At 71.1% G+C, this 113004-nt stretch carries 101 protein-coding genes (2 of these 101 cut by a window edge); 44 read left to right on the plus strand and 57 right to left on the minus strand.

Annotated elements, in window-relative coordinates; all coding sequences use genetic code 11:
* On the minus strand, positions 1 to 516 hold the 5' portion of the coding sequence (gene purU, locus ABZS69_RS18740; protein ID WP_355373547.1) for a formyltetrahydrofolate deformylase. Its footprint begins 339 nt before the window's first position; only the first 516 of its 855 coding nucleotides appear in the window; the start codon lies at positions 514 to 516; the stop codon falls past the left edge of the window.
* A gap of 201 nt (positions 517 to 717) precedes the next feature.
* Here purU and ABZS69_RS18745 point away from each other — a divergent pair, with 201 nt between their 5' ends.
* Positions 718 to 1668 (plus strand): inorganic phosphate transporter, encoded by a 951-nt coding sequence (locus ABZS69_RS18745; RefSeq protein ID WP_355373550.1) that lies wholly within the window; start codon positions 718 to 720, stop codon positions 1666 to 1668.
* 49 nt (positions 1669 to 1717) lie between these two features.
* Positions 1718 to 2350 carry a DUF47 family protein gene (locus tag ABZS69_RS18750; protein WP_355373553.1) on the plus strand — a complete coding sequence of 211 codons (633 nt, stop codon included), beginning with the start codon at positions 1718 to 1720 and terminating at the stop codon, positions 2348 to 2350.
* Positions 2351 to 2362: 12 nt separating this feature from the next.
* On the opposite strand, the gene ABZS69_RS18755 is transcribed toward ABZS69_RS18750, so the two are convergent.
* Both ABZS69_RS18755 and ABZS69_RS18760 read right to left on the minus strand, forming a co-directional pair.
* Positions 2363 to 3340, minus strand: a complete 978-nt coding sequence (locus ABZS69_RS18755) for an SDR family NAD(P)-dependent oxidoreductase (RefSeq protein ID WP_355373555.1) — start codon at positions 3338 to 3340, stop codon at positions 2363 to 2365.
* 44 nt (positions 3341 to 3384) lie between these two features.
* Positions 3385 to 4272, minus strand: a complete 888-nt coding sequence (locus ABZS69_RS18760) for an LLM class F420-dependent oxidoreductase (RefSeq protein WP_355373558.1) — start codon at positions 4270 to 4272, stop codon at positions 3385 to 3387.
* 90 nt (positions 4273 to 4362) lie between these two features.
* Here ABZS69_RS18760 and ABZS69_RS18765 point away from each other — a divergent pair, with 90 nt between their 5' ends.
* Positions 4363 to 4683: an ArsR family transcriptional regulator gene (locus ABZS69_RS18765; protein WP_355373561.1), complete on the plus strand. Its 321-nt coding sequence runs from the start codon at positions 4363 to 4365 to the stop codon at positions 4681 to 4683.
* A complete protein-coding gene (locus tag ABZS69_RS18770; RefSeq protein WP_355373563.1) occupies positions 4680 to 5159 on the plus strand; it encodes an NUDIX domain-containing protein in 480 nt (159 codons plus the stop codon). The genes ABZS69_RS18765 and ABZS69_RS18770 overlap by 4 nt, the downstream gene beginning before the upstream one ends.
* On the opposite strand, the gene ABZS69_RS18775 is transcribed toward ABZS69_RS18770, so the two are convergent.
* From ABZS69_RS18775 to ABZS69_RS18785, 3 genes are read right to left on the minus strand one after another with little or no spacing between them, the layout of a single operon-like run.
* The gene (locus ABZS69_RS18775; RefSeq protein ID WP_355373566.1) at positions 5143 to 5889 is read right to left on the minus strand and encodes an MBL fold metallo-hydrolase; all 747 of its coding nucleotides are present in this window, start codon (positions 5887 to 5889) and stop codon (positions 5143 to 5145) included. The two genes, ABZS69_RS18770 and ABZS69_RS18775, sit on opposite strands and share 17 nt — an antisense overlap.
* An 8-nt stretch (positions 5890 to 5897) precedes the next feature.
* Positions 5898 to 6689, minus strand: coding sequence for a hypothetical protein (locus tag ABZS69_RS18780; RefSeq protein ID WP_355373569.1), 792 nt, complete (start codon positions 6687 to 6689; stop codon positions 5898 to 5900).
* Positions 6690 to 6704: 15 nt separating this feature from the next.
* Positions 6705 to 7322: a helix-turn-helix domain-containing protein gene (locus ABZS69_RS18785; protein WP_355373572.1), complete on the minus strand. Its 618-nt coding sequence runs from the start codon at positions 7320 to 7322 to the stop codon at positions 6705 to 6707.
* A 59-nt stretch (positions 7323 to 7381) separates the two neighbouring features.
* On the opposite strand from ABZS69_RS18785, the gene ABZS69_RS18790 reads away from it, so the two are divergent.
* A complete protein-coding gene (locus tag ABZS69_RS18790; protein ID WP_355373575.1) occupies positions 7382 to 8308 on the plus strand; it encodes a zinc-binding dehydrogenase in 927 nt (308 codons plus the stop codon).
* A gap of 66 nt (positions 8309 to 8374) precedes the next feature.
* Here the strand turns inward: ABZS69_RS18790 and ABZS69_RS18795 are convergent, their stop codons facing one another.
* From ABZS69_RS18795 to ABZS69_RS18815, 5 genes are all read right to left on the minus strand, one after another.
* The gene (locus ABZS69_RS18795) at positions 8375 to 8827 is read right to left on the minus strand and encodes a hypothetical protein (RefSeq protein WP_355373578.1); all 453 of its coding nucleotides are present in this window, start codon (positions 8825 to 8827) and stop codon (positions 8375 to 8377) included.
* A gap of 55 nt (positions 8828 to 8882) precedes the next feature.
* Positions 8883 to 10532 (minus strand): tetratricopeptide repeat protein, encoded by a 1650-nt coding sequence (locus ABZS69_RS18800; protein WP_355373581.1) that lies wholly within the window; start codon positions 10530 to 10532, stop codon positions 8883 to 8885.
* 258 nt (positions 10533 to 10790) lie between these two features.
* Positions 10791 to 12053 (minus strand): DMT family transporter, encoded by a 1263-nt coding sequence (locus ABZS69_RS18805; protein WP_355373584.1) that lies wholly within the window; start codon positions 12051 to 12053, stop codon positions 10791 to 10793.
* 278 nt (positions 12054 to 12331) lie between these two features.
* Positions 12332 to 12820, minus strand: a complete 489-nt coding sequence (locus ABZS69_RS18810) for a GNAT family N-acetyltransferase (RefSeq protein WP_355373587.1) — start codon at positions 12818 to 12820, stop codon at positions 12332 to 12334.
* Complete coding sequence (locus ABZS69_RS18815; RefSeq protein ID WP_355373589.1) at positions 12817 to 14367, minus strand: XRE family transcriptional regulator; 1551 nt, start codon at positions 14365 to 14367, stop codon at positions 12817 to 12819. The genes ABZS69_RS18810 and ABZS69_RS18815 overlap by 4 nt, the downstream gene beginning before the upstream one ends.
* Before the next feature lie 374 nt (positions 14368 to 14741).
* On the opposite strand from ABZS69_RS18815, the gene ABZS69_RS18820 reads away from it, so the two are divergent.
* From ABZS69_RS18820 to ABZS69_RS18835, 4 genes are all read left to right on the plus strand, one after another.
* Positions 14742 to 14930 (plus strand): hypothetical protein, encoded by a 189-nt coding sequence (locus ABZS69_RS18820; protein WP_355373592.1) that lies wholly within the window; start codon positions 14742 to 14744, stop codon positions 14928 to 14930.
* Positions 14931 to 15473: 543 nt separating this feature from the next.
* Positions 15474 to 16343 (plus strand): mechanosensitive ion channel family protein, encoded by an 870-nt coding sequence (locus ABZS69_RS18825; protein ID WP_355373594.1) that lies wholly within the window; start codon positions 15474 to 15476, stop codon positions 16341 to 16343.
* 4 nt (positions 16344 to 16347) lie between these two features.
* Positions 16348 to 16728, plus strand: a complete 381-nt coding sequence (locus ABZS69_RS18830) for a globin (RefSeq protein WP_355373597.1) — start codon at positions 16348 to 16350, stop codon at positions 16726 to 16728.
* 17 nt (positions 16729 to 16745) lie between these two features.
* Complete coding sequence (locus ABZS69_RS18835; RefSeq protein ID WP_355373600.1) at positions 16746 to 18275, plus strand: glycoside hydrolase family 13 protein; 1530 nt, start codon at positions 16746 to 16748, stop codon at positions 18273 to 18275.
* Here ABZS69_RS18835 and ABZS69_RS18840 read toward each other — a convergent pair.
* From ABZS69_RS18840 to ABZS69_RS18855, 4 genes are read right to left on the minus strand one after another with little or no spacing between them, the layout of a single operon-like run.
* Entirely contained in the window at positions 18238 to 19401 is a 1164-nt protein-coding gene (locus tag ABZS69_RS18840; protein WP_355373602.1) for an MFS transporter, read from the minus strand. The two genes, ABZS69_RS18835 and ABZS69_RS18840, sit on opposite strands and share 38 nt — an antisense overlap.
* Complete coding sequence (locus tag ABZS69_RS18845) at positions 19398 to 19823, minus strand: thioesterase family protein (RefSeq protein ID WP_355373605.1); 426 nt, start codon at positions 19821 to 19823, stop codon at positions 19398 to 19400. Before ABZS69_RS18845 ends, ABZS69_RS18840 begins: the two co-directional genes overlap by 4 nt.
* Positions 19824 to 19837: 14 nt before the next feature.
* Positions 19838 to 20497 carry an MFS transporter gene (locus tag ABZS69_RS18850; protein ID WP_355373608.1) on the minus strand — a complete coding sequence of 220 codons (660 nt, stop codon included), beginning with the start codon at positions 20495 to 20497 and terminating at the stop codon, positions 19838 to 19840.
* Entirely contained in the window at positions 20488 to 21249 is a 762-nt protein-coding gene (locus tag ABZS69_RS18855; protein WP_355373611.1) for an MFS transporter, read from the minus strand. Before ABZS69_RS18855 ends, ABZS69_RS18850 begins: the two co-directional genes overlap by 10 nt.
* Before the next feature lie 63 nt (positions 21250 to 21312).
* Here ABZS69_RS18855 and ABZS69_RS18860 point away from each other — a divergent pair, with 63 nt between their 5' ends.
* Together ABZS69_RS18860 and ABZS69_RS18865 are read left to right on the plus strand one after the other, a co-directional pair.
* Positions 21313 to 22215 (plus strand): SDR family oxidoreductase, encoded by a 903-nt coding sequence (locus tag ABZS69_RS18860; protein WP_355373614.1) that lies wholly within the window; start codon positions 21313 to 21315, stop codon positions 22213 to 22215.
* A gap of 1 nt (position 22216) precedes the next feature.
* Complete coding sequence (locus ABZS69_RS18865; protein WP_355373617.1) at positions 22217 to 23044, plus strand: MaoC/PaaZ C-terminal domain-containing protein; 828 nt, start codon at positions 22217 to 22219, stop codon at positions 23042 to 23044.
* 550 nt (positions 23045 to 23594) lie between these two features.
* On the opposite strand, the gene ABZS69_RS18870 is transcribed toward ABZS69_RS18865, so the two are convergent.
* Complete coding sequence (locus ABZS69_RS18870; RefSeq protein ID WP_355373619.1) at positions 23595 to 24206, minus strand: TetR/AcrR family transcriptional regulator; 612 nt, start codon at positions 24204 to 24206, stop codon at positions 23595 to 23597.
* 114 nt (positions 24207 to 24320) lie between these two features.
* Between ABZS69_RS18870 and ABZS69_RS18875 the strand changes: the two genes are divergently transcribed.
* Positions 24321 to 25475 (plus strand): acyl-CoA dehydrogenase family protein, encoded by a 1155-nt coding sequence (locus tag ABZS69_RS18875; protein ID WP_355373621.1) that lies wholly within the window; start codon positions 24321 to 24323, stop codon positions 25473 to 25475.
* A gap of 4 nt (positions 25476 to 25479) precedes the next feature.
* Positions 25480 to 27762: an acetate--CoA ligase family protein gene (locus ABZS69_RS18880; protein ID WP_355373624.1), complete on the plus strand. Its 2283-nt coding sequence runs from the start codon at positions 25480 to 25482 to the stop codon at positions 27760 to 27762.
* Positions 27763 to 28217: 455 nt separating this feature from the next.
* Here the strand turns inward: ABZS69_RS18880 and ABZS69_RS18885 are convergent, their stop codons facing one another.
* Complete coding sequence (locus tag ABZS69_RS18885; protein ID WP_355373626.1) at positions 28218 to 28730, minus strand: VOC family protein; 513 nt, start codon at positions 28728 to 28730, stop codon at positions 28218 to 28220.
* Between the two features lie 162 nt (positions 28731 to 28892).
* Here ABZS69_RS18885 and ABZS69_RS18890 point away from each other — a divergent pair, with 162 nt between their 5' ends.
* The 3 genes from ABZS69_RS18890 to ABZS69_RS18900 are packed head-to-tail and all read left to right on the plus strand — an operon-like array spanning position 28893 to position 31567.
* A complete protein-coding gene (locus ABZS69_RS18890) occupies positions 28893 to 30209 on the plus strand; it encodes an MFS transporter (protein ID WP_355373629.1) in 1317 nt (438 codons plus the stop codon).
* Positions 30206 to 31153, plus strand: coding sequence for a ribonucleotide-diphosphate reductase subunit beta (locus ABZS69_RS18895; RefSeq protein WP_355373632.1), 948 nt, complete (start codon positions 30206 to 30208; stop codon positions 31151 to 31153). Before ABZS69_RS18890 ends, ABZS69_RS18895 begins: the two co-directional genes overlap by 4 nt.
* A 3-nt stretch (positions 31154 to 31156) precedes the next feature.
* Positions 31157 to 31567, plus strand: coding sequence for a hypothetical protein (locus ABZS69_RS18900; RefSeq protein ID WP_355373635.1), 411 nt, complete (start codon positions 31157 to 31159; stop codon positions 31565 to 31567).
* 104 nt (positions 31568 to 31671) lie between these two features.
* Here ABZS69_RS18900 and ettA read toward each other — a convergent pair whose 3' ends face one another.
* From ettA to ABZS69_RS18955, 11 genes are all read right to left on the minus strand, one after another.
* Entirely contained in the window at positions 31672 to 33336 is a 1665-nt protein-coding gene (gene ettA, locus ABZS69_RS18905) for an energy-dependent translational throttle protein EttA (RefSeq protein ID WP_355373637.1), read from the minus strand.
* A gap of 827 nt (positions 33337 to 34163) precedes the next feature.
* Positions 34164 to 35369, minus strand: a complete 1206-nt coding sequence (locus tag ABZS69_RS18910) for a GGDEF domain-containing protein (protein WP_355373640.1) — start codon at positions 35367 to 35369, stop codon at positions 34164 to 34166.
* Between the two features lie 841 nt (positions 35370 to 36210).
* Positions 36211 to 37023 carry a single-stranded DNA-binding protein gene (locus tag ABZS69_RS18915; protein WP_355373643.1) on the minus strand — a complete coding sequence of 271 codons (813 nt, stop codon included), beginning with the start codon at positions 37021 to 37023 and terminating at the stop codon, positions 36211 to 36213.
* 959 nt (positions 37024 to 37982) lie between these two features.
* Positions 37983 to 39605 carry a GTP-binding protein gene (locus ABZS69_RS18920; protein ID WP_355373646.1) on the minus strand — a complete coding sequence of 541 codons (1623 nt, stop codon included), beginning with the start codon at positions 39603 to 39605 and terminating at the stop codon, positions 37983 to 37985.
* A complete protein-coding gene (locus ABZS69_RS18925; protein WP_355373649.1) occupies positions 39602 to 41821 on the minus strand; it encodes a dynamin family protein in 2220 nt (739 codons plus the stop codon). The genes ABZS69_RS18920 and ABZS69_RS18925 overlap by 4 nt, the downstream gene beginning before the upstream one ends.
* Before the next feature lie 398 nt (positions 41822 to 42219).
* Complete coding sequence (cobA, locus tag ABZS69_RS18930; RefSeq protein WP_355373652.1) at positions 42220 to 43452, minus strand: uroporphyrinogen-III C-methyltransferase; 1233 nt, start codon at positions 43450 to 43452, stop codon at positions 42220 to 42222.
* 81 nt (positions 43453 to 43533) lie between these two features.
* Positions 43534 to 44547 carry an agmatinase gene (gene speB, locus ABZS69_RS18935; protein ID WP_355373655.1) on the minus strand — a complete coding sequence of 338 codons (1014 nt, stop codon included), beginning with the start codon at positions 44545 to 44547 and terminating at the stop codon, positions 43534 to 43536.
* 25 nt (positions 44548 to 44572) lie between these two features.
* A complete protein-coding gene (cobT, locus tag ABZS69_RS18940; protein ID WP_355373658.1) occupies positions 44573 to 45643 on the minus strand; it encodes a nicotinate-nucleotide--dimethylbenzimidazole phosphoribosyltransferase in 1071 nt (356 codons plus the stop codon).
* 13 nt (positions 45644 to 45656) lie between these two features.
* Complete coding sequence (locus ABZS69_RS18945) at positions 45657 to 46502, minus strand: sirohydrochlorin chelatase (protein WP_355373661.1); 846 nt, start codon at positions 46500 to 46502, stop codon at positions 45657 to 45659.
* 70 nt (positions 46503 to 46572) lie between these two features.
* Positions 46573 to 47748 carry an SAM-dependent methyltransferase gene (locus ABZS69_RS18950; RefSeq protein WP_355373664.1) on the minus strand — a complete coding sequence of 392 codons (1176 nt, stop codon included), beginning with the start codon at positions 47746 to 47748 and terminating at the stop codon, positions 46573 to 46575.
* A gap of 81 nt (positions 47749 to 47829) precedes the next feature.
* Complete coding sequence (locus ABZS69_RS18955) at positions 47830 to 48909, minus strand: GNAT family N-acetyltransferase (RefSeq protein ID WP_355373667.1); 1080 nt, start codon at positions 48907 to 48909, stop codon at positions 47830 to 47832.
* 85 nt (positions 48910 to 48994) lie between these two features.
* Here ABZS69_RS18955 and ABZS69_RS18960 point away from each other — a divergent pair, with 85 nt between their 5' ends.
* Positions 48995 to 50011, plus strand: a complete 1017-nt coding sequence (locus ABZS69_RS18960; protein ID WP_355373670.1) for a Vms1/Ankzf1 family peptidyl-tRNA hydrolase — start codon at positions 48995 to 48997, stop codon at positions 50009 to 50011.
* Here ABZS69_RS18960 and ABZS69_RS18965 read toward each other — a convergent pair.
* From ABZS69_RS18965 to ABZS69_RS18975, 3 genes are read right to left on the minus strand one after another with little or no spacing between them, the layout of a single operon-like run.
* Positions 50001 to 50558, minus strand: coding sequence for a lactate utilization protein C (locus ABZS69_RS18965; protein WP_355373672.1), 558 nt, complete (start codon positions 50556 to 50558; stop codon positions 50001 to 50003). The two genes, ABZS69_RS18960 and ABZS69_RS18965, sit on opposite strands and share 11 nt — an antisense overlap.
* A complete protein-coding gene (locus ABZS69_RS18970) occupies positions 50545 to 51936 on the minus strand; it encodes a lactate utilization protein B (RefSeq protein ID WP_355373675.1) in 1392 nt (463 codons plus the stop codon). Before ABZS69_RS18970 ends, ABZS69_RS18965 begins: the two co-directional genes overlap by 14 nt.
* Complete coding sequence (locus ABZS69_RS18975) at positions 51933 to 52664, minus strand: (Fe-S)-binding protein (protein WP_355373678.1); 732 nt, start codon at positions 52662 to 52664, stop codon at positions 51933 to 51935. The genes ABZS69_RS18970 and ABZS69_RS18975 overlap by 4 nt, the downstream gene beginning before the upstream one ends.
* Before the next feature lie 85 nt (positions 52665 to 52749).
* Here ABZS69_RS18975 and ABZS69_RS18980 point away from each other — a divergent pair, with 85 nt between their 5' ends.
* Positions 52750 to 53451 carry a FadR/GntR family transcriptional regulator gene (locus ABZS69_RS18980; RefSeq protein ID WP_355373681.1) on the plus strand — a complete coding sequence of 234 codons (702 nt, stop codon included), beginning with the start codon at positions 52750 to 52752 and terminating at the stop codon, positions 53449 to 53451.
* Here the strand turns inward: ABZS69_RS18980 and ABZS69_RS18985 are convergent.
* Complete coding sequence (locus tag ABZS69_RS18985; protein ID WP_355373684.1) at positions 53427 to 54851, minus strand: sulfatase; 1425 nt, start codon at positions 54849 to 54851, stop codon at positions 53427 to 53429. The genes ABZS69_RS18980 and ABZS69_RS18985 overlap by 25 nt on opposite strands.
* 106 nt (positions 54852 to 54957) lie before the next feature.
* Between ABZS69_RS18985 and ABZS69_RS18990 the strand changes: the two genes are divergently transcribed.
* Positions 54958 to 55959, plus strand: a complete 1002-nt coding sequence (locus ABZS69_RS18990; RefSeq protein WP_355373687.1) for an LLM class F420-dependent oxidoreductase — start codon at positions 54958 to 54960, stop codon at positions 55957 to 55959.
* Positions 55960 to 55996: 37 nt separating this feature from the next.
* On the opposite strand, the gene ABZS69_RS18995 is transcribed toward ABZS69_RS18990, so the two are convergent.
* Entirely contained in the window at positions 55997 to 56701 is a 705-nt protein-coding gene (locus ABZS69_RS18995) for a DUF4328 domain-containing protein (protein WP_355373689.1), read from the minus strand.
* Positions 56702 to 56768: 67 nt separating this feature from the next.
* On the minus strand, positions 56769 to 57416 hold the full coding sequence (locus tag ABZS69_RS19000) for a response regulator transcription factor (RefSeq protein WP_355373692.1): 648 nt from the start codon (positions 57414 to 57416) through the stop codon (positions 56769 to 56771).
* A 92-nt stretch (positions 57417 to 57508) separates the two neighbouring features.
* Here ABZS69_RS19000 and ABZS69_RS19005 point away from each other — a divergent pair, with 92 nt between their 5' ends.
* Together ABZS69_RS19005 and ABZS69_RS19010 are read left to right on the plus strand one after the other, a co-directional pair.
* Positions 57509 to 58201, plus strand: a complete 693-nt coding sequence (locus ABZS69_RS19005; RefSeq protein ID WP_355373695.1) for an ABC transporter ATP-binding protein — start codon at positions 57509 to 57511, stop codon at positions 58199 to 58201.
* An 87-nt stretch (positions 58202 to 58288) separates the two neighbouring features.
* On the plus strand, positions 58289 to 60235 hold the full coding sequence (locus tag ABZS69_RS19010) for an FtsX-like permease family protein (protein ID WP_355373697.1): 1947 nt from the start codon (positions 58289 to 58291) through the stop codon (positions 60233 to 60235).
* A gap of 216 nt (positions 60236 to 60451) precedes the next feature.
* Here the strand turns inward: ABZS69_RS19010 and dnaE are convergent, their stop codons facing one another.
* The 3 genes from dnaE to ABZS69_RS19025 all read right to left on the minus strand — a co-directional run bounded on the left by dnaE (position 60452) and on the right by ABZS69_RS19025 (position 65203).
* Positions 60452 to 64111, minus strand: a complete 3660-nt coding sequence (gene dnaE, locus ABZS69_RS19015; RefSeq protein WP_355374178.1) for a DNA polymerase III subunit alpha — start codon at positions 64109 to 64111, stop codon at positions 60452 to 60454.
* On the minus strand, positions 64111 to 64377 hold the full coding sequence (locus tag ABZS69_RS19020) for a DUF6504 family protein (protein ID WP_355373700.1): 267 nt from the start codon (positions 64375 to 64377) through the stop codon (positions 64111 to 64113). The genes dnaE and ABZS69_RS19020 overlap by 1 nt, the downstream gene beginning before the upstream one ends.
* A 79-nt stretch (positions 64378 to 64456) precedes the next feature.
* A complete protein-coding gene (locus tag ABZS69_RS19025) occupies positions 64457 to 65203 on the minus strand; it encodes a GntR family transcriptional regulator (RefSeq protein ID WP_355373703.1) in 747 nt (248 codons plus the stop codon).
* Between the two features lie 110 nt (positions 65204 to 65313).
* Here ABZS69_RS19025 and ABZS69_RS19030 point away from each other — a divergent pair, with 110 nt between their 5' ends.
* Genes ABZS69_RS19030 through ABZS69_RS19040 form a run of 3 tightly spaced genes read left to right on the plus strand, consistent with a single transcriptional unit; the run spans position 65314 to position 68116 of the window.
* Positions 65314 to 66465 carry an ABC transporter substrate-binding protein gene (locus tag ABZS69_RS19030; RefSeq protein ID WP_355373706.1) on the plus strand — a complete coding sequence of 384 codons (1152 nt, stop codon included), beginning with the start codon at positions 65314 to 65316 and terminating at the stop codon, positions 66463 to 66465.
* Positions 66462 to 67286, plus strand: coding sequence for an ABC transporter permease (locus ABZS69_RS19035; protein ID WP_355373709.1), 825 nt, complete (start codon positions 66462 to 66464; stop codon positions 67284 to 67286). The genes ABZS69_RS19030 and ABZS69_RS19035 overlap by 4 nt, the downstream gene beginning before the upstream one ends.
* Positions 67274 to 68116: an ABC transporter permease subunit gene (locus tag ABZS69_RS19040; protein ID WP_355373711.1), complete on the plus strand. Its 843-nt coding sequence runs from the start codon at positions 67274 to 67276 to the stop codon at positions 68114 to 68116. The genes ABZS69_RS19035 and ABZS69_RS19040 overlap by 13 nt, the downstream gene beginning before the upstream one ends.
* Positions 68117 to 68235: 119 nt before the next feature.
* Here ABZS69_RS19040 and ABZS69_RS19045 read toward each other — a convergent pair whose 3' ends face one another.
* On the minus strand, positions 68236 to 69342 hold the full coding sequence (locus ABZS69_RS19045) for an RNA-guided endonuclease TnpB family protein (protein ID WP_355373714.1): 1107 nt from the start codon (positions 69340 to 69342) through the stop codon (positions 68236 to 68238).
* 116 nt (positions 69343 to 69458) lie between these two features.
* Between ABZS69_RS19045 and ABZS69_RS19050 the strand changes: the two genes are divergently transcribed.
* Positions 69459 to 70532, plus strand: a complete 1074-nt coding sequence (locus ABZS69_RS19050; protein WP_355373717.1) for an ABC transporter ATP-binding protein — start codon at positions 69459 to 69461, stop codon at positions 70530 to 70532.
* On the plus strand, positions 70522 to 71199 hold the full coding sequence (locus ABZS69_RS19055; RefSeq protein WP_355373720.1) for an HAD family phosphatase: 678 nt from the start codon (positions 70522 to 70524) through the stop codon (positions 71197 to 71199). Before ABZS69_RS19050 ends, ABZS69_RS19055 begins: the two co-directional genes overlap by 11 nt.
* A 153-nt stretch (positions 71200 to 71352) precedes the next feature.
* On the opposite strand, the gene ABZS69_RS19060 is transcribed toward ABZS69_RS19055, so the two are convergent.
* Both ABZS69_RS19060 and ABZS69_RS19065 read right to left on the minus strand, forming a co-directional pair.
* The gene (locus ABZS69_RS19060; RefSeq protein ID WP_355374181.1) at positions 71353 to 72225 is read right to left on the minus strand and encodes a virginiamycin B lyase; all 873 of its coding nucleotides are present in this window, start codon (positions 72223 to 72225) and stop codon (positions 71353 to 71355) included.
* 105 nt (positions 72226 to 72330) lie between these two features.
* Positions 72331 to 72945: an ATP-binding cassette domain-containing protein gene (locus ABZS69_RS19065; RefSeq protein ID WP_355373723.1), complete on the minus strand. Its 615-nt coding sequence runs from the start codon at positions 72943 to 72945 to the stop codon at positions 72331 to 72333.
* Between the two features lie 181 nt (positions 72946 to 73126).
* On the opposite strand from ABZS69_RS19065, the gene ABZS69_RS19070 reads away from it, so the two are divergent.
* Entirely contained in the window at positions 73127 to 73663 is a 537-nt protein-coding gene (locus tag ABZS69_RS19070; protein WP_355373726.1) for a TetR/AcrR family transcriptional regulator, read from the plus strand.
* Positions 73664 to 73847: 184 nt separating this feature from the next.
* On the opposite strand, the gene ABZS69_RS19075 is transcribed toward ABZS69_RS19070, so the two are convergent.
* Together ABZS69_RS19075 and ABZS69_RS19080 are read right to left on the minus strand one after the other, a co-directional pair.
* Positions 73848 to 75470, minus strand: coding sequence for a serine/threonine-protein kinase (locus tag ABZS69_RS19075; RefSeq protein WP_355373729.1), 1623 nt, complete (start codon positions 75468 to 75470; stop codon positions 73848 to 73850).
* Between the two features lie 11 nt (positions 75471 to 75481).
* On the minus strand, positions 75482 to 76360 hold the full coding sequence (locus ABZS69_RS19080) for a hypothetical protein (RefSeq protein ID WP_355373732.1): 879 nt from the start codon (positions 76358 to 76360) through the stop codon (positions 75482 to 75484).
* Between the two features lie 131 nt (positions 76361 to 76491).
* On the opposite strand from ABZS69_RS19080, the gene ABZS69_RS19085 reads away from it, so the two are divergent.
* Positions 76492 to 77439 (plus strand): quinone oxidoreductase, encoded by a 948-nt coding sequence (locus ABZS69_RS19085; RefSeq protein ID WP_355373735.1) that lies wholly within the window; start codon positions 76492 to 76494, stop codon positions 77437 to 77439.
* A gap of 4 nt (positions 77440 to 77443) precedes the next feature.
* The gene (locus ABZS69_RS19090) at positions 77444 to 78058 is read left to right on the plus strand and encodes a LysE family translocator (RefSeq protein WP_355373738.1); all 615 of its coding nucleotides are present in this window, start codon (positions 77444 to 77446) and stop codon (positions 78056 to 78058) included.
* Positions 78059 to 78076: 18 nt separating this feature from the next.
* On the opposite strand, the gene ABZS69_RS19095 is transcribed toward ABZS69_RS19090, so the two are convergent.
* Genes ABZS69_RS19095 through ABZS69_RS19105 form a run of 3 tightly spaced genes read right to left on the minus strand, consistent with a single transcriptional unit; the run spans position 78077 to position 80782 of the window.
* Positions 78077 to 79102 (minus strand): helix-turn-helix domain-containing protein, encoded by a 1026-nt coding sequence (locus ABZS69_RS19095; protein ID WP_355373741.1) that lies wholly within the window; start codon positions 79100 to 79102, stop codon positions 78077 to 78079.
* On the minus strand, positions 79102 to 79893 hold the full coding sequence (locus ABZS69_RS19100; RefSeq protein ID WP_355373743.1) for an ABC transporter permease subunit: 792 nt from the start codon (positions 79891 to 79893) through the stop codon (positions 79102 to 79104). Before ABZS69_RS19100 ends, ABZS69_RS19095 begins: the two co-directional genes overlap by 1 nt.
* On the minus strand, positions 79883 to 80782 hold the full coding sequence (locus tag ABZS69_RS19105) for an ABC transporter ATP-binding protein (RefSeq protein WP_355373746.1): 900 nt from the start codon (positions 80780 to 80782) through the stop codon (positions 79883 to 79885). The genes ABZS69_RS19100 and ABZS69_RS19105 overlap by 11 nt, the downstream gene beginning before the upstream one ends.
* 100 nt (positions 80783 to 80882) lie before the next feature.
* On the opposite strand from ABZS69_RS19105, the gene ABZS69_RS19110 reads away from it, so the two are divergent.
* Positions 80883 to 81695 (plus strand): patatin-like phospholipase family protein, encoded by an 813-nt coding sequence (locus tag ABZS69_RS19110; RefSeq protein WP_355373749.1) that lies wholly within the window; start codon positions 80883 to 80885, stop codon positions 81693 to 81695.
* 28 nt (positions 81696 to 81723) lie between these two features.
* Positions 81724 to 82737 carry a 1-acyl-sn-glycerol-3-phosphate acyltransferase gene (locus ABZS69_RS19115; RefSeq protein WP_355373751.1) on the plus strand — a complete coding sequence of 338 codons (1014 nt, stop codon included), beginning with the start codon at positions 81724 to 81726 and terminating at the stop codon, positions 82735 to 82737.
* Here ABZS69_RS19115 and ABZS69_RS19120 read toward each other — a convergent pair.
* Complete coding sequence (locus ABZS69_RS19120; RefSeq protein WP_355373753.1) at positions 82734 to 84224, minus strand: cobyric acid synthase; 1491 nt, start codon at positions 84222 to 84224, stop codon at positions 82734 to 82736. The two genes, ABZS69_RS19115 and ABZS69_RS19120, sit on opposite strands and share 4 nt — an antisense overlap.
* Positions 84225 to 84260: 36 nt before the next feature.
* Between ABZS69_RS19120 and ABZS69_RS19125 the strand changes: the two genes are divergently transcribed.
* A complete protein-coding gene (locus tag ABZS69_RS19125; RefSeq protein ID WP_355373755.1) occupies positions 84261 to 85079 on the plus strand; it encodes an MBL fold metallo-hydrolase in 819 nt (272 codons plus the stop codon).
* Between the two features lie 8 nt (positions 85080 to 85087).
* Here ABZS69_RS19125 and ABZS69_RS19130 read toward each other — a convergent pair whose 3' ends face one another.
* A complete protein-coding gene (locus ABZS69_RS19130; protein ID WP_355373757.1) occupies positions 85088 to 85318 on the minus strand; it encodes an antitoxin in 231 nt (76 codons plus the stop codon).
* 129 nt (positions 85319 to 85447) lie between these two features.
* Here ABZS69_RS19130 and ABZS69_RS19135 point away from each other — a divergent pair, with 129 nt between their 5' ends.
* Positions 85448 to 86572 carry an acyltransferase gene (locus tag ABZS69_RS19135; RefSeq protein WP_355373759.1) on the plus strand — a complete coding sequence of 375 codons (1125 nt, stop codon included), beginning with the start codon at positions 85448 to 85450 and terminating at the stop codon, positions 86570 to 86572.
* A gap of 4 nt (positions 86573 to 86576) precedes the next feature.
* On the opposite strand, the gene ABZS69_RS19140 is transcribed toward ABZS69_RS19135, so the two are convergent.
* Both ABZS69_RS19140 and ABZS69_RS19145 read right to left on the minus strand, forming a co-directional pair.
* Positions 86577 to 87380, minus strand: coding sequence for an SAM-dependent methyltransferase (locus ABZS69_RS19140; RefSeq protein WP_355373761.1), 804 nt, complete (start codon positions 87378 to 87380; stop codon positions 86577 to 86579).
* A gap of 172 nt (positions 87381 to 87552) precedes the next feature.
* Positions 87553 to 88428, minus strand: coding sequence for an LLM class F420-dependent oxidoreductase (locus ABZS69_RS19145; RefSeq protein WP_355373764.1), 876 nt, complete (start codon positions 88426 to 88428; stop codon positions 87553 to 87555).
* A gap of 423 nt (positions 88429 to 88851) precedes the next feature.
* Between ABZS69_RS19145 and ABZS69_RS19150 the strand changes: the two genes are divergently transcribed.
* From ABZS69_RS19150 to ABZS69_RS19175, 6 genes are all read left to right on the plus strand, one after another.
* Positions 88852 to 90126 carry an extracellular solute-binding protein gene (locus tag ABZS69_RS19150; protein WP_355373767.1) on the plus strand — a complete coding sequence of 425 codons (1275 nt, stop codon included), beginning with the start codon at positions 88852 to 88854 and terminating at the stop codon, positions 90124 to 90126.
* Positions 90123 to 91079, plus strand: a complete 957-nt coding sequence (locus tag ABZS69_RS19155; RefSeq protein WP_355373770.1) for a sugar ABC transporter permease — start codon at positions 90123 to 90125, stop codon at positions 91077 to 91079. Before ABZS69_RS19150 ends, ABZS69_RS19155 begins: the two co-directional genes overlap by 4 nt.
* Before the next feature lie 82 nt (positions 91080 to 91161).
* Positions 91162 to 91932: a carbohydrate ABC transporter permease gene (locus ABZS69_RS19160; RefSeq protein ID WP_355374184.1), complete on the plus strand. Its 771-nt coding sequence runs from the start codon at positions 91162 to 91164 to the stop codon at positions 91930 to 91932.
* A gap of 26 nt (positions 91933 to 91958) precedes the next feature.
* Positions 91959 to 93332, plus strand: a complete 1374-nt coding sequence (locus ABZS69_RS19165; protein ID WP_355373773.1) for a Gfo/Idh/MocA family oxidoreductase — start codon at positions 91959 to 91961, stop codon at positions 93330 to 93332.
* Between the two features lie 56 nt (positions 93333 to 93388).
* Positions 93389 to 94357: a PmoA family protein gene (locus ABZS69_RS19170; protein ID WP_355373775.1), complete on the plus strand. Its 969-nt coding sequence runs from the start codon at positions 93389 to 93391 to the stop codon at positions 94355 to 94357.
* Entirely contained in the window at positions 94354 to 95610 is a 1257-nt protein-coding gene (locus ABZS69_RS19175) for an ROK family transcriptional regulator (RefSeq protein WP_355373778.1), read from the plus strand. Before ABZS69_RS19170 ends, ABZS69_RS19175 begins: the two co-directional genes overlap by 4 nt.
* A 38-nt stretch (positions 95611 to 95648) precedes the next feature.
* Here the strand turns inward: ABZS69_RS19175 and ABZS69_RS19180 are convergent, their stop codons facing one another.
* The 4 genes from ABZS69_RS19180 to ABZS69_RS19195 all read right to left on the minus strand — a co-directional run bounded on the left by ABZS69_RS19180 (position 95649) and on the right by ABZS69_RS19195 (position 102534).
* Positions 95649 to 96839, minus strand: a complete 1191-nt coding sequence (locus tag ABZS69_RS19180; protein ID WP_355373781.1) for an esterase-like activity of phytase family protein — start codon at positions 96837 to 96839, stop codon at positions 95649 to 95651.
* 75 nt (positions 96840 to 96914) lie between these two features.
* Positions 96915 to 97262 (minus strand): DUF1330 domain-containing protein, encoded by a 348-nt coding sequence (locus ABZS69_RS19185; RefSeq protein ID WP_355373784.1) that lies wholly within the window; start codon positions 97260 to 97262, stop codon positions 96915 to 96917.
* Positions 97263 to 97365: 103 nt separating this feature from the next.
* The gene (locus tag ABZS69_RS19190; protein WP_355373786.1) at positions 97366 to 98499 is read right to left on the minus strand and encodes a HupE/UreJ family protein; all 1134 of its coding nucleotides are present in this window, start codon (positions 98497 to 98499) and stop codon (positions 97366 to 97368) included.
* A gap of 69 nt (positions 98500 to 98568) precedes the next feature.
* Positions 98569 to 102534, minus strand: a complete 3966-nt coding sequence (locus ABZS69_RS19195; RefSeq protein ID WP_355373789.1) for a metallophosphoesterase — start codon at positions 102532 to 102534, stop codon at positions 98569 to 98571.
* A gap of 239 nt (positions 102535 to 102773) precedes the next feature.
* Here ABZS69_RS19195 and ABZS69_RS19200 point away from each other — a divergent pair, with 239 nt between their 5' ends.
* Positions 102774 to 103655 carry an RNA polymerase sigma-70 factor gene (locus ABZS69_RS19200; protein WP_355373791.1) on the plus strand — a complete coding sequence of 294 codons (882 nt, stop codon included), beginning with the start codon at positions 102774 to 102776 and terminating at the stop codon, positions 103653 to 103655.
* A gap of 25 nt (positions 103656 to 103680) precedes the next feature.
* Here ABZS69_RS19200 and ABZS69_RS19205 read toward each other — a convergent pair whose 3' ends face one another.
* Genes ABZS69_RS19205 through ABZS69_RS19215 form a run of 3 tightly spaced genes read right to left on the minus strand, consistent with a single transcriptional unit; the run spans position 103681 to position 106032 of the window.
* Complete coding sequence (locus tag ABZS69_RS19205) at positions 103681 to 104058, minus strand: SgcJ/EcaC family oxidoreductase (protein ID WP_355373794.1); 378 nt, start codon at positions 104056 to 104058, stop codon at positions 103681 to 103683.
* The gene (locus ABZS69_RS19210) at positions 104055 to 105272 is read right to left on the minus strand and encodes a YbfB/YjiJ family MFS transporter (RefSeq protein WP_355373796.1); all 1218 of its coding nucleotides are present in this window, start codon (positions 105270 to 105272) and stop codon (positions 104055 to 104057) included. The genes ABZS69_RS19205 and ABZS69_RS19210 overlap by 4 nt, the downstream gene beginning before the upstream one ends.
* A 52-nt stretch (positions 105273 to 105324) precedes the next feature.
* Positions 105325 to 106032 carry an SDR family oxidoreductase gene (locus ABZS69_RS19215; RefSeq protein ID WP_355373799.1) on the minus strand — a complete coding sequence of 236 codons (708 nt, stop codon included), beginning with the start codon at positions 106030 to 106032 and terminating at the stop codon, positions 105325 to 105327.
* Between the two features lie 221 nt (positions 106033 to 106253).
* Between ABZS69_RS19215 and ABZS69_RS19220 the strand changes: the two genes are divergently transcribed.
* From ABZS69_RS19220 to ABZS69_RS19235, 4 genes are all read left to right on the plus strand, one after another.
* Positions 106254 to 107186, plus strand: a complete 933-nt coding sequence (locus tag ABZS69_RS19220) for a LysR family transcriptional regulator (protein ID WP_355373801.1) — start codon at positions 106254 to 106256, stop codon at positions 107184 to 107186.
* Between the two features lie 159 nt (positions 107187 to 107345).
* On the plus strand, positions 107346 to 108677 hold the full coding sequence (locus tag ABZS69_RS19225; RefSeq protein ID WP_355374187.1) for a HAMP domain-containing sensor histidine kinase: 1332 nt from the start codon (positions 107346 to 107348) through the stop codon (positions 108675 to 108677).
* Between the two features lie 105 nt (positions 108678 to 108782).
* Positions 108783 to 109949, plus strand: coding sequence for an acyl-CoA dehydrogenase family protein (locus ABZS69_RS19230; protein WP_355373803.1), 1167 nt, complete (start codon positions 108783 to 108785; stop codon positions 109947 to 109949).
* A gap of 75 nt (positions 109950 to 110024) precedes the next feature.
* The gene (locus ABZS69_RS19235; protein WP_355373806.1) at positions 110025 to 111470 is read left to right on the plus strand and encodes an OmpA family protein; all 1446 of its coding nucleotides are present in this window, start codon (positions 110025 to 110027) and stop codon (positions 111468 to 111470) included.
* A gap of 144 nt (positions 111471 to 111614) precedes the next feature.
* Here ABZS69_RS19235 and ABZS69_RS19240 read toward each other — a convergent pair whose 3' ends face one another.
* A protein-coding gene (locus ABZS69_RS19240) for a BTAD domain-containing putative transcriptional regulator (protein ID WP_355373809.1) crosses the window boundary here: on the minus strand, positions 111615 to 113004 show its final stretch. Its footprint extends 1898 nt past the window's final position; only the last 1390 of its 3288 coding nucleotides appear in the window; its start codon lies off the right edge, out of view; it ends in the stop codon at positions 111615 to 111617.

Below are 113004 nucleotides of genomic sequence, written 5' to 3' on the forward strand. Positions count from 1 at the left end.
CATGTAGCGGGCCAGCACCACCAGGTCGACCTGGTAGTGCTCCACCAGCGCCAGCACCTCTGCCTCCTGCCTCGCCTTGGTCTCGGAGGTGACCGGCAGGTGGTGGTAGTCGATCCCGTTCGACTGCGTGAGCGGGCGCAGGTCGGGGTGGTTGGAGACGACCGCGACGATCTCGACGTCCAGGGCCTTGGACCTGACGCGATAGAGCAGGTCGTTCAGGCAGTGGTCGAACTTGCTGACCATGATCAGCACTCGCGGCTTCCTGGCCACCTCGCGCACCTTGAACTCCATGGCGAAGTCCGGCGCGAGCGTCGCGAAGGCGCCGTTGAGCTCGTCCTCGCTCAGCGGCCCCGCGAACTGGACCCGCATGAAGAAGCGCTGCCCGACCCGGTCGCCGAACTGCTGGCTCTCGATGATGTTGCATCCGTGCCGGGCCAGCAGGCCGGAGACGGCGGCCACGACACCGGGCCGGTCGGGACAGGACAGCGTCAGGATGTATTCGGCGGGGCTGGGCATGCTTCACTCTCGCGGGCGTGGGATCGTCGGTCACCGTAGGGCTGATCTCGGCAGCGTACCCGGCCGGTGACCATCACAGAGAGTACCCGACCCACGCTACGCGTCCGATCGTCCCATCATCCACCTGATCCCGGGTAGTTATGGGACATCCCCGGACTTCCGTCCCGGGGTCGTCTCGCGGATGGGGATGGAGCGCGGTCCTTGGACGTCGTCGTGCTGATCGTGGTCGCCGGCCTGTTCGCCGTCGTGACGGGGGTCAACGACGGCGGCGCCCTCCTCGCCACGGGGCTCAAGCTGCCCTCGGTACGCCCGGCCACCGGCATCCTCGTGCTCGTGGTGCTGGCGGCGGTGGTTCCGCTGATCACGCATCGGGTGGCGGTGACGTTCTCGACCAGGCTGGCCTCGTTCCACGAGCCGGGCGGCAAGATCGCGATGACCGTCGCGGTGATCTCGTCGCTGGCCGTGGTGACCGCGCTCAGCCTGAAGGGCCTCCCGACCAGCCTCACGCTCGCCATCGTGGGCGGGCTCGCCGGTGCGGGGCTGGGCTGGGGGCTGGCGGTGTCGCCCGGGTCGGTGCTGCTGGTGCTGGCGTTCGGGGTGGCGGCGCCCTTCGCGGGCGGGCTGCTGGGCTGGGTGCTCATCCGGGTGCTCGTGGCCGTGACCTCGGCCCGCGGGCTGCGGCGCTGGCACCAGGCGGGGTTCCTGCTGCAGAGCGTCGCCTACGCGGCCAACGACGGGCAGAAGATGCTGGCCGTGTTCATGATCGTGTTCGGCTTCTCGGACGCGCGGCTCCCGTACACGTCGCTGGTGGCCGTCCTCTTCGGGCTCGGCACCATGTACGGGCTCCCCAAGGCGGGCCGCACCCTGGGCCGCGAGCTCATCGCCTCCAGACCGCCGCACGGAGTCGCGGCCGAGCTGGCCGCGGGCACGGCGGTGATCGCCTGCGCGGCCGTGGGCATGCCGGTGAGCATGACCCAGGCCATCGCCGGCGGGCTCATCGGCGCGGGCGTGGCGCAGGGCAGCGGCCGCGTCCGCTGGTACGCCACCGGCAAGATCGTCGCGGCCTGGCTCCTGACCCTGCCGGCCAGCGCCCTGCTGAGCGCGGGGCTGGCGGCGCTGGTGAAGGGGATCGCGAGTGTTGAGCTCTCATGAAGGGAACGGCGAACGTGAAGCACCCTGACTCCCCGACCGGGGCCGGGCCGTGAAGCGGCTGCGGCGGATCCGCGACCTCATGACCGGTCGCATGGACAGCGCGCTCACCGAAGCCCTGCTCGGCCAGCTACGCGCCACCAAGGAAGGCGCGTGGCTGGCCATGGCCATGATCGGGGGCGAGGTCGGCAGGACGGGCGCACACGAGCAGATGCGCTCGATCGAGCACATCGGCGACGAGGAGCGCGCCTGCCTCGTCGAGGAGCTCAAGACGGCCCTGGTCACCCCCATCGACCCGGAGGACCTGTTCCGCCTGTCCCGCTCCATCGACGACGTGCTGGACTCCTTGCGGGACTTCGTCCGCGAGTCCCACCTCTACCGGGTGCCGGACCAGATCCGCTTCACTCCCATGCTCGACCAGGTCCTCGTCGGCATCGAAGCCCTGGAGGGCGCGGTCCGTGACCTCGCCTCCCGCCCCACCGCGGTCGTCCATGACGCGCTGGAGGCGAAGAAGGCGGGCGGGTCGATCCGGCGGATGTACCAGTACGAGATCTCACGCATCTTCTCGGGTGAGGTAACCGCGGACGCGCTGAAGGAGCGGGAGCTGGTGCGCCGCCTCGAAATCGTCGGCGTCGCCATCGGCAACGCCGCCGACGCCATCACCGACGGCGCGATGAAGCGCTGAACCCCGGAGCGGTCACCGCGAGGAGCCGGCCACGGCGGGGAAGGCGTTGACGCCGGTCAGCTCGGCCGACAGCGCCCACAGCCGGGCGGCCTGCTCCGGGTCGATCGCGTAGTCGCGCACCCCGGGCCCGACGCCCGCCCCCGTGGTCGGCTCGGCGATGTCGCAGTCCTCGCAGTAGACGCCGCCCATGCCCGCCAGCTGCGGCGAGGTGGCCGCCCACACCTGGGTGGCCGCGCCCTGCTCCGGAGTCTTGAACTCGGGGTTCAGGGCGTTGCCGTCCTCGTCGATCCACCCCGCCTCGACCATCTCCTCCTTGGCGAGGTGGCGCTGCAGAGGCGTCAGGATGCCGCCCGGATGCAGCGCGAACGCCCGCACCCCCGCGTCCCGGCCCAGCGCGTCGAGCTGGACGGCGAACAGGACGTTCGCGGTCTTGGCCTGCCCGTAGGCCTGCCACTTGTCGTAGCCCCGCTCGAACTGGACGTCGTCCCACCGGATGCCCGCGTGCCGGTGGCCCGCCGACGAGACGGACACGACGCGGCCCCGGCCGCGCGCGATGGCCGGCCAGAGGCGGTTGACGAGCGCGAAGTGGCCCAGGTGGTTCGTGGCGAACTGCGCCTCCCACCCGGGCCCCACCCGCGTCTCCGGACAGGCCATGACCCCGGCGTTGTTGATGACGATCTCGACGCTGCGGCCGGTGGCCAGGAAGCGCTCGGCGAAGCGCCGTACGCTCTGCAGATCGGCGAGGTCGAGCTCGTCCACCTCGACCCCGCCGACGCCCCCGACCGCTTCCTCTGCGACCTCACGGCGGCGGGCGGGCACGACGACGCGCGCTCCGGCGCGGGCGAGTGCCCGCGTGGTCTCCAGCCCGAGGCCCGAGTAGCCACCGGTGACGATCGCCAGCTTCCCCGAGAGATCGATCCCCTGGAGCACGTCGTCCGCGGTGCTCCTGGCCCCGAATCCCGACCCGATCTTGTGTTGTGGCGTTGTCATACGACTCACGCTACGAGTTGGAGCACACTCCAGGTCAAACAGCGCTACAGGCCGAGGGGCCCGGCCAGCTCGGTCAGCTGGGTCAGGGCGTGGGCGAGGTCCGGGGCGTCCGGGGAGAGGGGCTGGATGACGACGTGGCTGGCTCCGGCCTCCAGGTGGGCCCGGACGCGTTCGGTGACGGCGTCGGCGTCGCCCCAGGCCACGATGGCGTCCGCGAGGCGGTCGCTGCCGCCGTCGGCGAAGTCCTCGTCGGTGAAGCCCAGCGTGCGCAGGTTGTTGAGGTAGTTGGGCAGCTTCAGGTAGTAGAACATGTGGGCGCGGGCGATCTCGCGGGCCCGGACCGGGTCGGACTCCAGGACGACCGCCTGCTCGGGGATCAGGAGGGGTCCAGGGCCCAGGATCCGGCGGGCCTGCGCGGTGTGCTCCGGCGGCACGAAATAGCTGTGGGCGCCGTCCGCCCGGTCCCTGGACAGCTCCAGCATCTTGGGCCGCAGGGCGGCGAGGATCCTGGGCGCCGGGGTCGAGGGCTTGGGCAGCCCCTGGTCGGCCTGGTCCATGGCCGCCAGGTAGGCGCGCATCGCGGTCAGCGGCTTGGCGTAGTCGTGGCCGCGGCCGGAGACCAGAGGGGCATGGCTGACCCCTATGCCCAGCAGGAACCGGTCGGGAAAGGCGTCGGCCAGCGTGACCCCGCCCGCCGCCATGGCCGTGGCATCGCGCACCCAGAGGTTGGCGATGCCGGTGCCGACCGCGATGCGCCGCGTGGCCGCCAGGACGACGGCGGAGACGACGAGCGGCTCCTTGCTGCCCATGCCCTCGTTGACCCAGAGCGAGCCGTAGCCCAGCGACTCGATCGAGGCCGCCGCGCGGCGCGCCTCCTCGGCGGGTGCCTTGCTGATCGACGGATGCCACACTCCGACGCGTCCGATGTCCACGGCCGCTCCTTTCGCCTAGAATGTTCGATCGAGATGGAACACTACATCAATGTTCGATCGCGATCGAACAGGACACGCGGTCTGACGCACATGTCCCCGATCGAGGTCTCGCTGCAGGCGGCCCTCGACGCGCTGGGCGACCCGATCCGGCGCCGCATCGTGCGGGAGCTGGCCGGCGTGCCCGACTGGACGCGTGCCTGCGGCACGTTCTCCCATCTGCCGGTGGCCAAGTCCACGCTCAGCCACCACTTCACGGTGTTACGGAACGTGGGGCTGCTGGAGCAGCGCGACGAGGGCGCCCGCCGGCTCAACCGCCTCCGCCGCGAGGAGTTCGAGCGCCGCTTCCCGGGCCTGCTGGCCCTCGTGCTGGACGAGGATCGGCAGGGCGACGACGATCGGCCCGAGCGTTGACCGCGCAGGCCGGGGCTCAGGCGGGCAGCAGCGACCGGCCCGCGGCGCGGGTCGTCTGCCTGGATCGCGACGGCCGGGTGCTGCTGATGCACTGGTACGACCCCGTCAGCCGCCTGCACGTCTGGGAGCCGCCCGGCGGCGGGATCGATGCCGGCGAGACGGCGCTGGAGGCGGCCAGGCGGGAGCTGGGCGAGGAGACCGGGCTGCCCGCCTCGGCCGTGCGGGAGCGGTTCGTCGAGGTCACGCGCGACTTCTCGTGGCTGGGCGTGCGATACGTGAAGACCGAGCCGTTCTTCCTGGCCATGTTCGACGGGGCGCGGCCTGAGGTGGTCCCAGGGGAGCTCACCGAGGAGGAGCGGGAGGTCTACCGGGGGTACGCCTGGGTCGAGGAGTTGCCTGACAGCGTGGAGCCGCCCGAGCTGGCGGAGGTGATCGCGAAGCTCACGGCGGATCCGGCCGTCACAGATCCAGCGTGATGCCTGCCGAGGCGACGGACAGCGGGCCGTCGTAGGACTTCGCGGCGGCCGCCAGCGCGGGCGCCGCGGGCGTGTCCGGCCACAGGTGGGTGAGGAGCAGGTGGCCGGCGCCCGCCGAGGCCGCGGTGCGGCCCGCGTCCAGGGCGCTGGACAGGTAGGGCGCGTCCCCTTCCGGGACCCGTTCCGGATAGGTCGCCTCGGCCACCAGCAGGTCCGCGCCCTCCGCCAGCGCCACCAGCGCGGCGGACGGCCCCGTGTCGCCGGTGTAGGCGACCACCCGGCCTCCCGCGCCCAGCCGCAGGCCGGCGTTCGGTACGTGGTGCGGCAGGTCGAACACGTCCAGGCGGAAGGGACCGATCTCGTACGGCACGCCGGGCCCCAGGTCGTGCGTCACGAAGCTGCCCGCCAGCATGCGCAGGTTGTCCAGGGCCAGGACGGCGTCCAGGGCGCCCGGCGGCGCGTACACCGGCAGCGCGGGAGCGGGGACGTCGGCGAGGGCGCGGGCGCGCAGCAGCGGGTTCAGGTCGGCGCAGTGGTCGGGATGGCCGTGGGTGACCAGCACCGCGTCCACCTCGTCGGCCCGCATGCGCGCGAGGAGCCTCGGCAGGGTGGCGTAGCCGGGATCGACGAGAACGCGGAACCCCTCAGCCTCCACCACGTAGCCGCTGCACGCCTGCCCCACCGCAGGCCAAGCGCCACATCCCCCCAAAACGGTAAATCTCACGCTCATCCTCAGATCTATTTGCCTGGGCCGTCGCGGAAGTGGCCCAGCTCGTCGAGCGTCGTCACCAGGAGGCCGCGTAGCAGCCGCCCCGCCACCTTCTCGTGCTCCGGCTCCACGTGCATGCCCTTGCCCACCTTCTCGGCGTACACCTCGCGCTCCCGGGCGTCGGTGTACGGCAGCGCGGTCATCCCCACGGCCACCGTGACCCGGGTGCCGCCCCTGGGCACGATGGCCACCGTGTGCGTGCGCAGGCACGTCTCCTCCGGCGCGCCGTACCAGCCGCTCTTGACCCCGGCCCCCGGCGACCGGATCGCCTCCCGGACCCCGAACGCCTGCGACGCGCTGACCTGCCGCATCCACCCCAGAATGGTCTCCGCGATCGGGTCGCCCGCGACGGCGGCCTGGGCGAACACCGCGTACACGGCCGCGACCTCGTCGGCGGCCACCTCGACCGAGCCGAACCTGGAGGGGTCGCCGTTGGGCGGCGACCAGGCGATGCCCGTGCGGCTGCGCAGGTCGTCGAGGATGACCCGGGGGCCGACGGCCAGCCACAGGTTGAGCGTGTCGGCGTTGGAGGAGACGATCACGGCGGGCTCGGCGTGCCGCCGCCACCGGTCGGCGTCGGGGATGTGGGCCGCGCTCACCCACGCGTACAGGGGTTTGAGCAGCGAGGCGCAGCGCAGCCTGGCCAGGCCCGCGGTGACGCTCACCGTGCGAGCGGGCGGCCCGCCGTAACCGCGCCTGATGCCCGCGGCCTGGACGCTGGCACTCTGATCGAGGTCTTTGAGCAGCTCGTTGAAGCCCACGCCCCCACCGTAGACCTACGGGGCACTCCCCCAGCGACCTTCGTACCACTCCGTGCTCGGCGGGTCGCCGGGCAGCTCGGTGGCGCCCGGCGCGCGCAGGCCGTCGAGCGCGATGGTCAGCAGCCGCTCCTTGGCCTGCGGATGCTCGCCGCCCGGCGCCGGGCGGCTGAACTGCTCCATGAGCAGCGCGATGTCCAGCGCGGTGACGTCGCCCCTGAGCACACCGGCGTCACGGGCCCTGGCGATCAGCCGGTCGGCCAGCTCGGTGCCCTTCCTGGCCGTGCGCCACATCTCGTCGGTGACGGCGATGGTGCCGGCGACCGGCGCGAGGGCGCCCGACCTGAACCCCACGCACGCGCGGATGTAGGAGGCCAGCCCCTCCCACGGGTCCGGCTCGGCCAGCCCGGCCTCGGCCGCCTCGACCCCGCGCTCCATGGCGATCACGCACAGGCGCTGGAGCAGTTCCTCCTTGGTGCGGTAGCGGCGGTAGAGGCTGCCCATGCCCACGCCCGCCGCCTTGGCGATGGCCGACACGGGCGCGTCGAACCCCTGCGTCGTGAACACCTCGTGCGCCGCCCGCAGCAGCCGCAGATCGTTGCGCGCGGCCTCGGCCTGCCTCCCGCGTGTGCTCATGCCGTACAGCCTATTAGTATTTTCGGAGCGAAGCGCTCCGATAGAGAGAAGGGCTGATCATGCGTGCGGTGGTCTTGAGGCGGTACGGCGGGCCGGAGGCGCTGGTCGTGGAGGAGGTGCCGGACCCGGTGGCCGGGCCCGGGCAGGTGCTCGTGGACGTGGCGGTGGCGGGCATCACGTTCGTGGAGACGCAGGTACGCGCCAACCGGGGGCCCCGGCAGGCCGAGCTGCCCGCGGTCCTGGGCAACGGCGTCGCGGGCACGGTGGCCGCGACCGGCGAGGGCGTCGACCCGGCGCTGACCGGCACCCAGGTGGTCAGCACGCTCGGCGGCCAGGGCGGATACGCGGAGCTCGCGGTGGCGAGCGCCGGCGACCTGATCCCGATCCCCGACGGACTGTCACCCGAGTTCGCGGTGGCGCTGCTCGCGGACGGGCGCACCGCCGTGGGCCTCACGCGGGCCGCCGCCCCCGAGCCCGGGGAGTGGGTGCTGGTGGAGGCGGCCGGCGGCGGCGTCGGGAGCCTGCTGGTGCAGCTCGCCACGGCGGCGGGGGCGCGCGTGGTGGGCGCGGCGAGCAGCGCCGCCAAGCGCGACCTGGCGGCGGGCCTGGGCGCGGAGCTGACGGTCGACTACACCGACCCGGGCTGGACCCGGCTGGTACGCGCGGCGACGGGCGGCCTCGACCTGGTCTTCGACGGGGTGGGCGGCGAGGTCGGCGCGGCGGCGCAGGGGCTGCTGAAGGACGGCGGCAGGTTGAGCGTGTACGGCATGGCGGGCGGTCCGATGACCACGCCGGACCCGCGCGTGACGGCGGTCGCCTGGCCCAAGGCGGACCTGCGCGAGCTGGCCAGGGAGGCCCTGACGCTGGCCGCCGCCGGACGCCTGCGCCCGACCGTCGGCGCCACCTATCCCCTGGAGTCGGCCGCCGAGGCGCACGCCGCCATCGAGGCCCGCGCGGTGACCGGCAAGAGCCTGCTCACGATCTGACCCGCCCCAAGCACGGGGCCACATCCACGACACATCTCAGGCGCCGAAGGGCACCCGCGACACGCCTCAGGCGCCGAACCGGGCCCACGACACGACGAGCGCGGCGGGCACCAGCGCGACCACCCCCAGCGCGGTCAGCACCTTCCACCGCCGCGCCACCCCCGGCTCCGTCACGAACGCCGCCACGGCCCCCGCCCCGGCGAAGACCGCCCCGGCCGTGACGGCGTACGCGAGCGCGGACGTCCACGACGGCAGCGCCTCTCCGACGAGCCTGAACACCACCAGCACCCCGGCCGCCACCAGCGCCACCCGCCGCCCCGGCCGCACGTCCACCCGCTCCAGCACGAGCGCGGACCCGGCGAGCAAGGCGAGCGTGATCACCACCACGACGCCGACGGAGGGCGCCAGGCACCCCCAGTCCGCGCAGCCGATGCCCGCCCAGGCCAGCCGCACGGTCGCCCACCACAGCACCCCGAGAGCGGCGCACACCGCAGCCGCCCGCCCCATTCGCCCCCGCATAACCCAATAGTCGCACCGCGACCGGCAACCGTCAGAAGAGGCGAACCGGCAGCCGTCAGGAGAGGTGATCGGCCCCCCGCTCGTCGGCCTCGGCCTCGGCGGTGCGGCCGAGCGCGCGCAGGGCGACGGCCCGGTTGGCGTAGAGGTCGCGCTCGGGCTGCAGCTCGATGGCCCGGCTCAGGTCCTCGACCGCCCCCTCCAGGTCCCCTGCCGCGTACCGCAGCACCCCCCGGTTCCCCCAGGCCGCCGCGAGCCCGGGCGCGCGCTCCACCGCGCGGTCCAGCGCCTCCCCGGCCGCCGCCAGCCGCCCCGCCGCCGTCTCCATCTGCCCCAGCACCGTGAGCAGGTGCGGGTCGCCGGGCTCCAGGGCGAGCCCGGCCGTGACGTCGGCCAGGGCCTCCCCGTCCCGTCCCGAGGCGGCCAGCAGCCCGGCCCGGTTGATGTACGCGTCCAGACAGGCCGGGTCCAGCTCGATCACCCGCCCCAGATCGGCCAGCGCCTCCTCGATCTCACCCCGCACGATGTGCAGCTCCGCCCGGTTGTAGTACGCCTCGGGCAGCGGCGGCCCGGCCCGCATGGCCCGCTCGAAGTCGGCCAGCGCCTCCTCGTACCGCCCGAGCTTGAACAGCAGGTTCCCCCGCTCCAGGTAGTAGTCGGGAAAGGCCGGGTCCAGCGCGATCGCGGCCGCGTAGTCCTCCATCGCCTCCTTGACGTGGCCGAGCCCGGCCAGCAGCTGCGCCCGGTTGGCCAGCAGCACCATCCGGTGCAGCGGATGCCGCTCCCGCAGCTCGCGCGCCAGCTCGATGGCCGACTCGACCAGCGACAGCGCCGCGTCCGGCCGGCCGTGCCGCAGCTCGATCAGCGCCAGGCCGTTGAGGTCGAAGCCCAGCTTGAACGCCCGGTCCAAGGGCTCGGGCAGCAGGGTGGAGATGGCGATGGCCTCGTTGATCCAGCGCCGGGCCCTGCCCAGGTCGCGTTGCGCGGGGTCGGGGTGGCGGGCGTCGAGCATGGCGGTGCCGTACGCGCCGGCGGCGTGCATCGCCGGATCCTGGCTGGCCGAGCGCACCAGGTCCCAGACCACCCGGGCGTCGTCGGTGCGCCCGAGGCCGCCGAGCGCGGTCGCCGTGCGGTGCGCGAAGCGCCACCAGGGCTGGCCGCCCGGCTCGGTGCACGCCATGCCGCGCTCCCCCAGCTCGACGGCGGCGTGCAGGAAGCCGTCACGCATGCACCGGTCCACCAGGGCCCAGAGCTCGCCGGCGCCACGGGTGTCGGGCGGCGGGTCGGGGCCGCCTGAATACAGCATGATCGTGAGGAGGTCCGGCGGGATCCGGCGCATCATGACGTCGAGCAGCTCGATGTCCGTCGGGTCGGCCTCGGCGCCGTTGCACACCGCGATCGCCAGCCCGGGGCGTACGGCGTCCATGAAGAACTCCGCGAGCCCGTTGGCCAGCCGCAGCGTGCGGCGGGGCGCGGGCACGAGGATGCGCTCGTCCTCGGACAGGCCGGCCTCGATCGTGACCCGCCGGACCGGTACGAGAGGGGCCAGTTCGGGCGCGGCGGCGCGGATCTCGATGTCGTGCGCCGCCACCAGGTCACGGTCCCGTTCCAGAGCCTGCGGCACCAGGTGACGCAGCAGGGCGGCGGCGACAGTGTAGGGGCCGCGCGGCCGGCGATGCCCGTCGATCAACGGTGTCAGCAGCCGCACGGCCCCCCATTGAGCAGGTGGTTCGCCGTGAACCTTGTGATGGGACCCTGCCTCGCTCACCCCTTGTGAATGACGCTGGAGGTCCCCGCAAGCCGCGCGGTGCCAGGCTTGCGGACGATGATGCGCTTCATGACATACCTCTCACCTTTAGAGCTATTTCCCCATTATTAGGGCACTTCGCTAAATATCAAGATTCATGGTGAGTAAGTGGGAGGTTAAATCACAAAAAGCGCCTGCCTTTTGATTGACACCTGTAACCTATTGGGGCCGAAACCAACGTGGGAGGGCTTTCGTACGGGCCTGCTCGGCCTCCCCCATGAGATCGCACAGGCACCGCCCCAGCAACGTGACCGAACGGCAGCACCCCGGCCCCGGCAGGTTCCGCGCCCTGACGATGACCGTGGCCCGCTCGATCAGCCGCTCCAGGCTGGGCTCCCCGCCGCCCTTGAGCGAGCGCGTGTGCCAGGGGCACGACTCGACGTTCGCACAGGCGCCCCTGTCGAGGTACGGCGCGTGGTCGCCGCCCAGCGGCAGCGGATCCTCACGTTTGATCCGCAGATCGGCCAGTGTCCTGGCCGCCCGTGCGGCGACGGCGAGCAGGGCCCGGTTGGCGCTGACGCGCTCTTTTCCCAGCGCCGCGGTCCTCGCGGGGAGGGCCAGCAGCATCGCGCCGGCCATCAGCCCGCCGCCGACGACCATGCTCCAGCCGATCTGCTCGTGGAACCAGATCACCGCGATCGCGGCCACCCAGAGCGGCTGCGACGACATGAGGATCGCGCTCGGCACGGCCGAGACGTGCGCCTGGCCGTACGAGCGGGCCAGGAACCCCAGCGCGCACGACACCACGGCCAGATGCCCCAGGATCAGCCAGTCGGACCCCTTCGACGGCACGACGACCCCGTCGCGGACGGCGACGACCCCGGTGAGCAGGCCGATGGTGAACAACTGGATCACGGTCAGCGCGTACGCGTGGAAGGTCTCCCCGCGCTTGGACAAGTGCGCCAGCAGGAGCGTGTGGCCGGAGTAGAGGGCGGCGGCGGAGAGCGTGACCCCGAGCGCGAGCACCGAGACCTCGTTGTCCTCCACCCCTCGCAGCAGCGTGAACACGGTCATCCCGGCCAGCGCGAGCACGACCCCCGCCCAGATCCTGCGCGGCACCTTCACCTTGAACAGGACGAGCGCCAGGATGGGCGTGATCACCACGCTGCAGCCGACGGCGAACCCGGACAGTGACGACGGCAGGCCGTGCAGCGCGACGGCCTGGCCGGCCTGGCCGAGCCCGAACATCAGCCCGAGGACGACCCCGTTCATCCACGTCTTGCGCGGCAGCCCCCGAAGGCAGCGCGGCCTGATGGCGAGCAGCGTGAGCGCGGCGATCAGGTAGCGCTCGGCGAGCAGATCCTCCACCGGTAACCGGTGGATGAGGTCCTTCATCAGCGGGAACGCCGACCCCCAAGCGGCGCTGACGAACAACAGAAGGGCAGCTCCCAGGAGGGGTCGGGGAGCGGGCACGACTGCCATAGCAAAAGCATCTCACTACTATTCGCAGCCGCTGATGTACAGGGAGCAGCCGGAGAGGTTCCTCTACAACTCGGTGTTAAGAGCCTCACCCGCGGGTTTGTACATCAATACCGCAGCGCCCAGAACTGACCGTTTTCTGGAAATGGACAGTCGTCGCCGCGTACTGCGGGTGACGGAAGGAATATCGGCGGTGAAGTCACGCCGGAGCCCGGGACGGATCACCGGGGAGGGAGGAAAGCGGCCCCTGGAGGGGTGAGGGGGCCATGCGCGGGAGGTTGCTAGAGCTCGACGACCGCGGGAGGCGCCAGGCGTTTCTCGAGGAACACGACGGTGTGGTCACCGACCTGCTGCCTGGAGAGCTCGCGCCATCCTTCTCGCTCGTAGAGGGCCAGGGCGGCCTCCTGGTTGAGCGTGGTGTCGCCTCTGACGCGTTCGAAGCCGAGCTCGACCGCGCGTCGTTCGATCGCCAGCAGCATGGCCGCACCGAAGCCGCGCCGTTGGAACTCCGGGTGCACTCTCAGCCGGCACATCTCCGCCGTGGCCGTGTCGACGGGCTTCAGCCCGCCCATGGCAACGACGCGGGAGCCGACCTCGCCCACCAGGAAGTCACCGCCGCAGCCCAGATAGATCTCCTGGATGCGCGGGAAGTCGTCGTCGTAGTAGACGCCGTCGCCCGGCACCAGCCCCACCTCGGCGAGGGAGATCCGGTGGAGTGCGAGAAGGGTGTCGAGATCGGACCACCGATAGCGCCGGATCTCCAAGTTCATGCACCGCCCCCTTTCATTTGGACCCTTGGCCGGCGCAGTTCGGCCCTGTACTCCTCGAGCTTCTCCTGGTTCGCGTCCCGGCCCGCGATCGCCTGTTCGAGTGCCAGGGCGGGACGCATGATGAAGTCGGTCATGTACTCGTCGCCGAGCATCCGCAGCGCTTTGGTGCCGAGGTCCAGCGCGGAGTCGAGCTCGCCGTCGATCATCCGGCACTGGGCCTGGTCGAGCCTGATCAGCGTCTGGTCGAGGATGTGGTCCTCGTACTTCTCCAGCGCCTGGTCGAGGACCACCTCGGCCTCCAGCGTCTGGCCGAGCTTGGTGAGCACGTCGCCCTGGTAGAAGTAGAGCTGCTTCTCCGTGTAGCCGAAGGCCATGTCCTCCTGGTGCTCCGGCCGCATGTGGGAGAAGGCGTTCCTGGCCCTGGCCAGCGCGCGCTTCGCCTGGTCGACGATCTCCTTCTTGTTCTCGGCGCCCGCGAGCAGGGCCAGCGCCCTGGCCTCGACGACCGGCGCCATGGCCTGTGCGGGGCAGTTCATGGCCCCGGCCAGGTCGCGGCTCTTCTTCGCCAGGTTGAGCGCTTCCCTGGCGTCTCCGAAGTAGAGGGGGACGAGCGACTCGCGGGCGCTGATCCACGCGCGCAGCGCGCGGTCGCCCGTCTCGTCGGCCGCGGTGCGTCCGGTCCTGAAGAAGGAGCGGGCCAGCCGGTGGTCACCGAGATTGATCATGATCATGCCGCTCAGCCCCGCCAGCTGCGCCGCCATCCGGAGAAGGCGGTCCGCCAGGTCGATGGGCTGACGGCGGGACATCGCCGCGCGTACGGCGCTCATCTCGAGCAGCACGTCGCACAGGAGCCGCAGCGGGGGCGTCGTCGTGTACTGGCGGCCGAAGCTCTGCGTGGTCTCTTCCCACTGGTCGAGCATCGCGGCCGACACCGTGGCCGACACGAGCGTCTCGTCCATCCGGCGCCTGATGCCCTCGCACGCGCCGAGCACCGGCCCGTCGAGCTCGGTGGCGACGCTGGCACCGGGGTTGAGCAGGTTGAGCATGGTCCGCCGGAGGATGTTCTCGTCCTCCTCGGCCTCGGGCTGGGGAGGCGGCGGCTGGCTCAGCAGCTCACGCTCCTCCAGCGCTAACGGCCGCTCTTTGCCCTCTCCGAGCAGCAGCACCGGCAGGCGGTGCCCCTGGCCGCAGATGCACGGCCCGTCGAAACCGAGCTCCTGCGGCTCCACCCGATAGACCGTGCACAGATAGTGCATGTACTCGGGCCCCGGGCGCTTGAGCCCGCTCTCGTAGGCCGACAGCAGGGTCTCGCCGATGCCGGGCATCGACTTCTTGTCACGTTCGAACAGGGCTCTGATCTGCTCGATGACGTCGGCAAGCGCGATGCCGTAGGAGAGACGGTGTGACTTGATGCGGCTGGTGCCGAACTGCGGAGTGCACTGCTCATGGATCTCATCAGCTATCTGGGCCGAAGTGCGCCCGGCGGCCAGGCCCTTGGCTCTGATCCGCCTGGCGATCTCCGTTTCCCTGTGCTGTCTGCCGGACATCCCGGCCCCTCTCGCGCGTGTCTCGACCGGTCCACAACTGGTGACTCAGCGTAGCGTCCGCGTAGCTGTGCGCCTACCCATGAGTGTGAACCAATGTCGCCAGCTTGGAAACGCCCGGCATCCAGCGTACGGATAAGGATCGTCCTCCGAGGGACTGTTTCTTACATCCCATGAGGGAGAAGCAACTCCCCGTGACCGGGAAGCCGGCGTTGCGTCCGCCGTTGACATGAGCCATCTTTGGCCCACCAGCCAGATTCCCAACGAGGAGGGGACGAAAGGTGGGGGACGACAACTTCGAGCATCTGAGGCGTCTCGTATCAGAACTCGACGCTCATGGCTTGCTCGCGAGAGTGGTCCAGACTCAGGGCGGGCGCATGTTCGCACGGGTCATCAACCCGAACGCGACGAGCCTGTCGGAGAACGTCACCTGTCGGTCGACGAGCGCATCCGACGTACAGGACTGGTGGTACTGCTGGTCCTGGGGGGAGCGGATGCACAAGGCCGATGACCCGGCTGGAGCGGCCACGAAGGTCGCGCGCGTGCTGGCCGCCGTGGGGGAGTGACAAAACGGTGACCCGGGTGGAGCGCAGCCACCACGGCTCACCGCACCTACGACGGCGTCAACGGAGCCGGCGGGGCGGCCGGTGCGGAGGGTTCCCGTATGCCGGAACCCTGGTCGCCCCGCCGGTTCCGGCCAGGCACGGTCTCGCATGCCGTGCCTGCTCACAGCCGCCCGCCCGGGTGTCCCGGGCGGGTGTTCGGGGGGATCCCTCCCGGAACCGGCACGGGACACGCTTCCGGGTGCGTGGCCCGTTCCGAGCCGTCCGTCATCGGAGCGTCCGCTCTCGCCCTCCGCGGCCCAGAGAGCAGGCGTCCCCGTCTTCCCCGGCGTGATGTGACGGCGGGCGGTCCGGTCGGCGGTATTTTGGATCGAATCGGTCCAAAGCAGCCGACCGTACCGCTTCCGGAGGGGGATCTACCCAGTGTTACTGCTGGTGACAGCATCGGAACCACCCACTTCTCAGTTGGACTTCGAGAAGATGGCCCAGCAAATGGCTGGGAGCTGCGAGAACGATCCGGCGGGTATTTGCTCTACCCTTGTCGGGATGTTCCAGAATGCGACTTGGGCGCCCTTGGCGGCCAGTCTGATCACAATCGTCCTGATCCTCGTGCTCGCGTTCGTGCTCCGCAACGTCGCGCACCGGGTCATCACGAGAGTGGTCAACCGCGCGGCCGCAGGCGGTTCGATCACCAGCAGGTTCCGCAAGACCGCCATTCCCGACAGCATCGACGTGCTGCTGCACGAGCGCCGCAAGCAGCGCGCCGAGACCATGGGCTCGGTGCTCAAGCACGTCGCCTCGATCGTCATCCTCGGCACCGCGGTGCTGACCGTGCTCGACCGGCTGACGATCCCGATCGCGCCCCTGCTCACCAGCGTCGGCATCCTCGGCGTGGCCATCGGCTTCGGCGCCCAGGAGCTGGTCAAGGACTTCATCGCGGGCATGTTCATGCTGCTCGAAGACCAGTACGGCGTGGGCGACGTGATCGACGCGGGCGCCGCGGTCGGCACGGTCGAGGCCGTGACCCTGCGCGTCACCAGGCTGCGCGACGCCGACGGCCGCGTCTGGTACGTCCGCAACGGCACCATCACCCGGGTCGGCAACGAGTCGCAGGGCTGGTCGCGGGCCTATATGGACGTCCCGGTGGCCTACGACGCCGACATCATGACCGTCCGGGTGCTCCTGGAGCACGTGGCAGAGGAGATCTGGGCCGACGGCGAGTTCCGCGAGACCAAGATCGTGGAGCAGCCGCAGGTGTACGGCGTCGAGCAGATGTCCGACAGCACGCTGGTCTTCCGCATCACCGCCAAGACGCTCCCCTCGGCGCAGGCCGAGGTGTCCAGGGAGCTCAGGTTCCGGGTCAAGTCCGCGCTCGACTCCGCGGGCATCCCCATGGTCGCCCTCGGCATAGGCTGAGAACGTGACTGAGACCTCCTTCTACGACGCCGTCGGAGGCGACGAGACCTTCCGGCGCCTCGTACACCGCTTCTACGAGGGGGTCGCGGAAGACCCGTTGCTGCGGCCGCTCTACCCGGAGTCCGATTTCGAGGGCGCCGAGGAGCGGCTGCGGGGCTTCCTGATCCAGTACTGGGGCGGCCCCAACACCTACAGCCAGGAGCGCGGCCATCCCAGGCTGCGCATGCGGCACCAGCCGTTCGTGATCGGCGAGCCCGAGCGGGACGCCTGGCTGCGGCACATGCGTGACGCGGTCGACTCGCTCGACCTGCAGGAAGAGCTGGAGACCAGGCTCTGGGACTATCTGGTCTACGCGGCCCACAGCCTGGTGAACTCGCCGACATAGCGGGCATGACACGCCACATGGATATCCCCTGGTGGCGTGATGCCGTCGTCTACGAGATCTATGTTCGCAGCTTCGCCGACGCCTCAGGAGACGGCGTCGGCGATCTGGCCGGAGTGCGCGAGCGCCTGCCGTATCTACGGCGGCTGGGGGTCGACGCCATCTGGCTGACGCCGTTCTACCGCTCCCCCATGGCCGACGGCGGCTATGACGTGGCCGACTACCGGGGTGTCGATCCGTTGTTCGGCACGCTGGCCGACTTCGAGTCGCTGGTCGCGCAGGCGCACGACCACGGGCTGCGGGTGCTGGTCGACGTCGTGCCCAACCACAGCTCCTCCGAGCATCCCTGGTTCCAGGCGGCGCTGCGGGGCGAGCGGCGCGACCGCTATCTCTTCCGCGACACCACCAACGACTGGCAGTCGACGTTCGGCGGGCCCGCCTGGACGAAGGTGGCGGACGGGCAGTACTACCTGCATCTGTTCGCCCCCGGACAACCCGATCTCAACTGGCGCAATCCGGAGATCCACGCGGAGTTCCTCGACATCCTGCGGTTCTGGCTGGACCGGGGTGTCGACGGGTTCCGCATCGACGTGGCCATGGGCCTCTACAAGGCCGAAGGGCTGCCCGACGTGGGCGACCAGTCGTTCGCCTCGGTCTCGCCGATCTGGGGGCGGCCCGAGGTGCACGACGTCTACCGCGACTGGCGCCGGTTGCTGGACGGCTATCCGGGCGACCGGATGGCCGTGGGCGAGGTGTGGACGGACAGTTCCGAAGACCTCGCCCTTTACGTGCGCCCCGACGAGCTGCACCAGAGCTTCAACTTCGCCTGGCTGCAGGCGCCGTGGTCGGCGGCGGCGTTCAGGAAGGTCATCGACGACACCCTGGCCACCGTGCCGTTCGCCACGTGGGTGCTGTCCAACCACGACGTCGTACGCCACCGCACCCGCTACGGCACCGCCGACCCCGGCACGGGGCTCGCGCGGGCCAGGGCGGCGCTGCTGACGATGCTGGCCCTGCCCGGGTCCGCCTACCTCTACCAGGGCGAGGAGCTGGGGCTGCCCGAGGTCACCGATCTGCCCGACGAGGCCAGGCAGGACCCGGTCTTCTTCCAGACGAAGGGCGAGCAGCCCGGGCGCGACGGGTGCCGGGTGCCGATCCCGTGGACGGTGGACCCGCCCTCCCACGGGTTCTCTCCCGGCGGGGTGGAGCCGTGGCTGCCGCAGCCGGCCACGTTCGCGGAGCTGAGCGTGGAGAAGCAGGAAGGGGACGCCGGCTCGACGCTGGAGTTCTACCGCCAGGCCCTGGCCTACCGCCGTGAGCTGGGCAGATCCATTCCTTATACCTTGGAGTGGCTGGACTCACCCGAGGGTGTGCTTTTCTTCACCCGCGGCCCGCTGACCTGCGCCATCAACTGCGGGCTCCGGTCGGTAAGCCTGCCCGAGCACGACACCGTGCTCCTGTCGAGCGGCCCGCTCCGGCGGGGCCTGCTGCCGCCCGACACCGCCGTGTGGCTCATGGCCTCCCAGGACGCTCCCCGCGGACGGGGATGACGGGCAGCGAGAGCAGCGCGCACGCCAGGCCCCCCGCGAACCCCGCCCAGAACCCGGCGTGCTCGATCAGCACGCCGGCGAGCGGCGTGATGGCGAGGGAGACGGTGTTCTGGATGGTGTTGTGGGTGGCCAGCACCCTGCCGGCCCAGGCGGGTCCGGCCAGTTCGCCGGCCGAGAGGTAGGCGAGCCCGTTGCCGGCCACGGTCACCACCGCGGCCAGGGCGAGCATGACGGGTCCGAACGCGCCGCGGGTGAGCGTGCCGGCGACCAGCAGCGCCAGCACGCCGAGGGTGGCGATGGTGATCAGCAGCAGGGGCCGCATGCGCAGGCCGGTCCTGTCGGACCAGCGGCCGGCCGCGATGCGCACCACCGCCCCGCCGATCGCCGCCACCCCGAACAGCTGGCCCGCCGCCACGCTGTCCCAGCCGTACAGGCGCACCAGGCAGGTCACGCCGTACGTGCCGACCACCATCTGGGGCACCACGTGCAGGGCGCTGGTGGCGTGCACCCGCCACAGGGCGGGCTGCCGGTACGGCGTGCCCGCCGGCGCGGTGCCCGGCCCGGAGATCGTACGCGGCGGCTCGGCCAGGAAGATCGCGGCCAGCACGGCGGCCACCAGGCTGACGGCGGCGCAGACGGTGAGCACGCCGGTCAGGCCGTGCGCCCGCGCGACCGGCGGGAGGACGAAGGCGCTGATGGCCATGCCGAGGGTGAAGGAGACCTGGCGCACGCCCATCGCGACGCCGCGTTCTGGCGGCTCGAACCAGCGCAGCACGATCCGTCCGCCGCCGACCAGCGCGGCCGAGCCCGCCGCTCCCGCCAGAGCCAGCAGCGCGATCACCGCCCAGGCCCGGTCGACGAAGGTGACCGCGGCGAACAGCACCGCCGCCAGGCCCACGCCCGTGCCCAGGACCACCCGTTCGCCGTGCCGGTCGGCCAGCGCGCCCCAGGCGACCAGGGCGAACAGGATGCCGATGCCGGGGGCGTTCGCGATGATCCCCGCGACCGGCAACGAAACTGCGAAATGTCGCTGTATTTCGGGCAGGATCAGGGGCAGGCCGCCCAGGCCTAAGGTGACGCTGGTGTGCGCGGTCACGCCCAGCGCCAGCATCAGCCAGCGCTTCACGAGAAGCGTTTGAGATAGGTCAGTTCGCTCTCGGTGAGCCTGCGCGGGGCCGCCCGCTCGACGTCGTAGGCCGCGAGGACCGAGGTGGCGGTGACGTACACCTCGCTGTCGTCGCGGATCTCGTACCGGAGCGTGAACCGCACCGACCTGATCTCGGTCACCCACGTCTCGACCAGCACCGGCTCGGCGCGGAAGCCGAGGGGGCGGCGGTAGTCGATCTCGTGGCGGGTCACCACCAGTCCCTTGAACGGCTCCTCGCCCGCGTTGTATGGATCGATGTGGAACATGCCGAATCGGGCATCCTCGAGATAATCGAGGAAGCGCACGTTGTTCACGTGCCCTTGGGAGTCGATGTCGGCAAATCTCACCGTTCTGGGGTATACGTGCCGCTGGGCTTGGGAGCGTTCAACCACGTCCGCCACCGTACCCGCCCGGGTCAGGTGTCCCTGCGCCGGGCCAGGCAGGCCAGCACGGTGAGCACGGAGACGGCGGCCATGGAGGCCAGCGCCCAGCGGTAGCCGGTCACGAGCTGCCCGACCGCGCCGCCCGTGAGCTGGGAGAGCGTCCCGGCGAAGACGCGGGCGTGCAGGGCGGCGGGCAGCGGCGCGGTGATGATCGACAGGACCAGGGCGGTGCCCACGACGTTGCCGGTGTTCTGCAGCATGAGGCGCATGGCGTTGACAATGCCGAGCCGGGCCGAGGGCAGGCCGTGCAGGATGGCGGTGTTGTTGGCGGGCAGGAATACGCCGGACCCGAGGCCGATGAGCACGAGCGCGACGGCCATGGCGGCGTACGGGGTGGCCGGTGACATCGTGGCGAACAGGACCAGCAGCCCGCAGGTGGTCGTCGCGGCCCCCGCCATGGCCAGCGTGCGCGCGCTCAGCAGGCGCTGCAGGAAGCCCGAGCCGACCGAGGCGGCCAGCGCCGCGACGGCCAGCGGCAGCACCCTCAGCCCGGCCTGCACGGGATCCTCGCCCCGCACGGCCTGGAAGTAGAGCGCGACCAGGAAGACGATGCCCATGCGCGCGACGGCGTTGAGGAACGACGCGAGCGTCCCGAAGGCGAACGCCCGATCCCGGAACAGGCTCAGGTCCACCACCGGATGCGCCGCCCGCGACTCCCGGCCAGGAACAGCGGCAGCCCGACGGCGAACCCGGCCAGCCCCGCCAGCACCACGGGGTGCCCCCAGCCGAGCCTGGTGAACTCCGACAGCGCCAGCAGCAGCCCGCCCAGCGTGACCAGGACCAGCACGTTCCCCGGACCGTCGAGCCCGCGCTCCCCCGCGTCGGCGGGCTTCGGCCTGAGCACGAGCGCGCCCCAGACGAGGCAGACCAGGCCGACCGGCACGTTGAACCAGAACACCCAGCGCCAGCCGAGGCTCGCCACCAGCACCCCGCCCAGCGTCGGCCCGATGAGCCCGGCGATCGAGAACGACGCCACGTAGACGCCCATCCCCTCCCCCAGCCGCTCGCGCGGGAAGGCGTCGCTGACCAGGGCGGCGCTGTTGGTGAGCAGCATGGCGGCGCCGGCCGCCTGGACCACGCGCAGGGCCACGATCGCCCACGCGCCGGGCGCCGCCCCCGCCAGCAGGGCGGCGGTCGTGTACGTGGCCAGCCCGAGGAGATACATCCGGCGCCTGCCGAACATGTCGGCCAACCGACCGAATACCACCATGAGGACGGTCGTGGTCAACTGGAAGCCGAGGAGGATCCAGCTCGCGGACGTGGCGTCGGCCCCGGTGTGCCTGGCCACTTCGGGGAGCGCGACGTTGATCGCGCTGCCGCTGAGCCCGGTCAGCACGCTGGCCAGGCTCACGACCGACAGTGTGCGCCAGGCGTCACCTATCATTTCTAGATTTTAATACTAGAATCCTATTCGCACAGCCCCGTCAAGGATCGAGGTGTCTGTCGTATGAGCGGGATAGTCGAAGGCCGTGTGGTGATCGTCACGGGTGCGGGCAGGGGGATCGGGCGGGGGCACGCGCTCGAGTTCGCCAGGCAGGGGGCGAAGGTGGTGGTCAACGACCTGGGCGCGGACGTCGACGGCACCGGCACGTCCGCCGCCGCGTCCGAGGTGGTGGCCGAGATCGAGGCGATGGGCGGCGAGGCCGTCGTCGACGGTGAGGACGTCTCCGACTTCGACGGCGCGCAGCGGCTGATCCAGACCGCCGTCGACCGCTTCGGCGGCCTGGACGTGCTGGTCAACAACGCGGGCATCCTGCGGGACCGGATGCTGGTCAACATGACCGCCGAGGAGTGGGACGCGGTGATCCGGGTGCACCTGCGCGGCACGTTCGCGCCGCTGCGCCACGCGGCGGCCTACTGGCGGTCCAGGGCCAAGGCGGGCGAGCCGGTGGACGCCCGGATCATCAACACCACGTCCTCCTCCGGGATCTACGGCAACCCCGGGCAGGGCAACTACGGCGCCGCCAAGGCCGGGATCGCGGGGCTGACCGTGATCGCGGCGAAGGAGCTGGAGCGGTACGGCGTGACCGTGAACGCGATCGCCCCCGCCGCGCTCACCCGGATGACCGAGGGCCTGCTGCCGCCCGGCGCGACCGGCGCCGACCCCGACGACATCGCGCCCCTGGTGGTCTGGCTCGCCAGCGCGGAGGCCAGGGGGATCACCGGGCGGGTCTTCAACGTGCGCGGGGGCGCGATCAGCGTGGCCGAGGGCTGGCACGCCGGCCCCGGCGTCGACAAGGGCTCGCGATGGGACCCGGCCGAGCTGGGCGCCGTCATTCCCGCGCTGGTCGGCAAGGCGGCCCCCAACGCGCTGACCAGCGGCCGCATCCCCGTCCCCGGAGAGGACTGACATGGCGCTCGACCACACCCTGATCGGGGTCGACGGCCCGGCGCACGAGCGCACCTGGACCGCCAAGGACACCATGCTGTACGCGCTCGGCGTCGGAGCGGGGACGTCCGAGCTGGAGTTCACGACGGACAAGGGGCAGCGGGTGCTGCCGACGTTCGCGGTGCTGGCGGCCCAGGCACCGTCGGGGCGGCGGCTGGGCGACTTCGACCCGGCCCTGCTGGTCCACGCCGAGCAGTCCTTCGAACTGCACCGCGAGCTGCCCCCGGCTGGGGGCGTGCGCACCACGTCCCGGGTGACGGGGATCTACGACAAGGGCTCGGGGGCGCTGGCGACTCTCTCGGCCACCGCCGTCGACCTGCGTACCGGAGAGCCGTTGATCACCTCGCGGAGCGCGGTGTTCATCCGGGGCGAGGGCGGCTTCGGCGGCGACCGTGGCCCCCGGGACCCGTGGACGGCCCCCGACCGGGCGCCCGACCACAAGGTGACGTACGCGACCCGGCCCGAGCAGGCGCTGATCTACCGGCTGTCGGGGGACTACAACCCGCTGCACAGCGACCCGGAGTTCGCCGCCCGGGCCGGCTTCGACCGGCCGATCCTGCACGGGCTGTGCACGTACGGGGTGACGGGACGGGCACTGCTGCACACGGTGGCCGGGTCGGACCCTGGGCGGTTGCGGGGGATGTCGGGGCGGTTCACCAGTCCGGTGTTTCCTGGGGAGTCGCTTACGGTGTCGGTTTGGGAGGAGGGGGTGGAGGTGCTGTTCAGGACGTCCAAGGACGACGGAACGGTGGTCTTGGACCACGGCCACGCCACCATCCTCCACCCCTGACCGACCACCGACCGGTCGCAAACACCGCCAACGGCTCTCGTCCCGCTCGCACTTTCCGACCACGGGGCAACGCCGCCATCGGGCTCGCGAAGCAACGCCAACCACCGCCATCCGGCCGGAGGCCAGCACCAACCACCGGCCACCGGGCGACTCCGCCATCCCGCCCGCAGGGCTCGCGGAGCGACGCCGACGACCGCCATTCGGTCGCAGGGCGGCCCTGACGACCGCAATCCGGACGCGCCCTACCCCACCCAACCGGCTACCTCACACACCGCCCGGTTACTCAGCGTGACCATAACTCCGACCGCTCACCGCCGATCGGCTCCACAACCTGGCCCACCTTTGCCAAGCGCACCCGCCACCCGCCACCCGCCGCACCCGCACCCGCACCCGCACCCGCACCAACGCCTACGATTGCCCTGCCTATCCGCCACCCATTAGGTCCCCACCCGTGCCCGCCCGCTGTAGCAACGCGCCTGCCCCCACACAGCCACCCCAGTTGCCCGGCACGCCCACCACCCCGGCCAGACCCGGTCACGGCCAAGCCCGGTCAGCCTTCTTCGAGGACCTTGAGGGGGTCGAGGCGGCGGATCAGGGTCATGGCAGCCTCGATGACCTCCTGCGCCTCCTCCTCCGTGTCCGAGGTGGCGACCTCCCGCGCGGCCTCCCCGATGATGCTGGTCAGCACCGCCACGGTGAACCGGTCGAGCGGATCGCTCCCGGCCCCCAGCAGCACGGCGTTCTGGCGTACCCACTCCCGCCCCCGCGTGCGGCGGATCAGCTCGAACCCCGGCGGCCCGTCCCCGTCGATGAAGAGCCGCACCAGATCGCGCCGGTCCCAGGCCCCGGCGAGGTACGCACGGGCCCCCGCGATCAGCAGCTCGACGGGATCGTCCACACCGGCCTTCTTGGCCTTGGCCACGCTGGCGGCCGACGCCTCCTCGTGCGCCGCCTGGTGATCCTCGTACAGGGCCAGGAACAGCTCGGTCTTACCGCCGAAGTGGTGGTAGAGGCTGCCGACGCTGGATCCGGCGCGGGCGACCACCTCGGAGACGCTGGCTTCGGCGAAGCCGTGCTCGCCGAAGACCTCGCGAGCCGCCTGCAGCATGCTTTTGCGGGTCTGAGCCGTACGGCTCCACTCCCACGAGGACTTACGTGCCACGCAGGAGAGTATAGCCCTGGAAGATTCTAGAATCCGATTCTTGACACCTCACCACAGCGGCTAGAATCCTTTCCTAGAGAAGGATTCTAGAAATTTGGTCCGAGGAGGCATCCGATGGACTTCTCGCTCACCCCCGAGGAACGCCAGATCCGCGACACCGTACGGTCCTTCGTCGAGAAGGAGATCATGCCGCTGGAGCCCGAGGTGCTGCGAAATGAGTGCCAGGGCCGCCCGGCGCTCGCGCCCGAGACCCTGCGCGACCTGCGGGCCAAGGCCAGGAAGTCGGGCTTCTGGGGCATCAACACGCCCGAGGAGTACGGGGGCGCGGCGCTCGGCCCGGTCATGTCCGTGATCGTCGCCATGGAGCTGGGCAGGACGTTCGTACCGTTCATGTTCGGCGGCAGCGCCGACAACATCCTGTACGCGGGCACGGACGAGCAGAAAAGCCGCTACCTGATCCCGACCATCGAGGGCGAGCGCCGCTCCTGCTTCGCGATCACCGAGCCCGGCGCCGGGTCCGACGCCCGCAGCATCCGTACCAAGGCCACCCGCGACGGCGCCGAGTGGGTGATCAACGGTGAGAAGACGTTCATCACGGGCGGGAACGAGGCGGACTTCGTCATGGTGTTCGCGGTGGCCGAGGAGCACGGGGTGACCTGCTTCCTGGTGGACCGGGACATGGGCTGGAAGTCCGAGCCGATCCCGACGATGGGCGAGTGGGGTCCGGCGTCGCTGGTGTTCGAGGACGTACGGGTGCCGGAGGACAACATCCTGGGCGAGCTCGGCAAGGGCTTCGAACTGGCCATGCAGTGGATCGGCCAGGGCCGCTACATGATCCCCGCCCGGGCCATCGGATCGGCCGAGCGCATGCTCCAGATGGCCATCGACTACGCCAAGATCCGCAAGTCCATGGGGCAGACGATCTCGGAGTACCAGGCCATCCAGTGGATGATCGCCGACTCCCAGGTGGAGATCGAGGCGGCGAAGTGGCTGACGTTGTACGCGGCCTGGCGGGTGCAGGAGGGCATGGACGCCCGGCACGCCTCCTCGATCGCCAAGCTCAACGGCGCCGTCATGGCGAACCAGGTGGTGGACCGGGTCCTGCAGATCCACGGGGGCATGGGGTACACCAAGGAACTGCCGATCGAGCGGTGGTACCGGGAGCTGCGGCTGCTGCGCATCTTCGAGGGCACCGACGAGATCCAGCGCCGTACCATCGCCCGCAACCTCATCAAGGGCCACGCCAAGCTGGGGCTCATCGGGGAGTGATCGAATGTCGGTCCAGTCGTTGTTCAACCCGCGCTCGATCGCGCTGGTCGGGGCCACGGACAAGTCGGGGTGGTCGATCAGCACCCTGGTCAACCTGCGTACGCACGGCTTCTCCGGCCCGGTCCACCTGGTGAACCCGCGCGGCGGCGTCGTCCACGGCGCCCCCGCGTTCCGGAGCCTGACGGGGATCCCCACGCCGGTCGATCTGGCGTATGTCATGGTCCCGACGGCCGCCGTGCTGGGCGTGCTGCGGGAAGGGGCGAAGCTGGGGATCCGGTGTTACGTGGTGCTCACGGCCGGGTTCGGGGAGGCTGGGGAGGAGGGGGTCCGGCTGGAGTCCGAAATTTCGGCTTTTGCTATGGAAAATGGGCTTACGATCCTCGGGCCGAACGGCAACGGCTACATCAACGCCGCCTCCAGCGTGACCCCGTACGGGCTACCCATCCCCTCGCCACTGCTGCGCGGGGCCGTCGGGGTGGTGCTGCAGAGCGGCGCGCTGGCCAGCTCGGTGCTCTCCTTCGCGCAGGCCCGCAACGTCGGCATCAGCCTGCTCACCTCGATGGGCAACGAGGCGGTCGTCACCGTCACCGACGTGATCGACTATCTGGTGGACGATCCGGCCACCAAGGTCATCTCCCTCTTCCTCGAGACCATCAGGAACCCCGCCGAGTTCTCCCGCGTGGCCCGGCGGGCCCTGGAGGCGGGCAAGCCGATCGTGGCACTCAAGATCGGCCGCAGCAGGCTCGCCTCTCACACCGCGCAGGCGCACACGGGGGCACTGGTGGGCGACGACGACGTCATCGACGCCGCGCTCCGCCAGCTCGGCGTGATCCGGGTGCGTTCGCTGGAGGATCTCATCATCACGGCCGGATTGCTCGCCTCCTACGGACCGCTGCCCGGACGCCGCATCGGGGTCGTCACCCCTTCCGGCGGCGCCTCGGAGATCATCGCCGACCGGGCCGAGGACGAGGGCCTCGAACTGCCGCCGTTCGCACCCGAGACGGTGGAGCGGCTGGCGGAGATCGTGCCGTCCTTCGGCACCGTACAGAACCCGCTCGACGTCACCGGGTACGTCCTCATCGACCGCACCCTGCTCGGCCGCGCCCTGGAGGTGGTGACCGCCGACCCGGGAATCGACCTGGTCATGCTCCTGTCGGAGCCGCCACGCGTCGCACCGCCCGACCCCTCCCCCGTCTTCGCCCTGTACGCGGCCAGCGCCCAGCGAATCGCCGCCTCCCCCGTACCCGTCGTGGTGGTGAGCAACGTGCTCACGGATGTGACGGAGTTCGGGCGACAGGTGCAGGAGGAGACGGGCTTCCCGTACGTGGTGGGCGGAATCGAACACGGCCTGCACGCCATCGCCGCAGCAATCCGCTGGTCCGAGTCCCGCACCCGCACCCTCACCACCCACCTCGAAGCCCCTGCGGCAACCCCAACCAACAAACCCCCACACCCCACACAAACCCAGCCGCTCACAAACGCCGAACCCCCCGAACCCACCCGACGCGGCGTGCGGGCCGCGCCTCTCGCAAGCGACGCACGCCCCGAAACGACCCGGCACGGCGTGTGGGCCGAGCACCGCGCCTCCGCGCTGCTCGCCTCGGCCGGACTCCCCGTGGTGCCCTCCGCGATGGTGCGCGAGGAGTCGGAGGCGGTGACGGCGGCCGACCGGTTCGGGTATCCCGTGGTGCTCAAGCTCGCCGCCGAAGGACTCGGTCACAAGAGCGACATCGGCGGCGTCCGCCTCGGCCTGTCCGGTCCCGAGGAGGTACGGGCCGCCTACCAGGATCTGACCGCTCTGGCCGCGTCCCTCCCCACCGATCCAGCCCACACAACACCCCCTCCCGCCGAACTACCACCCTCGGACAGCCCGAGTGACACGGCGACGTCCATTGCCGGGATCCTTGTCCAGCCCCAGCGAAGCGGCGGGGTCGAACTGCTCGTGGGCATAGTGCGCGACCCAGCCTGGGGCCTCACACTGGCCGTCGGGCTGGGCGGGGTATGGGTGGAAGTGCTGCGTGACACGGCGTTGAGAGTGCTGCCGGTCGACGCCACGGAGGTGCGTACGGCGTTCTCCGAGTTGCGAGGCGCCGCGTTGCTCAACGGAGCCAGAGGCGGCGAGCCCGTGGACCTGGACGCGGTGGCTGAGGTCATCGCCCGAATCGCCACCTTCGCCGAAACACTGGGCGACGACCTGGAGTCCCTGGAGATCAACCCCCTCCTGGCCCAAGGCTCCCACGTCGAGGCCCTGGACGCCCTGGTGACCTGGCATCCACGAAACCCGTGACCACCCGGCTGGTGCGGGGTCCTGCCACTCGGCCCCACCCGCTCCCGCGCCCCCCGCACCATCCGCCCCCACCCCATCCGCTCCGCGCCCCCGCACCATCCGCCCCCACCCCACCCGCTCCGCGTCCCCGCACCATCCGCCCAAGGCCCTGCCGCCATACGCCCCCAGTGCCGCCCCGCTCTCGCACCCCCGCCTCGCCACCGCGCACCCACCGCCCCGTCCCCGTACGCTCGGCCGCCCCATCACCGCACGCCCGCCTGCCCGTCGCCGCACGCCCGACCCCCCGTGACCACACACCCGCCAAACGACACCCCACTGCCCCGCAGCGCGACGGGCACGGGCACGGCGTACGACGCCGCCCAATCCCGCCCGCCCAAGATCGGGAGCGGAGTACGCCGAAGCGAGACCGCTCCCGTCGCTCGGTCCCGCCCTCCCAGCCACGAAACTGCGACCCTTCAGGGGCTGGGCACACCGTTGCCGTTTCGTCCCCGGCCGGCCAGCACCTCCTCCAAGGTCGGCCGGACATCCCCCGGCTCGCGCGGACCCGGCTGGGCCAGTTGGATCAGGACGCCATGTGCCTCCTTCGGGTGTAGGAAGACCTCGCGCCAGCGGGGATCTGCCTGGTTGAGGCCGTGCAGGCGGTAGCCGCGGGCGGTCAGCAGGGACACCGCGGCCGCCAGGTCGTCGACGTGGAAGTTCAGGTGGTGGACGCCGCCCCGCCCCCTGGTGAGCTCGAAGAAGCTGTCGAAGAACGTCGATCCGAGCAGCGGCTCCATGAGCTCGACCTTGCCGCCGTTCGCATAGGTGAGCTGTAACGTGCGGTAGCCGGCGGCCCGGTTGTCGCCACCGCCGCCCAGGTGCCGGCCGCCGAGCAGGTCGCGGTAGATCGGCAACAGGTCCCTGATCCGGGGAGCGGCCACGGCCGTGTGGTCGAAGGAGACTTCGAGGCCGTCGAGTTCAAGATCCAACACACGACTCCTTACTCAAGGCGATCCTAGAATTTGATTCTAGCCACAGACGAACATCTCACCCTTGACGACGGGCACAGTGAGGAGCAGCATCACAGAAATGAATTCTAGAGCTAGCTTCTAGAACGCATGACGGGGGCCCAGCCCACAGAAAGGCAAGCCATGAGGCTGTCCTACGTCCGCGAGCTCGACGAGTACCCGACCGGCGCCCGCCGCATGAAGATCCTCACCATGGCCGTGCTGGCGATCCTCATCGGCTCCTACGAAGGGCAGATCGCGCCCGTCGTACCTCTCCTCCTCAAAGACCTCCACATGTCGCTGGCCACGTACGGCGCCGTGTCGGGCGCCGCGGCGGTGGCCGGGGCGATCGCCTCCATCCTGGGCGGCAGACTCACCGACCGGCTCGGCCGGGTGCGGCTGCTCATCCCGCTCATGGGCCTGACGGCCGTGTGCTGTTTCGCCATGACGCTCGTGCACAGCCCGCGCGACCTGCTGATCGCCAGGATCGTGCTGGCATTCGTGGACGGCGTGGCCATGGCCAGCACCGCACCACTGATCCGGGACTTCTCACCACGCCTGGGGCGGGCTCAGGCGTTCGGCTTCTGGACGTGGGGACCCGTCGGCGCGAACTTCCTGGCCGCGGCCATCGCAGCCTGGACCCTGCCGATCTTCGGCGATTCGTGGCGCTCGCAGTTCGTCATCATGGGGTGCTTCTCGCTCGTCATTTCGGCGGTCATCGCATTCAACATCGCTGACCTGTCTCCCGAGCTGCGGGCCCGGATCCAGCACACCGAGCAGGCGGCGGCTCAGGTGGTGGATCTCAAGCGACCGGCGCGCGTGCGCTCGCTCTTCACCAGGCGGAACATCTGGGCGCACGTCATCGGCATCTCGCTGTGGCTGGTGCTCTACATCACGCTGTCGCTCTTCGGGCAGACGATGCTGGTCGACTCGCTCGGTATCAGCAGTGCTCAGGCTTCGACGATCATGGCGGCGTTCTGGAGTCTCAATCTGCTCACGCTGATCGTAACAGGGCGCCTGTCCGACCGGACCCAGCTGCGCAAGCCGTTCTCCCTCGGCGGAACCATCGCCGCCGTCCTCGTCACCGCCTACCTGGCCGTCTCCCTGGGCCAGGAAGGCGTCTCCACCGGCACGCTCATGGTGGTCGGCGCGCTGCTCGGCGGCTCGCTCGGAGTGGCGTACGCGCCCTGGATGGCCAACTACTCCGAGGACGCCGAGGACGCCGACCCGCGGCTGCAGGGCACCGCGTGGGGGCTGTTCGGGTTCCTGACCAAGGGGATCGCGGTGATCGGGCTGCTGGTCATCCCGCGGGTCGTCGCGGCGACGGACTGGCAGACGTGGCTGTTCGTGGCGCTGGGCTGTCTTGTTCTGTTCATCCCCGCGATCGTGATGTTCAATGGGCCGTGGCGCCGACCTGCCCGCACGCCTGTCACCGTCGCCCTCGGGGAGGCCGAAGGATGACCGAACTGTCCGACGTCGCCGGTTCCGACCTGCGCGGGATCCGTCACCTCGACATCGACGACGTGCTCGCGTACGTGCACCGCGATCTCAAGCGGCTGCCCGACTACACCGAGCTGTACAAGCGCTACCTGCGCCAGCGGTGGGACGTCTACGAGCTGGACTTCTCCCAGGACGTCGTCGACTGGCGCGAGCGCATGTCGCAGGAGGAGCGGGACGCGTTCGTCGGGATCTCCGCCGGGTTCCATCATGGGGAGCGGCAGGTGGAGGTGGAGCTGCCGGTGTTCATGCTGGGCGGCTCCGAGGAGTCCAAGATCTACATGTCCAGCCAGATCGAGGACGAGGCCCGCCACACGGTGTTCTTCGACCGTTTCTACCGCGAAGTGGTCGGCATGCCGGGCGACTCGGTGCAGGAGGTGCTGGACGCGTCGTTCGAGCACGTGTCGGAGACGTTCGTGGGACCGTTCGGGCTGCTCGCCTACCAGGCCGACGAGCTGCGGAAGGACCCCGAGGACCCGGCCGCCCGGGTGCGCTACGGCACGACGTACTTCCTGTGGATCGAGGGCGTGCTCGCCCTGTCGGTCATGAAGATCACGCTCACGTACTGCCGGGAGCGGGGGTTCCTGCCCGGTTACTACACCGGCTTCACGGCCACGTGCCGGGACGAGGCTAGGCACGTGCAGTTCGGGATGCGGTTCCTGCGCGACTCGGTGCAGGAGGATCCGCGGCTGCTGCTCCAGATCCACGAGACGCTCCGTACGATCCTCGCCATCAACGGCGCCACCAGTCGCAGGCTCGCCCTCGAGTCGCTGGGCTGGTCGCCGGAGGAGGTCAGGCGCCTCATGATCCGCCAGCTCCATATGAAGCTGGTGGACGTGGGTATCGCGATCCCTCCGGACATCCAGGACATGGTCGCCCGCATCGAACCAGAGCTCGCCGGAGGCTGACGCATGCGCTTCTTCACCCCGGAATGGGCCGAAGCCGTCCGCGTCGCCGTGAACACGGGACCTCCCCAGAAGGGCAAGCTGCCGGCGTACTGGGACTGGATCGAACGCGCCCGCGCGGGCTACACCGCCACGTGGGCGCTGGGCGTGCGCGAGACGGGCACGTACCTGGTCCTGACCTGGAAAGACGGCAAGTGCGTCGAGGCGGCGATCACTTCCGATCCAGGAGCCGCCGACTATGTGCTGGCGGCCGGGGAGTCGACGTGGCGCGAGCTGCGGGAGGGTGCCGATCCCGGACGGGTCGTGATGTATCGGGGGTTACGGCTGGAACGCGGGGACGTGCTGGCGTTCTTCCGGGTCATCTACTTCTTCGTGGAATCGCTCGCCGCCCTGTCCCACGTCGCCGTCGAGCCCTGAACGCCCGCTACGGCTGATCACCGCCGAGCCGGCCCGGCGGCCGCCCCGTCGCGCCGCGCTCCGCCGTTCGGGATTTCCATCCGGAACGGCGGAGCGCGTGCGGGTCAGTCGCGGTGGAGCTTCCGGTACGTGACGCGGTGCGGGCGAGCGGCGTCGGCGCCCAGCCGCTCGATCTTGTTCTTCTCGTAGTCGGCGAAGTTGCCCTCGAACCAGAACCAGTTCGAGCCTTCCTCCCACGCCAGGATGTGGGTGGCGATGCGGTCGAGGAACCACCGGTCGTGCGAGGTGATCACCGCGCAGCCCGGGAAGTCGAGCAGCGCGTTTTCCAGCGACGACAACGTCTCCGTGTCGAGGTCGTTGGTGGGCTCGTCGAGCAGGAGGACGTTGCCGCCCTGCTTGAGGGTGAGCGCGAGGTTGAGCCGGTTGCGCTCGCCGCCCGACAGCACCCCCGCCTTCTTCTGCTGGTCGGGCCCCTTGAACCCGAACGCCGCGATGTACGCCCTGGACGGCATCTCCACGTTGCCGACCTTGATGTGGTCGAGCCCGTCGGAGACGACCTCCCAGACGTTCTTGTTCGGGTCGATGCCGCCGCGGCTCTGGTCCGCGTACGAGATCTTGACCGTGTCACCGACGATGATCGAACCGGTGTCGGGCGTCTCGTTGCCGGTGATCATGCGGAACAGCGTGGTCTTGCCGACGCCGTTGGGGCCGATGATGCCGACGATGCCGTTACGCGGCAGGTCGAACGTCAGCCCCTCCATCAGCAGCCGGTCGCCGAAGCCCTTCGTCAGCTCGTCGGACTTGATCACCGTGGTGCCCAGGCGCGGGCCCGGCGGGATCTGGATCTCGTCGAAGTCCAGCTTGCGGAACTTGTCGGCCTCGGCCGCCATCTCCTCGTACCGCTGGAGTCGGGCCTTGCTCTTGGTCTGGCGGGCCTTCGGGTTGGACCGAACCCACTCGAGCTCGTCCTCCAGGCGCTTCTTCCGCTTGACGTCCTTCTGCCCCTCGACCTTGAGGCGCTGCGCCTTGGCCTCCAGGTAGGTGGAGTAGTTGCCCTCGTACGCGTACGCGCGCCCGCGGTCGAGCTCGAGGATCCAGCCCGCGACGTTGTCGAGGAAGTAGCGGTCGTGGGTGACGGCCAGCACCGTGCCGGCGTACTTCTCCAGGTGCTGCTCCAGCCACTGCACGCTCTCGGCGTCGAGGTGGTTGGTGGGCTCGTCGAGCAGCAGCAGGTCGGGGGCCTCAAGGAGGAGCTTGCACAGCGCGACCCGGCGACGCTCACCACCGGACAGCTTCGCCACCTCGGCCTCGGGCGGCGGGCAGCGCAGCGCGTCCATGGCCTGCTCGAGCTGACTGTCGAGGTCCCACGCGTTGCGGTGCTCAAGCTGGTCCTGGAGCTTGCCCATCTCCTCCAGCAGCTCGTCGCTGTAGTCGGTGGCCATCTGCTCGGCGATCTCGTTGTAGCGCTGGAGCATCGCCATCGTCTCGGCGACACCCTCCTGCACATTGCCGAGGACGGTCTTCTCCTCGTTGAGCGGGGGCTCCTGCTGGAGCATGCCCACCGTGAAGCCCGGCATCAGCTTGGCCTCGCCATTGGACGGCTGCTCCAGGCCGGCCATCATCCGGAGCAGCGTCGACTTCCCGGTGCCGTTCGGGCCGAGAACACCGATCTTGGCTCCGGGCAGGAACGACAGCGTGACGTCGTCAAGGACAACCTTGTCGCCATGCGCCTTGCGCACGCGCTGCAGCGTATAGATGTACTCCGGCATGCCCTCTAGCTTAGGGGCTCTCCACCCAGGCTTCCGACGCTCCTCCCGGTAAGACCCGAAAGACGAGCCACCGTCCACCCGTCCGCGGCAAGGCCCCGCTCCCAACCTGGGCAATAAGCAGCACCAAGAGCCAGAGGCACGACGAGTACGCCCCCCTGACACCCCACAACAACACCTCAGCCACACCCCCACCTCCAGAACCACAATCGGGTACGTCCCCCACAACCACCTCGCATCCGGAACCACGTCAAGTACCCCTGCAACCACACTCAAGTAGGCCCGCAAACAACCCCACGTCCGCTGCCGCTGCTGCCGTCGCTGCCGCGCGGCGTTGGCGGTGCTGTCCGCCCGCGTGTGCTGCGCTCTGGGACGAAGCGAGCGTTGGGGGTGGCTGGCGTTGGGTGCCGCCGGTGCCCGATGCCCGGGGTCAGACGCCCGATGCCCATGCCCAATACCCGATGCTGGGGCCCGATGCCGGGGGCCCAATGCCGGGGGCAGACGCCCGATGTCCGGGGCCCGATGGCCGATGTCTGAGGCCCGATGGCCAATGTCCGGGGGCTGAGGGCCGCTCGGGTGCGCTTGAGGTGTCGTTGCGGAGTGTGGCCTGGGGCGCTGGTCTGGGTGTGCCTGCGGTGTCGTTGCGGGGCGTGGCTGAGGTGTGGTTCGTAGCGACGGATGGTGCCCCAGCACCGCGCGTCCATGCGGACCGCACGCTCGCCGAACGCGGGCCATCGGCGACCGGACGCGCCTCAAGTTCGGGACGCTGACGCCCGCAGAACCGGCATCACCGGCAAGAGCCAGCCGCAACCCCGGTGAAGCTCAGGAGGTCAGGAGTCGTGATCGTCGCCGGGCAGGGAACGCGGCGGTGGTGATTGGACGACGGGGATGCAGACGCGGTCCCGCCCCAGCTCCTTCGCCCGGTAAAGCGCCAGGTCAGCGGCCGCCAGCAGGTCGATCAGGTCGTCTCCGTGCACGCTCATCAACGCGACCCCCGCCGAAATGGTCACCCTGACGAGGGCGTCGTCGACAGGGATGGCCATGTGACCGATGCGGGTACGGAGGCGCTCGGCCACCTGGCGGGCCTCGTGCATGTCAGCGCCGGGCAGAAGGACGACGAACTCCTCGCCCCCGAACCGCCCTACGACGTCGTAGTCGCGCAACTGGCCGCGCATCGTGGACGCCACCCCCACCAGCACCTGATCGCCGACCAGATGTCCGTAGGCGTCGTTGACGCGTTTGAAGTGATCGATGTCGATGATCAGGACCGCCAGCGTTTCCCCCGTCCGGCGGGCCCGGACGATCTCGGTGTCCGCCTCGCGCTGCCAGGCGGCGGCGTTCAGCAGGCCCGTCTTGGCGTCGGTACGGGCTGCGGCCTGGAGCTGGGCGTGGAGGAGGCTGCGCTGCAGCAGCACCACTGGCGGCAGCGTCAGGATCAGCAGGGCCAGGTTGAGTCCGCAGCAGATCGAGACCGTCACACCCAGGCAGAGCTCGACGACGTCCAGCAGCACGCTCTCCCTGTCCCACAGGACCTCTCGCCAGGCGATGTCGGGATCGGCGGTGTGAGCGGCGATGGCGATGAGGGCGATGTTGAGCAGGGCGAACAGCACAGCCGCCCCAACCACGCAAAGGATCGGCGGACCGCTCCCGAGCGACAGCACCCACGGGTCCTCGACGAGCCAGTGGAACGTGACGGACGCCGTGCACCCGGCCAGACCGATGGCGGCCGCGCTGAACACCCGGCGGTAGAGAACGGTCGCCCGCACTCGTATCTGGAGCAGAGCCTGCAGGACGATTGGCGCGAAAATGGCGTAAAGCGGCGGTAGCAGCAGCGCGACCGGCAACCACCAGGCCGACAACAGGTCTCGCGCGACGCCAGCGGGCATGCCCAACCGCCGACTGGCCTCGATGCAGACCGCGCCGCACGCCATGAGGGCACCGAACGTGAGCAGGTCCCGCCATTGGAACATGGTGGTCACCGCGAACACCATGATCGCGGCAAGGTCGAGAGCGACGATCGCACACAAATAGATCACGAGCGGGCGACGTTGCCCGAGCAACGGCCAACGGCCGGCCAAGGTTGACACACCGTCGCGAGACCCGATCGAGGCGTGACTGGTCGCCGCCATCTCGTCTCCTCCCTAACTAACGATGTGTAACACAATAATTGCGGAGTGTGCGATGTGCGATGGGAACGGATACGTTGGCAGTGACTACCCACACCTGCTCATGCCGTGAGTGGGTCGTGTTGTACAGCCGTGCCGGAAAGGAGCAGCCATGGTGCGGGGCGTGACCTGGACCTGACAGATGCTCTAGCCATCTGCCGCGGACAACACCACACCATCGGCCGCCCCTCGGGGGTTGTCAGTAAAACGGGAACCACGGCCGGTGCCCCCTCCCCCCTCCTTCCCCTCCACCTCAACCTTCGCCTTCTCCCCTTTGGTCACCTCCCTCTCCAGCAACCTTCCCTTCTCAGACCTCTCGCCCTGGGGAATCTCGCCCCTTCTCCGGTCGCGGCCAATGCCATATGACGAGGGCTTCTGTTTCTCTGCCTCGTACCGTCGCAACTCGCCAGGGGCTTCGCCTCTGTGACTTCTGCCGCGCGATTGCTTTCGCAAGAGCTTCTCCTGCTCCGGCTACCGCCGTCATAGCTCATTCACGAGGGCGCTTACGAGAGCCTCCATTTCTCCGGTTACTGCCGCCGCTCTCCTCGACGTCGCCCGTTCGAGGGCCTTCTCCTCGCCTGCATCTGCGATCGAGGTCGCTGGTGCTGCGTCTCGGGATCCCGCCGCCGGCACCCGGACGTGCAAAGGTCAGCGCCGATGAATGGTGGACGTGAGGGGCACCGGTTGGCAGATCGGGACCCCTCACGTGTGCCTACGCCGCTGCTCGTTCCTCCAGCAACCGCTCTTCAGCGTCGCTGTCTACGTCCTCGGCGACACTGGCCTTGCTCGTTGTCTCGTCGGTCTCGGGGCCCAGGAAGCGGACCGTGTGGTCGCCCGTGCCTGGGGTGTGCCTCGTGCCGTTCTCCTCCCCTGCGGAGCGCATGGCGTCGCCCTCGTCCCCTGAGGAGCCTGCGGTGTCACCTTCCGCGCTCAGTGTGTGCACGGTGCCGCCGGTTTCTCCCGGTGAGTGGCGCTCTGGCGTCAGGGTGGGGGCCGCGTCGTCCGATCCCGAGGTGCGGTCGGTGCTCAGGGCGTAGAAGGGGTCGGATTCGGAGGTGGCGCCGGAGCGAGGGAGGCTTCGGAAGCTGCGGGTGCCCATGGCCCAGTCGCGGGTCTCCTCGTCCAGGCGGTCGCGCATCTCCTTGCTCATCGAGCCACTGCCAGAACGGTCCGGCTTGGTGAAGGCGCCGGTGCCCCAGCGCAGGTCGTGCCCGACCGCGCTGGCCTCTATCTCGGGCACGAACCGGCGGTCACCCTCCGGGCCGAACTCGCGGATGCGCAGCTTGCCGGAGACCACCACAGGGTGTCCCGCCCGGATGGAGGCGGCCACATTTTCGCCCAAGGCTCGCCAGCACCGGACCGTGAAGCACACCCTGTCGCCATCGATCCATTGCCCCGCCTTCTTGTCGAAGTAGCGGTGTGAGGAGAACACCCTCAGCGAGGTGACCCTGCTGCCGTCATCGAAGCTGTATTGCCTCGGCTCTGCTGCGACGTTGCCGGTGAGCGTGATGTAGATGTCGTTCATCCCGTGCCTCCCATGCGGCGGGCCGGCTGCCCGCGACCTGGGATCAGGGTGCCGGAGAAGGGTTTGGTCGCAGGCGCTGGAACGCGGTTCTGTGGATAGGTGGAGCTGTCTGGGTGGGGCCTGTGGATGAAAGGCCTGTTGGGGTCACGTATCTGCGCGAGAGGTGGTGCCGGTGCAGGCGTGTGGCGGGGATGTGGGGTGTGTGGTGGGAGTGCGGGGCGCGGGTGTGGGCGCGGGTGCGGGCGCGGGTGCGGGCGCGGGTGCGGGGCGCGGGTGCGGGGCGCGGGTGTGGGGCGCGGGTGTGGGCGGGGTGTGGGCGCGGGCCGTGGGAGCGAGTGCGGGTGCGGGAGTGCGGGCCTGCTCATGCGGGACAGGAGGCTTCCAGCTCGTGCGAAGGCGGCGAGGCCCATGGCGAAGGTTCAAGCGGTGGGCGTGCAAGCGCACGAGAGCCACGATGCTGGCCTTCGATCCGCAAGCCGCCTTTGGCCAGGCGTCGCGCCTTTGGCTGGGCGTCGTCTGGCTGCCTGGGCGCCAGACCCCACTACCGGCCATGTGCGCATTGGGCCGGCTCGCGGCCGATGCCCGTGAGACGCGGACGGTGCCGGCCGTGGCTCTGGGAGGCGGCGAACGTGCGGTCAACTCCTGGAAGGCGGCGAAGTTGCCGCCACTTCCTGGAAGGCGCCGAGGGCGCGGCTCGGCGCCCCGGTGGCGGCCAAGGTGCTGCTCGGGCCCCGGAAGGTGGCGAAGGCGCGGCTCGGCGCCCAGGTGGCGGCCAAGGTGTGGCTCGGCCCCCGGCCCCGGGAGGTGGCCACGCGCGGCTCGGGCCCCCGGGAGGTGGCCACGCGCGGCTCGACGCCCAGGAGGCAGCGAAGGTGCGGCTCGGTGCCTGGCGGAGGTGCGGCAAGCTTCTGGAAGGTGGCGGAGGTGTGGGTGGGCGCGCAGATGGGCGGCCGAGGGTGTCAGGTCGACAGGTCTCGGAGGGCGGTGTAGAAGGCGTGGTGGCGGGTCAGCTCGCGTTCGACCGGCTCCACGACCATCGTCGTCGACACGGCGGCCACGCGGCGTCGCATCTCGCGTTCCAGCCGCTCCCGCTCCCGCGAAGCGCCCAGTTCGACGAAGTTGCGGGAGGCGATCCCCGACAGGGCCCCCAAGCCGAGCACGGACGCCATCATCAGCCCCACCCACGGCAGCGTCGCGCTGTCGCCCAGCAGTTCCAGGGACGGAGGAAGCTGCCCCGGCATCAGCAGGCCGACGACCAGCCAGGCCAGGCCGGCCGCGAACGCCGCCACCAGGACGTACTGCCACACCTTGAGCGCGCGCCACCACCCGGGGACCCGGTCGAGCTGCGGCGCGACCTCCGTGAGGTCCTCGGTCAGGGCCTGCGGGAGCTGGCCGGAGCGGGAGCGGGCCGCCTGGTGGACCGCCGAACGCCACACCGGGTGCATCCCACCCGACAGCCCGTCGGCGAGTGCCTGTACGGCGTTGGCGACCTCGGCCGACTGGGCGCTCACCGAGCCGGTCGTGATGCCGCGGATCTCCTCCCCCACGTCCTGCAGGCGCAGGCTCTTGAGCGGATTTGAGCGGAACTTCGAGAACCACCGCGGGTACGGCCAGCCCACCCAGTGGCTCGACCGTTCGGCGTAGACGTTCTCCATGGCCTCGCCCACGGCCGGTACGCCCACCGCGTCGCACAGCGCGTCCGTGAGCCCCATCCGGCGGGCCTCGTCGACCGAGGACGGCGCCGACAGGGCCTCGCCCAGCGGCATGGCCTTGCCGAGGCGCTGCTCCAGCCGGTGCAGGTCGGCCTCCAGCTTCTGGATGGCGGCGCGCCGGCGGGTCACCGCGGTCGCGATGACGCTCCTGAGGCTCTCGATGCCGCGGCCCGTGACCGCGGAGGTGGGTACGACGCTGGGATGCTCGACGCCCTCGCGGCGCAGCAGGTCGTTGAGGTCGATGACCAGCTCGGCCAGCTCTTCCTTGGTGAGCCTGTCGGCCTGGTTGAGCGCGAACACGGTCACCGCGTCATGCCCCGCCAGCTCCGTCACGTAGCGGCGGTGCGTGGACGCGTCGGCGTACTTCTGCGGGTCGAGCACCCACACCACCAGGTCGGCCAGGCCGATGAGCCGGTCGGCCTCGGTGTCGGTGAGGGCCCTGATCGAGTCGTGGTCGGGCAGGTCGAGCAGGATCAGCCCGTGGAGCTGGCTGTCGCCCTTGTCGAGCGCGCTGGCCCGGGAGAAGCGGTGCCGCCACTGGATCTGCAGCCAGTCGAGCAGCGGGCCCGCGCCCTCCAGCCCCCACACGCAGGCGTGCGTACGGGCGGTGGTCGGCCGGCGCACGCCGGTGGGCGAGAGCTCCAGCCCCGAGATGGCGTTGAACAGCGACGACTTGCCGCTGCCCGTGCCGCCGGCCAGGGCGACGACGGTGTGCTCGGAGGACAGCTTGAGGCGTTCTCCGGCCTGCGTCAGCAGCGCGTTGGCCTCGTTGAGCAGCTTCTTGTCCAGCCGCCCGGGACCGTGCTCCACCACCTTGGTGAGCGCGGTCAACCGCGGAGCCAGCCCGGGTCTGGTCGTCATGGTGGTCATCGGGCGACCTCGAGGTTGTACGTCGCCTGGTAGAGACGGGTCGCCACGGACTCGTCCGGAATGCCCGCGGTGTCGAGGGCTTGCACGTAACGCATGGATTCCTCGTCGAACAGCATGCCGATCCTGGCCCGCAAATCGCTGAGCGCCTTGGCGCCGATGCCGCGCAGCGACTCCGCGCCGAGCAGGGCGTTGACCAGCCGGTGCGGCACCCCTTCGCCGTTGGTCCCGCTGAACATCGCGACCGTGAAGATCAACGAGAGCGAGTCGGGATCGAACGACACCAGCTTCGACACCGACCGCTTGGCCACGCCGTCGGTGCGTACGAGCTCACTCAGGTGCTCCTGCCACGACGCGATGGCCCGGCCGGCGTGACGTACGAGATTGTCGGAGGGCCTGTCGAGGCCCTCACCGAGCTTGGCGCCCAGCTCGGAACGGTGCCGCCAGCGCGCGACCACCTCCTCGGTGGCGCGGTTGGCGGCGGCGACGATCACCGCCTCGAGCCCGGCCCGGATCGCGGCCTTGAACGCCAGCACCCGCTCCGGCGCATTACTGGCAGACCGGCTGCGTTTGCGCACTTGGAGCGAGCGCATGAGGTCGCCGGAGCCGGCGAAGTCCTGCCAGCGGGCCAGCACCTCGCCGTGCAGCAGCGAGCCGTTCTTGGACGCCTTGTCGACCTCGGCGAGCGCGCCCCGGAAGGCCGCCTCCACGTCGCTGCGCAGCTCCGTCCTGAACGCGACCTGCCCCTCCAGGTGCCTGGCCAGCGCCGGCACGCGGGTGCGGAAGCTGTTGAGGACGCCGTTGAGCGTCTCGCGCACGGCCTGGGCCCTGCGCTCCTCGTCGACCGACAGCTCGGCCAGCCAGAGCCGCAGGTCGGTGACCTCGGCGTCGGGCAGCCTGCCGTCGGTGACCTTCGACTCGTTGATGACGAACCTGTCGATCTCGCCCAGGCCATATTCGGTGAGCATCCGTACGAAATGCTTCAGAACCACCTCGGTCGACCTGGGCTGCACCCGCGAGAGCACGATCGCGAGCCGGGCGCCGCGCTCCTTGGCCAGCTTCAGCAGGTTCCACGCGGGGGCGTCGGCGTAGCGGGCCGCCGTGGTCACGAAGATCCACAGGTCGGCGGCGTCGAGCATGCGGTGGGCGACCTCGTGGTGCTCCTCGACGACCGAGTCGATGTCGGGGGTGTCGAGCAGCGCGACGCCTTGCGGGAGCTTCTCGGTCGCGACGACGACCATGCTCCGCATCCCGGCCTCGGGAGCGGGCTTGTCGAGCCGCTGGAGGGCGCCGAGCAGCTCTCCCTCCGCGAACCACTTCCGGTCGTCCGGGTGACAGACCAGCACGGGGGTGCCGGTGGTCGGGCGGCGCACGCCGGTGCGTGAGACGTTCCTCTCGGCCAGCGTGTTGACCAGGGTGGACTTGCCCGCGCCGGTGGAGCCCGCGACCACGATCAGGGCGGGGGCGGTGCTGGTCCTGACCCTGGGGAGCACATAGCCCTCCAGCTGGGCCAGCAGCTCGGCCTGCGTCTGCCTGGCCTCTTCCGCGCCGGGCAGGTCGAGGCCGAAGCGCAGGTCCGCGACGCTCACCCGGAGCGTGTCGAGCGCCGCCATGAGCGCCTCGGCGGCCTCGCGGGGCAGCTCCTCCGCGCGCGCCGCCGGCTTCTCGGCAGCTGCGCCGCCGGCCTCCGGCTTCTCCTCAGGGGTGTCGCTCGCGGGCTTCTCGCCGCCCCGAGACTCCTCGCTACCCGGCGATGGCTCGTCGGCCGGGGAGGGCTCGTCAACCGTCGGCTCGGCCTGCGACTGCTCGTCGCCCGGCTCCGCGTCCTGAGGCTGCTCGTCACGCGTCTGCCCGTCGCCCGGCTCCGCGTCGCCCGGTTCCTCGTCCTCCGTCGCCGCCGCCTCGTCCTGAAGCCGCTCGTCCTGAAGCCGCTCGTCCTGAAGCCGCTCGTCGAGTGACGGCGGGCCATCCGGCGACGAGGGCTCCTCGGCGCTCGGCTCAGGCTCGGGCTCGAACTCCTCCTCGAACGAGTCCTCCGTCAGGAAGGACGTCCGCACGCCGCTCGCCTCCCCCGCGCCAGGCGGATCGGGCACGGTGGGTACGTCCGGCGCAGACGGCTCCTTCCCGGCCCCAGGACCGCCCAGGGCGGCCGGCTTCACGAAGAGGGAGGGCCGCTCGGCCTCGCCCGCGTCCACGGGATCGTCGGCCTCCTCAGGCACGTCGTCATCCATCGTGGCGGCCGGACCCGCCTCGGCGTCGGTCGCGCCGCCACTTGAAGCGGCGGCCTCGGCATCACCAGAAGCGCCACCCGAAGCAACGGCGGCAGCATCGCCCGAAGCAGCGGCTGCGGCATCGCCCGGATCGGTGGCCTCGCCGGGCCCATCCGGAGCCGGTGGCTCCGCGGAAGCCGGTGGCTCAGCGGAGGCCGTAGAAGCCTCGCGATCCCCCGGAGCCGGTGGCTCCGCGGGAGCCCCGCGTTTCTTCCGCGCGCTCTTCGTGCCGAAGGCGTCGAAGGCGTCGTCGCCCTGGACCTCCGGTAGGTCCTCGTCAGTCACCGGACGGAAGCTCAACGTCTGCTCTCCCGGTGACTCCTGCCGCCCATCATCCATGGCCGTGTTCACGGCAAGCGCTCCGCTCGAACCATCTCGACCTCCTGGCCGACCCTCACGACGTCGCCGACGATGACGATCGCCGGCGGCCGGATCCCAGCCGCGGACACGCGGTCGGCCACGGTGGAAAGCGAAGCGGTGACCGCCCGCTGGGTCGGAAGGGTACCGTCCTGCACCACCATTGCGGGAGTCTCCGGGGGGCGTCCGTCTCGGATGAGTGCCTCCGCCACCTTCGCCAGCCGCTCGACGGCCATCAGCAGCACCAGCGTGCCCTGGGAACGAGCCAGAGCGGGCCAGTCGACGGTGGACTTGGGGTCGTCGGGCGCGACGTGCACGGAGATCACGTGGAACTCCTGGCTGACCCCCCGATGGGTCACCGGCACCCCGGCCGCGGCGGGCACCGCCACGGCGCTCGTGATGCCCGGCACCACCAGCACGGGAATGCCGGATTGGGCGCAGGCGATCATCTCCTCGCCGCCGCGCCCGAACACGAACGGGTCGCCGCCCTTCAGCCGGACCACGAACTTGCCCTGTCTGGCTCGGTCCACGAGCAGCTCGTTGATGGTCTCCTGGGACAACGCGCGGCCGTAGGGGACCTTGGCGGCGTCGATCAGCTCCACGTCGGGGGCCAGCTCGTCGAGCAGGGCCCGGGGCGCGAGCCGGTCGGCGACCACCACGTCGGCCTGCGCGAGGAGCTGCCGCCCGCGCACCGTGATCAGGCCGGGATCGCCGGGACCACCGCCCACGAGCGCCACGCCGACCGGTTTGGTGCGGTTGCGCCGGGCGTCGACCGTGCCGTCGCGCAGCGCCTCCACGACCGCGTCTCTGATGCCGGCGGCCCTGCGCGGGTCCCCGCCCGCGGTGACGGCCACGTTGATCTCGTCGACCCGCCCGGTGGCGGGCGTCCAGGCGGCCGAGGCGTCCTTGTCGTCGGCCCGCACGCACCACACGCGTTTGGCGTCCGCCTCGGCGGCGATCGCCGTGTTGACGGACCTGTCGTCGGTGCAGGCCTGTACGAGCCAGGCACCGTCGCAGTCACCGACCTCGTAGGGCCGGGCGTGCCAGGTGACCCTGCCGGCGGCGATCAGGTCGTCGAGCGCCGGCGTCACACTCGGCGACACGACCGTGACCTCCGCACCGGCCTCTAGCAGCGCGGGAACCCGCCGCTGTGCGACGCGCCCGCCGCCCACGACGAGGACCCGGCGGCCGGAAAGCCGCAGGCCGAGGAGGTAGGGGCCCATGGGGGGAATCTCCCGTTCGCGAAGGTTCTGTGTTAGGACGTAAACCTACCGGCTCCGGAACCGTCATTTGCTGCGCCCGGGTTAACGACCGTCGAGAAGGGGCTGCCGCGGATCCCAGCGAGGCCCGCCCTGAGCATCCTTCCGGCGTCTGGCCATCGCTGACAGTGCCTCAAGGATAACCCGGTTTCCCAGGTAGGCGGTGATGTCCGCATGATCGTACGGCGGCGCCACCTCGACCACCTCCATTCCGGCGACGGGCAGTTCATAACAGATGCGGCGAACGGAATCGAGCAGCTGCCTGGCGGTCAGGCCCCCGGGCTCTGGCGTGCCGGTGCCGGGGGCGTGGCCGGGGTCGCAGACGTCGATGTCCACCGACAGGAAGATCTGGTCGCACTCGTCGAGAGCGATCGCGAACGACTCCGTCAGGCACTCCTCCAGCCCGCGGGCCACGATCTCCGTCATTTCGTACGAACGCATGTTTTGAGCGGCCATCCAGCCCAGCGTCTCCGGCTCGGGCCAGTAGCCGCGCAGCCCGATCTGCAGGAACCTGTCGCCCCTGATGGCCCCGGACTCGATGAGCCGCCGCATCGGCTGGCCGTGCCCGTAGAGGTGGCCGAACGCGATGTTCCCGGTGTCGGCGTGCGCGTCGAAGTGGATCATCGAGGTGCGGCCGGCCGCGTAGGCCCTGGCGGTGCCCCTGGCGTCGGGCAGCGCCACCGTGTGGTCGCCCCCGAGCACCAGCGGGATCGCCCCCGAGGCGGCCACGCGGTGCACCGCCTCCTCGATCGCGGCCAGCGAGCCCTCGACGTCGCCCGAGTAGCACTCGACGTCACCGGCGTCCAGCACCCGCAGGTCGCGCAGAGCGTCCACGCGCAGCGCCAGGCTGGGCCTGGAGCCGTCGTGCGGCAGGTAGCAGGCCTGGCGCAGCGCCATCGGGCCGAACCTGGCGCCGGGGCGGTTGCTGGTGCCTCCGTCGAAGGGGGCGCCGACGATGACCACGTCGGCGCCCTCATAGGAGGCCGGATCGTTGACGTCGCAACGGTCTACGCCCAGGAATGTGATGTCAGGACCGTACATGGGGCCGTAGCGGGACACTGCTCACCTCCAGTGCCCTCCATCATCACATGGTCTTTTCGGTCACTCCTGCCGAATCGAAGGTCGCGACGTCATGCATCACCCGTACGGCCGCGCAGACCACCGGATGCGCCAGCAGCCCGCCCGTGCCCTCGCCCAGCCGCAGCTCCAGGTCCACCAGCGGGCGGAGCCCGAGGTGGGCCAGCGCGGCGGCGTGGCCGGGCTCGGCCGAGCGGTGGCCCGCGACGCAGTGGTCGATCGCGGCCGGGTCCAGCGCGGCGGCCACGAGGGCGGCGGCACCGGCGATCACGCCGTCGAGGATCACCGGTACGCGGGCGGCGGCGCCGCCCAGGATGAAGCCCGCGATGGCCGCGTGCTCGAACCCGCCGACCGCGGCCAGGGCGCGCAGCGCGTCGCTGGGCGTGGCCAGGGCCCCCGACAGGCCGTTCGTGCGCAGGGCCGCGCGCACGATGCCCACCTTGCGCTCGTACGTCTCGTCGTCGATCCCGGTGCCCCTGCCGGTCACCTCGGCCGGGTCGCAGCCGGCGAAGACGGCGATCAGGGCGGCGGAGGCGGTGGTGTTCGCGATGCCCATGTCGCCGGTGATCAGGCAGCGGGCCCCCGACGCCACGAGGTCGCGGGCCACGCCGATGCCCGCCTCCAGCGCCCTGACCGCCTGGTCGACGCTCATCGCGGGGCCCTCGGACAGGTCGGCGGTGCCGTACGCGATCTTGCGGTTGACCAGGTCGGGGGCCTCGGGCAGGTCGGCGGCGACGCCCACGTCCACGACCGTCACGGACACTCCGGCCTGGGCGGCGAAGGCGTTGGCGACGGCGCCGCCGGCCAGGAAGTTGGCCACCATCTGCACCGTGACCTCCTGCGGCCACGGGGTGACGCCACGCGCGTGCACGCCGTGGTCGGCGGCGAAGATGGCCAGCGCGGCGGGCTCGGGCATGGGCGGCGGGCTGACGCCCGCGGCGCCCGCGAGGCGGACCGCGATCTCCTCCAGCGCGCCGAGCGAACCGCGGGGCTTGGTGAGGCGGTCCTGGTACGCGCGGGCCTCGGCGATGGCTCGGGCATCCGCGGGACGGATCGCTGCGAGCGTCTCAGCGAGCACGGCAAACCTCCACTTACGGGACGAGTTGGAGCGCTTCCTCGTATCGGTCGATCACGATGTCGGCCAGGGTCTCACAGTCGCCGATCACCTCGGCGCAGCGGATGTCGAGATCGGGGTGGCCCGCCCCGTACGCCAGCGCCTGCGCCCACACGCGCTCCAGCATGCCGCCCGCGAACAGCAGGTACGGCACCACGATCACGCGCTTGGCCCCCAGGCGGCGGCAACGTTCGAGCCCGCCGGGCACCCCGGGCGGGGTGACCGACACGAACGCGGTCTCGACGGTCATGTAGTCGTAGGCGTGCGTCTCCCAGAACAGCCGGGAGACCCGGTGGACCTCGGCGTTGGCGGCCGCGTCCGTCGAGCCCTCGCCCACCAGCACGACCGCCGTCTCGCCCGGCTCGACGTCCTCGAGGTGGTCGTCGACGGGCAGGGAGTCGACCGCGCGGAGCCGGGGCCTGGCGCCCACGAGCTCCAGGGCGCGCGGCTTGGAGATCTCGGTGGCGGCCTCGTTCAGGCGCTCGGCCAGCAGGCCCAGCATGCGGGGGTCGGGGCCGAGGGGGCGGCCGTAGTCGTACATGAGCGTCGGATGGCGCTTCTGCTCCAGCTCCATCGCGGCCGGGAACTGCTCGCTCATCCTGCTGAGGCTCAGCGGCAGCGCCACGAGCCGGTGATGGCCCTTGGCCACCAGGGAGGCGACGGAGTCGCTCAGCCGCGGGGAGGCACGTTCGAGGTAGCCGCCGGACACGTCGGCACCCGTCTGGTCGAGCCGGCAACGCAGCCGATGGACGAACCGGCCGAACTCCGCGGCGTAGGCGTCATCTTGTGAGCCCTGCCCGATCAGCAGGAGCGGCGGCTTCATTGTGAGGGAATCTCCGGTGCGTTAGACAAAGACACGCGAGGATATCCGATGTGCCCTGGTAGGGAACAGGTCACTCTGTGTGCGCGGGCCTCGCATGCACGACGAACACGGGGTCGGAGGCGCTCAGACGATGTGAACCGTCGGGGTCGAGCGCCAGCTTCGAGGCCAGGATCTGGGTGCCCTCGCCACGGTAGCCGTGCTCGCGCAGCCGGTGGAGCACGGCCACGACCTGCTCGACCTTCCTGAGCGCGCACACCAGCGTCCGCGGGCCGCGGGCGGCGCAGGCGACCACCACGTCGAGGCCGCCGCCGCCCACGTAGACAGCGTCGGGGTCGGGCAGCGGCTCCAGCGCCGGCGGCGCCTGGCCCCTGGTCAAAGCCACTTTGACGCCGTGCTTGAGCACGTTGGCGCGCAGCCGGGCGCAGGACGCCTCCTCGCGCTCCACGGCCACGACGGCGGCGCCCATCCGCGCGCACTCGACGGCGATCTCGCCCGCTCCCGCGCCCACGTCCCACACCAGGTCGCCGAGCCGCGGACCCAGCTTGGCCAGGATGAACGCCCGCACCTCCGGCGGCAGCGCGCTCTCGAACGGCAGCGCCCACTCGTCCGGGCCGGGCTGCGCGCCCGCCAGCCAGCCCGGCTCCTTGGGCCGGTGCAGCGGGTCGATGACGAGGACGACGTCGGGGTCCTTCCAGGGCCTGGTCGTGGCCTCGCCCATGCGGCTGTGCGTGACCCGCTCGTCCGGGCCGCCGAGGTCCTCACAGACGATCAGCGCGCGGGGCGTGGTCGGCGCCAGCTCCCTGGCGATCTCCGCGGGGCCGACGCCGGGCGCGACGAGCAGCGCCACCTTGGGATGGGCCCGGCAGGCGTTGACCACCCGGTCGAGCCGGCTCGGGCCGGACGGGGCCACGACCAGCGCGTCCTCCCAGTTGAGCCCGGCGCAGGCGAAGGCGCGGGTGATCAGCGAGATCGCCGGCACCACGTCCGGTTTGAGGCCGTGCGCCCGCAACGTGCGGACGACGCCGAAGAATCCGGGATCGCCCTCTGCGACCACGACCGCGGGGCCTTCTCCGTGTTCGAGGTGATCGTCCAGGACGTCGAGCAGCGCGTCGTCGGCCGCGGTCGGCGCGGACAGCCTGAGCTGCCCGAGCACGGCGTCGGGGCCCACGACGAGCTTCGCCTCGTGGAGCTTGTCCAGCGCCTTGGCCGAGAACTCGCGCCCGTCCCACCCGACCACCGTGATCATCACGCCTCACCGTCCTCACCTCAAGGGTGACGGCTGCGGCGGGGTTTCACAAAGGGGTACCGGGGTCAGTCCGGTGTGCCCTCACGCCAGGTCGGACGGGATGAGGCTGTAGACGATCACGTCCTGGCCGCCCAGCGAGGCCCTGGCGACGCCCTCGCGCACGAAGCCCGCCTTCTCCGCCACCCGCTGGGAGGCCGTGTTCGTGGCGAGGGCGCGCAATTGCAGCCGCCGGAAGCCCTGCCGCTCGAACAGCCAGCGCGCGATCGCCACCACGGCCTCGCCCGCGTACCCGTTGCCGCGGGCCCACGGCGCGGTCATGTAGCCGATCTCGGCGCTCCTGTGGGCCCAGTCGACGTCCCGCAGGTCCACGTTCACGGCGAAGCGGCCCGTGTCCCGCTCCACGACCGTCCAGGTGATGCCCCCGCCCCGCATCCGGATCCGTTCGGCCGATCCGACGGACGCCCGCGCGTGGTCCTGCGAGTAGTCGCGCGGATAGCCCGTGTTGGCCTGGGTGATCGGGTCGGCGACGGTGGCGGCCAGGTCGGGCGCGTCCTCGGCGGACGGCTGCCGCAGCAGCAGCCGCTGGGTACGCAGCTCCGTCCGGGGCAGGGCGTCGGCCTGGCGGCGGCCGTCGTAGGCCAGCAGGCCGAACATGACCAGGTCGTGCGGCCCGTCTTCCTCCAGCACGGCGTCGCGCAGCAGGCCCTCCCAGGTGAAGCCGGCTTTCAGCGCCACGCGGAGCGAGGCGAGGTTGTCCAGCTTGGCGGTCAGATCGACCCTGCGCAGCCCGATGGCCTCGAACGCCCATCTCACCAGCCCGCGCACGGCCTCGGTGGCGAAACCGCGGCCCCGGTAGAGGGGGTGGACGCCGTACCCGACCTCGGTCGTCCCCGCGGTCCATGAGGTCTTGAACAGGCTGATCGCGCCCACGATGACGCCCTCGGCGTCGACCATGGCCAGGTGCACGCCCTGCCCGGAGCGGCGCAGCTCGTGCACCCCGATCGACAGCCACCGAGGGATGCCGGAGGTCTTCTCGGGAGCGCCGGGCGGGAGGAACCGGACGCCGGACCGCACGATCGTGCGGATCCTGGCGGAGTCCTTGAGGCTGAACGGCCGCAGTGTCAGCCGTTCTGTGGCGATGCTCACGTCAGCGTCGAACACGCTCGGCAGCGTACACATTCGCGATGTTTGCTCAGAAAAGCGGGGGTAGGGGCGCAATTGAGAGGTGTAGCGGAGGTGGTGAACGGTGCGGCTCGATTTCATCCGCCCGCTGTACGAACGGCGCGGCCCGTACGCGTCCGTCTATCTGGGCGCCTACACCGGGCAGGAACGTGAGGCCCATTGGCGCGGCGTACGCGACCAGCTCGAGAAGGACGAGGCCGACAAGGCCACCCTGGAGGCCCTGGACGAGGAGGCCGAGCGCCCGGCGGCCGGGCGGGCGATGTTCGCCGCGCACGGCGACGTGGTGCTGGCCGAGTGGCTCCGGCGGCCGCCGGGGGAACTGGGCAGGTGGTCGCCGTTGCCCCATGTCACGCCCCTGCTCATGGGGCGCGGCGAGAACGTCCCGCACATCCGGGTCATCGTGAACCACGCGGGGGCCGAGCTGGCGGTGTTCGGCGGCGGGTCGCCGCGCAAGGCCGTCGTGGAGGCCGAGGACTGGCCGCTGCAGAAGACCGCGCAGGGCGGCTGGTCGCAGAAGCGGTACGAGCGGGCCGTGGACGAGACCTGGGAGAAGAACGCGGTGGCCGTCGCGCACGAGATCGACGAGCAGGTACGCCGCATCGGCCCCGAGCTCGTCCTGGTCGCCGGCGAGCCGAAGTCCCGCTCGTACCTGCTGCACCACCTCAACACCAAGTCCGCGGACCGGGTGATGATGGTCGAGCACGGCAGCCGCGCCGACCACGGGCAGTTCGACGAGGACGTGGAACGGGCGCTCGACCAGTGGCTCGACCGCAAGCGCGCCGAGCTGCTGGAGCGCCACCAGGAGACGTCCGGGCCCGCCGGGGTGGCCCGCGTGGCGCTCGCGCTGCGCGAGGGCCGCGTGCAGGCGGTCCTCATGCCCGGCGAGCTGCCGCGGGAGATCTGGATCGGCGACGGCGGCACCCAGCTGGCCACCGATCCGGAGGAGCTGCGGCGCTGGGGCGTCGCCGAGCCCGTCCGGGAGCGGGCGGACTCGGCCCTGGTCAGGGCCGCCGCGATGACGGACGCGGAGCTGTGGTTCTCCGGCGACGTCGCCGACGTGGCGGCCGTGCTCAGGTACTGATGATCACTTCGAGGGTCCTGGGGCCGTGCACGCCCTCGACCCGGTTCAGCTCGATGTCGCTGGTGGCAGAGGGGCCGCTGATCCAGGTGAGCGGGCGCGCCGGGTCGAGCCTGGCGAGGGCCTGGGGCACCCCGGCCACGATCTGGTCGGCCCGCACCACGCACAGGTGGTAGTCGGGGACCAGCGTCTGGGCTCGCGTGCCCTGGCCGGGGCCGTGGTCGAGGACGATCGTGCCGGTCTCCGCGACGGCCACGGCGCAGTACGTGATCACGCCGTCGGCCGTGTCGAGGTCGGTCCAGCCGCCCTCCCGGTCGAAGCCGTCGGGGACGATCATGCGGCGGCCCGCCACGGTCTCGTCGATCTTGGTCGGCACCTCGGCGGCGGGCAGCACGTGGACGATGGCCCGGTAGTCGTCCACCCGCTCGGCGAACAACCCCACGATGTCCGCCACGTCATGGTCCGTCCGATAGTTCCGGGGGATCTCGACGTCCGCCGCCCCTGCCACGGCCTTGCCGATCCTGGCGAGGATCTCCTCACGCGCGTTCATTCCGCTCCCACCAGTCTCTGAAGGATTCTTCCGGAATTTCCGGCAAGTCCCTGGTGTCCGTCCAGGCCGAGAGCGGCCCCGGCAGGCGCCTGGGTACGAGGCCGCGCATCCGGGTGGCCGCCCGCTGGGCCGTGGCCAGGCGTTTGTGGTCGTTGAAGATCCAGCCCGCGACCTTCATCCCGGCCCGCTCGGCCGCCGCGTGCGGGGCCTTGGCGCGCAGGTCGACCAGGACCTCGGGGATGTCGATGGCGACCGGGCACACCTCGTAACAGGCCCCGCACAGGCTGGAGGCGTACGGCAGGGAGGCGTCCAGGTCCGACGACATGCCGCGCAATTGCGGCGTGAGGATCGCGCCGATCGGGCCCGGGTAGACCGAGCCGTACGCGTGGCCGCCCGCGCGCTCGTACACGGGGCACACGTTCAGGCAGGCCGAGCAGCGGATGCAGCGCAGCGCCTGGCGGCCCACCTCGTCGGCGAGCACGTCCGTGCGGCCGTTGTCCAGCAGCACCAGGTGGAAGTCCTGGCCCTCGACGGCGCCCGTCCACATGCTCGTGTAGGGATTCATCCGCTCGCCTGTGGAGCTTCTGGGCAGGAGCTGGAGGAACACCTCCAGATCCCGCCAGGAGGGCAGGAGCTTCTCGATCCCGACGACGCTGATGAGCGTCTCCGGGAGCGTCAGGCACATGCGGCCGTTGCCCTCCGACTCCAGCACCACGAGCGTGCCGGTCTCGGCGACCATGAAGTTGGCGCCGGAGATCGCGACCTTGCTCTTGAGGAAGCGTTCGCGCAGGTGGAGCCGGGCCGCCTCGGCCAGGGCGGGCGGGTCGTCGGTCAGGTTCGGGGGGACCTTGGGCATCTTCTCCAGGAAGATCTCGCGGATCTCCGACCGGTTGCGGTGGATGGCCGGGACCAGGATGTGGCTGGGGAAGTCGTCGCCGAGCTGGACGATCAGCTCGGCCAGGTCCGTCTCGTACGCGGTGATGCCCTGCGCGGCCAGCGCCTGGTTGAGCTCGATCTCCTGGGTGGCCATCGACTTGACCTTGACCACCTCGGTCTCGCCGGTGGCCTTAACCAGGCTGGTGACGATGGCGTTGGCCTCGGCGGCGTCCCTGGCCCAGTGGACGGTGCCGCCCGCCCGGGTCACGGCCGCTTCGAGCTGGACCAGGTAGTGGTCGAGGTTGCGGAGGGTGTGATCCTTGATCGCCTTGCCGGCCGCGCGGAGCTCCTGCCAGTCGGGGAGCTCGCCGACGACGTTCGCGCGCTTGCCGCGGATCGTGTGGGTGGCTTTGCGAAGGTTGAAGCGGAGCTGCGAGTTTTGCACCGCTTTTGCGGCATTTTTCGGGAAATTGCCGGGCATTCCGATGAAGGTCGCGCTCATTGGGCCTCCTCCGTCGACGCCAGGATCTCCGCCAGGTGCATCGTCCTGACGCCGGTCTTCTGGCGGCTCAGCGTGCCGCCGATGTGCATCAGGCACGAGTTGTCCGCCGCGCAGATCACCTCGGCGCCCGTGTCCAGGATGTTGCGGGTCTTGTCGGCGCCCATCGCCGCGGAGACGGCCGGGTTCTTGACCGCGAACGTGCCGCCGAAGCCGCAGCACTCCTCGGCGCCCGGCAGCGGGACCAGCTCCAGGCCGCGCACGTTCCGCAGCAGCCTGGTGGGCCGGTCGCCCAGGTGGAGGCCGCGGAGCGAGTGGCACGTCGGGTGATATGTCACCCGGTGCGGGAAATATGCGCCTACGTCGTCGACCTTCAGCACGTCCAGCAGGAACTCGGACAGCTCGTACACCTTCGGCACGACCTCCGCGATGGCCACCGCTCCCCTGCTGCCCGGCTTGGCCAGCTTCGGGTACTGCTCGCGCACCATGGCCGCGCACGACCCCGACGGCGCCACAACCGCGTCATACCCGGCGAACACCTCGGTGAAGTGGCGGGCCAGCCGCACGCCCTCCTCGCGGTAGCCGGTGTTGACGTGCATCTGGCCGCAGCACGTCTGGGCGGCGGGGAAGTCCACGTCGCACCCGAGCCTGCGCAGGAGCGACACGACGGCCTTGCCGGTGCCGGGGAAGAGCGTGTCGTTCACGCACGTGATGAACAGGGCGACTCGCACGGCTCTCCTTCCACTCTATGGTCTGACCACAGTATGGTCAGACCATACCGAACCACATCCTTTCCGGCCACCATGAGGGGGTCCGTTGGACGACAGCGGCTGGCGTCCCGTCAAGCGAACGCGGACGTTCGAGGACGTTCTCGCACAGATCGAGCGGCGCATCGCCGAGGACGGCCTCACCGTGGGCGACCGGCTGCCCGCCGAGCGCCACCTGGCCGAGCAGCTCGGCGTCAGCCGCTCGTCGGTACGCGAGGCCATACGCGTGCTGGAGACCCTCGGCGTGGTGTCCTCGCAGGTGGGCCGGGGCCCGGACGCGGGGGCCGTGCTCACCTCACGCCCCGACACGGCGCTGACGGACCTGCTCAGGCTGCACCTCGGCCTGGCGAGCCTGGAGATGCGCGAGGTCATCGACACCCGGCACATGATCGAGCAGTGGGCCGCCGCCCACGCCGCCGCCACGCGGGCCGACACCTCCGCGCTCGCCGCCGCCCTTGCCGGGATGGACGGGGCGGGCACGGCCGAGGAGTTCGTGGAGCACGACACGGCCTTCCACTGCGCGATCGCGGACGCGTCGGGCAACCGGCTCATCGCCGCCATCATGCGGTCGCTACGCGACTCGATGCGGAGATACTCGGTCGAAGCAGTGCAGCGCCTGGGCGACACGTCGATCCTGCGCGCCGACCACGTGCGCATCCTCGACGCCATCTCCCGCGGCGAGGCGGACGAGGCCACCCAGGCGGTCTCCGATCACCTGGCACACGCCTACCCGTCGTTGTTCGAGCTCTGACGGAGGTCGGCCTGCCGGCAGGTGGGGCCCGAGCAGGCCACCATCGCGTCCAGCCGCTCGCGCAACCCCCTCACGAGCTCGGGATCGGCGTGCCCGGCCAGGTTGCGCAGCTCGTACGGGTCCTCGCGCAGATCGTAGAGCTGGCTCTCCCCCGTCGCGTACCGGACGTACTTGTACCGCTCCGTACGCAACGCGCGATAGGGCGGCACCGGCGTCTGCGCGGCCGACGACTCGTCCGTCGGCCTGGCGAACTCGACCAGCACGTTCCGCCGCCACACCGGCGGCGGCCTCCCCTTGAGGAAGGGCACCAGCGACCTCCCCTCCGCGAACGGCGGCGCCACGGCCCCGCCCAGCTCCGCGAACGTCATCGCCAGGTCGACCGACGAGGTCAGCCGGGTGACCGTGGCCTCCGCCTTGATGCCGGGGCCGCGCACGATGAGCGGAACCTTGATGGCCTCCTCGAACGGGGTGGTCTTGCCCTGCCTGAGCCGGTGCGTGCCGAGATGGAAGCCGTTGTCCGAGGTGAAGAAGATGTAGGTGTTGTCCAGCTGGCCGGTCTTCCGGAGCTCGTCCACCACGGCCCCCACGAGGTCGTCCACGCCGAGCATGGACCGCATCCTGGCGCGGTAGCGCTCGTCGACCTGGTCGATGATCGGCTCCTCCAGGCTGGGCCGCGAACGCAGCCACTCCGGCTCCTCGCTCACGTCCAACTGGTTGAAGGACGGCGTGCGCGGCGCGAGCGCGCCGGCGAACGCGTTGGCGTGCCGGACGGCCGGGTTGGCCGGGTTGTGCGGGCCGATCGGGGCCAGGTACAGGAAGAACGGCTCCCCCTTCGAGCCGGAGATGAACTGGCGGGCCTTGCCGGCCAGCACGTCCGACAGGTAGTCGCTCTCGCCGAAGCCGTAGTCGCGCACGGAGCCGTTCTCGTTGAGCCGGTAGTCGTACTCCTCGTAGAGACGCCGGACGGGCACGTCCCACTCGTCCCAGCCGGGCGGCACGAACTTCTCGTCGGCCGTCCCGCCCGGATAGTGGTTGAGGTATTTGCCCATCAGCCCCGTGCGGTAGCCGGCCTGCTTCATCCACGTCCCGATAGTGGAACGTTCCAGATCGCTGGTATGAAACCGGTCGAACCCGCCTTCCGGCGGCGTGTTGGTCCACACGCCGTGGCTGTGGACGTACTGGGAGCGCAGGATCGACGACCTCGACGGGCAGCACCAGGAGTTCGTCACGAAGTGCCGATCGAACGAGGTGCCCCGCTGCACGAGTTCCCGGGTGATGTTGGGAAAGTACGGCAACGTCCCGTATTCGAGGTCGTCGGCCATCACGAACACGATGTTCGGCCGGGACTCACCCTCGGCCATCGCTGGGCCTGCCGCCAGCAGTAGTAGCAGCAAGCACACGAGTCGACACAGACCGTTGACCACAGGGTCTGACTACCCCGGAATGTCCACCATTGACACTCTCGACTGCCACACCCGTAATAGAACTTAATTCCGGAGGTGTCATATGAAGCTGGGCTTGAACCTGGGTTACTGGCAGCGCCACGCCGACGACGCGACCGAATCCGTGCTCGCCGCCGAGCGGCTCGGCTATGACTCGGTGTGGACCGCCGAGGCGTACGGCAGCGACGTCTTCACGCCGCTGGCCTGGTACGGAGCACGTACGAGCCGCATCAAGCTGGGCACCTCGATCGCCCAGATCTCCGCCAGACCGCCCGTCACGACGGCGATGACCGCCATGACCCTCGACCACCTCACCCGCGGCCGGCTGCTGCTCGGCGTGGGCGCCTCGGGCCCGCAGGTCGTGGAGGGCTGGTACGGCCAGCCGTTCGCCAGGCCGCTGGCCAGGACGCGCGAGTACGTCGAGATCATGCGCAAGGTGTGGCGCCGCGAGGAGCCGGTCACCAGCGACGGCCCGCACTACCCGCTCCCCCTGGCGGACGGCCTGGGCAAACCCCTCAAGCTCATCACGCATCCGCTCCGCGCGGACATCCCCGTCTATCTGGGGGCGGAGGGGCCCAAGAACGTCGCCCTGGCCGCCGAGCTGGCCCAGGGGTGGCTGCCGCTGTTCGCGTTCCCCTCCAAGATCGAGGAGATGTACGGCGAGTCGCTCGCGGGCGCTCCCCCGGGCTTCGACGTGGCCGCGATGGTGATGGTGGTGATCTCGGACGACGTGCGGGCGGCGCTGGACGGCGTGAAGATGATGCTCACGCTGTACATCGGCGGCATGGGCGCCCGGCAGCGCAACTTCCACGCCGACATCATCGGCCGCATGGGGTACGCCGAGGCCGCCGAGCACATCCAGGCGCTCTACCTGGCGGGCCGCAAGGACGAGGCGTTCCGGGCGATCCCGGACGAGCTGGCCGACGGCATCTCGCTCGTCGGGCCGCCCGGGCGGATCAAGGAACGCCTGGAGCTCTGGCACAAGAGCCCGGTCACGAGCCTCCTGGTCATGGGCCCGCGCGACGAGCCCTCGCTGAAGCTCATCCGCGACCTGGTGCTCGGCTGAGCCCCAGCCGAGCCGGGCCCGTACGGCCGGCCCCGAGCTAGCCCGTACGGCCGATCGGGGTGGAGCCAGGCGCCGGATGGGGCGGCTGGGGCGAGAACGCGCGCACCGTGCCGGGCTCGGCGGCGCGGGGCGCGCGGGCGGCCCGCTGGAGGCGCATCAGCTCGCGTACCGTCCCCGCGCACAGCAGGGCCGCCAGCGCCGAGCAGATCAGCTCGGGCAGCCCCACGCCCGTCAGGTCGCCGGCGGACGAGTCGAGCGGGAGCCGGATCGTGATCAGCGCGAGCATGGCCAGCCAGCTCAACCACCACCCGGTCAGCAGCGCCAGCCATCTCACCCTGCGACCCGCGGGCGGCCTGGTGCCGCGCCACACCTCGTCCACCAGCACGACGGGCGCCACCAGGTTGTAGCCGGGGACCAGCCAGGCGGCCGCCACGGGGCCGGAGACGGCCGAGCGGTCGTTGGCCTGCCTGGCACGTACCAACCACGTCACGTAGGCGGCGGCCGCGGCGATCGAGGTGCCCGCCACCAGCATCATCAGCACCGCGAACGCCGTCACCGCGCCCACCACGGCCTCCGCGTCGGCCCCCTGCGGGCGACCGCCGAACGCGGCGAGCTGGGCGGCGAGATGGCGTCCGCGGGAGTGCTCGAAGATCACAAGGGCGCCGAGGGAGAGAACCTGGGCGGCAAGCGTCACATATACGGCAGAGGCGGCTCTCGTCGGTGGTGTCTGTTCATAGCGCACGTTGTTCTCCCCCCGGGCCATGCGCTGAGGTTCTGATTCACTTGTATCCCGGGAGCCCCGCTGTTAATCAGCTCACCACGCCGGATTCCCACGCCCAAGCTGCGATTTCGACTCGATTTCTGACACCGAGCTTGGCCTGGATGCTGCCGAGGTGCGTCTTGACCGTCGAGAGCGACACGAACAGCTCCGCGGCCACCTCCTGGTTCGTCCGGCCTCTCGCCACGAGGCGTACGACGTCCAGCTCGCGATCGGTCAGCGGATCTTTCATGGGGGGCGCGGCCCGCCTGGGCTGGGACAGGTGCTGCAGCAGCCGTACCGTGACCGACGGTGACACCAGCGCGTCACCCGCCGCGGCCGCGCGGACCGCCTCGATCAGCAGGGTCGGCCCGCTGTCCTTGAGCAGGAAGCCGGTCGCGCCGGAGCGGAGGGCTCCGTAGACGTACTCGTCCAGGTCGAACGTGGTGACGATGACCACCCGCAGCGGGTTCTCCACCCCCGGCCCGGCCAGCGCCCGGGTCACCTCGATGCCGTCGAGCTTCGGCATCCGGATGTCGAGCAGGCACACATCCGGCCTGAGCCGCCTGGCCTCCGACACCGCCTCCGCACCGTCGGCCACGGCGGCGACGACTTCCATGTCCGGTTGAGCGTCCAAAATCATCTGGAAGCCGGTTCGTACCAATTGCTGGTCGTCGGCGATGAGAACCCGAATAGTCACGGCCCCAACTCTAAGGATCGGCCGTTCGGCCGAGGCGGAAATGGTCGCACGGCCGATCCGCCGCACCCCGGCCCGCCGGGATTCTTGACGCCATGAACGACGTGCTTGTTGGACAGGCCCTGACCAAGAGGTTCGGGCAGACGGTCGCCCTGGGCGGCGTGGACATCGCGGTACGGGCGGGCGAAGCCGTGGCGATCATGGGGCCGAGCGGTTCCGGCAAGTCGACGCTGCTGCACTGCCTGGCCGGGATCATGCGGCCGGACTCCGGGGAGGTGCACCTGCTCGGTCAGCGCATCGACGCGATGGGCGAGCGGGGGCGCAGCGCGCTGCGCCGCACCCGGTTCGGCTTCGTCTTCCAGTTCGGCCAGCTCCTGCCCGAGCTGCCCGCCGAGGAGAACGTGGCCCTCCCGCTCATGCTGGGCGGGGTGCCGAGGGCCCAGGCGGTACGCCAGGCGCGCGAGTGGTTCGCGCCCCTCGGCCTGCACTCCATGGAGGCCCGGCGGCCCGGCGAGCTGTCCGGCGGGCAGGCCCAGCGGGTGGCCATCGCCAGGGCGCTGGTCACCAAGCCGGCCGTGGTGTTCGCCGACGAGCCCACGGGGGCGCTCGACCAGCAGACCGGGCACGACACGATGCGGCTGCTCGTCGAGGCGACCAGGCACAACGACGCCTCCCTGATCGTCGTCACCCACGACCCGAACGTGGCCGGCTGGTGCGACCGAACGGTCGAGGTCCGCGACGGCCAGCTCCTGTCGACCACGTCCCAGATGGGCGGGGCACGCGCGTGAACCTCGACCCGACGCTCCACGCAGCGTTTCGGAGGGCCGCATGAACCTCGACCCGACGCTCCCTCCGATGCGCAGGCGGAGGGCCGCATGAACCTGGACCTGACCTGGCGGCTGCTCAAGGGCGGTGGCCGCAAGGGGATGCTGGGCACCTGGCTCACGCTGGGCGCCGTTGCCGTGTCCACGGCGCTGCTGCTGTTCGCCGTGGCCGCGAACTTCGCCTTCGAGGCCAGGGGCGAGCGCGGCGCCTGGCGCAACCCGGTCCCCGCCAAGGGGGACGCGGTCGCCGTCGAGGCGGCCCGCTTCGACTTCGTCGGCGACCAGGCGATCACCGTCGTCGACCTGGCCGCGCTCAAGGCCGGGGCGCCGGCGCCGCCCGGGATGCCGCGTTTCCCCGCGCCGGGCGAGGTGTGGCTGTCCCCTGCGCTGGCCGAGCTGGCGCAGCGGCTTCCGGCCGACCAGCTCGCCAAGCGCTACCCCGGCCCCAAGGGCGTGCTGGGCGACGAGGCGCTGGTCCACCCGGGCGAGCTGGTCGCGGTCGTCGGCCACGAGCCGGACGCGCCCGCGATGACGGCCGCGCGCAGCCGCGACTGGATCGTCGGCAAGGGCCCGACCCGGGTGGCCGACCTCGCGGGCACGCCTTCGGAGGACTCCGAGGCCTACCGCGCGCTCACGCTCGTCGCGAGCGTGCTCATGGTGGTGCCGCTGCTGGTGTTCGGCGGCGCTGCGGCCAGGCTCACGGTCGCCCGGCGCGACCAGCGGCTGGCCGCGCTGAGGTTGGTGGGCGCGACGCCGGGCCAGGTGATCCGCATGACCGTGACGGAGGCGGTGATCGTCGCGCTGGCGGGCGCACTGCTCGGCGCCGCCGGCTACGCGGCCACCGCGCCGCTGCTGGCCCGCATCCCGATCGGCGGCGGCGGGTGGTTCGTCTCCGATCTGTTCCCCACCCCGCTCATCCTGGCCGCGATCCTGGTCGCGGTGCCGCTGCTGGTGGGCCTGTCCGCCGTCGTGGGGCTGCGGCGGGTCGTGGTGAGCCCGCTCGGGGTGGCCAGGCGCGAGACGCCGCCCGGCATGAAGGTCGTACGGGTTCTCGCCCTGCTGGCCGTGCTGGCCGTGTTCCCGCTGCTGACCAGGGGGACCGGCATCGGGATCGTGGCGGTGGCGATCGGGCTGGCGTTCCTGTGCATCAACCTGGCCGGCCCGTGGGTGGTCGGGATCATCGGCCGCGTCACGGCCAGGAGCGCCCGGGCGCCCGCCCAGTTGCTGGCGGGCCGCAGGCTGGTCGACGATCCGCGTTCGGCCTGGCGTACGGTGAGCGGCGTCGCCCTGACCGGCTTCGTGGCGGGCTTCCTCGGCCTGCTCAGCCCGGGCGCGTTCGCCGACGACCCGGCGGCTCCGCAGCTCCGGGTCTCCGCGCCCGCCGCCCAGGCGACGGCCGTCGCCGGCCAGGCCCGTGACCGGCTGCGGGCGGCCGGGGTCACCGCGACGGTCCAGGTCACGGGACGCGCCTCCGATCGGGTCGTGGTCGCCGCCCTGGGCAGCTCCGCCGACCCGGCCACGGTCGACCGCGCCCGCACCGCGCTCGCCGGGCTCGTTCCCGGGCACACCCCCACGACGGAGGACGACGACCAGCGGTTCGGCCTGCAACTCCTGGCCGACGTCCGGGTGGGCACGATCGTGGTGCTGTCGGTGTCGTTCCTGGTGGCCATCGCCAGCTCGGGCATCACGGCCGCGTCGTCGGTGCTGGACCGGCGGCAGACGTACGGGCTGCTGCGGCTGGCGGGGACGCCGCTGGAGGTCCTGGACCGGGCGCGGCGCGCGGAGACGCTCATCCCGCTGACGGTGATGGGCGGCGGGGCGATCCTGGTGGGGGCGTTCTGCGCGGTGCCGTTCATGATCGGCGCGGTGAACGCGGTGGGCATGATCACGCTGGTGGGCTGCGTCGTCGCCGGCTTCGGCGGCGTGATCGCCGCAGGCGCCCTCAGCCGTCCCCTGCTCCGCTCGGTAACCGCCGACCCGGCCCCCCGCCCGGACTGACCCCCACCCGGGACACTCCTTACGACCCCGGCCCGCCCCCTGACGCCCACGCCGGCCACCACACGCGTTGCGCCGTCCACCACCGCACCACGTCTCGCCGACCCGGCGCCAAGGGAGCGCGGCCGAGGTGGGGCGGGCGCGGCGGGGGTGGTGTGCCCACATGGCGGCGCGGGCAAGGTGCGGCGGCGGGCGGTGGTTGAGAGGCGTGGGAGGTGGTCAGGCCGCGGTGGGGCCGGAGCTGCCGGGGCTGGCGTGCCAGAGCTGCCGGGGCGGGGTGGTGACGGCGGGGCCGAGGTCGGAGTAGGGCGAGAGGCGGAAGCCGTTGGCGTACTCGATCGTGCGGCCCCCGACCCCCTCGACCGCCTCCGGCTGCTGGGCGAGGAGGGCGCGGACCGCCTCGATGCCCTCCGCGCGCCAGAGCCGGTCGAGGTCCGCGAGGTTCCAGCAGTCCACCGCGCGCATCGACACCGCCCGCGTCCCCGTGCGCCTGACCACCCCCCTGGCCAGCATGAGCCACGAGCCGAACACCGTGGCCGCGCACCGCCCCTGCACCGACTCGAAGAACGTCAGGTCGATCGGCCCCGTCGAGTCGTCGAGCGTGGTGAAGATGACCCGCTGCCCCGAGCGCACCGCCGGCGTCTGGGTCGCCACCTTGACCCCCGCGACCAGCACCTCGGCCCCGTTGCGCTGCTTCAGGAGATCCCTGGAACGTACCACCCCGAGCGCGTCGAGCAGCTCGTCGTGGAAGCTGATGACGTGACGGCTGATGTCGATGCCCAGGATCTCCAGCTCGGCCTCGACCATCTCCGTCTCCGTCATCTCCGGCAGCTCCCCCGGCGGCAGGTGCTCGGTGAAGCCCAGCGGGAGCTGCACCGACGGCGGTTCGTCCGTGCGGGCGGGTCGCGAGGCGTAACGCTTGGAGGCGCGCGGGCCCGACCGCACGCCGATCGACGAGGCTCGTTCGAGGGCGCCCACCTGGGCGATCAGGTCGCGCCGGGTCAGCACGCCAGGACGCCAGCGGGGCCCGCCCGGGTGCAGGTCGTGGAGCGCGTCCAGCCCGCCGACCTGGACGATCCGCTCGATGGTCGGCCGCGAGGGCCGGGCGCGGTCCCAGAAGTCGGCCAGCGACGTGTACGGCTGCCCGGCGACCATGCGTTCGACCTCGGCCTCGCTCACCCCCTTGATCGCCGAGAACGGCACCCGCAACGCGTACCCCTTGCCGATCTCTCCGACCTTGAACTCCCTGCGTACGGGGGAAGAGGCGCCCTTCAGCGAGGAGGGGCGTACGCGCAGCCCCAGCCGCTCCACCCGCCAGTCCTTGCCCGACCTGTTGATGTCGAGCGGCAGGATCTTGACCCCGCACTGCCGGGCCTCGTCGATGATGACGCGCGACGGGTACATGCCCGGCTCGTGCGTGAGCACCCCGGCGAAGAACGCCGCCGCGTGGTGCCGCTTGAGCCAAGCCGACTGGTACGTGGGCAGCGCGAACGCCGCCGCGTGCGCCTTGCAGAACCCGAAGGCCCCGAACGCGTCCAGCACCTGCCAGGCACGTTCGACGGCCGTGTCGTCGAACCCGTTGGCCCTGGCCATGGGCACGAACGTCTTGCGCACCCGCTCCCGCCCCTCGGTCGTGGCCAGCGTGCGCCGCAGCTTCTCGGCGAACGACAGGTCCCGCCCCGTCATCACCTCGATGATCCTGAGCACCTGCTCGTGGAACACCACGACGCCGTGCGTCTCCTTCAGCGACTCCCGCAGCCTCTCGTGCGGGTAGTGCGGCTGCCGCCACCCGTGCCTGGCCTCCAGGTAGGGGGTGACCATGTCGGAGTTGACCGGCCCCGGCCTGAACAGCGAGATGTCCACGATCAGGTCGTGGAGGGTGCGCGGCTCCAGCTTGGCGACCAGCTCGCGCTGCCCCGGCGACTCGATCTGGAAGCAGCCGAGGGTGCGGCTGGCGCAGATCATGTCGTAGGTGTCCTGGTCGTCGTGCGGCACGTACTGCACGGCAGGGTCGTCGCCGCGCTGGGTGTCCAGCTCGACCACGACGTCGTCCACCCGCTTGATCTCGCTCAGCGCGTACGCCATCGCGGACTGCATCCGCACGCCCAGCACGTCGAGCTTGAGCAGCCCGGCCTCCTCCACGTCGTCCTTGTCGAACTGCGACATCGGGAAGTCCAGCAGGCTGCGCTCCACCGGCGTCCTGTCGCGCAGGCCCGTGTTGCCGATCAGCACGCCGCACGGGTGCAGCGCGATGTGCCTGGGCAGCCCGTCGAGCTTCTCCGCCAGCCGGAACACCCGGTCCAGCCCCGCCTCGCCGAGCCGGCTGTCGCGCAGCTCGGGCAGGTCGTTGAGGGACGCGGTGATCTGCCTGGCCCTGATGTGCGGGAACGCCTTGGCGATGGCGTCGATCTCGTACGGCGGCAGGCCCATCGCCCCGGCGACGTCGCGGATGGCGCTGCGCGCCCGGTAGGTCTCCATCATGGACACGCAGGCCACGCGGGCCTCGCCGTACCGCTCGAAGATGGCCTTGTAGCAGTCGAGGCGGCGGGCCGACTCCACGTCCACGTCGATGTCGGGCAGCCCGACGCGGCCCTCCGACAGGAAGCGCTCCATGAGCAGGGCGTGGTCGAGGGGGTTCACCTCGCCGATGCCGATGAGGTAGTTGACCAGGCTGCCCGCGCCCGAGCCGCGGATGGCGCAGCGGATGCCCATGCCGCGGATCATGTCCGTGATGCCGGCCACGGCGATGAAATATCCGGACAGGCGCTTGCGCTCGATGATGGCCATCTCGTCCCGGAGGCGCCGTCTGGCGTCCTCCGAGCGGCCGAGGCCGCGCGAGATCAGCCCGTCCTCCACCCGGTGGCGCAGCAGCGGCACCGGGTCGCGGCCGATCTCGGGCAGGTGCAGGTTGGGCGGGTCGCTCCGCAGCGCGAGCAGCTCGTCCGGATCCATCGAGCACGCCTCGGCCAGCCGCCTGGTCGTGAACAGCAGCCGCGACACCCGCTCCTGGTCCGCCCCGCAGACCTTGTGCGCCACCTGCCACATCTCCTTGGGACCCTTGAGGTAGGCGTGGGAGGTGGTGCGGTCGAGGTGGCGCGGGTGCAGCGGGACGAGCTGGCGGGCCGCGTCGAGCACGTCGCCGACCTGGTGGTCGGCCGGGTCGAGGTAGCGCACCGCGTTGGTCAGCACGGCCGGGACGCCCATGGACTCGGCCAGCCCGAGCATGCGCACGGCCGTGGTGGCGTCGCGGTAGCCGTACTGGTCGACCAGCTCGATCACCACGCCGGGCACCGCGGCGCGCCAGAGGCCCAGCAGCGTCCTGGCGTGCTCGTCGCGCCCCCCGGCCACCGCGCGGCCCACGTCGGACCTGGGGCCGAGCAGCACCACGAGTCCGTCCTCGGCGCCGAACCCGTGGTCGCCGCCACGCTCATCACCGGGCCCGCCGGCCCACTCGCCGATCAGCTCGCGGGTCACCTTGGGCGCGCCGCGCTCGCCCGCGTAATGCGCGGCCGTGACCAGGCGGGACAGGCGCGACCAGCCCTTGGCGCGGGCCAGCACCGTGACGCGGTCCTCGGCGTCGGGCCCGGTCCTGGGGGCGGGCGCGCGGCGACGCCCGGGCAGGTCCAGCCCGGGCACCCCGAACCCCGGCAGCGGGGGAAGGGCGTCGAGCGCCAGGTTGACGCCGAAGACCGGGGAGATCCGGGCCTCCGCGCACGCCTGGGCGTGCTTGACCGCGCCGTAGAGCCCGTCGCGGTCGGTCAGCGCGAGGATGTCCATCCCGTGCTCGACCGCCCGGTTCACCAGCGCCCGCGGGAAGGCCGTGCCGAAGCGCATGGAGTACGCGGAGCACACGCTGAGGTGCGGGAACGGCGGCGCCATCAGTCCCACGCCCTCAGCAGCAGCCAGGCGTTGCCGGCGGTGTCGTAACGCAGCTCGTACGAGCCCACCTCGCGCCCGGGGCTGGCCTCCACCCGCCAGAACTTGCGCTCCCCGGGGTCGCCCTCGCCGGTCTTCCACCACTCGCGCGCGACCACCCAGTGGTCGAGGACCCGGCGGACGAGATAGAGCCGATCTCGCCAGACGAACTGGGTCGGCTCCCCGTCCCTGGTCCACACCTCTATCGGATCGCCATAGAGTCTGCTCAAGACGCTTCTCCCCGCGGCTCTGGTCGTTTTGCTGAGCCACCCGGGGGAAGGCGGGCGCTTATATGTCGAACATATGTTCTCAGCGCCCCGAGCGCAAGTCGCCGGCCTGTCTCACGAGAGGGTTGGCGCCGATCGAGTTGCGGATGCTGAAGGTCACGCTGCCCGCCCGGTAGCGGTCGTCCGAGGACTCCACCGGGCGGCCCTCGTGCGTGGTCGTGATCCTGCGCTGGCGCAGGAGCGGGCTCCCGCGGCGCACCCCCAGCAGGCGGGCGTCCTCGGCGCCGGCGGACACCGCGTCGATGAGGTGCTCGCCGTAGGCGAACACGAGGCCGATCGAGTCGTACAGGGCCTCGGTGACGGACTCGCAGTCGGCCGGGAGCCCTTCGACGGCGGCGGCCACCCACTCGGCGTACACGGTGCGTTCGAGCAGGACGGGCTCGCTCTCCAGCGAGCGCAGCCGCAGCACCTCCAGGACCTCGCCGGAGCCGAGCCTGGCGGACTCGGCGGCGCTCGCGGCCCTGCGGCGCTGGGTGATCACCTGGCCGCCGAAGCGGTAGCCGTTCGCGCGCGCCCACTGCGCGAAGCTGTGCAACTCGCCGAAGCTCTGGCTGCGCGCCCTGCCGAGCACGATGCGCCTGGCCCCCTGCCGGGAGCCGACCAGGCCCTCGGTGGCGAGCACGGCCACCGCCTGGCGTACGGTGCCGCGGGCCGCGGCGTAGCGTTCGGCCAGCTCAGCCTCGCTGGGGAGCTGCGAACCGACCGGGAGCGCGCCGGAGACGATCTCGTTTCGAAGATCATCAGCGATCAGTTCATAGCGCGCAACCATCCGCGACCCTTCCCATTCACGAAAGAGCAACATTCGTGGGACTTACTAGTGCTCGCTTGTTTGTACAAGTTGCCTTAAATTCCTTCCACACCCCTGAAAGTGGAGGCGTTGTGTTCGCTCCTCGCGCCCGTGCGGCCGGCATTGCCGCAGCCCTTACCGTAGTCACCGCGGCGTGCGGCGCCGCGCCCAGCACCCAGCAATCCACCGCGTCATCCTCCGGCCCGAACGCGGCCAGCGCCACCTCGGCGGCGGACTTCGGCGGCTTCGACAAGCTCGTCGAGGCGGCCAAGAAGGAGGGAAATCTCCACGTCATCGCCCTTCCCCCGGACTGGGCGAACTACGGGGAGATCATCCAGAAGTTCCAGGCCAAGTACGGCATCAAGATCGAGAGTGAGACGCCCGACGCGGCCAGCGCCGACGAGATCAACGCGGTCAAGACGCGCAAGGGCCAGGACCGCGCCCCCGACGTGCTCGACCTCGGCCAGTCGTTCGCGATCAGCGGCGCCGGCGAGGGCCTGTTCGCACCGTACAAGGTGCAGTCCTTCGACAAGATCCCCGAGGGGCAGAAGGAGGCCACCGGGCTCTGGGTCAACGACTACGGCGGCTACGTGTCCATCGGCTGCGACGCCAAGAAGATCTCGACCTGCCCGACTAGCTTCGCCGACCTGCTCAAGCCCGAGTACAAGGGCAAGGTCGCGATGAACGGCAACCCGACCAAGGCGGGCTCGGCCTTCGCCGGCGTGTACGCCGCCGCCCTCGCCAACGGCGGCTCGTTCGACGACATCCAGCCCGGCATCGACTTCTTCAAGAAGCTGAAGGACGCCGGCAACTACAACCCGGTGGAGACCACGCCGGCGACCATCGAGAAGGGCGAGACCCAGATCAGCATCGACTGGGACTACAACAACGCCGCCTACGCGCCCCAGATGGCCGCCAAGGGCCTCGACTGGAAGGTGAACATCCCCTCCGACGGCAAGTACTTCCAGATGTACGCCCAGGCCATCAACAAGGACGCCCCGCACCCGGCGGCCGCCAGGCTGTGGCAGGAGTACCTCTACAGCGCCGAGGGCCAGAACCTCTTCCTCAAGGGCTTCGCCCGCCCGGTCCTGCTGCCCTCGATGACCTCCGACGGCACCGCGGACAAGGCCCTGGCGGAGAAGCTGCCGGCGGTGGAGGGCTCGCCCACGTTCCCGACGACCCAGCAGGTGGACGCGGCCAAGGCCAAGCTCGCCGGCGGCTGGGACGCCGCGATCTCGGGATGAACCGCTCCCGTTCGAAGGGCTGGCTCGGGGCGCTGCCGCTGCTGGCCTTCTTCGCGCTCGTCTTCGGCGTCCCCGCCATCGCGCTGGTGGCGGGGGCGTTCACGGTGAAGGGGCGGCCGAGCCTGGCGAACCTCTCGCAGAGCCTGCAGGGCGGCTATCTCACCGCGATGCTCGGCAGCGTGCAGCTGTCCGGCGTGGTCGCGCTGCTGGGGGCCGTGCTGGGGACGTTCCTCGCGTACGCCGTCGTGACCTCCAGCCTCACGTGGCTGCGCGAGGCCGTGCTGACGGCCTCCGGCGTGCTGGCCAACTTCGGCGGGGTGCCGCTGGCGTTCTTCTGGATCGCCACGCTCGGCAACTCCGGCGTGGTCAGCGGCCTGGTCGGGCTGCCGTCCGGCTCGCTCTACACGTTCTGGGGCCTGGCGGTGGTCTACCTGTACTTCTCGGTCCCGCTGATGGTGCTGGTCATGGCGCCGGCGCTGGACGGGCTGCGGCCGCAGTGGCGAGAGGCGGCGGCCAACAGCGGGGCCACCTCCTGGCACTACTGGCGCTTCGTCGCGCTGCCGGTGCTGACGCCGTCGATGCTGGGCGGGGTGGTGCTGCTCTTCGGGTCGGCCTTCTCCGCGTACGCCACCGCCAACGCCATGGTCGGGACCGTCGTCCCCCTCGTCACGTTGAAGATCGCCAGCGCCCTCACCGGCGACGTGCTGGTCGGCTACGAGAACATCGCGCTGGCCCTCAGCCTCGACATGGTCGTCGTGGCCGGGCTCGTGATGGCGATCTACCTGCCGCTGCAGAAGAGGAGCTCCCGATGGCTGCACTGACCGGCCTGGAGCGCATCTCGGGGGGCTCCGCGCGCCCTCGCGTGTGGCGCGGAATCGTGTTCCTCCTGGCGGCGGCCTACTTCCTGATCCCGCTCGGCGCCTCGCTCTGGTACACGATCTACACCCCGGCCACCGGGGTGTCGTTCTCGGCCTACAGCTCGCTGCTGACGGCCGACGGGTTCGTGCGCTCGCTGCTGCTGTCGCTGTCCCTGGCCGTCGCCACGATCGTGCTGGTGCTGCTGCTGGCGTTGCCCGCGATGCTGGCCGTACGGCTCTTCGCGCCGCGGCTGCGCCCGCTGATGGAGGTGCTGTGCACGCTGCCCCTGGTGGTGCCGCCCATCGTCTTCGTGGCCGGGATCGGCACGTCGTTGCGCACCGGGACGGACGTGCTGGCTCCGACGCCGTTCTGGGCCACGCTGATCGCGGTCCAGGACCCGGCGTTCCCCGTGGTGCTGGTGCTGGCGTACGTGGTGCTCGTGCTGCCGTTCGTCTACCGGTCGCTGGACGCCGGGCTGCGCACGATGGACGTGCGGACGCTGGTGGAGGCGGCCCGCAACCTGGGCGCCTCGTGGCCGTACGTGCTGGTCAGGGTGGTCGTGCCCAACCTGCGTTCGGCCCTGGCCAGCGCGTCGTTCCTGACGCTGGCCCTCGTGCTGGGCGAATACACCGTGGCCAGCCTGCTGGGGTACGCGCCGTTCGCGGTGTGGATCGTGACCGTCGCCGGCTCCAAGGGGCAGCTCTCGGTCGCGGTGTCGATCCTCAGCCTCCTGCTCATCTGGCTGCTGCTGCTCGCTGTGTCCTCGGCATTCGGTAAGGAGAAGGGGAATTGACTTCCTCCCTCGCATAAACGAGGGGATTCCCACGGTCACCCGTGGAAGTTCCTGTTTCACCGCCGGTCGCCCGCCTGAGAGGACTCTCGTTGAGGTCTTACACCAGCTCCGCAGGCGTTTTACTTGTCCGCCTGCCCGGCGGCCAAAATGTTGCGGGCCGCGTTCACGTCCCGATCGTGGGCCGCGCCACAAGCGCATGCCCATTCCCGGATATTCAGCGCCATCTCGTCTTGCGCGCTCCCGCACGCCGAGCACAGCTTGGAGGAGGGGAACCAGCGATCCACCGCGACCACGACCCGCCCGTACCAGGCGGCCTTGTACTCCAGCATGCCCCGCAGCTCCCGCCACGAGGCATCGGAGATGGCGCGGGCGAGCTTGCCGTTCTTCACCATGTTGCGGACGGTGAGATCCTCGATCACGACCGTTTGGTTCTCGCGGACGAGTCGAGTGGTGAGCTTGTGCAGGAAATCCCGGCGACGATCGGCGATCCTGGCATGGACACGGGCCACCTTGAGCCGGGCCTTGGCCCGGTTGGCGCTCCCCTTGGCCGTGCGGGCCAGCGCCCGCTGGGCCCTGGCCAGCTTGCGCCGGTCGCGGCGTTCGTGGCGGGGATTGACGATCTTCTCTCCGGTGGAAAGCGTGGCCAGGGCGGTGATGCCCGCATCCACCCCCACCGCCTGCTCCTCCGGTGGGAGGAGAGCGATCGTCTCTTCCACGAGCAGGGAGACGAACCAACGGCCCGCCGCGTCCCGGGAGACAGTGACCGTGGACGGTTCGGCGCCCGCCGGCAGCGGACGCGACCAGCGAATGTCGAGCGGCGCGTCCATCTTTGCCAGCCACAGCCGACCCTCGCGCCAGCGGAAGGCCGAGCGGGTGTACTCGGCCGAGGCCCGCGACTTCTTGCGCGACTTGAACGTCGGGTATTTGGCCCGCTTGGCGAAGAAGTTCGCGAACGCCGCCTGGAGGTGGCGCAGCGCCTGCTGCAACGGCACGGAGGAGACCTGCGACAGGAAGGCGTAATCGCCGCTGCGTTTCCATGCGGTCAGGGCCGCCGACGACTCCACGTAGGAGACGCGACGCCCTTCGATGACATAGGCACGGGCGCGCTCCTCCAGCGCCTTGTTGTAGACGAGGCGGACGCAGCCGAACGTCCTAGCGAGCTCTTCAGCCTGCTCGGGGGTCGGGTAGAAGCGGTACTTGTAGGCCCGCTTCACGGTCTGCGCCACAGTTCACATTCTAGTACGCGATCAGTCACTCATCGTGCACACGTTCGATCCCGTCGCACTGTTCCACGTTCCTTCCCCGTCCTGGAGGACGGGGTTTCCACGCTTTAGGAGATTTGATGACCGCATCGGTGGAGTTCCGCGCGCTGCGGCGGGTGTTCGGCAAGACGGTCGCGCTGGACGGCTTCGACCTCATCGTCGCGCCCGGCGAGTTCGTCGCGCTGCTGGGGCCCTCGGGCTGCGGGAAGACGACCGCGCTGCGGTGCGTGGCCGGGTTCGAGCGGCCGGACTCGGGCGCGGTGCTCGTGGACGGCCGGGACATCACGGACGTACCGGCCAACAAGCGGGACGCGGGCATGGTCTTCCAGTCCTACTCCCTCTTCCCCAACCTGAACGCCCGCGACAACGTGGCCTTCGGCCTGCGCGTCCGCAAGGTGCCCGTGGCCACCAGGCGGAAGAAGGCCGACGAACTCCTCGAACTGGTCGGCCTCCCCTCACACGCCGACCGCTACCCGCACCAGCTCTCCGGCGGCCAGCAGCAGCGCGTCGCCCTGGCCCGCGCGCTCGCCCTGGAACCGCGCGTCCTGCTGCTGGACGAGCCGCTGTCGGCGCTGGACGCGAAAGTACGCGTGTCGCTGCGCGAGGAGATCCGCCGCCTCCAGCTCGACCTGGGCATCACCACCATCTTCGTGACCCATGACCAGGAGGAGGCGCTGTCGATCGCGGACCAGGTGGCGGTGCTGCGCGACGGGCGGCTCGAACAGGTCGGCTCGCCCGCCGAGATCTACGACCGCCCGGCGACCCCCTTCGTTGCGGAGTTCGTCGGCACCATGAACCACCTCGCCGGCCAGGTCTCGGGTGACCAGGTCACGGTGCTCGGCCAGCTCCTGCCCGTGGACGGCCAGGTGCCCGCCGATCCGTCCGTGGACGTCCTGATCCGTCCCGAGGCCGTCCAGGTCGTCCCGGCCGAGGACGGTCCCGCCGAGGTGCGTGCCGCCTCCTTCCGCGGCGCCTCCGTCCGCCTCCGGGTGGCGGTGGAAGGCGGGGAGGTCCTGGCCGACGTCCCCGGCCACGAGGCGGCCCGCCTCGCACCCGGAACGCGGGTCACCGTCCGCCTGGTGGACCGCCCCGTCCTGGTGGCGCCCCGCACGGTCACGGTCCCGGCCCCGGTCGTGGCGGCCGATGCGATCTGAGCACGCCGGCCTGGATGCCGTCCTGTTCGACATGGACGGCACCCTGGTCGACACCGAAGGGCTGTGGTGGCAGGCCACCGCCTCCATCGCCGCCTCCCTCGGGCGGTCGCTGGGGGCGGAGGACGTGCCGTACGTGCTCGGCCGCACGATCGAGGACGTGGCCGCCCACCTCCTCACTCCCACACCCCCACCCCGTCCCTCGCCGGACCCACCGCTCATGACCGAGGTGGTCAGGGAGCTCACGGACGCCTTCGCCGACCGCATCGAGCAGGGCGTGAAGGTCATGCCAGGGGCACCGGAGCTCCTGGCCGAGCTGGCCGCCACCGCCATCCCGACCGCCCTGGTCACCGCCTCCCCCCGAACCATCGTGGACCTGGTGCTGCCGCGGCTCGGGCACACGTTCGACCTGGTGATCACGAACGAGGACACGGCCCGCGGCAAGCCGCACCCGGACCCGTACCTGGAGGCGGCCCGCCGACTCGGCACGACGCCCTCCCGTTGCGTCGCCGTCGAGGACAGCCCCACCGGCATCGCCGCCGCCACGGCCGCGGGGTGCCGCGTCCTGGTGACGTCCCCCGAGAAGGGCCTGCCATCGCTGACCCACCTCATGACCAACGACCACCCACCAGTGACGGCTGACGGCAAGGGACGGACGGGCGACGAGTGACGGGCGAGGGATGACGGCTGACGGGCGACGGGCGACGGGCGAGGGGTGACAGGCGACGGGCGACGGGCGACGGGCGACGGGCGACGGGCGACGGGCGACGGGCGACGGGCGACCAGAGTTGGTAGATGCGGTCGCCGAGGTGGTGGTGGTTTGTCAGTCGGTGCTGATGCGGGCCAGGGCGCCTGCCTCCAGGGCCACCCAGATCGCCCCGTCCGGCCCGACCGTCAGCCCGTGCGGCTCGGCCTTTCGGGTGCCGTCATCCCCCGCCAGCGGTCCGATCGAGAGCGGGTGCGATTCGATGGTGCCGTCGGTGGTGATGCGGCCGAGGCGGTCGGCGGCCCACTCGGTGAACCAGAGGGCGCCGTCGGGGCCGGTGACGATCGCGTGCGGTCGGGCGGCCCGGTCGGGCAGGGGGTACTCGGTGATCTTTCCGGCGATGTCGATCCGCCCCACCTGACCGGCGCCGATCTCCACGAACCAGAGCGCCCCGTCCGGCCCCAGCGTGATGCCCACCGGGGCGGCGCCCTCCGTGGGGAGCGGGTGAACGGTCACCTCGCCCGCCGGCGAGATCCGCCCGATGGCGTTGCCCTGGTTGATCGTGAACCAGAGGGCGTCATCCGGCCCCGCCGTGATGGCGGCGGGCATGCCGCCCTCCCCCGGCACCTCGAACTCCGTCCGCTCCCCGCCGGGCCCGATGCGCCCGATCCTGCCGGTCTGCATCTGGGTGAACCACATGGCACCGTCGGGTCCGGCGACGATCCCGTACGGTGAGTCCGCCTCGTGGGAGGTCACCTGTCCGTCGGCGGTGATCCGGGAGACCCGGCCGCCCTTGCCCTCCGCGAACCACATCGCCCCGTCCGGCCCCGGGGTGATCACGGTCGGCTGCCCGTCGGCCGGATCGAGCCGGTGGATCACCGGCCGCTCGCCGGGCACCATCCTGCCGATGCGCCCTTCGTGGACGAGCGTGAACCAGAGCGCTCTGTCCGGACCGGCGGCGATGCCGTACGGCGCGCCCTCACCGATCATGGTCAACATCTGCGGTCCTTCACTGGTCGATCCTGCGCGGCTCAACATCTATGTCCTCCTGCCATCGTGATCTCAGTCCCCCGGAAGCGCCGGATGAGGGCGCGGTCATGCGACACCGCGACGGGCCCGCCTCGGGAGTCGCCGAGTGCCTGTTCGAGCTCCTCGGCCAGGAGCGGCGACAGGTGGTCGGTCGGCTCGTCGGGCAGCAGCACTCTCGGCGCGGCGCCCAAGGCGCAGGCCCGCCGTGGCCCGAATGGTGCCGCTCGGCGGCACCCTCGGCGTGGCGGCCAAGGCGCAGGCCGGCTCAGGCGGGCTTGCTTCCCGCCCGAGAGGGTGGACAGTGGCCGGTCGCGGCCCACGTGGGGACAGCCCCAGCCCGTGGAACGCCCCGTCCACCCATGCGTCCGGCTCGTAGCCGTCCCGTTGCTTGTACGCCGTCAGCAGCCTGCCGTACTTCGCCATGACGTCATCGGTGAGGGCCGACTCCAGATCGCGGATCCGGCGCTCCACGGTGCGCAGGCCGGCCCTCGCGGCGGCGACGACGGCCTGCTGAACCGGCAGGTCGAGCGTCCGCTTGAGGTAGCCGACGTCGTCGGGCGGCGTCGCCTCGACGTCGTCGGGCCGCTCGACCCTGGCCAGGAGTCGCGGCGGCGTGGACTTGCCCGGACCGTTCTCGCCGACGACGCCCAGGCGCTCGCCGGACCTGACGGACATGGACACGTCGGCGAGGACGGCTCGCTCGCCGTACGACTTGGAAACGCCTCGAAGGTTGATCAGGATAGAACTCCAATCGCAACTGATGTAGCGTTAGTGTGCCATGCGGGGAGCGCTAATGCAACTGGAGTAGTTTTTGGAGTCGAACAAGCGGCCGGGTGGGCGAAGCGCCCGGGTTCGGGACGCCGTGCGGCAGGCCACCCTCGCCGAGCTGGCCGAGCACGGATACCGGGGCCTGACGGTGGAGAACGTGGCCGAGCGGTCGGGAGTGCACAAGACGACCGTCTACCGGCGCTGGGGCAGTGTCGCGGGGCTGATCTCCGACGCCCTGGAGCTGGCCGGGGGCGAGCCGTGGCCCATTCCGGACACCGGCTCGATCGAAGGTGATCTGAGGGGCATCGTCCAGTTGGTGCGGAGTGGTTTCGACGATCCGGAGCTGGGGCCGGTGTCGTCGGCGTTCGTGGCGGCGGCTGTTCAGGATCCCGATGCGGCGCGGGCGCTGCACGAGTTCTTCATGGCCCGGCACGAGCAGTCAGCCGAGGTGGTGCGGCGGGCTGTCGAACGCGGTGAGCTGCCCGACATGGTGGATGTCAGGGAGGTGATCAGGGTGGCGGTCGCGCCCGTTTACTACCGGTTGTTCGTGGCGCACGAGCCGGTCACGGAGCGGGACGCCGACCGCGCCGCCGACGCGGCACTGGCCGCCGCCCGAGCCGGCGTCCTATGAGCAGCCGACCCGCCGATCCAGGTGGGCGTTCTACGAGTCGACGACCCCCGGCGGGGGTTCTACGACCCGACCGGCCTCCGTGGGTGTTCCACGTGCCGGTCGGTCGGGGCGGTGTTCTGGGAGGGGCGTGCGTCGGTGTTCCGCGGACCGGGTGCCCGAGGTGTTGCCGAGCAGGCCGTGGGGGTCAGGGCTCCTTCTGGCCGCGTAGTTCGAAGTCGTCGAACGTCGTCTTCAGCAGCGACGTGCCGTCCTTCGGCGTACGCGCGAACAGCCCCACGTACCCGTTCCCGAGCCCGTTAGGATCCTCCACCTGGTGCACCTGATGATCGTTCACCCACATCGTCAGCCGCACCGCCGATCCGACCTGCTCGCACGCCGCCGCCAGCCGGGCCCTGCCGGGCAGCCCGTCCACCTGCACCGGCTGGGCCAGCGTTCCGCCCGAGCCGTCCACGATCCGCCGGATCCTGGCCTTGCCGGTCGTGTCGAGGGCGAACTCGTAGTACGTGTCGTCTTCGTCCACGTTGTGGCAGTACACGCCGTACTCACCGGTCCCGACGGACTTCTTGACCTCGGCGGTGACGGCGACCACGACGGTCGAGGGCAGCATCGGCGTGGGCGTGGCCGACGGTTCGGGGGTGGTGGTCGGCTTGGCGATGAGGAAGGGTATGGGGGCCTTCGCCGACCGCTCTTCGGACCCCTTCTCCACATCCAGCCCGTACGTCCCGTCCGTCCGGTAGCCGTAGCTGGCCGTCTCGTCGGGGTCGTAGACGCCGCTCCAGCCGCCGCTGGTCTGCGTGAAGTCCTCGCGGTAGAGGACGCCCAGGTCGGGCGGCCCACCGGGGCTCAGCACCGCCCACGCGGCCACCGCGCCCGCCACGAGCACCGCCGCGGCCGCTGCGGCCCCCGCGATCAGCTTGGTGCGGTTGCTCCCGGTCGGCTGCTGGACGGCCGTGTACGGCGCCGTGGCCTGCTGCCAGGCCACCTGTACGGTCTGCGCCGCCTGCTCGGGCGCGGCCGAGCGCCCGACGAGGTGGTCGAGCAACTGCTGCGCGGTGGGCCGCGTGGCCGGGTCCTTCCGCAGCGCGGCGCCGACCAGCTCGCGCAGGCCGGGCTCGACCGCGTCGAGGTTCGGCTCGGTGTTGAGCACCTGGTAGACGATCGCGGGCAGCGTGTCGCCCCCGAAGGGCGGCCTGCCGCTGGCGGCGAACGCGACCAGACATCCCCACGAGAACACGTCGCAGGCCGGTGAGACCGGTTCGCCCCGCAGCACCTCGGGAGCCATGTAGCGGGGCGTGCCCACCAGCTCGCCGGTGCCCGTGACGCCTCCGAGCGTGTCCAGCGCCCGCGCGATGCCGAAGTCGATCACGCGCGGGCCGACGGGCGACAGCAGCACGTTCGACGGCTTGAGGTCCCTGTGCACCACTCCGGCGCCGTGGATGGCGGTCAGCGCAGTGGCCACGCTGACGGCCAGCGCGTCGAGGCTGGAGCCGCGCAGGGGGCCCGACTGGCTCAGGGCGGCTTCGAGGTTCGGGCCGGGCACATATTCGGTGACGACGTAGAGCTGGTCGCCGTCGAGCGCGGCCTCGATCACCGCGGCCGTGCAGAACCTGCGCACCCGCTGGGCGGCGTCCGCCTCCCTGCGGAACCGCATGCGGAACTGCTCGTGCTGGGTCAGCTCCGGGTTGATCACTTTGACGGCGACCCGCTGCCCGGCCGGATCCTCGGCGAGATGGACCGTGCCCATGCCGCCCCGCCCCAGCACGCCGAGCAACCTGTAGCGCCCGATATGGGAGGTATCACCGCTCACGCCGGGCAAGCTTACCGATCCGCCGCACTCCGCGCAGGGGCCCGAGTACGCCACGTATATGCCAGCGCCGCCACCGCCAGCCCGGCTCCCCAGAGCACGTACGCGGGGACGGCGACCCAGTAGAAGACCTCCGGCAGGCCGCTCCCGGCGAACGGGACGACTCCGGAGAGCCGTTCGGCCACCATCTGCCCGAGCCCCACCCCGAAGTACGCCAGCAGCCCGCCCGACACCGCGACGCCCGGCCACAGCACCAGCCGCCGCGGCACGCCCCGACCGGCCAGCACCGGCACCCAGCGCGGCCACACCCGCCCCCACCGGTGGACAAGCGCGAGCGGCAGCACCGTCCCGGCCAGCAGGAACCCGGCCTCGAAACCCGGGTCCCCACCCCCGATGCCGACGGCCGCCTGCGCCAGGATCCGCGCGAGACACCCGCCGACGGCGACGTACGCGGCCACGAAGGCCCACGTCGGGGTGCGCGCCAGAGTCCTGGGCCGCGGGGGCGGGTACGCCCGCGCGGCCCGCCACATCAGCACTCCCGCCCCCACGCACGCCGCCTTGCTGAGCGCCCCCAGCGGATAAACCGGGATCCTCAGCCCGGGAAGGACGAACCCGACGACGTCGAGCAGCAACAGCGCCCCCGACCCGACGAACGCGCCGCCCACGACCCAGGCCGCGCCCGCCAGAACCCGTCCCCGAGGCAGGATCAGCATGGCGGCCAGCACCGCCACCGCCGCCCCGCACAGGCCCACCGCCCACCACCCGGTGAACACCAGCAGGTCGGGACCGGCCGGGGACAGGCGTTCCGGCAGGTGGCCGAGCTGCCAGTAGACCCGCAGCCCGCCGTAGAGGGCGACCCAGACCAGCGTCACGCCCACTCGGACATTCGACATGCCCACCATCCTGGGCGGCCCGCCCCCGCCAGGCGTTCCCCCGCGAGAGCCATCCCCATCCCCCGCGCGAGTGGTCCTCAGATCCGGACCCAGGTGGCGATCCCCCGCGCGGACGGAGTTGACTAGGAGTCATGCATGCCATCGTCGTCTCCGCCCCTGGCGGTCCTGAGGTTCTCGAATACGTCGAGCGGCCCGATCCCGTCCCCGGTGAAGGGGAGATCGTCGTCGACGTCGCCGCGAGCGGCGTCAACTTCATCGACATCTACCACCGCTCCGGCGCGTACCCGCTCAACCTGCCCACCTCCATCGGCTCCGAAGGCGCGGGCACGGTCTCGGCCGTCGGGCCGGGGGTGCGGGACGTGGCCGTGGGCGACACCGTGGCCTGGGCCAACGTCCTGGGCAGCTACGCCGAGAAGGCGGTGATCCCGGCGATCCGGGCGGTGCCCGTGCCCGACGGAGTCCCGGCCGAGGTGGCCGCGGCGACGATGCTGCAGGGGATGACCGCCCACTACCTCACCCACTCCACTCACCCGGTGCGGGAGGGGGACCAGGTGCTCGTCCACGCCGGCGCCGGCGGCATGGGCCAGCTGCTCATCCAGCTGGCCAAGTTCAAGGGCGCCAAGGTCTACACCACCGTCTCCACCGACGAGAAGGAGAAGCTGGCCAGGGAGGCCGGCGCCGACGAGGTGCTGCGGTACGACGACTTCGCCGAGGCGCTGCGGAACAAGATCGACGTCGTGTACGACGGCGTCGGCAAGGCCACGTTCGACGGCGGGCTCGAAGCGCTGCGGCCGCGCGGCCTCATGGCCCTGTACGGCGCCGCCAGCGGCCCGGTCCCGCCGATGGACCCCCAGATCCTCAACCGGCAGGGCTCGCTCTTCCTCACCAGGCCCACGCTGGTCCACTACATAGCCGAGCGCGAGGAGCTGCTCCAGCGCGCCTCCGACCTGTTCGGCTGGATCAAGGCGGGACAGCTCACCATCAACGTCTCGCACCGCTACCCGCTGGCCGAGGCGCACCAGGCGCACGAGGACCTGGCGGCCCGCCGGACGACAGGAAAACTGCTCCTCATACCCTGACGCCATGGACATCGCAGGATCAATCTGGTCGTTCGCCGCCGTGGTGGCACTGCTCACGCTCACCCCCGGCCTCGACACGGCCCTGATCCTGCGTACGTCCTTGCTGGCGAGCAGGCGGGCGGCCTGGGGCGTGACGCTCGGCATCCAGCTCGGCACGCTCACGTGGGGCGTGCTCACCGCGGCCGGGCTGTCGGCGCTGCTGGCCGCCTCACGGCTCGGCTACGAGATCCTGCGCTGGGCCGGCGTGGCGTACCTGGTGTGGATGGGCCTGCGCATGCTCCTGGCCAAGGCCGCGCCCCACGACGAGCCGGAGCAGGCGGTGCGGTTCGGGGGCGGGTTCCGGCGCGGGCTGGTCACGAACCTGCTCAACCCCAAGGTCGGGGCGTTCTACGTGGCCATGCTTCCGCATTTCATCCCGGACGGGGCGCCGCACGCGGTCATGGGGTTGGTGCTGGCCGGCGTGCACGTGGCCGAGGGGCTGCTGTGGAGCGCGGCGCTGATCGGGTTCGCGTCGCTGGTGGGAGGCTTCCTGCGGACGCCCGCCGTACGCCGCTTCCTCGACCGCCTGACCGGCGTGGTCATCGTCGGCTTCGGCATCCGCCTCGCCGTCACCGACTGAGGCCGAAGGGCCCCGCCGTCACCGACTGAGGCCGGGGCTCGTGGGCCAGCCCAGGAGGCGGGCCCCGAGCACGGCGGTCTCCAGGGTGAAGCGCTGCGTCGGGTCGTCCGGCGAGAAGCCGGTCAGGCGGCGGATGCGCTCCAGCCGGTACGTGACCGCCCGCGTGCTGAGCCCCAGCCGCCGGGCCGCGGCCGTCTGGTTGCCGTGCGAGGCGAAGACGGCCTCCAGCGTCTCCAGCAGCGGCTCGTGCCCGCCCCGCGCCCCCAGCAGCGGGCTCAGCACGCTGGTCACCAGGTCCTCGATCGCGCTCCTGTCACGCAGCAGCACGGGGAAGACGAGCAGGTCGGCCGCCTTGACCACGTCGGCCCTGAGCCCCAGCCCATCGGCCAGCTCCAGGGCCTGCGCCGCTTCCCGGTAGGAGGACACGACGCCGCCGGGGCCACGCTGGGGGCGGCCCACCCCGACGCGCCACCCGGCCGGGAAGCGGGCGCGTACGTGATGGGTGAACTCCCCCACCGCGGCCGGCAGCGTCTCCGGGGCCACGCACACCAGCAGCCCGTCGCGCACGGCCACGAGCACGTTGTGCGAGCCGAACCGGGCGATCAGGTCCCGCTCGATGCGGTCCTGGTCGCCGTCGCGCATGCCGCGGGCCACGGCCACCACGTAGGACCCCGCCAGCCGCAGCCCGAAGTGCTCGGCCCGCTCCGCCAGCCGCTCGGCCCGCCCCTGGAGCAGGTCGTCCACGAACTCCCTCCAGGCCCGCTCCTCCTCTCGGACGGCGGCGAGCTGCGCCCGCTCGTACCCCTCCATCAGCGCGGAGACCGCCTTGCGCAGCGCGGGCAGCGCTCCCGGCAGCCCCTCGCCGGCGGCGAGGGCGCCGTCCACCAGCGCCCGCAGCGGGACCCCCAGCCTGGCGGCGCGCCTGCCCGCGGCGCGGTAGGCGTCGAGCGCCTCGCGGGAGGGTAAGCGGCCGGTCGCGGCGTGCTCGGCCAGCACCTGGCGATGCCCGCCGAGCAGGTCGGCGGGCATCTCGGAGATCGCCATCACACTCCTACGTCACGCCTGTCGAAGGCGAGCACGGCGGTGAGCGCCAGCACGACCGTGGCCCCCGCCAGCACAAGGTAGTCCCCGACCGGCAGCCCCTCATAGAGCGGCCTGCCCTCGGCGTAGTAGTGGAACGGCGAGAGCCACTTCAGCCAGGAGACGGCGTCGATGTTCCGGCCGATCGTGACCACGACGTAGCCGGCCACCACCCACACGCCGACCACGGCCGAGGCGATCGTCCTGCGCCCGGTGGCCGCTCCGGCCGCCAGCCCGATCGTCCCGAACAGCAGGCCGACCAGGAACACCCCGAGGTGCGCGGCCAGGATCCGGTCGAACGGCACCCCCATCTCCACGGCCTGGCTCGTCGCCCACGTGACCAGCAGCGTCACGACGGCCACCGCGAGCATCGCGGCCGCCAGCGCGGCGAACCTGTCCAGCACCAGCCGCCGCCGGTCCACCGGAAGCGTGACGACCAGCTCCAGCGTGCCCGACTCCTCCGGCTGCGCGATCGCCCGGTTGGCCAGGGACATCGCGAACACGATGAACAGCATGGGGACGAAGAGCTGGTAGACGACCGTCTGCAGGTAGCCGGTGCCAGAGGCGAAGTCCCCGAGCCCGCCCATCAGGTCCCTGAGCGGCCCGGGAAACTTGGCCACAGCCATGGCGCCGTAGGTCTCGGGGTTCAACCTGATGTTGGCGTACGTGCCCAGATAGACGGCCATGAAGGCGCTGATGCCCAGGCACCACCAGATGAGCGACCGCCGGTTGTCGCGCAGGCTCTTAGCGATCATGGTGCCGCTCCTCGTCCCCGTAGTAGGTCAGGAAGATCTCCTCCAGGTCCGGCTCCGCGCTCACCATGTGCACCACGGTGAACCGGGCCGCCGCCTTGATCAGCGCGTCCGGCCGGCCGTCGATCGTGCAGCGCACGCCGGCGCCCTCCACGCGCAGGTCGCGCACGCCGGGCAGGTTCTCGAACGCCGCTCGCGGCACGGGCGCGTCGAAGTGCAGCTCGACCCGGCGCACCGCCTTCTCGCGCAGCGCCGCCACGTCCTCCACGGCCACCAGGCGCCCGTCCCGTACGATCCCGACCCGGTCCGAGACGTTCTCGACCTCGGCGAGCACGTGCGAGGACATCAGCACGGTGCGCCCGGCCTGGCGCACCTCCCTGAGCATGGCCAGGAACTCGTGCTGCACCAGCGGGTCCAGCCCGCCCGTCGGCTCGTCCAGGATGAGGAACTCCGGCTCGTGCATGAACGCCTGGATCAGCCCGACCTTCTGCTTGTTGCCCTTGGAGAGCTTGCGCATCTGCACCGACAGGTCGGCCTCGAACCGCTCGGCCAGGGCGTCGATGCGCGTGTCCGGCACGCCGCCGCGTACCCTGCCGAGGAAGCGCAGGTAGTCCTTGGCCCGCTCGCGGCCCTCCAGCGCCAGCTCGCCGGGCAGATAGCCGATCCTGGAGCGGATCGCGGACTCGCGCGGGTCGGCGCCGAGGACGCGTACCGTGCCCCGGGTGGGCCTGATCACGTCGAGCAGCAACCGGAGCGTGGTCGTCTTGCCTGCGCCGTTCGGCCCGAGATACCCGAAGATCTCCCCCGGCTGGATCTCCAGCGTGAGATCTTCCAGGCCGCGGCGCCTGCCGTAATACTTGGTCAGCCCTTCGGTCTGCACCACTGCTGTCATGGCCGAATCGTCCCGCCGCGCGGGACTTCCGTCACTGGAGGGGTCCGGCAGCGTGCGGATGGCTTTGCTTCCGGGACGCGGCAACGAGAGGGTGGGTCGGGTGGAGACGGCGTTCGTGCTCGGTGGTGGGGGCGTGCTCGGCGCGCACGAGGTTGGCATGCTGCAGGCGCTCGACGAGGCGGGCATCAGGCCCGACCTCGTGGTGGGCACCTCTGTGGGCGCCCTGAACGGGGCGGTCATCGCCGCCGCCCCTTCCGAGGCGGTGGAGAGGCTGACCTCGCTGTGGCGCTCCGACGTCGTGCGTACGGCCTTCGCCGGCTCGTGGGTGGCCCGGTTGTCCACGCTGGCCAGGACCGGCACCCATCTGCACCCGATCGGCCCGTTGCGCGAGGTTCTGAGCGGGACCGTGGGGGTTTCCCGGATCGAGGAGCTGGAGGTCCCCTTCCAGTGCGTGGCGGCCTCGGTCGAGCGGGCGGCGGCGCACTGGTTCACCGGCGGGCCGCTGGTCGAGGCGGTGCTGGCGTCGTGCGCGGTGCCCGGGCTGCTGCCGCCCGTGGTGGTCGGCGGCGAGCACTTCTACGACGGGGGGCTGGTGCACAGCATCCCCGTGGGGCGGGCCGTGCAGCTCGGCGCCAAACGGGTATATGTCCTGCACGTCGGGCGGATCGAGCGGCCGCTGACGCCGCCCAGGAGGTTCTGGGAGGTGGGCATGGTGGCGTTCGAGATCGCGCGCAGGCACCGGTTCGCCGAGGACATGGCCAGCCTGCCGCCCGGCGTGGAGGTGCACGTGCTGCCCGCCGGGGTGACCGAGCCGCTCTCGACGCTGCGCTACCGCGACGTCTCGCAGATCTCCGACTGCATCGACCGCGCGTACACGGCTTCTTCCCGCTATCTGCGGAACAGAGGAGACTGAGAGACAGACCGTCACAGGGAGGCCGCCGTTGCTTCCACCGCGTATTCTGCGCCGGCTGGTGCTGGCTCCGCTGGTCATCGTGATGACCGTGTTCATGGTGGTGACGCTGCCGTTCTGGCTGGTCGTCTCGGCGGCGGCCTCGCTGCGCCTGCCGCCGCCGCAGCGCAGGGGGGCGAGGTTCGTCTGGTTCGCCACGGTGTGGCTGACGCTGGAATCGGGCGTGCTGATCACGTGCCTGTGGCTGTGGGTGGCGGGCGGGGCCCGGCGCCAGGAGCGGCACTACGCCCTGATCAGGTGGTTCCTGGCCAAGGTGTACGCGGCCGCCGTGCGGATCTTCCGGCTGACGCTGGAGATCCAGGAGCCCGAGCTGACGGCGGAGGAGCAGGCCGCCAGGCTGACGCGACCGGTCATCGTGCTGTCGCGGCACGCCGGCCCCGGCGACTCCTTTTTGCTGATTTATCACCTCCTGTCGCTCTATCACCGACAGCCCCGCATCGTCATGAAGGCCGCGCTCCAGTACGACCCCTCGCTGGACGTCGTGGTCAACCGGCTGCCGAACGCGTTCGTGTCCCGCAAGTCCGGACAGAAGCGGATCATCGAGGAGATCCACCGCCTCGCCGCCACGATGGGCGACCAGGACGCCCTCGTGATCTTCCCCGAGGGCGGGAACTTCACCCCGCGCCGCCGCCGGCTCGCCATCCGGCGGCTGGAGGAGAAGGGGCTGACCGAGGAGGCGGAGCGGGCGCGCGGCATGGACCACCTGCTCCCGCCCCGCCCGAACGGCGCCATCACGGCCATCGAGGCGTGCCCGTCGGCGGACGTCGTCTTCGTCGCGCACACCGGGCTCGACGACCTCATCACGCTGGGGGACGTCTGGCGCAAGCTGCCCGTCAACGCTCACATCACCGCGAAGTGGTGGCGGGTGCCCGCGGCCGAGATCCCGAAGGAGCGGGAGGAGCGGATCCGGTGGCTGTACGACCACTGGGAGCAGATCGACGCCTGGATCGACACCCAGCGCATGGCCCGCACGCAATCGGGCTAGCCGAGCGGCGGCGCGCCCGGGGGCAGGAACGGGACGTCCGTCGGGCCGTGCTCGATGAGGCGGAGCAGCGCGTCCGTGTCGAGGTGCCGCTCCACCAGGTCGCCGAGCGCGTCGAGCCGCTCCTCCCTGAGCCCGGCGAAGTCCGTGCCGGGAGCCGGCACGAAGTCGCGCCCCGCCCGCGCGGCCACGTCGGCCAGGAAGGCCCGGCGGAAGCCGTCGTTCTCCAGGGCGCCGTGCCAGGTGGTGCCCCAGACGTTGCCGACCCGGCAGCCGTCCAGGAACGGCTCGCCGCCGTCCACGGAGGCCAGCCCGTGGTGGATCTCGTACGCGCGGACCGGCTGCCCGTACGCGCTGCCCTCGGGCCGGCCGAGCCGCTTGTCCTTCCCGAACTCGATCCGCACCGGCAGCCGCCCCAGCCCTTCGACCTTGCCCGCCCCCGACTCCACCTCGTCCACGATCTCCCGCCCGAGCATCTGGAAGCCGCCGCAGATCCCCAGCACAGGCCCGGCCCGGCCGGTGATCGCCGCCGCCAGCCCGCGCTCCCGCAGCCACGCCAGGTCGCTCACCGTGGCCCTGGAGCCCGGCAGCACCACGAGGTCGGCGTCGTCCAGCTCGACCGGATCGGTCACGAAACGCACCACGACCCCCGGCTCGGCGGCCAGGGCGTCCGCGTCGGTGAAGTTCGAGATCCTGGGCAGCCGCACGACGGCCACCCGGAGGGTCTGCCGGCCGTACGGGGGGTGTACGGCGACCTTCCTGCTGTCCAGGGCCAGGGAGTCCTCGACGTCCAGCCAGAGCCCGTCGAGCCAGGGCAGCACGCCGTACACCTCGCGCCCGGTCAGCCGCCTGAGCATGTCGAGCCCGGGCTCCAGGAGCTCCCGCGCGCCGCGGAACTTGTTCACGACAAATCCGGAAATATGCGATTGGTCGTCGGCATCTAAGAGGCCCACCGTGCCGTAGAACGCGGCGAACACCCCTCCCCTGTCGATGTCGCCGACCACGATCACGGGGAGGTTCGCGGCCCTGGCCAGGCCCATGTTGGCGAGGTCGCCGCGGCGCAGGTTGATCTCGGCGGGGCTGCCCGCGCCCTCGCACACGACCACGTCGTACCGGCTCCTGAGCCTTTCGAGCGCCTCCAGCGCGGTGGCGCGCAGGAGGTCCTTGAGCGCGCCGTATTCCATCGCGTCCACGTCCGCCACCGGGTTGCCCATGAGGACGACCTGGCTGCGGCGGTCGGTGCCCGGTTTGAGGAGGATCGGGTTCATGTCCACCGTCGGCTCCAGGTAGGCGGCCTGCGCCTGCGTCGCCTGGGCCCGGCCGATCTCGGCGCCCTGCGCGGTGACGTACGAGTTGAGCGACATGTTCTGCGCTTTGAACGGCGCGACGCGCACGCCCCTGCGGGCCAGCCACCGGCAGATCCCCGCCGTCAGCACGCTCTTGCCCGCGTCGGACGTGGTCCCCGCGACCAGCAACCCCCCTCTGACCATGCGATCACCGTACAGGCCCGGCGATAGGCTGGCCGCATGCCATCGGCCGACCTGCCCATCTGCCGCACCTGCGGCGTCCAGTACGCCGAGCCGCGCGCCGACTGCCCGATCTGCGAGGACGAGCGCCAGTACGTCGGCTGGGCCGGGCAGCAGTGGACCACCCTGGCGGGCCTGGCGGCCGAGGGCCATCGCGGCCGGGTGGAGGAGGAGGGCCCGGGCGTGGTGGGCATCGGCACCGCCCCGCCCACGGCGATCGGCCAGCGCGCGCTCCTCGTCCGCACGCCGGCGGGCAACGTGCTGTGGGACATGGTCTCCTACCTCGACGACGACCTGCTCGCCCAGGTCCAGGAGCTGGGCGGGGTGTCGGCCATCGCCATCAGCCACCCCCACTTCTACGGCTCCATGATCGAATGGTCCCGGGCCTTCGACGCCCCGGTCTACATCCACGCCGCCGACAGGCAGTGGGTGGCCAGGCCGGATGACGCGGTGGTCTTCTGGGAAGGCGACACCCACCGGCTGTCGGAGGACCTCACCCTGATCAACGCGGGCGTGCACTTCCCGGGCGGCCAGGTGCTGCACTCCTCGTCCGGGCGCGCCCTGTTCTCGGGCGACATCCTCCAGGTCGTCCAGGACCGGCGCTGGGTGAGCTTCATGTACAGCTACCCCAACTACATCCCGGAGCGCCCACACGTCGTGCGCCGCGCCCTGGACCTGCTGGAGCCCTACGCGTTCGACAGGGTCTACGGGGGCTGGTGGAAAAGCGTCGTGTACGGGGACGGCGCGGAGGCCGTCCGCCGCTCAGCCGACCGCTACCTCTCCTTCGTCGAGGACGTCGAGAACGTCGAGGACAGGTAGCCGGCCGTTCAGCCCTCGCGCCTCTGGTCCTTGTTCTCCTCGTCCCCGTCGGACGGCTGCTTCCCGCCGCCGTACCGCTCCTGCAACGCGTCCGCGCCCTTCGAGATCTGCTCGTCGTACTTGTGGCCGGTCCGCTCCTTCGCGTACTGCTCGGCGCGGTCCACCACCTCGTCGGCCTGCTTGGAATGCCCTCTGGCCAGGTTCTCCGCCTTCTTCAGCCATTCTGCGATGCGGCTCATGAACGTTTCCCCGTTTCTTCGGACTATGAGCGCCCCCTACCCCCGCATCCGGCACATTCACGCCGCCCGCCAGGCCCCTGAGCTGGGACGTGGCTCGTCGACGATCCCGGATGGCCTAGAATCCGGCAGATGTTCTCGGCCCCCGCCCGGCTGGCCTGGCTGGACGCCCTGCGGGGACCGGCAGCGCTGGCCGTCACCATGCACCACGCCGGCTGGACCTACGCCCCGGTCCTCTGGGCGGAGGTGGACCGCAGGATCGACTTCGGCACCTTCGGCGTGTTCGTGTTCTTCCTGGTCAGCGGGTACATCATCCCCGCTTCCCTGGAGCGGCGCGGCGACGTGCGGGCCTTCTGGACCGGGCGGGCCTTCCGCCTCCTCCCCCTGCTGATCAGCGCCTGCTGCCTGGTGCTCCTCCTCGCCCTGGCAGGCGTGCTCCCCCTCGAACCCCGGCTGGCCGACCGGCCCGTCGCCGTGGTCGCGCTCGGCAACCTGACCATGCTGCAGGAGCTGCTCAACCTGCCGGCCGTCATCAGCGTGACCTGGACGCTCTCGTACGAGATGGCGTTCTACCTGATCAGCGTCGCGCTGTTCCAGGTCCGGCAGGCCGGCAGGTCAGCGGAGATCGCCGTCGTCCTGGCGCTGGTGGCCGTGGGGCTGGGGCTGCTGGTGCCGCAGACGATGCTGGGCGGCCAGGACGACGTGGCCGCCACGCTGCTCCCCCTCGCGGTCGTCGCGGCCATCGCGGTGACCGCCCTCGGGCGCGGCGGGGTCCGTACGGCCGCCGCGGTCGCGGGCGGTCTGCTCGGGCTCGCGCTGGTGATCCTGGGCAGCCGGGGCGGGACCTGGCAGGGTGTGATCATCCTGGCGACGATGTTCGCGGGGACGGCGGTGTACCGGGCCGAGCGGGGAGCCATCCCCTGGCGCACGGCGGCCGTCGCGGTGGCGGCGGTGCTGGTCTGCGGGCTCCCCGCCAAGGACGATCCCGGCTGGGCGCCGGCGATCGCGCTGGCGTTCGGCGCCTTCGCGCTGGCGTTCGCGCTGCGCCGGCGGGCGTTCCCGCGCTGGCTGCCCTGGCTCGGCGTGATCAGCTTCTCCGTCTACCTGCTGCACCCGATCCTGCTGCACGTCCTCCCGAACCCGGTGCTGTACTTCCTCGTCCTGATCCCGCTCAGCGCCATGACCTACCGGCTGATCGAGGCCCCGGCCCAGCGTCTCGGCAAACGCCTGCTCGCGGCCGGGGCCGAACGTCGTTGAGCCCTCAGGGCTTGCGCCCGACGCCCCCGTACAGCCACCGCGTGGCGGCGGGAGCCGGGTCGGCCGGGTCGGGGTGCCAGGTGTCGATGGTGACCACACCGGGGTCCACCAGGTCGAACCCGTCGAAGAAGCCCGCCACGTCCGTGTGGTCGCGGAAGTAGATCGGCGTCGGCGTGGCCGCGTACACCGCCTCGATCTGGGCCACCGCGTCCACCGAGTGGCCGTCACCGGTGACGTGGGTGGCCGTGAGGTGGCTGCCGGAGGCCAGGGCGTGGCGCAGCTGGCCCATGACGGAGCCACGCTCTTCCAGGGTGAGGAAGTGCACCATGGCGATCATCAGGACGCCGACCGGCTCGTTGAAGTCGATGAGCTTGACCGTCTCCGGATGCCCGAGGACGTCGGCCGGGCGGCGCATGTCGGCGGCGGCCACGGTGGTGTTCTTGTCGGTCGCCAGGAGCGCCCGGCCGTGCTGCAGCACGACCGGGTCGTTATCGACGTACACCACGCGGGCGTCCGGGATGATCCGCTGCGCGATCTCGTGCGTGTTGCCCACGGTGGGCAGGCCGGAGCCGATGTCGATGAACTGCCGGATCCCCTGCCGGGCCATGTGGCGCACCGCGCGGCGCAGGAACGCGCGGTTCTCCTGGGCCAGCTCGCGGATCTCGGGCATCGCCTTCTCGACCCGCCGCACGGCCTCACGGTCGATCTCGAAGTTGTCTTTGCCTCCGAGGTAGTAGTCGTACATACGGGCGACGCTTGGCCTGGTGACGTCGATCCCCATCGCACCGCCACCGCCTTGCTCCGGCATGCCACGGCCTCCATTCGTGATCATTCCGTACACAAGTTATCGCAATCCGCGAGGGAGGCGAGTCAGGTTTTGGTGTCAAACGCGGCGTTCTGCTCCCTTCACCCGCCCTGACAGGTGACATGGCTCACAGTCAACCCCCCGGAGCCGCCGGCAGGAGGCCGTCAGCGGTCGCTCATCCAGAATCACCCCCCTTGCGGCCGAACGGAATGATGGTGGATATCCGCGCGGCGAGCTCGGCCAGATGGGCCTGCCACGCGTCGGCGGCAGGGTCGGGGACGGCGACGATGACGTGGTCGATGCCCAGGGCGGCGAGCTCGGCGCAGCGCCGCACACTCTGCTCGACGCTTTCGCCCTCGGGGATGCGCAGGTGGAGGGTCTTCTCGATGTCCTCGTAGGGCCGGCCCAGCCGCTCGCAGTGGGCGCGCAGCACGCCGAGCTTGTGCCGGACGTCGGCGCCGTGCAGGAAGTTGCAGGCGTCGGCGTACTGGGCGACGAGGCGGAGGGTCTTCTTCTCCCCGCTGCCGCCGATGAGGATGGGCGGGTCGGCCTGCGGCGCGTTGAGCGTACGTTCCAGGGTGTGGTGCCGGCCCCGGTACGGCTCGTCCCGGTCGCTCCACATCTGCCGGGCGATCTGGAGGGTCTCCTCCAGCCGTTCGAACCGTTCGGCCAGCGGCGGGAAGGGCAGCCCGAGGCCGCGGGCCTCGGGCTCGTACCAGCCGGCGCCGATGCCGAGGACGGCGCGCCCACCGGAGAGCGCATCCAGGGTGCTGACCTGCTTGATCAGCAGGCCGGGCGCGCGGTAGACGGCGCCGGTCACGAGGGCGCCCAGGGTGACCCGGCTGGTGAGGGCGGCGGCGTAGGACAGCGCCCCGTACGCCTCCAGCATCGGATCCTCCGCCGCGCCGAAGTTGGGGATCTGGAAGAAGTGGTCCATCACCCACAGGCTGCGCAGCCCCGCCCGGTCGGCACCGCGGGCGACGGCGGCGAACTCACCGGCGATGTCGCCGCCGGGCCAGAGGAAACGCGGGCAGGTCAGACCAAGGTCCATGGGGACACTCCTTGATGAGGTGAAGGCAGCTGCCCGCTGCGGGCGGGCATGAAAAAACCCTCTCGCCTGGGCTGCGCCCGAGGCCGAGAGGGCTCCGATAAGAGCATTATCTCACGGATGCCGGACCACGCACTCGGCCGAAGCAGGCTGTCCTCCTATTTGTTTCATGGGTTGACGTAACCAGAAATGCCGACGTAACGTGACCTTCAACTTCGGATGAGCGGCCTGCTTCCGCAGGTCGCCGCCGTATCAGGCGCGTACGGCCGCCGCGCGGCCGGCGTCCTGGTCCCGTGTACGCACACGCCCTTATCCCCCCCAGGACGTCCTGTCGCCGGCTCGCCGGCGCCCTCCCGAAGGGACCGCGCCCAGATGACCCCTCGATCCGCTCGAATGGCCCCGACGTCGTTAAGCCGCCGGAATCTGGTGAAGCTGGCCGGGCTGTCCGGCCTCGGTCTCGGCCTGGCGGCGTGCGGCCGGGGCTTCGGCGGAGGCGGATCCGGTGGCGGCGGCGTCCAGCTGAACATGGTCTGGTGGGGCGACGCCTCCCGGGCACAGAAGACGCAGGCCGCGCTGGATGTGTTCAAGAAGAAGAACCCCGGCGTCACGGTGAAGACCGAGTACCAGGACAGCGGCCCGTACAAGGACAAGCTGGCCACGCGCTTCGCCGCCGGCGACCCGCCGGACCTGATGATGATGCGCATGGACAGCCTGCGCGAGTACGCCGACCGCGGCGCGCTGCTCGACCTCAACCAGCACGCGGACGCGGTCGACCTCTCCGGGCTGGGCGAGAGCGCGCGGGCGCTCGCGGTCGTCGGGGACAAGAGCTTCGGCGTGCCCTCCGGCCTGAACAGCATCGGCTTCGTCGTCAACAGGACGCTGACCGAGAAGTACGGCGTGAAGATCCCGGACGGCGACACCTGGAGCTGGCAGGACCTGGCGGCCTTCGCCCGCGAGATCAGCAAGGCCAGCGGCAAGAAGGTGTACGGCACCGGGTTCGAGGCGTACACCCTGGCCAACCTCATCGTGTTCACCCGCCAGCGCGGCGAGGACTTCTACACCCCCGACGGCAAGCTCGGCGTCAGCGAGGCCACCCTCGTCGCCTGGTTCGAGATGTTCCAGGCCATGCGGGCCGACGGCGGGTTCCCGCCGGCCGGGTTCTTCGAGAAGGTGGGCGGCTCGCCCCAGCAGTCGTACCTGGCCAAGGGCGCGATCGCGTCGCAGATCATCCCCACCAACAACTTCCTGGGCTACAACGCCGCCGCCGGGGGCAACCTCGTGCTGCTCCGCATGCCCGGCGAGACCACCGAGAAGCGGCGCGGCCAGTCGATCGACACCCCCGCCCTGTGGTCGGTCGCCGCGCGGTCGAAGCACCCGGCCGAGACGCTGAAGCTGCTCAACTTCCTCATCAACGACCCGGACGCCTCAAGGGCGACCGGCACGACCCGCGGCGTGCCCGCCAACGCGAAGGTGGCGGCCGAGGTCAGGCCGAGCCTGCCGGCCGACGACCAGGTCGCCACCGACTACCTCATCGGGCTGCAGAAGGAGCAGCTGCCGCGCGCCTACACCTACCCGCCGGGTTCGAGCAGCATCGCCACCAGCATGGAGTCGATCGCCACCGAGGTCGAGTTCAAGCGCCAGACGCCGCAGCAGGGCGCCGCGGCGCTCCTCGACGCGGGCAGGAAGGCGCTCGGCGGGTGAGCAGGTCGGAAGGCGCGCCGGTCCTGGACCGACCGGTCACCGTCGCGGACGCGTCCCCCGGGCCGCGGCGCGGTCGGCCGGCCAAGCCGCCCCAGGACCGGGCCGGATACCTCTTCCTGCTGCCGTGGTTCATCGGGATGCTCTTCACCGTCATCCCGTTCTTCGCCTCGCTCTATCTGGCGTTCACCGACTACAACCTCCTCAACGCGCCGAAGTGGATCGGGCTGGACAACTTCGCGGAGATGCTCCGCGACCCGGTGCTGCACCAGTCGCTGAAGGTCACCTTCGTCTACACGTTCGTGTCGGTGCCGCTGTCGCTGGCGGCGGCGCTGGGGGTGGCCATGCTGCTCAACCGCGGCGTCCGGGGCCTGTCCGTCTACCGGGCGGTGTTCTACCTGCCCTCCCTGCTCGGCGGGAGCGTCGCGATCGTCCTGCTGTGGCGCTACATCTTCGGCCTCGACGGCATCGTGAACGCGTTCCTCGGCTGGTTCGGCATCGACGGGCCCGGCTGGACGACCGACCCCGACTACGCCCTCACCACGCTCATCGTCCTGCACATCTGGACGTTTGGCTCCCCCATGGTGATCTTCCTGGCCGGGCTGCGGCAGATCCCGGGCATGTACTACGAGGCCGCCGCCATCGACGGCGCCTCGCGGTGGCGGCAGTTCCGCTCGATCACGCTGCCGCTGCTGAGCCCGATCATCTTCTTCAACCTGATCCAGTCCCTGATCTCGTCGTTCCAGACCTTCACCCAGGGATTCGTGATGAGCGGCGGCAGCGGCGGGCCGGCCAACTCCACGCTCTTCTACAACCTGTACCTGTACCAGCAGGGCTTCTCGCAGTTCAACATGGGCTACGCCTCGGCCATGGCCTGGATGCTGCTGGTGATCATCGCCGCGTTCACCGCGATCAACTTCCTGGCCGCGAAGTATTGGGTCTTCTATGACAACTGAGGAAAGTTTCGTCGAGCGCGTGGGCCGGACCCGCCGTTCCCGGTACGCCAAGCACGTGCTGCTCTGCGTGGCCGGCGCGGTCATGATGTACCCGCTGGCGTGGCTGATCTCCAGCTCGCTCAAACCGGACCGGTTGATCTTCACCGACCTGTCGCTGTGGCCCTCCGAGTGGAACCCGGCCAACTACCTGGACGGGTGGACCGCCCTGGAGCAGCCGTTCGGCGTCTACCTCGCCAACTCGTTCGTGATCGTCGTGCTGAGCATCGTCGGCAACCTGGTGTCCTGCTCGCTGGCCGCGTACGGCTTCGCCCGCCTGAGGTTCACCGGCCGCAAGCTGTTCTTCACCCTGATGCTCGGCACCATGATGCTGCCCGGTCACGTGCTCCTGGTGCCGCAGTACATCGTCTTCGCCAAGCTGGGGTGGCTCAACACCTACTACCCGCTGCTCGTGCCCAACTTCCTGGCCACGAACGCGTTCTACATCTTCCTGATGGTGCAGTTCATGCGCGCCCTGCCCAAGGAGCTCGACGACGCCGCCCGCATCGACGGCTGCGGGCCGTTCCGCACCTTCTGGAAAGTGATCATGCCGCTGTGCATGCCGGCGTTCGCCACCACGGCGATCTTCACGTTCATCTCGGTGTGGAACGAGTTCTTCGGCCCGCTGATCTACCTGACCGACTCCGAGCTGTACACCGTGCCGCTGGCCCTGCGGCAGTTCATCGACTCCGAGGGGCAGTCGCAGTGGGGGCAGATGTTCGCCATGTCGTTCCTGTCGCTCGCGCCCGTCATCGGGTTCTTCATCGCAGGCCAGAAATACCTGGTCAAGGGCATCGCCACCACCGGCCTGAAATAGGGGCCTGAAATAGGGGATCGAAACGCATGGCCCAACCTCGCCGCTACGCCTTCGTCGGCACCGGTTCACGTGCCCGCATGTACCTGGGGGCGCTGCTCGGCCCGTACGCCGACGTCGGCCACCCGGTGGCGTTCTGCGACACCAACGAGGTACGCATGTCGTACTACGACCGCCTCGTCGGCGAGACCCGGCCCGACCTGCGGATCGCGCACTACGAGCCCGGCGACTTCGGCCGCCTGCTCGACCGGGAGCGGCCGGACGTGGTGGTGGTCACCTCGCCCGACGCCACCCACGCCGGCTACATCAGCCAGGCGCTGCGCGAGGGCGCGGACGTGGTGTCGGAGAAGCCGCTGACCGTGGACGTCGCCGGGCTGCGGCAGATCCGCGACGCGCTCGCCGCCGGGACCGCGGGCCTGATCCTCACCCACAACTACCGGTACTCGCCCAGGAACGCCCTGGTGCGCCGGCTCATCGCCGAGGGCGCCATCGGCGAGGTCACCTCCCTGACCTTCGAATGGTGCCTGGACACCGTGCACGGCGCCGACTACTTCCGCAGGTGGCACCGGGACAAGAGCGTCTCCGGCGGCCTGCTGGTGCACAAGGCGAGCCACCACTTCGACCTGGTCAACTGGTGGCTCGCCGACCTGCCGGAGACCGTGTACGCCCGCGGCGGCCTGCGGTTCTACGGCTCGGACAACGCCCGCAGGCGGGGGCTCGGGCCGCGCCCGGAGCGCAGCAGGGACGCCGACGGGCCGGGCGACCCCTTCGCGCTCGACATCGCCGCCGACGACCGGCTGCGGCTGCTCTACCGGGACGGCGAGCATCTGGACGGCTACATCCGCGACCGCGACGTGTTCTCCGACGGCATCACGATCGAGGACAACCTCAACGTCGTCGTCGGCTACCGCCGCGGCGCGTCGATGTCGTACACGCTGCACGCGCACAGCCCCTGGGAGGGGTACCGCGTGGCGATCAACGGCACCGGCGGGCGCGTCGAGCTCGACGTCGTCGAGCGCACGCACGTCGAGCCCGTCGCCACCAGCGCGGCCATCGCCGCCGCCACCGCCGTGGACGCCCGCGCCGCGGACGGCGGCCGGGACGGCGAGCCGGGGCAGCCGCGCCGCCGGGGCGCGCGGCTCCTCCTCCAGCGGCACTGGGAGCCCGCCCGTTCGGTGCCGATCCCCGAGGGCGGCGGCGGACACGGGGGCGGCGACACGATGCTGCTCGACGAGGTGTTCCGCGGCGCGTCCGGCGACCCGCTGCGCCGGCAGGCCGGGTTCCTCGACGGCGCGGCGAGCGTCCTGGTCGGCGTCGCGGGCAACGCGTCGTTGCGCACCGGGGAGGCCGTCCGCCTCGACGACCTCGGGCTGCCGCTGACCTCCGCATCCCCTCCCGCGTGACACCACCGAGGCACGCCCTGCACACCCGCCGATCTCGAAACTGGGGGAACCGGGAAGTGTCGTACGCTCAACCCTGGGGAGAGACCCTCGGCCCCGTCGAGGCCCAGAGAGGCGGCGACACGACCATGCACGCTCCCGGCGTACCTCCCGCGCGCACCGACCGGCCGCGCGGAGTCGCCGTGCTGCGGCTGCGCGGGCACGACGTCGCCGAGTACGTCTGGGAGCCCGACCTGCCGCTGTCGGCGTCCCCGCGCCCCTACCTCCATCCGGTGCGCACGCTCGGCGGCGTCACCGTCACCGACGCGGCGCCCGACTCGCATCCCCACCAGTTCGGCATCAGCGTGGCCGCCCCCGACGTCGACGGGCGCAACTTCTGGGGCGGGCGCACCTTCGTCGCCGGCCACGGGCCGGCCTGGCTGGACAACCACGGCACGCAGCGCCATCAACGCTGGCTGCGCCGCACGAACACCGAGCTGCGGCACACCCTCGAATGGACCGACCCGCGCCAGGAGACGCTGTTGCGGGAGGAACGCTCGATCACCTGCCGGCCGGTGGACGAGACCGCCTGGTCGCTGAGCGTCCACACCTGGCTCACCAACGCCACCGACGGGCCGCTGCCGTGGCGCACCCCGGCCGCGCTGGGCCGGGTCGGCGCCGGCTACGGCGGCATCTTCTGGCGCGGCCCCGCCTTCGCCGGCGCCGCGCAGGTGCTCAGCCCGCACGGCGCCGACGTCCAGAGCGTCCACGGACACGCCGCCGACTGGGTGGCCGTCACCGGAGGCGATCGCGACGGCCGCCCCTGGACGACGCTCTTCACCCCGGCGGACGAGGCCACCGCGCGGGACAGGTGGTTCGTCCGCGCCCGCGACTACCTCGGCGTCTGCTCGTCGCCGGCCTGGGACGAGCCGCTCGTGCTGGCGCCCGGCGAGACCGTCGACCGCCACGTCGTCACCGTGGTGATCGACGGCGTCGTATCCGCCGCCACCGCCGCCGAGCTCGCCGCCGCCGCCCGGCCGGCCGCATGACCGCGCGCATCCGGCCGAGCAGGCCCCGCCAGTCCGAAGAACCCGTACGGCAGGAAAACCTGCGCACGCTCAACCTGGAGCTGGTCTTCCGCCACATCCTCGCCGCGGCGCGCCCCATCTCCCGCACCGAGCTCGCCTCGATCACCGGGCTGACCCGCCCGACCATCACCCGCATCGCCGAGGAGCTCCTGGCCGGCCAGCTCATCACCGAGGCGGGCCTGTCGCACAACGGACGCGCGGGGCGGCCCCGCGTCGGCCTGACGCTGTCGGAGAAGGGGCCGGCCGGGCTCGGGCTCGACATCCGCGCGGACGGCCTGGCGGCCTGCGTCGTCGACCTCACCGGCACCGTCCGCCATCTGGCCTTCACCCCCGCGGCCTACTCCGGCTGGAGCGCTCCCGACGTGCTCGCCGAGCTGGCCCGCATGGCCAGGGCCGCCGTCGACGCCACCGCCGCCGAGGACCTCACCGTCCTCACCACCACCCTCGCCGTCCCGGGCCCCGTGCAGGCGGGCATCGTGCAGTCCGCGCCCGAGCTCGGCTGGCGCGACGTCGACGCCCAGGCGCTGCTGCGCGGCGCCGTCCAGCCGCTCGGCCTGCCGCCCGACCTGCCGATCACCGTCGACAACGAGGCCAACCTGGCCGCACTCGGCGAGCTCTACGCCAGCGACAACACCCTCGACAGCTTCGTCTACGTCTCCGGCGGGCTCGGCATCGGCGCCGGCATCGTCCTGGACGGGCAGCTCATGCGCGGCGCCCGCGGCTGGAGCGGCGAGCTCGGGCACGTGACGGTCTATCCCGACGGCAACGCCTGCCCGTGCGGCTCGCGCGGCTGCCTGCAGACCTACGCCAGCCTGCGGGCCGTCCTCGGCGACCAGCCCCCGCCGGCCGGCACCACCCCCGACGCCGCCGCCACCGGCCGGGCCGAGGCGGGCCACCCCGCCACCATCGCCGCCCTCGACGCGGCCGGCACCGCGCTCGGCATCGCGCTGGCCGACATGCTCAACATCCTCGACATCGACACCGTGCTGCTGGGCGGCAGCTTCTCCCTGCTGGCGTCCTGGCTCACCGCGAACGCCCGGGCGGAGATCGACCGGCGCGTCCTGACCGCCGCCTGGGCGCCCATCACGCTCCGGCCCGCCCTGCTGGGCCCGGACGCCGCCGTCATCGGCGCCGCCCTGACCTCGATCGACCAGATCCGCCGGCATCCGACCACCTGGCTCGCCCGCCGGCCGAACCACATGACCTCAGCCTGAGGGTCTTCCCGGCGGGCCACCGGGAAGACCCCCGCCCGTCAGCGGGCGTGCAGGCGCCAGGGCAGGCGGACGGTGATGAACTCGTCGTTGTCCGGCTGACCCGGCGTGCGTCCCGACGAGAACGGGAAGTTGTTGTCGTTGAGGATCCCGATCGTGCGGTCATCCAGGATGACGACGTCCTCGATGGTCTGGAACGGGAAGCGGAACGTCTCCCCGAACCCGCCGAGCCCCTTGGGGTTGGCCAGGTTCAGCAGGTCGGCGGCCAGGGTCTTGTCCATGGCGCCGTCGTGGTCGCGGTCGCGCTTGTCGGCCAGGTAGACGCGCTTGAGCGCGGCCGCGTCGCCCTGGTTGTTGTCCCGCTCGATGATCAGGAAACGGTTCTCGTCCACCGAGATGGCGTCGCCGATCGCGTTGGCCGGGCTGTCCAGCCGGTACGTCCACCGCTTGCCGGTGTAGGCGCGTTTGCGGACGTCGAACTCGTTCAGCCGCAACGTGCCCGCCGGGTCGCCGTTGACCGTGCCCTCCAGCAGCGGATACAGCCGCCGCCCGTCCGCGGAGCGGGCCATGCCCTCGAAGCCCTTGCTGCCGGCCAGGTTGGGGGTGGCGCCGTTCAGCGTCGGGTTCTCGGGCGCCTTGACGCCCGGCAGCTCGATCGGCGCTTCGAGCAGCGTGCCCCGCGCGGAGAAGTGCAGCAGGAACGGGCCGAACTCGTCGCCGATCCAGTACGTGCCGTCGTCGGCCCGCACGATCGACTCCACGTCGAAGTCGGCGCCGGTGAGCTTGCGGTCGGCCCTGGTCAGCGGCCAGGACACCCGGCCGTCGGGGTCGGCCAGGTTGAAGCCGCCGAGCACGTTCACGGTGCCCGCGCGGAAGTCCGGCTTGATGCGGTGGACGCGCAGGAGGAAGTCGGCGCTGTTGGCCTTGCCGCCGTACCCGTTGTCGGACAGGACCTCGAAGGTGCCGTCACCGCGCCGGACGATGCCGCTGAACCCCTGGACCGGCTGGCCGGAGAAGGGCGGGGTCACCCCGTTGATCGGGGCCGTACCGATCTGGGAGCCGGACGGCTCGCTGCCGGGCACGAAGGTCTGCGCGGGGAGCGAGGCGAACCCGGTCAGCGTGGCGCGGCCCGCGCCGTCCGGGGTGGCGGTGGCGTAGGACGCGGGGCCGGTCGCGGCGGCGAGGCTCACGGCCAGCGCGGCGGCACCTACCGCCAGAGGGATGCGTTTCATGCCCGGCACGGTAGAGGTCGCAAATGACGCGTTTCCTAACAAAACGTGCATGCCGCGTTCACCTTTGGCGGGACCTCACCGGTTCGCCGCCGCCCGCATCGCGGCCGCCATCGCCGCCGAGTCGTGGTCCGGCTCCACGCCGTCCACCAGCACCAGGTCACCGGGGAGGTGGTCGGCACGCAGGCGCAGGATCGCCTGGTAGGCAGGCGAGTCGTACCACTCGCGCGCCTGCTCGATCGACGGGAACTCGATGATCACCAGCCCGCCGGGCCACTCGCCCTCACGCACCTCCACCGGCGCCCCGTGGACCACGAACCTGCCGCCGAACGGGTCCAGGGTGGCCTGGATGCGCTCCATGTACTGGTACACCTCCTCGTGCGGCTCCGCCACAGGACGCAGGTGGGCAAGGGCGTACGCGCTCATGGCTGTCTCCTTCGTCAGCGGGCCGCCGTCCCGGCGGCCTCATGGACGACATCCTTTCGCGCACGCGTAATGGCGTCGATTACCTCACAGGTAGGCAGAACCGTCAGAGCGGCAGCGGGATGCGGTCGAAGAACCAGTACAGGCTGACCGCCACGATGGGGACGGAGATCGCGACCACCGCCCAGCGGGCCGCGGACGTGCGGCGCAGCAGCGCCAGCAGCGGGAAGAGCACGGCGATGAGCACGAGCTGCGTGGCCTCGATGCCGAGGTTGAAGCTCAGGAGCGACAGGAGCAGCCCCCAGGACCCGCTCTCCTTGATGTCCAGCGCGCCCGCGAAGCCCAGCCCGTGGATCAGGCCGAAGGCGAAGACGATCGGCAGCCGCCACCTGCCCAGCCGGTCCTCGTCGCGGCCCAGGAGGTTGGCGACCGCCACGACGATGATCGACACCGCGATGACCGGCTCGACGATCGCTCCAGGAACGTCCACGACCCCCATCGCCGCCAGCAGGAACGTGATGCTGTGGGCGACGGTGAAGGCGGTGGCCGTGACGACGACGTCGCGCAGGCGGCGGGCCCCGATGACCAGGGCCAGCAGGAAGAGGATGTGGTCGAGGCCGAACAGCAGGTGCTCCGCGCCGAGCAGGAAGAACTCCCAGATCTGGCTCGACGCCCGGTGCGCGCCGACCGTCACCGTCGGCGCCGTGGCCTCCAGGACGGCGGAGCCCGTCTCGCCGTCGAGCTCGTAGCGGACCATCGTCTTCGTGCTGTGGACGAAGCTCTCGGCGTCGGGGAAGAGCGCGCTGGAGATCGCGTGCGCTCCTCCGCTCTGGCCCTGGCAGGCGTAGGCGAAGGTGAGCACGGCGAAGGCGGCCTTGCCGCGCATGCGGATGTCCGCGTCGCCGGCGAGGGTGGGCGTGCACGGCTTGCCGGCGTACGTCACGGCGAAGCGACGCGTGACGTAGTCGGTCACCGCGTCGCGGTTGATCTTGAGCTGGCGGAGCTGCTCGGTCCGCTCCTTGGCGTCGTAGGCCTCGGCGTAGAGCCAGGCCGACTTCATGAGGAGGTCGTACTCGAGGTCGAGCACGGCCTTGACGCCCAGGCCCGTGCCGGTCACCTCGGCGTGGGCGGTCGTGGTCGCGTCGTGCGCCGCCGCCGGGGCGGGACGCGCCAGGTCGGCCAGCACACCGCCGAGGACCAGGGCGAGGACGACGGCGGACAGCCAGCGCATGCGGCGCATGTCTCGTCTCTCCAGGTAGGGGATGAAGGGCCGCCCCCGGACCGGGGTCCGGGGGCGGCGGGGATTGGGTTAGCGGTTGAACCAGTGGTACATGGGCGAGTCCGGTCCCCACTGGCCGGGGCGGCCGTGCTCGTCCTTGGTGACGAAGACGCTCGGCTCGGAGGCGGTCACGCCGCCGCCGGCGGAGCGCGCCGTGACGAACCAGGCGTAGGCCGTGTCGTCCTTGAGGCGCTTCCAGGTCACCGAGGCGACCTGGCCCGACGTGACCTTGCTCTTACCGATGATCCGCGTCGGCTTGTAGATCGCCAGCGAGTCGGTCTGGAAGGTCGTCGTACGGGAGGTGAGGTCGACCGGCAGCACCATGTTGTCCTCGAGCCCGTTGTAACGGCGCAGCGGGTCGTACTCGTTGGCGCCGAACTCGTTGAGCAGCGGGGAGAAGGTGTCCACGCTCAGCTCCGCCCGCTTGACGTTGAACTGCAGCAGCCGGAAGAAGCTCGCGCCGAACTGGAGCTGGTCCTGCGGGTTGTACCCGCCGATCGCGGTCAGCCCGAGCCGGTCGGCCGACACCGTGTAGAACTGGTAGTCCGCCAGGAGCTCGACCACGCCGTTGCCGACCTGGCCCACCTTCGGCTTCACGTTGGTGCCCACGCCGTGCTCGTGGCCGGCGAGGATGAGGAAGACGTTGGCGTTCTTCTCCACCACGGTCTTGTAGAGCATCGAGCCGTCGGGAGCCGCGAAGCCGGCGCCGCGGCCGTCGGGGTTGGTGCTCGGCACGAGGTAGTCGTGCGAGAGCAGGATGCCGTTGCGGTTGGGGAACTTCTTGAAGATGGAGTCGGCCCACTCGGCCTCCTCCCTCGTCACGCCGTACGACAGGCCGACCACGACGAAGTCCAGCCCACCGGCGGAGAACAGGTCGAAGTGGTTCTGGTTGTCGCCTTCCTTCCACGGGCCGCCGTACTTGGCGTGCTGCCAGCCCTGCGAGGCTCCCTCGTACCGGCTGGGGCCGTAGTACTTGTTGTAGATCGCCTCCGGGCCGTTCTCGGTGCCGGACTGGTTGTCGTGGTTGCCGGCGATCACGCCGTTCGGGATGCCCGCGTCGTCCAGCACCTTCTGCTGCCTGGAGGACACCTCCATCTCGCCGTCGACCTGCTTCTGCGTGGCCTCGTCGGCGGGCTTGCGGATGTTGTTCTCGATGATGTCGCCGGTGTGGGCGACGTACGAGATCTTGCGCTGGTCCTTGTTGTCCTTGATCCAGTTGACGACGCCGGCGTAGGCGGACTCCCACACCGCGCGCTCCTCAGCCGTCTCCTGCTCCACCGCGCCTTCGGAGATGTACTGCGTGTCGGTGTAGTGGACGATCGAGAAGTCGTAGGTGGAGGGGTCGGCGAAGCCGTTGGGGTCACCGGGGTCGATGTCGTCGGCGAACGGGTCCTCGCCCGTCACCATGACGTGGACCTGGTTCCGGTCGATGTAGGAGTCGTCGACGACGGCCGTCAGGACGGTCTTGCCCTCGGCCGCGCCGCGGGCGCTCGTCAGCAGGTCCCACGCCTTGGACTCGGTGTTCCACACGCGCAGCCCCGCCAGGCGCTCGGGGTCGATGACGCCCTCCCAGCGCAGGACCGGGGAGTCCACGTGACCCTGCACCTCGACGTCGTAACGCTGGTAGACGAGGTCCTGCCCGGAGGGCGCGTCCAGCGTCTTGCCGTCGGCGGGCTCGAGCCCGTCGGTCTTGACGCGCTTCTCGCCCGGCACCCGCAGGGTCGTCGGGAGAGACTGGACCGTGCCCTGGTACGCCTGCTCCGGCGTGAGGATCTTGGCCTCGTTGAACGTCGCCGTCACCTGGCCGCCGTCGGGCTCGGCCACCTTCGCCGAGAGCGTGACGGGGTCGGACACGTCGGTGGCCCCCCGCGCCGGGGTCAGCTCGGCCGGCATGTCAGGGATGCCCGCGGACTCGAACACGACCTCGCGGACCGTGGTGTTGCCGAGCCCGTCGGCGCCGGTCACGGCCAGGGTGTGCTTGCCGGCGCGCAGCCCCGGGCCCACCTGGGCGCCCAGCTCGATCGGCTGGCCGTCGAGCTTGACGTCCGGCCCGGACACGACGCCGGAGGCGTCCTCCAGCTTGACGTCCAGCACGACCGTGGCGGTGATCTTCGCACCGTCGGCCGGGACGCTCTTGGCGACCTTCGGCGCCGAGTTGTCGGTGCTCAGGGTGCGGGTGGCGACCTCGCCGGTGGCCGACTCGGCGGCGAGCTTGTGCTTGCCGTCCTTGATGGCCGCGGTGTCGAGGTCGGCGCGCAGGCCGCGGGCCGGGGCGTCCACCAGGAACTCGAGGTCGATCTCGGTGAGCGGGCTCACGTTGTCGCCGCAGTTGCCGTCGCCCATGCTGTACGAGGTCTTCAGCATCTGGCCGGCAGCCGTGCCCTGCGCCGGGGTGAGCGCGATGTTCGAGATCGCGAAGTCGTCGCGGTTGTTGCCGCACGACGTCGGGAAGGTGCCGGCCACGAAGTCGATCGTGTTCCAGCCGGGCACCAGGAACTCGTTCGGGATCGTGAAGTCGACGCGCTTGCTCACGAAGTCGCCGTCGAGCACGACCTTCTGGCCGTTGACGAGCAGGAAGTTCTGGTAGCGCGCCTCGATCGAGTTGCTGCCCACGTTGAAGCTGAGGGTCGCGTTGCCCGAGCCGAGGGTCTCGATGACGGCCACCGCCGGAGCGTCGATCTTGTAGCGCAGCTCGGCCTCGCGCAGGAGGGTCTGGACGCTGCCGCAGGTGCCGTCGCCCATCTCGTACGACGGCTTGATGTCCTGGCCGGTGATGGTGGCGCCGTCGAGGACGAGCTCCAGGTTCGTGATCGTGAAGTCGTCGCGGTTGTTGCCGCAGGTCTCCTTGGCGTCGCCGGTGACGACCTTGATCGTGTTGTCGCCGGGCACCAGGAACTTGGCCGGGACCGCGATGGTCACGCGCCGGCTCGCCCAGGTGCCGCCCAGGTCGATGCGCTTGCCGTTGACGAGGAGGAAGTTGTCGTACTTGTCCTCGATCCCGTCCGCGCCCACGTCGAAGCTGAGCATCGCGGCGCCGTTGCCGAGCGTGGCCTTCGTGACGGGCTTCTCGCCGTCGACGGTGAGGGACTTGACGCCGCCCGCGCTGTTCGCCGGGACGTTCGCGAAGACCGGCTTGGTGCCCGCCACGAGCGTGCCGTCCGTCGGCAGCAGGCGCGGGGCCCCGGCCGGGGCGTTGTTCACGGTCACCGTGTTCTTGACGGTCACGCCGGCCGCGGTGGTGGCGGTGATGGTGTGCTCGCCGTTGGACAGCGTCGTGGTGTCCACGTCCGCGGCCAGGCCCGTGGTGCCCTGCGGGTCGCCCTGGACGAAGAACTTGAGCGTGGCGCGCTTGAGCAGCGTGGTGTTCGTGCCACAGCTGCCGTCGCCGAAGGACAGGGTGTACGGGTTGTCCTCGCCGTCCGCGACCTCGCCGAGGAGTTCGAGGCCCACGTCGGACAGGACGAAGTCGTCGTAGTTCGTGCCGCACGAGGACTGGATCGTGCCGACGACGATCTCGACGGTGTTCTCTCCCTTGACGAGGCGCTCGTTCGGGATGTCCATGGTGGCGCGCTCGTTCACGAAGTCGCCGATGTCGCTGCGGTACTCGCCGTTGACGAGCACGTAGCTGTGATACTGCGCCTCCGTCGAGTTCGAGCCCACGTCGAAGCGGAGCTTGGAGACGCCCACCGTACGGGTGGCGTTGAGCGCGGTGTCGTCGATGGCGAGCTTCGCGACGCTGTCACCGGCCGCGGTCGGGACCGCCGCGACCTTCGCCGTGCCCTCCAGGTACGAGCCCCCGGCGGGGGTGAGCGTCGGCGGGCTCGGGGTGGCCGTGGCCGTCGGCGTCGGGCTGGGCCGTCCCCGCTCCTGTTCCGCCGCCCCCGGGTCGGCGTACGCCGCGGTGACGAAGCTGCTCACCAGCACCGCCGCGATCGAGGCGGCCAGGGCGAGCCGCGCCCGGCCCCCTAAACCGCCCAGTGACTTTCGTGCTGCCATTGGCAGTCCCTTCCTATGCGCATAAGCAGCCCATAAAGCGGCTGCTCTCGGGCGGACACATTGGAGCGCACGAGTGAACGCTGTGAAGAGTGGGGCTGAAGTGACGCCAAACTGTTGCCTGATTCTGGTCATCCGTCACAAATAGGTACCAATGGGCGCGTACCGGAATATTGGGATGTCACACGGCGGCCCTCTCAGGGGCTCTAAGAGCAGCAGTCACATGTATAGGGGGATCTGAGATGTCCGATGTCACCCAGGTGTTCGCCGACCACCGCGAGCTGCTGTTCTCCATCGTCTACAACATGCTGGGCAGCGTCGCCGACACCGAGGACGTGCTGCAGGAGACCTGGCTGGCCTGGGCGTCCAGGGATCCCGACGAGATCGGCCATCCGCGCGCCTACCTCGTACGCGTCGCGGTGAACCAGGCGCTCGCCCACCAGACCGCCCTGCGCCGGCGCCGCGAGACCTACGTCGGGCCCTGGCTGCCCGAGCCCCTCGTCACCTCCCCCGACGCCGCCGACCAGGCCGTCCGGACGGACACGCTCTCGCTCGCGCTGCTGGTGGTGCTGGAGACGCTCACCCCGCTGGAGCGGGCGGTGTTCATCCTGCACGAGGTGTTCGCCTACGCCCACACCGAGATCGCCGCCATGATCGACCGCAGCCCCGCCGCCGTGCGGCAGCTCGCCCACCGCGCCCGCGAGCACGTCCAGGCCCGCCGCCCCCGCACCCAGGTGGACGCGCGCCTCCAGCGGCAGGTGACCGAGCGGTTCGTCGCCGCGGCCTTCGGCGGCGATCTGGAAGGGCTGATGGAGCTGCTGGCGCCGGACGTGACGCTGTGGACCGACGGCGGCGGCAAGTCGAACGCCGCCGGCCCGCGCCCCATCCGCGGCCGCGACAACGTCTCCCGCGTGCTCGTCAGCCGCGCCGCCCAGCCCCTCGACGGGCTGGACATCCAGTACCGGGAGGTCAACGGCGACCCCTGCGCGGTGCTGTTCGTGAAGAACGCCCCGTACGTCGTCATGGTCGTGGACCTGACGTCCGACGGCTCTCAGGTACGCGACGTCTACGCCGTCAGCAACCCCGACAAGCTCACCAACGTCCCGGAGAGGTCCGCCGAATGATCCCGCCCTCCTCTCGGGCCGCCGATCACGGGAGCAGGGAGACCTGGTAGTGGCCGATCCGCCAGCCGTCATCGGTCCGCCGCACGATGACGCCGAGGTGGACGGCCAGGGTCGGCCGGTCGGTGAAGCCGAAGTCGACGCTCAGATAGCCGAGGACGAGGTCGTCGGCCAGCCGCCGGGTCTCCCGGATCGTGTACGCGGCGGTCAGGCCGATCGGCTGCGCGGCGTAGTACTCGGCGACGCTGCCGGGACCGACCCCGTACGGGTGCAGCCCCTGGAAGATCGCGTCGTCGGTGAAGCAGGACGCGGCGCGCTCGGGATCGTGGGCGTCGACCGCGGCCTTCCACTGGTCCAGGACGGAGCGCAGGACGCGGGCCTCGGTGCTGGTCACGGCGGTGATCATGATGTGGTCTCCTGTCGGTGGACGCGGCGGGGCAGCGGGCCGAGGTGGTGGGGGAAGCGGTGGCGCAGCACGCCGGTCGCGGCGGCGGCCAGCACGACGAGGACCGCGCCGACGAGCAGCGCCGGCTGGTAGCCCCGGTGCAGGAGCGGGGTCACGACCACGGGGCCGACGATCTGCCCGACGCTGTAGCCGGTGGTGAGGATGGCCACCGCCCGCGAGACCCGCAGGTGCGCGCCGATGGCCAGGGTGAGGGCGGCGACGCCGAGGAAGGTGGCGCCGAACAGGACGGCCGAGATCAGGGCGGCGACGATCCCGCCGGCCAGGACGGGCAGCGCGATGCCGGCGGCCTGCACGACGAGCGCGGCGAGCACCAGCGCGGGCCGGGACCAGATCTGGCTGAGCCAGGCCCACAGGGCCGACGACGGCAGCGCGGCCAGCCCGACCAGGACCCAGGCGCCGCTGCCTGCCCAGCCGGGCGCGCTCTGGTCGATCGCGGCGACCAGGAACGTGCCGGCGATGATGTAGCCGGTCCCTTCGAGGGTGTAGCCGACCAGCAGCGCGCCGAACCAGCGCCGCCCGTGCGCGGCCGGGTGACGGGAGGCGACCGGCGCGGCGTCCGGCGGCGGCTCGGCGCGGAGCCCCCAGGCCGGGACCGCGAGCGCGGCCGTCAGCGCGGCGGTGGTCCACCAGGCCTGCTGCCAGGTGCCGGTGGTACGCAGGACCAGCACGGCGACCCCCGACAGGGCGATCCCCGCGCCGATGCCGCCGAAGGCCCATCCGACGAGATGGTGCGCGTGGCCGCGCAGGCCGGTGAGCATGGCGTCGGCGGCGATGACGAAGATCAGCGCGCTCGCGATCCCGGCGACCAGCCGCAGCGACAACCAGAGGCCGCCGAGGTCCGTGACCGGCATCAGGGCCAGCGTCACGATCAGGATCACCAGCGAGGGGCGCAGCGCCCGCCGGGAGGCGAAGAGCCCGGGGGCCATGATCGCGGCGACCGCGCCGACGAGGTAACCGACGTAGTTCGCGGTGGCGAGTTGCGCGCCCAGCTGCGGGGACAGCCCGGCCTGCGCGTGCATCATCGGCAGGATGGGGGTGTAGGCGAACCGGCCGAGGCCCATGCCCGCCGCGAGCGCCGCCGCGCCCTGCCCGACGATCAGCCAGGGCCGGTCCGCCCGGGTCGCCTCGCCGCCGTGCTCTCGTACGGAGGTCAACCTGCGCCTTTCGTTCGGCCGGCGGGAGCGGCGCCCCCGGCGGCGGGGACTCTCAGTGACCGGCGCTCTGGCCGCCGTCGACGTGCAGGATCTCGCCGGTGACGAACGGGGCGGTCTCCAGATAGACGATCGCGTCGATGATGTCGCCGATCTCGCCCATCCGGCCGACGGGGTGCAGTCCGGCGAGGACGTCGTACGACTCCGCCGGGTGCATCGGCGTGCGGATGATGCCGGGCGCGACCGCGTTGACCCGGATCCCCCGGGAGGCGTACTCGATGGCCAGCGACCTGGTGACCGAGTTGAGGCCGCCCTTGGTCAGCGCCGCCAGCGCGGCCGGCACGCGGCTGTCGGCCTGTTCGGCCAGGGTGGTCGTGATGTTGACCACGTGCCCGCCGCCCTGGGTGAGCATGATCTCGACGGCGCGCTGCGAGATCTCGAAGAACCCGCGCAGGTTGACGCCCGTCACCAGGTCGTAGTCCTCGTCGGTGTACTCGGTGAACGGCTTGGACACGAAGACGCCGGCGTTGTTGACCAGCGTGTCGACCCGGCCGAACGCGTCCATCGCCAGCTCGATGACGCGCCCGCCGGCTGCCGGGGCGGAGATGTCACCGGCGATGGTCCGCACCATGGCGTCGTCGGAGGGCGCGATCGACCGGGAGGTCGCGACGACCGCGTAGCCGAGCTTGCGGTAGGCGGTCACCAGCCCGGCGCCGATGCCCTGGGACGCGCCGGTGATCACGGCGACTTTGTGCGTGCTCATTGGTTCTCTCTTTTCCTGGCGATCGAGGCCGTGCGTGGTCCAAGCCCTCAACGTGGGATTCGACACGGGATTCGGCGGCACGGGCCTCACTCAGCGCGGCCGGTCCGGCGACCGGCGCCGCGCGGTCATGGCTCAAGCTTGCGCCCGATGGGCGCCGTCCCGCCACGACCGGTTCACTCTCTGCTGTTAGGCCGGGCCTATCAGCGCACTACCCTGGGCGAATGGAGCTACGCCAGCTGCGATATTTCGTCGCGGTGGCCGAGGAGCTGCACTTCGGCCGCGCCGCGGCCCGGCTGCGCATCGCGGGCCCGTCGCTCTCCCAGCAGATCAAGGCGCTGGAGCGGGACCTGGGCGTGCGCCTGTTCGACCGGGACCGCCGCTCGGTCGCGCTCACCCCCTCGGGACAGGCGCTGCTCCCCCAGGCCCGGGCGCTGCTCGGCCAGGCCGACGAGCTGCGCCGCTCCGCGGCCGGGCTGGCCGCCACCGAGCCGGTCCGGCTCGGCTACGTCAACTGGCTCCCGCCCGACCTGGCCACCCGGGTGTCCGGCGTCGCGCAGCTGCACGTCGACGCGTGGGTCATGCCGTCACACACCCAGGCGGGGCGGGTCGCCGACGGCAGCATCGACCTGGCCATCTGCTGGGTGCGGGCCGACGATCTGGCCGCCCACGCCCTGGAGGCCCGGCTGATCGGCGCCGACCGGCTCTTCGCGATCTCCACCGTGTCCGCCGCCGGGGCCGGCCCGTCCGCGGTTCCGGCGAAGGACACGGTGGTGCTGGTGGACGCCGACACCGCCACGTGGGACTCGTGGAATCGTTATGCCGAGGAGTTCGCCCGCGACACCGGGGCCCGCGTCGTGCGCATCGACGACGGCGGCATCACGGGCCCGGCCTTCTTCGACCACGTACGACGGCTGCGCCGCCCCGTCGTCAACTCGCCGAAGGGCCAGACCGTCCCGGTGCCGCCGGACCTCCTCCGGCGCCCGGTGATCGACCCCGCGCCGTACTGGACCTGGGCCCTGGTGTTCCGGCGCGACGAGACCCGCGAGGCCGTACGGGCCACCGTCGAGGCGCTGACCCGTGACGTCGGCGGGCTCGGTCTGACCGACGACGCGGTCTGGCTGCCGGCCTGCGATCCGTTCCGCGCCACCGGATGACGCGCGGCCGACAAGTCCGACTTATCGGATTTGTGGGGGAATCTCCCTGAATTAGGGGTGAACGCACTCCATGTGATGTTCTGACTACCGGGGTGTGGAGTGATCAGACGGCTATGCCGGTCGCTGCGGTTGCGGCTGGCAATGCTCGCCAGCTTGGCCATGTTGCTGCTGAACGTCGTCGTCGGCGCGTTCGTGCTGTTCGGCGTCCGGAGCGAGGCCGCCGACATCCGGGCGTACGACGTGTCCAGCCAGGCCCTGCGCGTGCTGCTCATGGTCAAGCGGAACCAGCTGCCCCCGACCGTGCCCGCCGACGGGCTCGACGGCATCCAGGTGATCGACGCGGCGGGGCGCGTGGTCTCCTCGACGCCGAACCTGGCCGGCCTGCCCCGCCTGACGACGGCGATCCCCCACCGGAACACGGCCAACGACGTCGCCGAGCTCTGCGACCTGCGCGCGTTCCCCGGCCGGTGCGAGCTGGCGATCGCCCTGCACGCCTACCAGCCGGACGGCGCGTGGGTCGTCTACGCCTTCGGCCGGGCCGTGCCCTGGTACGTCAGCCCGCAAGTGATCCTCTTCCAGGTCGGCGTGGCCGCGCTGCTGGTCGCGCTGACCTGGTTCGGGGTGTCACGCGTGGTGGCCAGGACACTCGCGCCCGTTCACAACATCACGAAGAGGCTGGCCGAGATCACCGCGGGCGGGGGCGGGATGCGCCTCCCCGTGGCGGAAAACGTGGACGACGAGATCAGGGCGCTCGCCGAGACCGGCAACCAGATGCTGGAGCGGCTGGAAACCGCGATGAAGAAGCAGGAGGAGGCGGTGGAGCAGCAGCGCAGGTTCGCCGGCGACGCCTCGCACGACCTGCGCAGCCCGATCACGGCGATGCGCACCCAGGTCGAGGACGCGCTGCTCAACCCCGGGGACGCCGACTGGCATGCGACGGGAGGGGCGCTGCTGGCCAGCCTGGACCGGCTCCAGGCCATCGTCGCCGACCTGCTCACGCTGACCAGGCTGGACGCGGGCGCGCCGAGCCCCCGGGAGCGGGTGGAGCTGGGCGAGCTGGTCACCATTGAGACGGACCGGCCGCGGTCGAAGAACGTCGTCACCACGCTGGAGCCGGGCGTGGCCGTCACGGGCGACCGGCTCCAACTGGCCCGCCTCATGACGAACCTGCTGGACAACGCCGAGCGGCACGCCGATTCGCAGATCGTCGTCACCGTACGGCGGCAGGGCGAGGAGGCCGTGCTGGAGGTGCTCGACGACGGCGCGGGCATCACGCCCGAGCAGCGCGAGACGGTCTTCCAGCGCTTCACCCGCCTGGACGCCGCGCGCAGCCGCGACGCCGGCGGCACCGGGCTCGGCCTGCCCATCGCCCGCGAGATCGCGCGGGCCCACCGCGGCACGCTCACGATCGAGGACTCCGAGCGCGGCGCCCGCTTCGTCGTACGCCTCCCGATCGGAGTGGACGGACCGGCTCAGCCGAGGCCGAAGTAGGGGTCCCGCCTGGCCGACCGGACCGCTGACGGCTCTGGACAACGTGCCGCCGACGTGATCTGACGGAGTTAGAGCGCCGACGATCACGAACAGGAGCACCTGGACATGAGTGACACGCCGCGACTGCACACCGCCGGCAACACCCTGCTGGAGCGCGCCCGCGAACTGCGCCCGCTGATCGAGCGTGACGCGGACCAGGCCGAGGAACAGGGCAGGCTCACCACCCCCGTCGTGGACGCCCTACACGAGGCAGGACTTTTCGGTATATGGGTGCCAGCGCCGCTCGGCGGCGCCGAGCTGTCCCCCGCGGAGCTGCTGGCCGTCCTCAGCGAGCTCTCCTACGCCGACCCCTCGACGGGCTGGGTGGTCATGGCCACCACCCTGGAGAACGGCACGGCCGGCGCCTACCTGGGAGACGACGCCGTCGCGCGCATCTTCGCGGGCCCGCGGATGCCGCTCTTCGCCGGCCAGGGCACCCGTCCGGGCGTCGCCGTACCCGAGGACGGGGGCTTCCGCCTGACCGGGCAGTGGAGCTTCGCCTCCTCCATGCTGCACGCCCAGTACGTCCACAGCCTGGGCGCCATCGAGGGCACCGACGAGGTCCGGATCTTCATCACCCCGATCGAGGACGTCAAGATGCTCGGCAACTGGGACGTCCTGGGCCTGCGCGCGACCGGCAGCATCGACTACTCGATGGACGACGTCTTCGTGCCGGAGTCGCAGTCGCACGTCTTCGACACGAACGAGCCCCTGCGCGGCGGCGCCCTCTACCGGCTCGGCCTGGTCGACCAGGCGCTGATCTGCCACTCCGCCTGGGCGATGGGCGTCGGCCGCCGGCTGCTGGACGAGCTGAGCCGCTACGCCGTGGCACGGGCCGGGCGTACCGGGCAGATCGCCGACAGCGACACCTTCCACACCGACTTCGCCCGTGCCGAGGCGAAGTTTCGTGCCGCGACGGCCCTGGTGCGCGAGACCTGGGACGACGCCGAACGCACCCTGGACTCGGGCCGGACGCTCGACGTGCGCCAGGAGACGATGGTGCGGCTCGCGCTCAACCACATCACGTCCACGATCGCCGAGGTCTCCCGCTTCGTCTACACCTCGGGCGGCACCTCGGCGGTGCGTGACGGGCTGATCCAGCGGCTGTTCAGGGACGTCCACACCGGCACCGCGCACATCACCTCTGGCCCGCAGCTGCTCAGGGAGTGCGGCCGCGAACTGGCCGGCCTGGCCGCGGGTGAGTCGTGGGCGCTGTTCGGCCTGGAGCCGTGAGCCCGCGCGCAGGCCGCTCCGCGGTGAGACTCCGGTGAAATGTCCGTGGAACGCCGTGCTCCCAGGCTGTACGTCATGCCAATGACTGACATGACCAGGAGCGTGGCCTGCGGGACGGCGCTCGTGCTCGCCCTTTCCGCCTGCGGACCGCTGGGGCGGCCGGCTCAGCCCTCGGCCTCGGTGAAGGCTCCGGACGCCCCGGCACAGGACCAGCCCGAGGACCCCTCCCCGACGCAGGAGGACTCGCCCTCGCCGGAGGACACGCCCTCGCGGACCAAGGGCGTGGTCGCCGGGCCCACCTCGACCGCCCTGCCGGTCGAGGGCCGGAACCTGCGTCTGGTCAGGTCCGGCGAGAACGAGCTGGCGCTGCAGTTCGAGCTCTACAACGGCACGGACGACGAGATCTCGCTCGGCACGCTCGGCCTCGACAGCCGCGAGCAGCTGACCGCGCTGGTGGACCTGCCCCGCGGCACCGCGTACGGCCTGATCGGCAGCTCGGGCCCGGACGGGCGGATCAGTGAGGACGTCGACATCGAGCCGGGACGGTCGGCCCCGGTGACGGCGGTCTTCGCGGCGCCGCCCAAGGAGGCCACCGAGATGCTCGTCGTGCTCAACGGCCTGCTTCCGGTGACCGTGCCGATCACGGACGCCGAACCGGCCGACGACCCCGCGCTGCGCGGCCCGCGCAACGAGCTCCAGGTCGGTCCGCTGGTCTGCAAGACGACGGGCGGCACGCGCGAAGCGTTCCGGCTGCCCAGCGATGTGCTGTTCGAGTTCGGCAGCTCGAAGCTGTCGCCGTCGGCCAAGTCCGCCATCGAGGCGCTGCGCGGCCGGGTCTCCGCCTCGGCCGGATCGGTGACCGTGGACGGGCACACCGACGCGATCGGGGGCACCACCGACAACCAGACGCTGTCGCAGGAGCGTGCCGCGGCCGTCAGCCAGGTGCTGCGTCCCTCTCTCGGCGACGGCTTCGCCTACCGGACGAAGGGGCACGGCGAGGGCGAGCCCGTGGCGCCCAACACCAAGCCCGACGGCAGCGACGATCCGGACGGGCGGGCGCAGAACCGGCGGGTCGAGGTGCAGATCGACAGCGAAACCGCCGTGCCGACCCCGGAGACGGGCAGCGACCTGACCGACGCGGGGCTCCAGCTACGGGTGGAGAGCGTACGGCGGCTGTCCGGCTACCTGCTGGCGAGCGTCAAGGTCACCAACTCCGGCTCGCAGGCCGCGTCCCTCGAGTACGAGAACCACTTCACGCCGAAGGAGCTCACCTCGGGCCAGCTGTCGATCGCGGCTCAGAACGGCCGTCAGGACCTGTGCGGCTTCGCCGCGCCCACGTACTTCGACTTCGTCGGGACGATGAGCTCCTCCTTCGCGCCGGGCAAGCTCGACACGGTGCCCGCGGGCGCGGAGGTGACGCTGTGGGGGCTCTTCCCGGCGCCGAACGCGAGCGTCAAGTCGGTGAAGGTCCAGGTCGGCGGATACGACGAGGCACTCCCGGCCGAAGTGACGGCAAGCTGACCCGCGACGGTGGCGGACCGTCCCGGTTTTCCGGCTGGGAGCGCGACGGACCGGGTGCCGCAAGTCCCGGTTTCCGGCGGGGAGCGCGAGTTTCGGTTTTCCGGCTGGGAGCGCAACGGGCCGGGTGCGCGAGTCCCGGCCGGGTCACGGTGTGGAGAGGGCGGCTCGCACCTCGTCCAGGCGGGCGGCGTAGCGGGGCCAGGCGAAGCCCGAGGCGGCGTAGTCGGCGGCCGTCGCCTCCGCCAGCTCCCCGGCCCGAGCCCGCGCCCCGGTCGCGAGCGCCAGCGCCGCCGAGACGGCCCGCGCCGCGAGCCAGGGCGTGCTGCGCTCGGCCGACTCGGCGTAGACCTCGTCCAGCAGCGCCGCGGCCTCGCCCAGTTCCCCACGCCGGATCAGCACGTCGGCGAGGTCGATGTGGGCCATGCTCGCTCCGGAGCCGTCGGTGACCGCGTAGCCGACGGCCGTGCGCATGTGGCCTTCCGCCCGGGCCAGATCACCTTCGGCCACGGCGGTGGCGCCTCTGATCAGCTCGTTGAGAGGGAGGATCTGCCGGTCGTCGAGCCGCTCGGCGTAGTGGTCGGACTCGGTGGCGCACGCCAGCGCCTCCTTGAGGTGCCCCATGCCCAGCAGCGCCTGCGCCTGGTTGCTGAGGCCGCGCGCCAGCCCGTGCTCGTCGCCGGTCTGCAGGTCGAAGGCGTTGGCGGTGACGTAGCGCTGGAGAGCCTGCTCGGGATCGCCCGAGTAGAGGAGGAGCGTGCCGAGCGCGTCGGCGAAGGCGGACACCCGCTGCGTGCGGGAGATCCGCTCGGCGTGCTCCAGGCCCTGGAGCAGCGGCGGGAACGCGTCGCGCAGGCGGCCGCGCTCGATCTCCACGATGCCGCGGTAGTAGAGGACGTTCATGGTCACCATGTCGTCCGACGCGATCTCGGCCAGCTCGGCGGCCCTGGTCAGGAGGTCGGCCGCCGCGTCGAACTTGCCGACCATGGTCGAGACGAAGGCGTGGTCGCACAGCGCGGACGCCTGCTCGGTCGGTGTGCTGCCCGGCGCGTCGGCCAGGGCCGAGAAATGCCGCTCGGCCTCGCCGTACCAGCCGCGGATCAGCCACGGCGTGTGCAGTTCGAGCGCCAGCCGCAGGCCGTCGGCCGCCCGCTCGGTGCCGGGGGCGCGCTCCAGCGCGTCGAGCAGGTTGGGCCACTCCGCGAACACGGCCGACACCTCCTCCGCCGCCGCGAAGTCGGTCGGCTCGCCGATCCGGCGGACGAACGCCACGCACCAGCCCAGATGGGCGGCCAGCGCGCCCTCCGTCTCCCCGCCGGCGGCCAGCTTGGCCCGCGCGTAGTCGCGTACGGTCTCCAGCAGCCCGAACCGCCGCCCGCCGCCGGACGTCTCCACGGTGACCAGGCTCCGGTCGGCCAGCTCGGCCAGCGCGGGCGCGACGTCCCCGACGATCACGGCCTCCTCGGTGCCGTCGGCCATCGTGGGAACGGCTGGGACGACGTGTTCGGCGGCCTCCAGGTCGAAGCCGCCGCTGAAC

It is taken from the genome of Nonomuraea sp. NPDC005650, assembly GCF_040605375.1.
Taxonomy (GTDB): Bacteria; Actinomycetota; Actinomycetes; order Streptosporangiales; family Streptosporangiaceae; genus Nonomuraea.

Excerpts from the sequence above, each read along its gene's own strand:
- ABZS69_RS18755 (WP_355373555.1), bottom strand. The coding sequence starts at position 3,340 with ATGACAACGCCACAACACAAGATCGGGTCGGGATTCGGGGCCAGGAGC.
- ABZS69_RS18765 (WP_355373561.1), top strand. The coding sequence starts at position 4,363 with ATGTCCCCGATCGAGGTCTCGCTGCAGGCGGCCCTCGACGCGCTGGGC.
- ABZS69_RS18775 (WP_355373566.1), bottom strand. The coding sequence starts at position 5,889 with ATGAGCGTGAGATTTACCGTTTTGGGGGGATGTGGCGCTTGGCCTGCG.
- ABZS69_RS18785 (WP_355373572.1), bottom strand. The coding sequence starts at position 7,322 with ATGAGCACACGCGGGAGGCAGGCCGAGGCCGCGCGCAACGATCTGCGG.
- ABZS69_RS18790 (WP_355373575.1), top strand. The coding sequence starts at position 7,382 with ATGCGTGCGGTGGTCTTGAGGCGGTACGGCGGGCCGGAGGCGCTGGTC.
- ABZS69_RS18795 (WP_355373578.1), bottom strand. The coding sequence starts at position 8,827 with ATGCGGGGGCGAATGGGGCGGGCGGCTGCGGTGTGCGCCGCTCTCGGG.
- ABZS69_RS18805 (WP_355373584.1), bottom strand. The coding sequence starts at position 12,053 with ATGGCAGTCGTGCCCGCTCCCCGACCCCTCCTGGGAGCTGCCCTTCTG.
- ABZS69_RS18810 (WP_355373587.1), bottom strand. The coding sequence starts at position 12,820 with ATGAACTTGGAGATCCGGCGCTATCGGTGGTCCGATCTCGACACCCTT.
- ABZS69_RS18815 (WP_355373589.1), bottom strand. The coding sequence starts at position 14,367 with ATGTCCGGCAGACAGCACAGGGAAACGGAGATCGCCAGGCGGATCAGA.
- ABZS69_RS18820 (WP_355373592.1), top strand. The coding sequence starts at position 14,742 with ATGTTCGCACGGGTCATCAACCCGAACGCGACGAGCCTGTCGGAGAAC.
- ABZS69_RS18825 (WP_355373594.1), top strand. The coding sequence starts at position 15,474 with ATGTTCCAGAATGCGACTTGGGCGCCCTTGGCGGCCAGTCTGATCACA.
- ABZS69_RS18835 (WP_355373600.1), top strand. The coding sequence starts at position 16,746 with ATGGATATCCCCTGGTGGCGTGATGCCGTCGTCTACGAGATCTATGTT.
- ABZS69_RS18855 (WP_355373611.1), bottom strand. The coding sequence starts at position 21,249 with ATGATAGGTGACGCCTGGCGCACACTGTCGGTCGTGAGCCTGGCCAGC.
- ABZS69_RS18860 (WP_355373614.1), top strand. The coding sequence starts at position 21,313 with ATGAGCGGGATAGTCGAAGGCCGTGTGGTGATCGTCACGGGTGCGGGC.
- ABZS69_RS18865 (WP_355373617.1), top strand. The coding sequence starts at position 22,217 with ATGGCGCTCGACCACACCCTGATCGGGGTCGACGGCCCGGCGCACGAG.
- ABZS69_RS18875 (WP_355373621.1), top strand. The coding sequence starts at position 24,321 with ATGGACTTCTCGCTCACCCCCGAGGAACGCCAGATCCGCGACACCGTA.
- ABZS69_RS18880 (WP_355373624.1), top strand. The coding sequence starts at position 25,480 with ATGTCGGTCCAGTCGTTGTTCAACCCGCGCTCGATCGCGCTGGTCGGG.
- ABZS69_RS18890 (WP_355373629.1), top strand. The coding sequence starts at position 28,893 with ATGAGGCTGTCCTACGTCCGCGAGCTCGACGAGTACCCGACCGGCGCC.
- ABZS69_RS18895 (WP_355373632.1), top strand. The coding sequence starts at position 30,206 with ATGACCGAACTGTCCGACGTCGCCGGTTCCGACCTGCGCGGGATCCGT.
- ABZS69_RS18900 (WP_355373635.1), top strand. The coding sequence starts at position 31,157 with ATGCGCTTCTTCACCCCGGAATGGGCCGAAGCCGTCCGCGTCGCCGTG.
- ettA (WP_355373637.1), bottom strand. The coding sequence starts at position 33,336 with ATGCCGGAGTACATCTATACGCTGCAGCGCGTGCGCAAGGCGCATGGC.
- ABZS69_RS18915 (WP_355373643.1), bottom strand. The coding sequence starts at position 37,023 with ATGAACGACATCTACATCACGCTCACCGGCAACGTCGCAGCAGAGCCG.
- ABZS69_RS18920 (WP_355373646.1), bottom strand. The coding sequence starts at position 39,605 with ATGACCACCATGACGACCAGACCCGGGCTGGCTCCGCGGTTGACCGCG.
- cobA (WP_355373652.1), bottom strand. The coding sequence starts at position 43,452 with ATGGGCCCCTACCTCCTCGGCCTGCGGCTTTCCGGCCGCCGGGTCCTC.
- ABZS69_RS18945 (WP_355373661.1), bottom strand. The coding sequence starts at position 46,502 with ATGAAGCCGCCGCTCCTGCTGATCGGGCAGGGCTCACAAGATGACGCC.
- ABZS69_RS18950 (WP_355373664.1), bottom strand. The coding sequence starts at position 47,748 with ATGATCACGGTGGTCGGGTGGGACGGGCGCGAGTTCTCGGCCAAGGCG.
- ABZS69_RS18965 (WP_355373672.1), bottom strand. The coding sequence starts at position 50,558 with ATGAACGCGCGTGAGGAGATCCTCGCCAGGATCGGCAAGGCCGTGGCA.
- ABZS69_RS18970 (WP_355373675.1), bottom strand. The coding sequence starts at position 51,936 with ATGAGCGCGACCTTCATCGGAATGCCCGGCAATTTCCCGAAAAATGCC.
- ABZS69_RS18990 (WP_355373687.1), top strand. The coding sequence starts at position 54,958 with ATGAAGCTGGGCTTGAACCTGGGTTACTGGCAGCGCCACGCCGACGAC.
- ABZS69_RS19005 (WP_355373695.1), top strand. The coding sequence starts at position 57,509 with ATGAACGACGTGCTTGTTGGACAGGCCCTGACCAAGAGGTTCGGGCAG.
- ABZS69_RS19010 (WP_355373697.1), top strand. The coding sequence starts at position 58,289 with ATGAACCTGGACCTGACCTGGCGGCTGCTCAAGGGCGGTGGCCGCAAG.
- dnaE (WP_355374178.1), bottom strand. The coding sequence starts at position 64,111 with ATGGCGCCGCCGTTCCCGCACCTCAGCGTGTGCTCCGCGTACTCCATG.
- ABZS69_RS19025 (WP_355373703.1), bottom strand. The coding sequence starts at position 65,203 with ATGGTTGCGCGCTATGAACTGATCGCTGATGATCTTCGAAACGAGATC.
- ABZS69_RS19035 (WP_355373709.1), top strand. The coding sequence starts at position 66,462 with ATGAACCGCTCCCGTTCGAAGGGCTGGCTCGGGGCGCTGCCGCTGCTG.
- ABZS69_RS19040 (WP_355373711.1), top strand. The coding sequence starts at position 67,274 with ATGGCTGCACTGACCGGCCTGGAGCGCATCTCGGGGGGCTCCGCGCGC.
- ABZS69_RS19050 (WP_355373717.1), top strand. The coding sequence starts at position 69,459 with ATGACCGCATCGGTGGAGTTCCGCGCGCTGCGGCGGGTGTTCGGCAAG.
- ABZS69_RS19055 (WP_355373720.1), top strand. The coding sequence starts at position 70,522 with ATGCGATCTGAGCACGCCGGCCTGGATGCCGTCCTGTTCGACATGGAC.
- ABZS69_RS19060 (WP_355374181.1), bottom strand. The coding sequence starts at position 72,225 with ATGATCGGTGAGGGCGCGCCGTACGGCATCGCCGCCGGTCCGGACAGA.
- ABZS69_RS19080 (WP_355373732.1), bottom strand. The coding sequence starts at position 76,360 with ATGTCGAATGTCCGAGTGGGCGTGACGCTGGTCTGGGTCGCCCTCTAC.
- ABZS69_RS19085 (WP_355373735.1), top strand. The coding sequence starts at position 76,492 with ATGCATGCCATCGTCGTCTCCGCCCCTGGCGGTCCTGAGGTTCTCGAA.
- ABZS69_RS19090 (WP_355373738.1), top strand. The coding sequence starts at position 77,444 with ATGGACATCGCAGGATCAATCTGGTCGTTCGCCGCCGTGGTGGCACTG.
- ABZS69_RS19095 (WP_355373741.1), bottom strand. The coding sequence starts at position 79,102 with ATGGCGATCTCCGAGATGCCCGCCGACCTGCTCGGCGGGCATCGCCAG.
- ABZS69_RS19100 (WP_355373743.1), bottom strand. The coding sequence starts at position 79,893 with ATGATCGCTAAGAGCCTGCGCGACAACCGGCGGTCGCTCATCTGGTGG.
- ABZS69_RS19105 (WP_355373746.1), bottom strand. The coding sequence starts at position 80,782 with ATGACAGCAGTGGTGCAGACCGAAGGGCTGACCAAGTATTACGGCAGG.
- ABZS69_RS19120 (WP_355373753.1), bottom strand. The coding sequence starts at position 84,224 with ATGGTCAGAGGGGGGTTGCTGGTCGCGGGGACCACGTCCGACGCGGGC.
- ABZS69_RS19125 (WP_355373755.1), top strand. The coding sequence starts at position 84,261 with ATGCCATCGGCCGACCTGCCCATCTGCCGCACCTGCGGCGTCCAGTAC.
- ABZS69_RS19130 (WP_355373757.1), bottom strand. The coding sequence starts at position 85,318 with ATGAGCCGCATCGCAGAATGGCTGAAGAAGGCGGAGAACCTGGCCAGA.
- ABZS69_RS19135 (WP_355373759.1), top strand. The coding sequence starts at position 85,448 with ATGTTCTCGGCCCCCGCCCGGCTGGCCTGGCTGGACGCCCTGCGGGGA.
- ABZS69_RS19140 (WP_355373761.1), bottom strand. The coding sequence starts at position 87,380 with ATGCCGGAGCAAGGCGGTGGCGGTGCGATGGGGATCGACGTCACCAGG.
- ABZS69_RS19145 (WP_355373764.1), bottom strand. The coding sequence starts at position 88,428 with ATGGACCTTGGTCTGACCTGCCCGCGTTTCCTCTGGCCCGGCGGCGAC.
- ABZS69_RS19160 (WP_355374184.1), top strand. The coding sequence starts at position 91,162 with ATGATGTACCCGCTGGCGTGGCTGATCTCCAGCTCGCTCAAACCGGAC.
- ABZS69_RS19165 (WP_355373773.1), top strand. The coding sequence starts at position 91,959 with ATGGCCCAACCTCGCCGCTACGCCTTCGTCGGCACCGGTTCACGTGCC.
- ABZS69_RS19175 (WP_355373778.1), top strand. The coding sequence starts at position 94,354 with ATGACCGCGCGCATCCGGCCGAGCAGGCCCCGCCAGTCCGAAGAACCC.
- ABZS69_RS19180 (WP_355373781.1), bottom strand. The coding sequence starts at position 96,839 with ATGAAACGCATCCCTCTGGCGGTAGGTGCCGCCGCGCTGGCCGTGAGC.
- ABZS69_RS19185 (WP_355373784.1), bottom strand. The coding sequence starts at position 97,262 with ATGAGCGCGTACGCCCTTGCCCACCTGCGTCCTGTGGCGGAGCCGCAC.
- ABZS69_RS19190 (WP_355373786.1), bottom strand. The coding sequence starts at position 98,499 with ATGCGCCGCATGCGCTGGCTGTCCGCCGTCGTCCTCGCCCTGGTCCTC.
- ABZS69_RS19195 (WP_355373789.1), bottom strand. The coding sequence starts at position 102,534 with ATGGCAGCACGAAAGTCACTGGGCGGTTTAGGGGGCCGGGCGCGGCTC.
- ABZS69_RS19200 (WP_355373791.1), top strand. The coding sequence starts at position 102,774 with ATGTCCGATGTCACCCAGGTGTTCGCCGACCACCGCGAGCTGCTGTTC.
- ABZS69_RS19205 (WP_355373794.1), bottom strand. The coding sequence starts at position 104,058 with ATGATCACCGCCGTGACCAGCACCGAGGCCCGCGTCCTGCGCTCCGTC.
- ABZS69_RS19215 (WP_355373799.1), bottom strand. The coding sequence starts at position 106,032 with ATGAGCACGCACAAAGTCGCCGTGATCACCGGCGCGTCCCAGGGCATC.
- ABZS69_RS19220 (WP_355373801.1), top strand. The coding sequence starts at position 106,254 with ATGGAGCTACGCCAGCTGCGATATTTCGTCGCGGTGGCCGAGGAGCTG.
- ABZS69_RS19225 (WP_355374187.1), top strand. The coding sequence starts at position 107,346 with ATGTTGCTGCTGAACGTCGTCGTCGGCGCGTTCGTGCTGTTCGGCGTC.
- ABZS69_RS19230 (WP_355373803.1), top strand. The coding sequence starts at position 108,783 with ATGAGTGACACGCCGCGACTGCACACCGCCGGCAACACCCTGCTGGAG.
- ABZS69_RS19235 (WP_355373806.1), top strand. The coding sequence starts at position 110,025 with ATGCCAATGACTGACATGACCAGGAGCGTGGCCTGCGGGACGGCGCTC.